Raw genomic sequence first — 113,275 nt, forward strand, 5'->3', positions numbered from 1 at the left:
CGGTGAAGAAGGCACGCTTGCTGATCGCCACGCCCGAGGCGAAGGCACCCGCTGTCTCGCCCTACCCGACCCGTTATCGCCTCGACGAGCCGGCCATCGAACTGCTCAACCATGCCAACGTGTTCTGCCGTGAAGGGCTGGACATCGGCACCCGTGCCTTCCTTCCGCACCTGCCGAAAAACCTCGGCGCGGCACGGGTCGCCGACCTAGGCTGCGGTAACGGCGTACTGGCCATCGCCAGCGCCCTGCAAAACCCAGATGCGCATTACACGCTGGTGGACGAATCGTTCATGGCCGTGCAGTCGGCGGCCGAAAACTGGCGCGCGGCGCTGGGTGAACGTGAAGCGATCGTGCGCGCAGGCGACGGCCTTGCCGGACAGGAAGCGCAATCGCTGGATGTGGTGCTGTGCAACCCGCCGTTTCACCAGCAACAGGTGGTCGGCGACTTCCTTGCCTGGCGCATGTTCCAGCAGGCCCGCGAAGCGCTGGTCGTCGGTGGTGCGCTGTACATCGTCGGCAACCGTCACCTGGGATATCACAGCAAACTGGCGCGACTGTTCCGGGGTGTCGAGCAGGTCGCGGCCACGCCAAAATTCGTGATCCTCAAGGCACGCAAATAATCCGGGCAAAAAAAACCCTCCGGTCGGAGGGTTAAAAATCCGTGCCGCAAGGCAGCGGGATGGGAAGTCTTAGTGCGTGGTCAGGCCTGCTGCATTCATGAACATGCGCATCAGGCTGGCGACGATGAACAATGCACCGACGCTGCCGACCCAGATCATGGCCAACCAGCCGAGCCGCTGCCACAGCGGCTTTTTTTCGGCTTCTTCAATGTCGTGCAGGGAATGTTTGCCGGTCATGCTTGCATCCTCCGGTTGAGGGAGATGGCGCCGCTGTCGGCGCCATCGTGATCACCCTTAGTGATAACCGTCTTCATGGGTGACCTTGCCGCGGAACACGTAATAGCTCCAGAAGGTGTAACCCAGGATGAACGGGATGATGAACAGCGTGCCCACCAGCATGAAGCCCTGGCTTTGCGGTGGTGCGGCGGCGTCCCAGATCGAGATCGACGGCGGCACGATGTTCGGCCACAGGCTGATGCCCAGACCGCTGTAGCCGAGGAAGATCAGCACCAGGGTCAGCAGGAACGGCATGTAGTTGGCATTGCGTGCCACCGCGCGAATCAGACCGTACATCGTCACCAGCACCAGAATCGGCACCGGCATGAACCAGAACAGATTCGGCATGCTGAACCAGCGCGTCGCAATTTCCGGATGGGCCAGCGGCGTCCACAGACTGACGACACCGATCACCGCCAACAGCACGAAGGCCAAAGGTCGCGCCAGGTCATGCATCTGTTCCTGCAACTTGCCTTCGGTCTTCATGATCAGCCAGGTGCAGCCGAGCAAGGCATACGCCACCACCAGTGCGGCGCCGCAGAACAGCGTGAACGGCGTCAGCCAGTCCAGTGAACCGCCGGCATATTGCCGGTTGACCACTGGCAGACCATCGATGAACGCGCCCAGCGCCACACCCTGGAAAAACGTTGCGGCAATCGAACCACCGATGAATGCCTTGTCCCACAGGTGACGCTTGTCGTCCTTGGCCTTGAAGCGGAACTCGAACGCCACGCCACGGAAGATCAGCCCGATCAGCATGAAAATCAGCGGCAGGTACAGCGCCGACAACACCACTGAATAAGCCAACGGGAAGGCGCCGAACAACGCAGCGCCGCCCAGTACCAGCCAGGTTTCGTTGCCGTCCCACACCGGGGCGACGGTGTTCATCATCACGTCGCGGTCGGTCTTGCCGGGGATGAACGGAAAGAGAATCCCGATCCCCAGATCGAAACCGTCCATGACCACGTACATCATGATGCCGAAGATGATGATCACGGCCCAGATCAGCGGAAGATCAATACCCATGACTCAAATCTCCTTGGTCAGGCTGCGGTCGTGTTCGGCACCATCGTCGTCGGCAGCGGACAACGGACGGGCCGGCGTACGTTTCTGGCCAGGACCACCTTCGTTGGTTTCCTTGCCTTCGTCGGTCTTCGGTCCTTTGCGCACCAGACGCATCATGTAGCCCAGACCCGCACCGAACAGCGCGAAGTACACCACCACGAACATGATCAGCGTGATGCTCATCTGCATGAAACTGTGGTTGGAAGACGCGTCCGCCGTGCGCATCAGCCCGTAGACCACCCACGGCTGACGACCGATTTCAGTGGTGAACCAGCCCGCCAGGATCGCGATCAGACCGGACGGCCCCATCCACAACGCCAGGTACAGGAACGGCCGCGAGGTGTAGAGCGAGTCACGCTTGCGCAGCCACAAACTCCACAGACCGGTGAAGATCATCAGGAAGCCGAGGCCGACCATGATCCGGAACGACCAGAACACGATGGTGGAATTCGGCCGGTCTTCTGGCGGGAACTCCTTGAGCGCCGGGACTTGCTTGTCCAGCGAGTGGGTCAGGATCAGGCTGCCGAGGTATGGAATCTCGACAGCGAACTTGGTTTTTTCTTCCTTCATGTCCGGCCAGCCGAACAGAATCAGCGGTGTCGCTTCGTCGCCGACGTTTTCCCAGTGGCCTTCGATCGCAGCGATTTTTGCTGGCTGATGCTCGAGGGTGTTGAGGCCGTGGAAGTCGCCGATGACAGCCTGGATCGGCGCAACGATCAACGCCATCCACATCGCCATCGACAGCATGGTGCGGATCGCCGGGTTGTCCTTGCCGCGCAGCAGGTGCCAGGCCGCTGACGAACCGACGAAGAACGCCGTTGCGACGAACGCTGCGGTCGCCATGTGCATCAGGCGATAGGGGAACGATGGGTTGAAGACAATTGCCAGCCAGTCGGTTGGAATGACCTGACCGTTGACGATCTCGAAGCCCTGCGGGGTCTGCATCCAGCTGTTGGAAGCGAGAATCCAGAAGGTCGAAATCAGTGTGCCGATGGCGACCATCACCGTGGAGAAAAAGTGCAGGCCGCGCCCGACCTTGTTCCAGCCGAACAGCATCACCCCGAGGAAACCGGCTTCGAGGAAGAACGCCGTGAGCACTTCATACGTCAGCAACGGCCCGGTAACGGAGCCGGCGAAGTCCGAGAAGCGACTCCAGTTGGTGCCGAACTGGTAAGCCATGACCAGGCCCGAGACCACGCCCATGCCGAAGTTGACGGCAAAGATCTTCGACCAGAAGTGATAAAGATCACGGTAGGTGTCGTTGCCGGTTTTCAGCCACAGGCCTTCCAGCACCGCGAGATAGCTCGCAAGACCGATGGTGATCGCCGGGAACAGGATGTGGAACGAGATGGTGAATGCGAACTGAATTCGGGCGAGATCCAGGGCCTCTAAACCGAACATAAGCTTTCCTCTATCAGATAACGGTCCAGGACTGGCGGCCTTGAACCACTGCCCCCACGGGTATGGAGTGCGGCGAACTCGGATTCGTTCTTCTTTTTACAGGCATCGCGACGCAGGGAGTCTGCCGACGGGTCCGCGATCGTTTCCACGAAAGGTCTTGATCTGGATCAATCAACGTAGAAAGAGTAGTCCCATTTCCGACGGGAAACCGCGTGGTCTTTTGCCGCGTGACAAGTTGCCTCACAGTCACGGCAACGCCCTGAAATACATCGGTGGCCGGGTTTCGCGCCACGGCGCAGAAAAATCGATGTCTGGCTAACTAAATTTTCTGTCATAGCAACTTCCTGTTACAGACTGGTGATAATCTCGCGGTTCCCCTCGATCACGACCGGCCCGCAAATGCCCAGCCAAGAGCCCTTGCTGTTACGTCACCACCGTCCCTTTCTTGCGTTCTGGTTTGCCCGGATCTTCACCGCCAGTGGTTTTCAGATGCTCACCGTGGCGATCGGCTGGAACCTCTATCAATTGACCGGCAATGTGCTCGACCTGGGTCTGGTCGGGTTGGTGGAATTCGCACCACGGGTCTTGTTCATGCTGCACACCGGCCACGTTGCCGATCGCTACGACCGACGCAGAGTCGCGGCGATCTGCCAGTCGTTGCAGGCCCTGATCGCGCTGGCATTGGCCATCGGCAGTGCAACCGATCATGTCACCCGGGAAATGATCTTTATCCTGGCGTTCCTGCTCGGCGCCGCACGCTCGTTCGAGATGCCGACCACTCAAGCGCTGCTGCCGAGCATCGTACCCAGTGCGCTGTTCCCGCGTGCCGTCGCCGCCGCGCAATCTGCACAGCAATCGGCCACCATCGTCGCCCCGGCCCTCGGCGGTCTGCTTTACGCCTTCGGCAGCGTGTGGGTCTACGGGCCGACGGTGATTCTGTATGTCATCGCCTGCACCTTGATGCTCAACCTGCCCGCACGGCAAACCCCGCTGAACAAGGGCAAGGCGACACTGGATTCGTTGCTGGCAGGGATTCGTTTCATTCGCAGCCGCCCGGACATTCTCGGGGCGATCTCGCTGGATCTGTTCGCCGTGCTGCTCGGCGGCGCCACGGCGCTGTTGCCGGTGTTCGCCAAGGACATCCTGCTGACCGGGCCGTGGGGGCTGGGGTTGCTGCGCTCGGCGCCGGCGGTTGGCGCACTGATGATGTCGCTGTTCCTGGCGCGGTTTGCCGTCGAGCGAAACGTCGGTCGAGTAATGTTCACCGCCGTCGGTGTATTCGGCGTGGCAACCATCGCCTTCGGTCTGTCGACCTCGTTCTGGTTTTCCCTGGCGGTACTTGCGGTGCTGGGCGCGGCGGACATGATCAGCATGGTGATCCGCGCCTCGTTCGTGCAACTGGAAACCCCGGACGAAATGCGCGGCCGGGTCAGCGCGGTGAACGGCCTGTTCATCGGTGCCTCAAACCAGTTGGGCGAATTCGAGTCCGGTCTCACCGCGCATTGGTTCGGCACCGTGCCGGCGGTGGTGATGGGCGGCATCGGCACGCTGGTGGTGACCGGAACCTGGATCAAACTGTTCCCGACCCTGGCCAACCGCGACCGGATGCATGTGCCGGTGGAAGAGGTGAAGGCCTGACGCTCTCAGGCCAGCAACTCCCCCGCCACCTTCGCTCTGACGGCCTTGCCCGCCAGTTGCTCGACCAGTGTCAGCGCAAACGCAAGCGCGGCGCCGGAGCCCTGGGCGGTGATGCAATTACCGTCGACCACCACAGGTTGATCAACAAACGTGCAACCGGAAAGGTTATGACTGCTGACGGGCAGGCAGGTCATCCGGCGTTGACGTAATACACCGAAGCTTTGCAGGGCGAAGGCCGGGGCTTCGGCGATGGCGGCGAACAGGCGTCCGGCGCTGGCCTGGTCCTTGAGCAATTGTTGCAGAGGCTGGTGCGCGGCCAAGTGTTGCGCACCGACGGCACCACCGGGCAGGACAATCAGGTCGAAGGTCTGGGCCAGCACATCAATGAGCATGCCGTCGGCGGTCAATCGCGTGCCTCGGGCGCAGGTCAGCATGCGCCGGCCCTCGATGCTGGCCGCCACTACTTCGATGCCGGCGCGGCGCAGCACGTCGATCAGGGTCACGCATTGCAGATCATCGATGCCCTCGGCGAGGGTAATCAGGGCTCTATAGGTCATGGGCGCTTTCCGCTGGGTGGTCTTTAAAGCGTAGTCAGCTTTGCCCTGCCCTGTTCGGCGACAGCCGTTACTTGATGTAAAGCTGGGTCGACATCGTGTTGCGCGGGGCGTTGATCGACGTGTTGCTGAAGGTAAAGGTGCCTTCCTGACGGGCCGCCAGATCGAAGGTATACAGCGAGCCGACGGTTTTGCTGCCGGGCGTGCACTCGGTCAGGTTGCCGTTATCGAAGGCACAGACCGGACTCCGGGTGCCATTCACTTCGAAACCGTCCAGTGCTGCCTGAGGCTGACTCTGGCCGTAGCCGATTTCCAACACATAGACCTTGATGCCCGGCGCGTTGTGATCGCAACGGGTCTGCACCTGACCATCGGTAATGTCTTCAAGCCCGCAGGACGATGACTGAACCTTGATGACTTTCACCTCGCTCAATGGCGGTGCCGACGCCGCGAGTGCAGCCGGTACACCGGCCAGCAGCAAGGCCATCAGTCCAGCGGTCTTCATCCAACCCTTGTTCATGCGATCCATCCCCGAAAAAACAGCGCGCAGTATGGCGTAGTTAGTCGTGGTGCAAAACTTCGCCGACGATCGACACCAACATCCGCCATCTTCCTCACGCTGCTGGTATGATGCGCGGCTTTTTCCGGCCCACCACAATTTTCCAGGCGCTTGCGACGGTCTGTGCTTTGCTGTTGAGGTCGATACATTCACGGCGCCACGCGCGCCACGGGGAGCAGACATGCTGGAAAGGCTGTTTCAACTCAAGGCACACAACACCAACGTGCGGACCGAGATTCTGGCGGGCGTCACGACCTTCCTGGCCATGGCCTACATTCTGTTCGTCAACCCGAGCATCCTCGGCGAGACCGGCATGGACAAGGGCGCGGTGTTCGTCGCCACGTGTCTGGCAGCCGCCATCGGTTCCACGGTCATGGGCCTGATCGCCAACTACCCGATCGCCCTCGCGCCGGGCATGGGTCTGAACGCCTTCTTCACCTACACCGTCGTGCTGCACATGGGCCACACCTGGCAAGTGGCGCTGGGCGCGGTGTTCATTTCGGCGGTGTGCTTCTTCCTGCTGTCGATCTTCCGCATCCGTGAGTGGATCATCAACAGCATCCCGCTGCCGCTGCGCTCGGCGATTGCCGCCGGTATCGGCCTGTTTCTGGCACTGATCGCCCTGCACAACGCCGGCATCGTGGTCAGCAACCCGGCGACCATGGTCGGCCTCGGTGACCTGAAACAGCCGGCCCCGATCCTCGCCACCCTCGGTTTCGCCCTGATCGTTGCCCTTGAAGCCCTGAAAGTACGCGGCGCGGTGCTGATCGGCATTCTCGCGGTGACCATCGCCTCGATCGTGATGGGCTTCACCCCGTTCGGCGGTGTGACCTCGATGCCTCCTTCGCTGGCCCCGACCTTCCTGCAACTGGACATCAAGGGCGCTCTGGACATCGGTCTGGTCAGCGTGATTTTCGCCTTCCTGTTCGTCGACCTGTTCGACAACTCCGGCACCCTGATCGGCGTCGCCAAGCGCGCCGGCCTGATGGGCAAGGACGGCCACATGCCGAAAATGGGCCGTGCGCTGATCGCGGATAGTACCGCTGCGATGGCCGGTTCGCTGCTGGGCACCTCGACCACCACCAGCTACATCGAATCCGCTGCGGGCGTGAGTGCCGGCGGCCGCACCGGCCTGACCGCCATCGTCGTCGCAATCCTGTTCCTGCTGGCGCTGTTCTTCTCGCCACTGGCCGCCAGCGTACCGGCGTTCGCTACCGCGCCGGCGCTGCTGTTCGTCGCCGTGTTGATGACTTCGGGCCTGGCGGAAATAGACTGGGAAGACATCACCGTCGCCGCGCCGGTCGTGGTCACCGCCCTGGCGATGCCTTTCACCTATTCCATCGCCAACGGCATCGCCTTCGGCTTCATCGCCTGGACTGCGATCAAACTGCTGTCCGGCCGCGCCCGTGAGCTGAACCCGGCGCTGGTGATCCTGTCGATTCTGTTCGTGATCAAGCTGGGTTGGTTCAACGCATGACTTTTGATTCCCAGGCCTACGCCGCACAACTCGAAGACAAGGTCACGCGCCTGCGTGACCTGCTGGCCCCGTTCGATGCACCGGAGCCGACGGTGTTCGACTCGCCGCTGCAGAACTTCCGCCTGCGCGCCGAATTCCGCCTGTGGCGCGAGGGGGGTGAGCGGCATTACGCGATGTTCTCGCAGGACGACAAACGCACGCCGATCCTGATCGAAGAGTTCCCGATCGCCAGCCTGCGCATCAACCAGTTGATGCCGCAATTGAAGGCGGCGTGGCAGGCCAGCGCAGCGCTGAGCCACAAGTTGTTCCAGGTGGAGTTTCTGACCACCCTGGCCGGCGACGCAATGATCACCCTGTGCTATCACCGTCCGCTGGACGAGCACTGGCATGCGGCGGCGACCAAACTGGCGACGGATCTGGGCGTCAGCATCATCGGTCGTTCCAAGGGCAAGCGCGAAGTGCTCGGCCTCGACTACGTGGTCGAGAAACTCGACGTCGGCGGTCGCACATTCAGCTATCGCCAACCGGAAGGCGCGTTCACCCAACCGAACGGCACCGTGAACCAGAAGATGCTCAACTGGGCCTACGAAGCACTGGGCGATCGCAGCGACGATCTGCTGGAGCTGTACTGCGGCAACGGCAACTTCACCCTGCCGCTGGCAACCCGCGTGCGCAAAGTGCTGGCCACCGAAATCAGCAAGACTTCGGTCAACGCCGCACTGAGCAACCTGGCCGAAAACGCTGTGGATAACGTCACCCTGGTGCGCCTGTCCGCCGAAGAGCTGACCGAAGCCCTGAACGAAGTTCGCCCGTTCCGTCGCCTGCACGACATCGATCTGAAAAGCTACGAATTCGGCAGCGTGTTCGTCGACCCGCCACGGGCCGGCATGGACCCGGACACCTGCGAGCTGACCCGGCGCTTCGACAACATCCTGTACATCTCCTGCAACCCGGAAACGCTGGCGGCCAACATTGCCCAACTGCACGACACGCACCGCATCACCCGCTGCGCACTGTTCGACCAGTTCCCGTGGACTCACCACATGGAATCCGGCGTGCTGCTGACCCGACGTTGATCGCAGGTGCCAAAAACAAGAAAGCCGTCCTCATCGACGGCTTTTTTGTGCCTGTTCATGGCACGGGATCGATCTTGCGCGGGCGCCCGCCCTTCCTGCCGTTGGCCCGTGCAGCTTCAGCTTTCGCAGTGCTGCTCTGGCGACCATTGCGGGAGGCGATCACCGAGGCTGCCATGGCCATCAGTGGCTGACTGGCCGAGATCATGCCGGCGATGGAAACCTGCAAATCCTTGCCGTCTTGGCAGAGCGCTGTGCCGGCAAAGCCAACGTTCAATCCAGTGAAGTCTTCCGGTTCGAAATCATCGAATTCCCGGTAGAGATTCACTGGGAGCAGCACGCCACTGTTGTCTTCGAAGTGGATAACCAGACACGGTTTCTGAAAGGCCACCGACACGGCTTGCAGGCTGCTGCGTCGGCGCACGCCACCACGGTCGACCGCTTCGTCCAGACGCTTTTCCGTGACGGGTCGATCCGCGTGCAGCGTGGCTTTGACTGTTTTCATAATTCTATTTCCACTCCTTCGTTGGCGCCGACCAAGGCCAACAGGGTTTTGTTGACCTCCGGCTCGTAATACGCCGAGCCAATCCTGAAACTCGTGCTGGTGACTTCCCGCAGCACCGCCACCTGATTCGACTGCCCGTCCCACCATTGATTGTCGAGACAGGCCGTTCGCAACCGAGTCCACCAGATCCAGCGCGCCCGCCGCAGATGATCGGTTTCACGCAGCGACTGGCGCAGCCCTTCAAGCAGGCTGACCGGCGGTCGATGCGACAACGGCAGCACATCCCACAGTTCAACGCCGTTGTGCCAGAAACTGAATTTGAAGCGGGCGCTCCAGGCGCCTGCATCCACATGTGCGTGGGGCGGACAATGTTCGTCATGCAACATGATCACCACTGACAGTCCTTTGTAACTGCATACCTTCATGCTACCCATCCGTTAGGTTTAAAGTTTCAACACTTGCCATTCCCTGGCAAATCCGACCATCGGCGCCAACGCCTGTTGTGGCCGTTACCTTTCGAGCCTAGTGCGGGAGCCGCAAAAGCCGCGCGCAAAATGGTAAGCAGTTCTTTCGCAGCGGCCACGCATTTGCTACATACGAAGACTCATTCCCCGGCGTAATCAATCATGCAGAGACACTTCGACGATCTTCAGCTGGGCAGCATCGAGCTGTTTTGCCTGGCCGCCGAGTGCGGCAGTTTCACCGGCGCGGCGCAGGCGGCTTCGGTGACGCCGGCAGCGGTGAGCCGCTCGGTATCCCGCATGGAGGAACGCCTGGGCGTGCGGCTGTTCGCGCGTACCACCCGCAGCGTGAAACTGACCGACAGCGGCCGGCGCTATTACGAAGAATGCAGTCAGGCGCTGGCACAACTGGTCGAGGCGCAGCGGGAAGTCATGGGCCAGCAGCAGGAACCGTCCGGCACCCTGCGTATCAGTATTCCTACGACCTACGCCCATCACCGAATCCTGCCGCTGCTGCCGGCCTTTCGCGCGCGCTTCCCGCAGGTGAAGGTGGACATGCACATCAGCAACCGCAACATCGACTTCGTCGGCGAGGGCTACGACATGGCGATCCGCGTGCGGGCGATTCCCGATTCCGGCCTGATCGCCCGCCACTTGGAAGATGCGGCGCTGGTGATGGTTGCCAGCCCCGATTACCTCAAACGCGCCGGCACGCCGCAGACCCTCGAAGACCTCGAACAGCACGAGTGCATCCAGTACGAATTACCCAGCAACGGGCGGCGGATCACCTGGCTGTTTTACGACGAAGAGACGCCACGGGAAATCCTCGCCGAGGGCAATTTCTGCTGCTCGGACGATGTGCTCGGTGGCGTGACCCTGGCCAGGCACGGTGCCGGATTGTTCCAGACCTATCGCTTCATTGTCGAAAAAGAACTGGCCGACGGCTCGCTGATAGAAGTGCTCAAACCCTACAGCGGACGCTCGCGGCCGTTCACCTTGTTGTACCCGCAGAATCGCCACATGCCGCTGCGTGTCAGGGCTTTCATCGATTTTCTGGTGGAGCAGTTGCCGCACTGAATTGCATCAGTGTGCGATCACCGCCCACAAAACCGGGTCGTCGATGCAGGGCAATTGATTAAAGTAACCATCTAGTACAATTTAACTCCACAGGTCGAAACCTTCGGCCCAAGCCAAAAACAATAAGTGGAGTTTGCCCCCCATGCCCCCTATCGTTCTGGTGCTTAACGGCCCGAACCTGAACCTGCTCGGCACCCGTGAACCGGCGACCTACGGTCACGAAACCCTGGCCGATATCTCTGCCCTGTGCGGGCGCGCCGCCGAAGAATTCGGCCTGGCCGTGGAGTTTCGTCAGACCAACCACGAAGGCGAACTGCTCGACTGGATTCACGGCGCCCGCCAGCGCTGCGCCGGCATCGTCATCAACCCGGCCGCCTGGACTCACACCTCGGTCGCGATCCGCGACGCTCTGGTCGCCAGCGAATTGCCGGTGATCGAAGTGCACCTGTCCAACGTCCACGCCCGCGAGCCGTTCCGTCATCACTCGTTCGTCTCCGCCATCGCCACCGCCGTGATGTGCGGCTTCGGCAGCCACGGCTATCGCCTGGCCCTGGAACATTTCAGCCAGCGGCTGAAGGGGTGATCCGCATGAATCGCAACAACGTGATACTCGCCGGGCTGATCGGTGCCGGCATCCAGGCCTCCCGCACCCCGGCCCTGCATGAACACGAAGGTGACGAACAGGGCCTGCGTTACTTGTACCGGCTGATCGATCTCGATCAACTGCAACTGGACAGCAACGCCCTGCCCGACCTGCTGCTGGCCGCCGAACGCATGAATTACACCGGGCTGAACATCACCTTCCCGTGCAAGCAGGCAATCATCCCGCTGCTCGATGAATTGTCTCCGGAAGCCCGAGGCATCGGCGCCGTGAACACAGTGGTGCTGAAGGACGGCAAACGCGTCGGCCACAACACCGATTGCCTGGGTTTTGCCGAAGGTTTTCGTCGCGGGCTGCCAGACGTCGCCCGCGAACGTGTGGTCCAGATGGGCGCCGGTGGCGCAGGCGCAGCCGTGGCCCACGCCTTGTTGAGCGAAGGCGTACAGCAACTGAGCATTTTTGATGTGGACGTGGAGCGCGCCGAAAGCCTGGCCAACAACCTCAACCAGCATTTCGGCGCTGGCCGGGCGGTTGCCGGGCATGATCTGGCGAGCACACTGAGTCAGGCGAATGGCCTGGTAAACACCACGCCGATGGGCATGGCCAAATTGCCAGGCATGCCCGTGCCGACGGAATTGCTGCGACCCGAGTTGTGGGTAGCGGAGATCGTGTATTTCCCGCTGGAAACCGAACTACTGCGCAACGCCCGCGCCCTGGGTTGCCGAACCCTGGACGGCGGCAACATGGCGGTATTTCAGGCGGTGAAAGCGTTTGAGCTGTTCAGCGGCAGAGTGCCGGATGCGCAGCGAATGCTCGCGCATTTTCAAAGCATGAATGGATAAAACCGTGAGGGGGCGACGCCCCCTCGACTTCAGTCACGCTTGCAGGTAGCGCAGCACCGACTCGCAAATCATCTCGCGATGACGCTGCTTGATGCTTTCGTCCGGCAGGTCGATCTGAAAGATCTCACCGAACGTATGGCGGTTCGATACGCGATAGAAGCAGAACGAACTGATCAGCAGATGCACGTCCAGCGCGTCGAGCCCGGCGCGGAACACCCCTTCTTCAGCACCGCGACGCAGAATCTCGCCCAGGGAATCGAGGATGGTGTTGTTCATCGCCTTGATCGCGTCGGAACGCTTCACGTACTCGGCGTTGTGGATGTTTTCGATGCTGACGATCCGCACGAAATCGACGTTGCGATCGTGGTGATCGAAAGTGAATTCCACCAGACGCCGGATCGCTTCCACTGGCGGCAATTCAGCCAGGTGCAGGCGGTTCTCGGTGTTGCGGATATCGCCGTAGAGCTTCTCCAGCACCTCGACGTACAACTGCTCCTTGCTGCCGAAGTAGTAATAGATCATGCGCTTGGAGGTGTGGATGCGCTCGGCGATCGCATCGACGCGAGCGCCGGACAGCCCCTGCTGGACGAACTCGACGATCGCCTCCTGCAGGATATTCTCGCGGGTCTTTTCCGGGTTGTTCTTGCGACTTTTGCGCGGCTCTGCCGCGGGTAGAGCGGAAGCTGCGGGAAGTTCTGAAGTCATTGTCATTGCGGGCTCACGGCCATCACTGCACAGGCTGGCGATTATGGGCCGCGCGCCCCAGTGAAGGAAGCCGCGCGGCCGGTGTTTAATCCCGCGTTTACGAATTTCCTACAACTTCGCCTGGCGAACGGCGCCACTGCGTGATTTGGCCATCGCCGCCAGCCGTACCGCGACGTTGGCCGCGCCATAACCGGCGTAACCGTTCTTGCGCTGGATGATCTCGAAGAAGAAACGCCCTTCGAACGGCTCGGTGTAGACGTGGAACAACTCGCCACCCTGCGCATCGCGGTCGTACAGCACGTTGTAGTAGGCCAGCTCGCTGAGAAACTCGTCATCGAAATCGAAACGTGCCGCCAGGTCGTCGTAATAATTCAGCGGAATGTCCAGCAACGGCACGCCCGCCTCTTTCGCCCGGCTGACTTCGGCGAAGATATCGTCGCAATCGAAGGCGATGTGATGCACCCCGGAGCCGCGATAACTCGACAGCGCATGTGAGATCGCGGTGTTGCGGTTCTCGGAAATGTTCAGCGGCAGACGGATCGAACTGTCGCGGCTACGCAGGGCACGGCTTTTCACCAGCCCGTAAGGATCCGGTAGCACCACTTCGTCATCGGCCTCGAAATCCAGCAGGCTCTTGTAGAACAGCACCCAACTGTCGAGGCTGTCCGCCGGCAGCGCCATGGCCATGTGATCGATGCGCTTGAGGCCGCCACGCGCTACCGCATCCGGCAGCAGATTGAAGTCAGTGCCGTAGACATCCGCCTCCTGATCCACCAGATAAATCAGGCTGCCGTCCGGCGCACGCACCGCCGCCAGCTCCAGCTCGTTGGGGCCGACCAGTCCGCGATACGGCTGACCTTTATAGGCGACGGCGCGGGCCAGCGCACTGGTGCTGTCCTTGACCCGCACGGCGGTGGCGCACAGCGACGGGCCGTGGGCCTCGAAAAAGCTGTGGCCGAACGAATAGGGTTCGGAGTTGAGGATCAGGTTGATATCGCCCTGACGCAACAGGCTGACGCTCTTGGAGCGATGCTGGCCAGCCTTGACGAAACCCAGCCGTTCCAGCCAGTTCGACAGCTTGGCCCCGAGGCTTTCATCCACGGCGAACTCAAGAAACTCGATGCCGTTGTACTCGCTGGCCTTCGGCGTTTCGAAGAGGATGTCGCGGTTATCCACAGGCCGGATTTCCTGCTCCAGACGCTGGCGGGTTTTCTCCTCCAGGTACAGCAGCGAACGCAGACCGTCGGCCGCATTGGCGCGAGGCGGTGCGGCGCGGAAGCCGTCGTTGAAGATTTCCAGCGACAGCGGCCCGGTGTAGCCGCTCTGAATAATTGGTGCGAGGAAGCCCGGCAGATCGAATTCGCCCTGCCCCGGGAAGCAGCGGAAATGCCGGCTCCACTCCAGCACGTCCATCGCCAGGATCGGCGCATCGGCCATCTGCACGAAGAAAATCTTGTCACCGGGAATCTCGGCGATCGCCCGTGGATCGCCCTTGAGCGATAAGGTGTGGAAGCTGTCGAGCAACACGCCGAGGGCCGGGTGATCGGCCTGACGCACGATGTCCCAAACCTGTTGATAAGTGTTCACATGACGGCCCCAGGCCAGCGCCTCATAGCCGATGCGCAGGCCACGGGCACCAGCGCGCTCGGCCAGCAGGCGCAGGTCGTCGATGAGGATCTGTTGATCGCCGAGGCTGTCGGGGGAGGCGTTGCTGCAGACCAGCACCAGGTCGGTGCCCAGTTCCTGCATCAGGTCGAACTTGCGCTCGGCCCGTTCCAGATTGCGGTCCAGGCGATCGCGGCGGCAGCCTTCGAAATCGCGGAACGGCTGGAACAGCGTGATGGCGATTCCGAGGTCGGCGCACATCTGCCGGATTTCCCGGGGGCTGCCGTCGTAATACAGAAGATCGTTCTCGAAAATCTCCACTCCGTCGAACCCGGCGGCGGCAATGGCTTCCAGTTTTTCCGGCAGGGTTCCGCTCAAGGAGACGGTGGCAATGGATCGCTGCATGTTTCAACTCCCGGTGGAGACGTCGGCTACGAAAATTGCGCCGCTTTTATAGGGTGAGCGAATTATTGGTCCCGGTTTTTCATTGAGCAATTTAAACTGTACTACCCGGTTAGTTTTGCGTGCGATTATCGAACACAATGCCGGTTTGGCGAATTGACGATTTTTCGTCCACTGCCCAACATCCCTTTCACCTTGAGTCCGGAACTGAACCACCGGTCGCAGCGTGCACAAAAAAAGCACACCAAATAACAAATCCAAAAACGGGTGGAACACATGATTCCTTCACAGACTTCCCGCATGGCTCCGGCCATGAGCACTGCCACGGGTGGCATCGGCGACAAGATCCGCGGCGCCATGGCCGTCGGCAAGACCCGTTGGGGCATGCTGGCGCTGGTATTTTTCGCCACCACCCTCAATTACATCGACCGCGCCGCCCTCGGCGTCATGCAGCCGATCCTTGCCAAGGAAATGAGCTGGACGGCGATGGACTACGCCAACATCAACTTCTGGTTTCAGGTCGGCTACGCGATCGGCTTCGTGCTGCAAGGACGACTGATCGACCGGGTCGGCGTCAAGCGCGTGTTCTTCTGCGCGGTGCTGCTCTGGAGCCTGGCCACCGGTGCCCACGGTCTGGCGACCTCGGCGGTGGGCTTCATGGTCTGCCGGTTCATCCTCGGCCTGACTGAAGCGGCGAACTACCCGGCCTGCGTAAAGACCACGCGCCTGTGGTTCCCGGCCGGCGAGCGCGCCGTGGCCACCGGCATCTTCAACGCCGGCACCAACGTCGGTGCGATGTTCACTCCGATGCTGCTGCCACTGATCCTTCACGTGTGGGGCTGGCAGGCCGCGTTCCTGTGCATGTCGGCGCTGGGCGGGATCTGGCTGCTGTTCTGGGGCCTGAAGTATTTCAACCCTGAAGATCACCCGAGCGTGAAACAGTCGGAGCTGGAATACATCCAGAAAGAAGTCGAACCGGAACAGGCCCGCGTGCCGTTCTCGAAAATCCTGCGCATGCGCGGCACCTGGGCCTTCGCCCTCGCCTACTCGCTGACCGCGCCGGTGTTCTGGTTCTACCTGTACTGGCTGCCGCCGTTTCTCAATCAGCAATACAACCTGGGCATCAACGTCACCCAGATGGGCATTCCGCTGATCATCATCTACGTCACCGCCGACTTCGGCAGCGTGGGCGGCGGGATTCTGTCTTCGTTCCTGATCGGTCGCGGCATGAACTCGATCAAGGCTCGACTGCTGTCGATGTTCCTGTTCGCCTGCTGCATCATTGGTGTGGTCATGGCCGCCGGCTCCGCCAACCTGTGGATCGCGGTTGCCGCCATCTCCCTGGCCATCGGCGCGCATCAGGCCTGGACCGCCAACATCTGGAGCCTGGTGATGGACTACACGCCCAAGCACATGATGAGCACGGTGTTCGGTTTCGGCGGCATGTGCGCGGCGATCGGCGGGATGTTCATGACCCAGATCGTCGGCCACATCCTGACCGTCACCAACAACAACTACACCGTGCTGTTCACTCTGATCCCGGCGATGTACTTCATTGCCCTGACCTGGATGTACTTCATGGCACCGCGCAAGATTCCTACCGTCACTGAGTAGCCTTCCAATACTGAATAACCTTCCTGCACCGACCGGCCTGTTTTCAGGCCGGTTTTGCTTTTAGCGCCGGCTCTGCTGCCACGCTGCCGCCAGCCCGCTGCAACAGATCACCGCGATCCCGATCACCGTCATCAGGGTTGGCGTGTGAGCAAACAGCAACCAGCCCAGCAACCCCGCAAACACGATCTGGCAATAACCGAACGGCGCCAGCAACGCCGGCGCGGCATGGCGGAATGCCTGGGTCAGAAACAGGTGCGCGGTCATTCCGCAACTGCCCAGCGCCAGCATCAACAACGCATGCCCCAGGCTCGGCACCTGCCAGAAGAACGGCACCAGTGCACTCATCACCAGCGTGTTGCACAGCCCGGCGAAAAAGTTGCTGGTGGTCGGGCTGTCGACTTCCGCGAGCTTGCGGGTGAGCAACTGATAGAAGCAGAAAAACAGCGCCGAGCAGAACGGCAACAAAATCGCCGGGGTGAACAGTTCACCGCCCGGATGGACGATGATCAGCACACCGATGAATCCGCACACCACCGCGATCCACTGACCGCGCGTCACCCGTTCCTTGAGCAGCGGCACCGACAGCGCCGTCACCAGCACCGGCGCAAGAAAGTTGACCGCCGTGGCTTCGGCCAGCGGGATGTACAGCAACGCCGTGGTGAAAAAAAGACTGGTGCCCAGCAGGCACAACGCCCGTGCCAACTGCCACAACGGGCGTTTGGTGCGCAGCACGCGCAGCCCGGACTGCGGCAGGAAAATCCCCGCCATCAGCAGCGTGTGCACCAGATACCGCGCCCACACCACCATCACGATCGGATAAAAACCCGAAAGGTATTTCGACAGCGCGTCGTGGCTGGAGAACAGGAAGGTTGCCACGACAATCAGCAAGATCCCCTTGAAGGGTTGGTTGACGCCGGAAAGCGGAGTGCTGACGGTCATTGGCTCTCTCTGAATGAAAAATAAACGGTGACGAGGACGCAGGCGCCCTCGCCCCTTGAAGCAGACTTAAAGCCGGGCCAACAATTCCCGTGTCCGGTCGATCGCCATTTGCGCCCGCTGCAATCCGCTCACGCCCTGCTCCAGCAATTTGACCGTGGGAATTTCCAGACTCAGGGGAAGGTTAGCCGGAAGACTGTGCAACAACCCGATCAGGTCACAATCGCCCTCGCCGGGAAACCGGCGCTCATTGCGAGCCTGACGCAAGATCTCGGCCATGTCCGTTGGCCTCGGCCCGGCAACATCGCACAACTGTGCGTAGCGCAGCCGCGAAGCCGGCACACCGGCCAGATCTTCCAGCCGCGAACCGGAGCGGTCAAAGTGAAACGCATCCACCAGCACCGCACCGTTTTCGCGCCCGGCGTTGTCGACGACGCGCAATGCCTGTTCGAGATTGCGCGCATCGGTCCACGGCATGAATTCCAGATGCGGATGCAAACCGTAGGGCGCTGCCAGATCGCACAGTGCTGCGAAATGATCGGTGAGCCGCTGTTCGTCAGGATCGTTACCGGCGACCAGCAATTCACTGGCGCCGAACTCCGCGCCAACGCTGAGCAGTGGCTCGAAATCCGCGACCACTGTCTGCGGTTTCAATCGAAGGATTTCCACGTCGAGCACGCCGATTCCGGTGTCACGCAAACGCGCCAGTGTCTGACGCCGCAAATCGCCATCGGCTACCAACGGGAAGTGATACTCCTCGGGCGTCGCCGGCTCCAGGCGCAGGCCGACATGGCTGTAACCGGCACGGGCCGCGACCTCGACCATGTCGGGTGGCGACAATTCGAGGACGGTCAGGCTGGCCAGGGACAGAATTCGCTCGCTCATGGCCGCGCCTCGGCCAATTCCGGTGAAGTGGCGTAGCCAATGCCGATTCGAAGGGGCGGGTTCAAGGTGCGATCCTCTTGTGATTGTTGTGGGAATAGCCACTCCATCGACAATTTAGAACCCGGTTCCAGATTATCCCACCCACCTGATTGAAAAGTGGGCGAACAGCGCACAGCTTTGTTTAAACGAACAACTCCGAGGCCAGGCTGGCTGCCGACAATTCCTCGGTAAACGTCAGTAGCAACGGCGCCAGGTCATGCAATCGCACCCCCGGCATCCGGGCGCTGGGGCCGGCGATGCTGAGCACGCCGATCACCCGGCCATCGGCGGGATGTTTCACTACGGCGGCAATCGCCGAAGTGCCTACCGCCGAACTTTCCTCGACACAGGCATAGCCCTGTTCCCGTGCCACGCGCAGGCGTTCTAGCAGTTCAATATTGGAGCGCGGCGCGTTCGGCCCGATATCCGCCGGCACCTCCGCGCCCTGGCGCTCGACCAGCGACAACGCCTCGGCATCGCTCATGCACGCCAGCCACGCATGGCCCGACGCGGTGTAGAACAGCGGCGCATCGCGGCCCATGTCCGGGTCGTAACGCAGACCGATGCGCGCGCCCTGGGCCTTGGCGATCCAGGTCTGGCGCTCGCCGTCGATCACGCCCAGACGCACCAGCTCACCGGTTTCCTGGGCCAGCCGATCGAGCACCGGCTGCACGATATCGGCACCGCTGCTCGACAGGTACTGAAAGCCCATGGCAACCAGTTTGGTCGACAGGTGATAACGCAACGTTTCCGGATTCTGCCGCACATACCCCAGGCGAATCAGCTCGGCGAGCAAGCGGTGCGTCGCGCTCTTCGGAATGTCCAGTTGCTCGGCCAGGGTCTGCATCGGCAGCCCGCGCGGATCACTGGTGAGGCTTTCCAGCACGCTGAAAACCCGTTCGATTTGACTGCCGGCCATGGTGCGCTCTCGATGAAATTTCGCCGATTCTAGAAGACATCCCGAGGAATGCGAAATCTGGAACCCGGCGTCCGATAACCGCCCACTTTGCGCGTCAGTCAGTTGATCTGCTTCCTCCTCACTGGTTATTTTCTGGAACATGATTCTAAAAATAATTGATTGCTGGAGCCCTTGCTGATGTCTGCCCTTCCCGATATCGACTGCGACGTTCTAGTGGTCGGCTCCGGCGCCGCCGGTTTGTCGGCCGCCGTCACCGCCGCCTGGCATGGCTTGAAGGTCATCGTGGTGGAAAAGGATCCCGTGTTCGGCGGCGCTACCGCGTGGTCCGGCGGCTGGGCATGGGTGCCGTGCAATCCGCTGGCCCGGCGCGCCGGGATCGTTGAAGACGTGGAACTGCCGCGCACCTATCTGCGCCACGAACTCGGCGAGCATTACGACCCAGCCATGATCGACGCCTTCCTTGAGGCCGGCCCGCGTATGGTGGCGTTCTTCGAACAACACACCGCCCTGCAATTCGCCGACGGCAACGCCATCGCCGACATCCACGGTGAAACACCGGGCGCCGGCAACGGCGGACGCTCGGTGATTGCCGCCCCCTATGACGGACGAAAGGTCGGGCGCCTGCTCAAGCGTCTTCGCACAACCATGCGCGAAACATCGTTCATGGGCATGCCGATCATGGCCGGTGCGGACCTGTCGGCGTTTCTCAATCTGACTCGCTCGTTGTCGGCAGCCTGGCACGTGACCCGACGTTTCACTCGCCACCTGCTGGACCTGGCACTGCACGGCCGGGCGATGCAACTGGTCAACGGCGTGGCGCTGGTGGCGCGGCTGGGGAAATCCGCCGAAGACCTCGGCGTTCTGCTGTGGGAGTCGGCACCGGTGACCGAACTGCTGCGCGATGAATCACGCATCACCGGCGCTCGCGTGAACACCACAAAAGGCCCGCTCAATGTCCATGCCCGCAAAGCCGTGGTGCTCGCCGCTGGTGGGTTCGCCAATGACATCGAGCGGCGCAGAGCGTTGTTGCCTCGTACGCCCACCGGTCATGAACATTGGGCGCTGCCACCCTTGGGAGTTAATGGCGACGGCCTGCGACTGGGTAAAACCGTCGGGGGCCGGGTCAACACCGATGTGGCCTCGCCAGTCGCCTGGGCCCCGGTCTCGCAGGTGCCACATTCCGACGGCAGCATCGGCCATTTCCCGCACATCATCGAACGTGGCAAACCGGGCGTCATCGGCGTGCTGCGCAACGGCCAGCGCTTCGTCAACGAAGCCAACGGCTATTACGACTATGTCAGCGCCATGGTCGCTGCAGCTCCCGAAGGCGAAGAGGTCGCGTCCTGGCTGATCTGCACCCGCGCGTTCCAGCGGCGTTACGGGCTCGGCATGTCTCGTCCGTTTCCGGTTCCGGTGTCAGGTTTTATCCGCAGCGGCTATCTGAAAACCGGCAATACCCTTGAGGGATTGGCCACCGCATGCGGCATCGATCCGATCGGTTTACGCGCCACTCTGCATGACTACAACCACCATGCCCGGCACGGCAAAGACCCGTTGTTCGGTCGCGGCTCGACCCCGTACAACCGCAAACAGGGCGATCCGGCACAACAGCCCAACCCGTGCGTGGCCCCTATAGAACAAGGCCCGTTCTACGCGGTGAAGGTGCAGCCTGGTTGCTTCGGCACCTTCGCCGGGCTCAAGGTCAACCCGCATGCACAAGTGCTCGACACCGAAGACCGGCCTATCCCCGGGCTGTACGCCGCCGGTGGCGACATGGCCAGCATCATGGGCGGGCATTACCCGGCGGGCGGGATCAACCTCGGACCGGCGCTGACGTTCGGTTACATCGCCGCCCGGCACATGGCGGGCGTCACGGCTTTCGAACAGGAGATCGACCATGCAGCACATCGTTAACAGACAAGGACTGAACCTGCCAAAACTCGGCCTCGGCACCTGGCCGATGCTTGGCGACGAATGCACCCGCGCCGTGGAGCAAGCGCTGGAACTCGGTTACCGCCACATCGACACGGCAGCCGCCTACAACAACGAAGACGCAGTCGGACAAGCCTTGGCGAATACCCCGACACCCCGCGAGCAGATCCACGTCACCACCAAGGTCTGGTGGGATCAGTTGCAACCGGACGCCATGCGTCACTCGCTGGATCGCAGCCTCAAGGCCTTGCGCAGCGAATATGTCGATCTGTTCATGATCCATTGGCCGACCACTGACTGGGACCTGCCGCACACCCTTGAAACCCTCGCGTCGTTCAAGGAGCAAGGTCTGGCTCGCAACATCGGTGTGGCGAACTTTCCGCTGCCGCTGCTGCGCAAAGTCGTCGAGGAATACGGCATCCCTCTGTCAGCCATCCAGATCGAGTACCACGTCCTGCTCGGACAAAACGCCCTGCTCGACTACGCCCGTCAACACGATCTGGCGCTGACGGCCTACACGCCACTGGCGCGCAACAAGGTCTCGGAGATTCCACAGATTCAGCAGATCGCCGAAAAACACGGCGTGCTGCCGACTCAGATCGCGCTGAAGTGGCTGCTGGATCAGGACAACGTCGCGGCGATTCCCAAGGCCAGCAGCAAGACCAATCAACTGGCCAACCTGGCCTCGCTGAATGTCGAACTGGATGATGACGACCGGGCGCTGATCGCCGCGCTGCCCAAGCGCGAACGTCAGGTCAGCCCGGACTTCGCGCCGGTGTGGGATGCCTTCGACCGCTGATACCTGACCCGGCGAAAGAAATCCGCCGGCGGATTGAATTCCCGGCGCTCCTGCCCGTCAATAACAGGCCCGACCTCGTCACCCCGAGGCCGGGCCTTTGTGCGTGTGTACGAATAGACGGACGACCGGAGTGGCGCCACACTCACACACCAGCAACACTCATCACCACGATCAGACAGAGGATTCCCACATGCTATGGAAAAAAGGCCGACGCAGTGACAACGTCGTCGATGCCCGTGGCGATGACATGGGTGGTGGCGGTGGCATGCGCTTCGGCGGTGGCAAGGGGCTGAGTCTCGGGGCGATCCTGCTGATCGTCGGCATCGGCTGGATCACCGGCCAGGACCCGCTGCAGATTCTCGGTCAGCTCACCGGGCAGATGACCGAACAATCGGCCCCTACTTCGCAAACCCGTCAGGCACCGCCGGCCAACGATGAACAGGCCGAATTCGTGCGCTCGATCCTCGGCGACACCGAAGACACCTGGGGCGCGATCTTCCAGCAGGCCGGCCGGCAATATAAGGATCCGACCCTGGTGCTGTTCAGCAACCGGGTCAATTCCGCCTGCGGTCTGGCGACCTCGGCCACCGGCCCGTTCTATTGCCCGGCGGACCAGAAAGTCTATCTCGACATGGCGTTCTTCCAGGAAATGGCCCAACGCTTCAAGGCCGCCGGCGACTTCGCCCAGGCCTACGTGATCGCTCATGAAGTCGGACACCATGTGCAGACGCTTCTCGGTGTCTCGGCGAAAATTCAGACAGCCCGCCAGCAAGGCCGGCAGATGGAAGGTGACGGCGGACTGCTTGTGCGTCAGGAACTGCAAGCCGATTGTCTGGCCGGGGTCTGGGCCTACACCGCGCAGAAACGCTTGAACTGGCTGGAACCGGGCGACATCGAAGAAGCCTTGAACGCAGCGAACGCCATCGGTGATGATCGCCTGCAACAACAGGGTCAGGGCCGCGTGGTGCCGGACTCGTTTACCCACGGTACGTCGGCGCAAAGGGTGCGCTGGTTCAAAACCGGATTCGCCCAGGGCCAGGTCGGCCAGTGCGATACCTTTGCGGCGAAAAACCTGTAAATGCATAAATGGCTGTTGGCTTTACTGTTCATCGGCGGCACCGCCCAAGCGGCCGGCGTCGACGCAATCAGTCCCGGGCGCCTGCAATTGCAGGCCGGCGAAATGGCGGTGGGCATCGGCCCGGCGCCGGCGAAAATCGAGCGCGTGCTGATCGTCATTCATGGCCGTCTGCGTAACGCCGAGACCTATCGCAAAAGCGGTGAAGTCGCGGCGGAACTGGCCGGGCAAACCGCCAACACCCTGGTGATCGCCCCGCAGTTTCTCAACGAAAGCGATGTGTCGCTCTACTCGTTACCCGCCAGCGTGCTGCGCTGGCAAGGCAACGACTGGATGGGCGGCGGGTTATCCACAGGGCCGAACCCGCTGAGTTCCTACGCCGCACTGGACGAAATCGTCGGGCGGCTGAGCGATCGCAAGCAGTTTCCAGACGTGAAGCAGATCGTGATCTTCGGTCACTCCGGCGGCGCGCAGGTGGTGCAGCGTTATGCGCTGCTGGCCCAGGAACAACCGGCGCTCAAGACCGAAGGCATTCGCTTGCGCTACGTGGTCGCCAACCCGTCGTCCTACGCCTACTTCAATGAGCAACGCCCCGTGGCCTTCGATCATGCGAAGTGTCCGGGTTTCAACCGCTGGAAGTACGGACTGATGGACCCGCCGATCTACTCGGGTGGGCAAACGCCCGCGCAGCTTGAAGGCCGTTACGTCAAACGCGAGGTAATTTATCTGCTGGGCCAGCAGGACACCGACCCGCAACATCCGGCGCTGGACAAGAGTTGCGCCGCCAAAGCCCAAGGGGCATATCGACTGGAGCGCGGGAAGCTGTTTTTCGGTTACTTGCTGCGTCGTCACCCTGAAGGGGTCAATCAGCGACTGATCGAAGTGCCCGGCGTCGGGCATAACGGCGACGGCATGCTGACCTCGCCGGAAGGCCAGAAAGCACTGTTCGAGCAATAAAAAACGGGGGCCGAAGCCCCCGTTTCTTTTCAGGCGAACAACATCCGCCGCAACTCCACACAATCCTTCGCATGCCAGTCGGTCAGCTCCGGCCACGGATTATCCGGCAGGTTTACCAGCACCGTGTGCGCCCCCGCGGCCCGGCCGCAATCAAGATCAAACCGGTAATCACCGACCATCACCATCTCGCTCGCCGGCACTTGCCAGGCCTCGGCCAGTTTCAGCAGGCCACCGGGATGCGGTTTTGGCTGTGCTTCATCACGACCCAGCACATCCTCCACCGCAAAACAGTCAGCCAGGCCGATGGCCTCCAGCGTCACATGGGCCAGCTCCCGCGCATTGCGGGTCAGGATACCGAGGCGATAGCCCCGGGCGTGCAGGTCGCGCACCAGCTCCACGGCACCGACCGCCGGGGTCGAGCCGAGCGCCAGATCGCGTTCATGTTCCAGCAGCCACGCATGTTTCGCCGCCGCTTCCTCGGCCGGCAACGCCGCGAGGTGGGTGAGGATGTCATCCTCCGGCGGGATCGCCAGCGCCACGCGAATCGCCGCGAAGTCGTGCACGGCGACGGTCAGGGTGCCGTCCATGTCGAACACCCAGTGCCGCACTTCCGCCAGACTCATGCCCAGTCCTTGCGATGGCGGATCAGGCCTTCCTGGGTCACCGACGCCACCAGTTGCCCGGCACGGTTGAACACGCTGCCACGGGAGAATCCACGCGAATTGCCGGCCCACGGGCTGTCCATGGCGTAGAGCAACCAGTCATCGGCGCGCAGGTCGTTGTGGAACCACAAAGCGTGGTCGAGGCTGGCGACCTGCATGTCTTTCTGCCAGACCGATTTGCCATGCGGCAGCATCGAGGTGGTCAGCAGACCGAAGTCCGAGGCGTAGGCCAGCAGGTATTTGTGCAGCGCCGGGATGTCGGCCAACGCGCCGTCGGCACGGAACCACACGTACTTGATCGGGTCCGCCGGTTGCGGGTTGTACGGGTCTTTTTCAGTGACCGGGCGCACTTCGATCGGCTTCGGGCACAGCAGCTTTTCGCGCATGTGTTCCGGGATCAGGTGCGCACGTTGCTGGGTCAGTTCCAGCTCCGACTGCAGGTTTTCCGGGCCGACCACTTGCGGCATCTGGCTCTGGTGTTCAAAGCCTTCTTCGTCGTACTGAAACGAAGCGCTGCAGGTGAAAATCGGGTGGCCCTTCTGGATCGCGGTCACGCGGCGGGTGCTGAAACTGCCGCCGTCACGCACGCGGTCCACCGAGTAGACCACCGGTAACTTGGCATCGCCCGGACGCAGAAAATAACCGTGCATCGAATGCACATGACGCGCTTCTTCAACGGTCTGACTGGCCGCCGACAGCGACTGGCCGAGCACCTGGCCGCCGAACAACTGGCGAAAGCCCAGATCCTGACTGCGACCACGGAACAGGTTTTCCTCGATCGGTTCGAGGGTCAGTAGATCCACCAGATCTTCCAACACTTGGCTCATTCAGACTCTCCTCACACAACGCTATGCCGCGCAGTCCTGACTGCGGCGGCCAATTCAGATTCTGGCGCGAGCCACTGATCGCGCCATTGTAAACGTCCGTGTCGGCTTAGCCATGCAGGGTCTGCAGCCATTGCTCCCGGGTGATGCGGTACAACACATGTCGACGCAACGGATGGTCGACCGCCAGTTTCGGGTGATCAAAATCGTCGGCTGGATCGTGATGCATGCCGATCGCCTGCATGACTTTTTCCGACGGCAGATTGCTCTGCGCAGTAAAGGACACGATTTCCTTCAGGGCTAACCGGTCAAAACCGCAGCGCAGCGCAGTCCACGCCGCCTCGCTGGCATAACCGAGGCCCCAGTGTTCCTTGGCCAGCCGCCAGCCGATTTCCACCGCGGGTGTGAACGGCGCATCAAAACCGACCACGCCGAGCCCGGTAAAACCGATGAACTCGCCGCTGTCCTTGCGCTCCAGCGCCCACAGGCCGTAACCGTGCTCGGCAAAATGCCCGCGTACCCGGCCGATCAGCGCGGCGCTTTCCAGCCGGCTCAAGGGCGCGGGAAAGTAGCGCATCACCTGCGGATCGGCGCACATCGCCGCAAATGCCGGCAAATCCGCGTCCTGCCACTGGCGCATCAGCAGTCTCGCGCTTTCCAGCTCAAGTATCGGCTCCATCGTGCCCCTCCGTTTCCATGCCGCAAGTCTACATCGCTGGTAGGCTTTGCACTCTTTCCTACAGCCTTTATGAATAGTCCGCCATGCCATTGCCGTTGATCTACCACGAAGACTACAGCCCCGAGTTTCCGGCGGATCACCGCTTTCCCATGGACAAGTTCCGCCTGCTGCGCGATCACCTGGTGGACAGCGGCCTGACCCGCGACGAAGACCTGCTGCGCCCTGAACTGTGCCCTGCCGACATTCTCGCCCTGGCCCATGACCGCAGTTATATCGAGCGCTACATGAGTGGCGAGTTGTCCCGCGAAGACCAGCGGCGCCTCGGTCTGCCGTGGAACGAAGCGCTGGCCCGACGCACGGTGCGGGCGGTCGGCGGTTCGATTCTCGCGGCAGAGAAAGCCCTGGAACATGGCCTGGCCTGTCACCTCGCCGGTGGCACCCATCACGCCCACTACGATTACCCCGCCGGGTTCTGCATCTTCAATGACCTGGCGATCATCAGCCACTACCTGCTGCAAAGCGGCCGGGTGAACCGGGTGCTGATCTTCGACTGCGACGTGCATCAGGGCGACGGCACTGCACGAATTCTGCACAACACCCCGGAAGCGATCACCGTTTCCCTGCACTGCGAGAAGAACTTTCCTGCACGCAAGGCCGAAAGCGACTGGGACATTCCGCTGCCCAACGGCATGGGCGACGCCGACTACTTGAAGGTTGTCGATGACGCGCTCAACTATCTGCTGCCGCTGTATCAGCCGGATCTGGTGCTGTACGACGCCGGCGTCGACGTGCACAAGGACGACGCCCTCGGTTATCTGCAACTGACCGACGAAGGCGTCGCCGCCCGCGATGAAAGCGTGATGCGCCACTGCCTGGGCCGCGACATCCCGGTGGTCGGGGTGATCGGCGGTGGTTACAGCAAGGATCGCCACGCCCTCGCCCGCCGTCACGGGATCCTGCATCACAGTGCGCAGCGCGTCTGGCAGTCATCGGGTTGTCATTGAGTTGTGCTGCGTTACCCACAATGGCTGTGGAACGGCCTGTGGATAACCTGAGCGAAAGGGACTACAGCCCATGCTGAACATGGCCTGCAGCGCACTGGTTGTTTTTTGATCAGACCTGACGAGGGTCGCTGCTGCTAGAATGCGCGGCTTATTCCGCCACGCTATTGCCGCTGCCATGACCCAGACTTCCGCCGCCCCTTCCGCTCACGTCGCCATCATCGGCGGTGGCCCCGCCGGCCTGATGGCCGCCGAAGTGCTGAGCCAGGGCGGAGTCCGCGTCGACCTGTACGACGGCATGCCCTCGGTGGGCCGCAAGTTCCTGCTGGCCGGGGTCGGCGGCATGAACATCACCCATTCCGAAGCCTGGCCGGCCTTCCTCTCGCGCTACGCCGAACGCGCCCCGAACATCGCCCCGCTGCTGCGAGCGTTCGACGCCGACGCACTGTGCCGCTGGATCCATGAACTGGGCATCGAAACCTTCGTCGGCAGCTCTGGCCGGGTGTTCCCCACCGACATGAAAGCCGCGCCATTGCTGCGCGCCTGGCTCAAGCGCCTGCGCGACAGCGGCGTGGTTATCCACACCCGCCACCGCTGGCTCGGCTGGGACGAAAACGGCGCGTTGCGCATCGACAGCCCGGAGGGCGAGAAAACCCTCAACCCCGACGCCACCTTGCTCGCCCTCGGCGGCGGCAGCTGGTCGCGGCTTGGCTCCGACGGCGCGTGGATGCTGCCGCTGGAGCAGCGCGGTGTAGGCCTGGCGCCGTTGCAGCCGAGCAATTGCGGCTTCGAGGTGCAGGCCTGGAGCGAAGTGATGGTCAGCAAATTCGCCGGCGCGCCGCTGAAAAATATCGCCATCGGTTTGAACGACGACGTCCCTCGTCTGGGTGAATGCGTGATTACCGCGACCGGCATCGAGGGCAGCCTGATCTACGCGCTGTCGGCGCCGATACGTGAGGCGATCAATGTCCACGGTGTCGCGACCATTCACATCGACCTGCTGCCCGGCCGCCCTGTGGATAAATTGCAGGCGGCATTGAGCAAACCTCGGGGTTCGCGCTCGATGGCCAAGCATCTGCACAGTCAGGTGGGGATTGATGGGGTGAAAGCGGCGTTGCTGCGAGAACTCACTGACGCTGCAACGTTTGCCGATCCGGCGTTGTTGGCCCGGGCGATCAAAGCCTTGCCGCTGACGCTGGTGAAAACCCGGCCGCTGGATGAGGCGATCAGCAGTGCCGGCGGGGTGACGTTCGAGGCGATGGATGAGCGGATGATGCTCAAGGCGTTGCCGGGGGTGTTCTGTGCGGGGGAGATGCTGGATTGGGAAGCACCGACGGGTGGGTATTTGCTGACGGCGTGTTTTGCCAGTGGCCGGGCGGCGGGGTTGGGAATGCTGGACTGGTTACGACGTAAAAGCTGAGTCGCCCTCACCCCTCACCCCAGCCCTCTCCCGGAGGGAGAGGGAGCCGACCGCGGTGTCTGGCGTCATACATCGACCTGAAAGACCGAGCCGATTATGGATTCATCGATTAAGTGCTCTTTAAGTCCAGAGGTCGACTCGGTATTTCAGGTCGGCGTAACTCGCAAAAACAACTCCGTCAGTCCCCTCTCCCCCCGGGAGAGGGTTAGGGTGAGGGGGCTTTTGATCTTTAAGGCAATCTTTAAGGCTTACGCTTGCGCGGCCCGGTATTGAACACCGGCACCTTGCGCACAGGCTTGATCGAAGGCTCCGGCGCCTGAGTCTCGCCGCTGTCCACCCACTTGCCCAGATTGCGCTTGCCACCACCGCCACCGGAAGCTTTCGGTTTCTTCGGTTTCTTCGGTTTCTTGATCACCTGACCACTGGCATCGGTGTCCGGCACGCGGTGCTCGGGCACAAAGTCCGGTTCGATCTCGCGCTTCAAGGTGCTGCGGGTGAGCATTTCAATCGCCGACAACATGTTCACTTCATCAGCGCACACCAGCGAAATCGCCTCACCGGTCGAACCCGCGCGGCCAGTCCGGCCGATACGGTGAATGTAATCCTCGGCCACGATCGGCAGATCAAAGTTGACCACCAGCGGCAAATCTTCGATATCCAGACCACGGGCAGCAACATCAGTGGCCACCAGAATCTGCACTTCGCTCAGTTTGAAACGGTCCAGTGCCCGCTGCCGGGTCGCTTGCGGCTTGTCGCCGTGGATGCCGTCGGCGTTCACGCCCAGGCCCTGAAGTTTCTCGACCAACGCGTCCACACCATTACGGGTCTTGGCAAACACCAGCACCTGCTTCCACTTGTTCTTGCGCATCAAGTGCACGAACAGTTCCGGCTTGCGCTTCTTGTCCACCGTCACCACCCACTGCTTGACGGTGTTGGCGGCCACGTTGCGCGGGCTGACTTCGATGCTCTGCGGATCGTTGAGCATCTGCCCGGCCAGCAGGCGGATGTCATCGGAGAACGTCGCGGAGAACAGCAGCGTCTGCCGCTTCTTCGGCAGCGCGCGGTAAATGTTCGCCAGCTCCTCGGAAAAGCCCAGGTCGAGCATGCGGTCGGCTTCGTCCAGCACCAGAGTTTGCAGCTGGTTGAACTTCAGCGCGTTCTGGCGGAACAGGTCGAGCAGACGGCCCGGGGTCGCGACCAACAGATCGACACCGCCGCGCAGCTTCATCATCTGCGGGTTGATGCTGACGCCGCCGTACACCGCGTAAGTGCGCAATGGCAGGTTCTCAGCGTACTGGCGCACGGCTTCGTGGACTTGCTCGGCCAGCTCGCGGGTCGGCACCAGAATCAGCGCGCGCACCGAGTTGGCGGTGACTTTCGGCCCTTCCATCGCCAGCAGTTGCAGCAGCGGCAAAGCAAAACCGGCGGTCTTGCCGGTGCCGGTCTGGGCCGCGGCCATCAGGTCGCGACCGGCCAGCACGACCGGAATAGCTTGCGCCTGCACCGGCGTCGGGGTCTGGTAGCCGAGCTTCTCGAGGGAGCGCAGCAAGGGTTCGATCAGGCCAAGGGTGGCGAAAGTCATGGGAGTACCGTAGGAAAAATCAGAGCAGATTGTGCAAAACGAGTATGCGATGGCGCGCAGTTTACCCTAATTCGCACGCTGCTCCGTCGCTATGACCTTCGCTGCGGCAGCCGGCTCGCTGACCACTGGTGGCCGCGCCGGACGCCGCCACTGTGGGAGACTGATCAGCACCACCGCGCCGATGATCACCAGCATCGCCAGCGCTTCTTCGATGCCGATGGTCTCGCCGACAAACACGATCCCCAGCAACACCGCCACCGCCGGGTTGACGTAGGCATAACTGGTGGCTGCCGCAGGACGAACGTTTTTCAACAGATACATGTAAGCGTTGAAGGCGATGATCGAGCCGAAGAAGATCAGGTACGCCAGCGCCAGCCAGCCTTCCAGCGGCGGCATAGCCTGCAGGTGTTCACCGCTGGCCGCGCTACCGATCAGCAACACCGCCCCACCGACCAGCATTTCCACGGCACTGGCCATTGCACCTTGAGGCAACGGCAGGTGTTTGCTCCACACCGAACCGAAAGCCCAGCTCGCCGCGGCGAAAATCAGCAACGCCGCGCCCAGCGGACTCGATTGCAGGTTGGAGCCCATGTTGAGCATCGCGATACCGATAATCCCCATCACCACCCCGGCCCACTCCAGGCGGGTGTTGCGCGTGCCCCAGAGATAACCGCAGAGCAAAGTGAACAGCGGCACCGTCGCCACCGCCAATGCGGCAACACCCGACGCCACGCCGCTGTGCTCGGCCAAGGTCACCGCGCCGTTGCCGAAACTGAGCAACAAAATCCCGATGATCCCCGCCGCTTTCCACTGCGCCCAGGTCGGCGCCGGTGCCCCGCGCCAGCGCAGGAACGCGTACATCAGCGTGCCGGCAATCACGAAGCGCACGCCGCCGAGCATCAGCGGCGGCCAGTACTCGACGCCGATGCGGATCACCAGATAGGTCGATCCCCAAATCACGTACAACGCAAAAAACGCAGCGATCAAGGGCAAGGAAAAACGGCGCAAGGCAGACATGGGCAGCTCGAAAGTCAGACTCAGGGGATGGGTTATTCTAGAAAGGCCAACCGCTAAAAATAAGTTACAAAACCTGTTTATAGCGCCGGTACACTTTTGAAAACACGGAGATCGACGGCTTAAACCGCGATTTCGAAAGTCTGGCATTTCAGGAGTCCGACCTTGGACAAATACGACCGCATGCTGCTCGGCGCCCTGCTCGAAAACGGTCGCGCGTCCTACGCCGACCTCGCCCGCAAAGTGAACCTCTCCGCCCCCGCCGTCGCCGAGCGCGTGGCCAAACTCGAGGCCAGCGGCGTCATCACCGGCTACTCGGCCAAAGTCGACATGGCCAAGCTCGGCCTGCCGATCCAGTGCGTCATCGAACTGCGCCTGAACCAGCACGGCAACCCGAAGGTGTACGACGAACTGATCAGAATTCCGCAACTCACCGAATGCCACCGCGTCACCGGCGACCCGTGCGTGATAATGCAGGCGGCTGTGGGCTCGATGACCGAGCTGGAAGAGCTGATCAACCGGGTGGCGAAATTCGGGTTCAGCAAGACGTCGATCGTGTTGTCGAGTGCGATAGAGAAGCGGGTGCCGTTGGGGCATATTGAAGGTAGCAATATGTAACGGCAGGCGCCCACTTTGCTTACCGCCCCGCGAATGGCCGTCCGCAGCTTGGGTAAATGTGACGGCATGGATAACATGCAGCCCTTTACCCTGCGGAGCGACTCGGTTCACGGCCCGCAACGTCCGCCAATTCACAAGGAAAGAGAATGCGCCTTTCGCAATACAGCAAGGGACTGCGTGCCAGCGAAATTACCCCCCTCCTGCAGTTCTTCCTCTCAGGTATCCTCGCCGGCGAGGCCTGGGCCATCGGTCGGATCATTGGGGTTCTGTTAAACAAACATCTCGTGTCGTTGCAGCTGAATTTCTGGATCCTCGTGCTTACGACATTGGCTGTCGTCGCCTCATGTCTGATCTATGCCACCAGCCGAGGCGCCCTCGATACATCGTGCAAACTGATCAAAAGCTGCCGGCTCGACTTGCTGCTCGTCACGCTGCTCGGTTTTTACCTTTCGTTCAGCAGCGACGGGTTCGGCAACGAATTCTATGCAAAGCACCTGGAAAAGCTGAATTTCTCTCAACTCGCCTGCATGTCTGCTTCCCCAGTGCTCATCGCGTGGATGGCAATGATCAGAGCCTTCCTGCAGACGTTCAAGAAAGGCAAATCCCACACCTATTTCATTAGCGATCGTGTGATTGAGGAGTCTGAAGAGGATTTGCTGAACGTCAAGGAACAGGCCGACATCTTTGCCGAGCGTGTGCTCAATGGAGGCTCATCCGAAAGTCTGGTGTTCGGCATCGATGCACCTTGGGGTGCGGGAAAGTCGAGTTTCGTGAAGCTCTGCTGTAACTACTGGGAAAAGAAGGAGGGACAAAGCATCATCGTTCATCACTTTGAGCCCTTGCGCTATGAGGATGGCACTGACCTAACAGAGAAATTCGTCGACGATCTCATCAGCACCATTCAACAACATGTTTTCGCGCCGTCGTTACGCCCGCTATTCAAGCGTTACGAAAATCTGGTCAAGGACAAGAAGAAAACTTCTTTGCTTGATATAAAAACGACGTTCTCTCTCAACAATGACTCGATCGACGCTACCCTCGAGGAAATGGAGTATGTCTTAAACAACATCAACACCAGAATAATTGTAATCGTTGATGATCTCGACCGAATGCACTGGTCATCGGCCAAAAGCATTTTGTTTTCAATAAAACGCAGCTTCAGGCTTCCCAACATTAGCTACGTCATCTGCTATGACACCTCAAAGATAAATGTCACACCGGAAAACCCAGACTCCGAAAAGACCCAGGAATTCCTCGAAAAATTTATTAACATCAAAACGAGTATCTTCCTCGGCGCCCAAGACCTCACGGCCTTTGTGAAACGCTACTTTGATAGCGTACTGAGCAAAACATTGAACATTTCCAGTGACGGCGCTAAAGAACTCAATCTGCTATCCCGTGAACTGATCAATCTTTTCAACGACAAGGATTTTCCTCATTACACACCTTTCATCGGTGATATTCGAAAAATCAAGCGACTCATCAACACACTGGTACTACTGGACATCGACAAAGTCGACTTCCACAATAATGATTTCAACAAACGTGACCTCCTTCATCTGATCCTGATCCTCATCTACTCGCCATCAACATTCCGGAAGATCTATGAGAGCGAGACCAGCGGAAAGTCCGGCACGTTCAGCTGGATTCAACAAGGCAACAGTCTAAAAAACTCTGAGTTTTACGATTCCTTCAAAGCGAAGCTTTCCGAGACCTCAAGCATAAAGTTCCTGCTATCCAAGCTGTTCGACGCGCCGCCTGAGAGTGCCGACCACTTTCCAGAATCCGAGAAACGCTCAAGGGCAGTATTTCAGGACAAGCATCGACCTCTGGAAAAGCACCTCCATCTCATCGCCAAGCTTTCCAGACCTATTTCATGGGAATCCCATCGATTTCTCCTGAACAAGAAAGACGAACTGTTCAAGACCAACGCGATCAAGCCCTATCTCGATCAAATATCCGAGTTTCCACCTTTGGATAATGAGTCAGGGCTACATGAATTCTGGCGAATCGTGACAAGCCATAGCGGCGCTCTTGAAACAGACAAAGCCGTCACGATCATTGAGTACCTGATCGATACGTTGCCCAACTACTCCCTGCTCAACGGTGATGAACTCAATGAGTTTCGCAGCACCGCCGTCCGGTATATCGCGAAGCTCCTAGACGAGAACATCACTAGTTTGGAAAAAAGCTCCGTTCCACATCTTTCTCCGGCGGAGTCCGCCATCATCAAACTCGTGTATGGGGATGACAATGGAAGCATCGGGATCATCTCGAAGCTGGCCCCTCCAGAGCGCGGCGCGTTGGGCCTGCATGACCTGATGACATTTCGGCACCACTGCACGATTAAGACCAAGCGCGAACGACTTTGGCAAGCCCTTATACTGCACGGTAATGAAAGGACTTTATACTCAGATCGTGTAGAAGAGACGAAGGACCAGGCGCGAGAGATCAGTCAGTTCATATTCGGCCTGTTCAGGCGACAATACATCGAAAGCGGTAAGAACATTCTCGCCGAGATCGATTCCATAAATTCAATCGCCCTCTTCGGGCGCTATAAAACCATCCTCACCGAATCAAAAGACACCAAAATCTGGGAAGAAAAAGTCAATCGCAAGAAGCACGAAATAAAGGACACCATCACATCCAAACTTGGGAACTTAATCATCGATGATTTTGGGGTCTTCGACGAAAGCGGCCTTGAAGACAACCATGGCATCTCCAAAGCTTTTTCGGAGTATCTGTTTTCGATTTGCTTCGACCCGAAAAGCCCCAACGGCCTACTTCATTTCGCCGAATATCTATTGAACTTCGCAAACAACACGCTCCAAGACATCAACAATCCAGAGGATAAATCCGGTCTCTCGGCTCTCTTAAACAACCTCGACAATGAACAGCTTGAAAATTATTGGAAAAACAACCATGAGGCCATAAAAACCAGAACGGACGAAGAGAAAGACAGGGTGATCTACAAGACCTACTCGCAACCGACCTTCCATAGTGACCTGCGACTTGCTTTCCGCGCGCTGGACAGCCTGTTCCTGCCCGAGAAAACCGCCGGAGGAGAAACTCTGTAACCTGATCGAAATTCCGCAGCGCTACCGCACCTTGTAGCGCTGAAGATGATCACCCACCTTCGCAGCCGGCACCCTCTGCAACTTACACAACAATTCATGGGACAACTCGCTCACACCGTGTTTGTCCCGTAGCTCACCTGCCAAGTGCACCATCAGATTCGCCGCCATCTCCGCATCCGCCATCGCCCTGTGCGCCTGACCGGTATGCGGCAGTTGGGCAAAGGTCGTGAGCGTACCGAGCTTGTGGTTCGGCGCCGCCGGCATCAGGCGGCGGGCCAGCAGCAGCGAGCAGGCGAAGTTCTGCAAACGGGTGCGTTTGATCCGGCCCAGTTCGAAGTCCCAGAACTTCTGGTCGAACGCGGCGTTGTGCGCCAGCAGGGGTGTGCAGCCGACGAATTCGTTGACTTCGTTCATCACCTTTTCCGCCGAAGGCGCGGTGCGCAGCATGGCGTTGCTGATGCCGGTGAGTTGTTCGATGAAGGCCGGGATGCGGACGCCGGCGTTCATCAGGCTCTGGTAGCGCTCGACGATGCGGCCGTTTTCCAGCATGACCACGGCGATTTCCGTGGCCCGGCAGCTGCTGCTCGGCGAGATGCCGGTGGTTTCAAAGTCGATGACTGCAATGCGTTCCAAACCGGGTGGTACTCCGTCCAAATCAATGCTTGAGCTTGCGCTCAATTTTTCAACAGCAGCGCGCCTTCGATCGGCACGTAACGGCTGGCGGCGCGGATCAGCGAGTTGGCCGTCAGGCCGGGAACGCCGTAGGCCACCGCTTGCACGCCGTGTTTGTTGATGATGCGTTCGAGCAGCATGTCGAAATCGCCATCACCGGAGGCCAGGACGATTTCGTCGACGTGATCGGCGGCGTCCATGATGTCGAGGGTGATGCCCACGTCCCAGTCGCCCTTGGCCGAGCCGTCACTGCGCTGGATGTAGGGTTTGAGTTTTACGGTGAAACCGAGGTTGCGCAGGATCTGCTGGAACTGCTGCTGTTTGCTGTCGCCCCGGTCGATGGCATAGGCGTAGGCCTCGACGATCTGCCCGTGCTGGCTGACATCCGCCCACAGCGCCGCGTAGTTGAAGTGGCAACCATAGGCCTGACGCACGGTGTAGTAGAGGTTCTGCACATCGGCGAACACTGCGATTTTTTTCACCGGAGTTCCTGTGAGCGCTGACGCGCATGAGCCGGATCAGGCACCAGGCCCGAAAAAGGCGCTCAGTATGCCAGCCCGAAGGAAGGTTCCGCGAATAATCGGCCCGGGGCGCTCAGGCGCCCCGGACGAATGGTGAGTCAGACGAAGGAATCGTCGTCATCGAAGAACGATGAGTTGTCATCGCTGTAGTCGGTGTCGGTAAAGCCGCCCTGGTCATTACCGTAGGAGTCGTTGTTGGCCATGCGCTGATCATCACCCCAGCCGTTGTTGCTCTGGTCGTTGACTTGAGCCGGCTCTTCCTTGATGACTTCGACGATTTCTTCCGGCTGCTGGTTGTGATGGAACAGGCTGCTGATGCCTTGCGCCAGCATCACGCCACCGGCCACACCGGCCGCTGTTTTAAGGGCGCCGCCGAGGAAGCTGCTGCCCGCCGCCGGGGCCGCTTGTTGCTGGCCATAACCCGGTGGTGGCGCGCCGAAGTTCTGTTGCGGCGCGGGCGCACCGAAGTTCTGCTGCGGTGCCGGTTCACGCCAGCCGCCAGTGGAGGCCGGGGCGCTCTGGGTCGGTGCCGGGCGCGGGCTGCTGCCACCGAAGATGCTCGACAGGAAGCCGCCACCGCTGGAGGCCGGCAGCGCGCTCTGCGCCTTGGCCGACTGCAGTTCTGCCTGCAATTGCTTGACCTGTTGAGTCAGTTGTTTGTTTTGTTCGTCGAGGCTCTTGAGGGCAGCCTCCTGCACCAGAATCGCCTGGGTCATGAAATAACCTGCGGCCGGCTGGCGCGTCAGGTGTTCCTTGATCCGCGCCTCGGCCTGGGCGTCGCGCGGGGCTGCCTCCGTTTCGGCCTGTTGCAGCCGGGAAAACAGTCCATCGATCAGGGTTTGTTCTTCGCTGTTCATGGCGACCTCGTAGATTGCCGGGGATAACGTTGCCCTCCTCCACGTCGGAGAAGGCGCACCTCTGTAATGGAGGCAGCAACAGAATGTTTCAATGACCTTTACCGAACGTTTACGTTTGCGCAGCGAAACGGATCATCGGTTAAAGTGGGCCACTGTTTTTGACCTGCGATACCGACTGATGAATGCCTTCGATGTGCTGCGCGACTCCCTGTATTTCTTCAAACGCAATCTGGGCCGGATCGTCCAGTTGTGCCTGCCGCTGGTGATTGTCGAAGCCGTGCTGCAACAGGTGGTAGACCATGCCAGCGATCCGGACGGCTACTCGGCCATCAGCGTGATCGTCGGCCTGCTGGTGTATCCGCTGTACACCGCCGCGCTGATTCTTTTCCTCGATGCCCGCACCCGCGGCGAATCCCCGCAAACCCGCGATCTGCTGGCGATGGCCGCTCGTCTATGGCCGCGCTTCGCTCTGCTGACTGCACTGAACACGCTGTTGATCCTGCTCGGTCTTTCCCTGTACTTCCTGCCGGGGCTGTGGCTGATGGTCACTCTGGCCTTCGGTGAATATCTGCTGGTGCTGCGCGGTTACGGTCCGTTGCAGGCCATGAAGGAAAGCCTGCGCCTGAGCCGTGGGCATTTTCTGCGGATTCTGGTGTGCATTCTGTGTGTGATGGGGCCGCTGTGGCTGCTCAAGGGCCTGACTTTGCAGGTCTATCCCGATCCGCAGAATCCGTTGATTGCGGTGCTGATCGACAGCGGCCACAGCTTCCTGCAACTGTTCACCAGCGTGGTGCTGTTCCGCCTGTTCATGCTGATCAGCGAATTGCCCGACAAACGTGACGGAATAGTCTGACTGCACCGAGCTTGGGCTGATGGATGGGTCTCGGGTATGCTCGGGACCACTTCCGTATCGCTATAAGCCGAGCCATGACCCGTCTACTGCGCTACATCCTGTTGCCCGTACTGTTCGTCCTCGCCCTGATCGGCACGCTGATCTACAGCCTGACCTGGCGCCCCGACGCCCGGGAAACCCTGCCGGTCAGTTGCACCGGGCAACCGCCGATGCTGGTCCCCGGCCAGGCCCTGAAAGTCATGACTTGGAACGTGCAATACCTGGCCGGCAAGCGCTACGTGTTCTGGAATGACCTGGCGCAAGGCGACGACGAAGCCCCGACTCCGGAAGACATGGCGTTCAGCCTCGATGAAGTGGCGCGGGTGATCCGCGACGAACAGCCCGACGTGGTGCTGTTGCAGGAACTGGATGACGGCGCCAAGGCCAGCGACTATCAGAACCAGCTCAAGCTGTTGCAGGAACGCCTCACCGACCTCTACCCGTGCAGCGCCCACGCCTTCGACTGGAAGGCCGATTTCGTCCCGGATCCGCACATCTTCGGCAGCGTCGGCCGGCAACTCGCCACCCTCAGCCGCTACCGCATCGAACACGCCGAACGCCTGCAATTGCCGGTGCAGCCGGCGAATTTCATCAGCCGTCAGTTCCAGCCGAAAGATGCCCTGCTCGCCACCACCCTGCCGCTCAGCGATGGCGGGCAACTGGTGGTGTTCAACACCCATCTGGATCGCGCCACCCAACCGGACGACACCTTGCAGGCGCAGGTGACCGCGGTGGCAAAGGTTCTCGACAAACACGAAAGCCACGGCACGCCGTGGCTGATCGGCGGTGACTTCAACCTGTTGCCACTTGGCCAGTACCGGCGCCTGCCCACCGAGCAGCGCACGCCGTACTCCGCCGACAGTGCGCTGCATGTGCTGTGGGACAAGTACCCGATGATCCCGACCAACAACGAAGCCAGCGGCATCGACCGCGCCAAGTGGCTGACCCATTACCCCAACGACCCCGGCCTCAACGGCCCGGACCGCACGGTCGACTATCTGTTCTACAGCCCGAAGATCAAACGGGTCGAAGCCACGGTGCGGCAGGACGATACCTTGCGCATTTCCGATCATCTGCCGGTGATTGCCAAGTTCCTCCTGCCGCCCAACTGACCTCAATGAGTCTCTTCGAGATCATCGTGCAACAGCCCGAAGATCTGCCGCTTCATGTCGATGAATGAGCGCTCCATCACCATGTCCAGGGTGCGTGGGCGTTCGATCGGCACATCGAGAATCTGCTTGATCCGCCCAGGCCGCGCGCCCATCACATACACCCGGTCGCCAAGCAGGATCGCCTCGTCGATGTCGTGGGTGACGAACAGCACGGTCTTCTTGCTGTTGCCCCACACCCGTAACAACAGCTGCTGCATTTGCAGGCGGGTCTGGCTGTCGAGGGCGCCGAAGGGTTCGTCCATCAGCAGGATCTGCGGATCGTTGGCCAGTGCCCGGGCAATCGCCACCCGCTGCATCATGCCGCCGGAGAGCTGCTTGGCGTAGTTGTCGGCAAATCCCGACAGGCCGACTTCGTGCACATAGTGATCGACAATCTCCTTGCGCTTGGCCGCCGGCATGCCCCGGCGCTTGAGGCCGAACTCGACGTTCTGCCGCACCGTCAGCCACGGAAACAGCGTGTAGCTCTGGAACACCATCCCGCGATCCGCGCCGGGGCCCTGCACTTGCTGGCCGCCGACGTAGATTTCGCCGGAGGTCGGCTCGGCCAGGCCGGCAGTGAGGTACAGCAGGCTCGACTTGCCGCAGCCCGACGGCCCGACCAGTACCGCGAACTGCTGATCCGGCACCTCGAACGACACTTCTTCCAACGCGGTGAATGTACCGCCGCCGGGTTTGCTGTAGCGCAGGCTGACCTTGTCCACCTGCAACCTTGGCGCGGCGTGGGCCGGTGCGGCGACCGGCTCGATGAAACGACGGTTGGCAGCGGTTACTGAGCCCATGCGGCAATCCTCAAACGCAAGAAGCGGAACAGTTGATCGGTGACCAGGCCGAGCAGGCCGATGATCGCGATGGCGAGAAAAATCACATCGACCTGAAAGCCGCGCATGGCCTTGAGGCTCAAGTAACCGAGGCCACTGGACGCGGCGACCAGTTCGGCGACCACCAGATAGGTCCAGGCCCAGCCCATAGTCACCCGCAAGGTGTCGAGCACGCCGGGCAACGACGCCGGGGCGATCACATGCAGCACCGCGTCACGCCGGTTCGAGCCGAGGGTGTAGGAGGCGTTGATCAAGTCCTTGGAAATGCCTTTGGACACGTCCGCGATCATCACCAGTTGCTGGAAGAACACGCCGAAAATGATCACCGACACCCGCTGCTCCAGACCGATACCAATCCAGAGGATGAACAGTGGCACGAACGAGGTCACCGGCAGGTAGCGGATGAAATTGACCAGCGGTTCGAGGAACGCCTGGACGATGCGAAAACTGCCCATCAACAAACCCAGCGGCACCGCCACCAGCGACGACACGATGAAACCGACCATCACCACTTCGACACTGGCCCAGACATGCTGGCCAAGAGTGCCGTCGCGGCTCAGACGCACCGCCGCTTCAACCACCGCGCCGGGCGTCGGCAGGAACATCCCCGGCACGATGCCGCCGTAGGACAACCCGGCCCACAGGCCGACCAGCAACACCCAGGCCAGCCCGCTGGCGCTCCACACCACCGGCACCGGCAACCCGGTCTTCGGCGTGATGCAGCGGCTCAGCCATGAATTGCGCTTGAACATGAGTAGTCTCCTAGAGCGGGCTGACGAAACGGTTATCCACCAGATCGTCGTTGCTGACGTTGTAGGGCTTGCCCTGCAATTCGCTGGCGGTTTCGTTGGCCAGTTTGATCAGCGGTGCGCTGTCACCCGGCTTGCCCGGCGAGCCAAGGAGTTTTTCGCTCATGGCCTGATCGTAGAAGCGCACGCCCTGCGCAGCGGCGGCCAGTTCCTTTGGATCGGACAGGTAACCGCCGACACCCTTGGCCATGATTTCGTAGGCTTTCTGTGGATGGTCCTTGGTGAACTGCACCGCTTTGTAGAGACCGGCGACCAGCGCCTTGACGTCTTCCGGCTGCTTCTCGATCACCGTGCAATTGAGCGCCACCACATCGACGATCACCCCCGGCGTACTGCTACTGTCGATCAGCACCTTGCCCTGCTGCTTGTCGCGCACCATCGACAGATGCGGCTCCCAAGTCACGGCGGCCGGCACACGACCGGCGATGAACGCGGTGGCAGCATCGTCAGCGGTCATGTTCTGCACGGTGATGTCGCTCATCCTCATGCCGTTCTTTTTCAGCAGGTACGAGAGCCAGAACTGCGAGGTCGAGCCTTCGTTGACGGCCACGGCCTGGCCCTTGAGTTCTTGCAGGCTCTTCACGTTCTTGCCGACCAGCACACCGTCGCCGCCATGGCTGTCATCCAGCGCGGCCACGGCCTTGAAGCAGAACTGCGGGCGGTACTTGAGCACTTCGTCGATGGTCGAGGCCGAGCCGGACAATTGCCCGGATGCCTGGGCGGCCATGTACATCGACGCTTCTTCGACCACCGGCAATTCGACGGTCAGACCGTTTTCCTTGAAATAGCCCAGATCCTGAGCCAGATACAGGGTGCCGTAACCGACCCACGTGGTGTGGCCAATCGACAAGGTGCCGGCCTGGGCGGCGGTGACGGAAAGGGCGGAAATCGCCAGAGGACATGCAAGACGGGTAAACAAGGACTTGTTCATGGAGCACTCCCAACGCTGTTGATTTAGTTGTCATGGGCAGTACGGCCAGCCTCGTCGGCGCGGATGCACGCTGCGGTCTCTGCTGGACTCTGGCGGGCAATGCCTTGGCTGGCGAAATCGATGTTGACCCAGGCTTGGCGTAAGGAAAACGAGGAAATAGTTAGACGCGAACGATGAAAAAACTGGGTAGTGCGCACCGCGAAAGGGCGTGTCGGACGGGGGTGCCCGAGGTGGGTGCAAAGCTCAAAAAAATCGCAGCCGAAGGCTGCGATTGTTAGCGTTTCACACAGGTTTCAAATCAGAGCCGACCGTATTCCTGCGCGGTACGATCCAGCGCTTTCAACGTCTTGCCCACCAGTTCGTCAATCTCTTCACGACTGGCAATCAGCGCCGGCGCCATGATCATCCGCCCCAGTGTCGAGCGAATGATCACCCCCTCTTCAAAACCGATCGTGCGGCAGCGCCAGGCGATGTCGTTCTCATTGGCAAAGCGCTTGCGCGTGGCCTTGTCTTCGGCCAGTTGCAGCGCCGCGACCATGCCCGTGCCCTGGATATCGCCCACCAACGGGTGATTGCCGAACACCTCGCGCAGACACTGTTGCAGGTACGGGCCGATGTCATCCTTGACCCGCGTCACCACGCCTTCATCGCGCAGCGCCTTGAGGTTGGCAATCGCCACCGCCGCCGCCACCGGGTGCCCGGAATAGGTCAGACCGTGGGCGAACACACCGCCCTGCTCCACCAGCACGTCGGCCATTTTCTTCGACAGGATCAGCCCGCCCATGGGGATGTAACCGGAGGTCAAGCCCTTGGCGATGGACAGGGTGTCCGGCTCGAAACCGAAGTATTCGTGGGCGAACCATTCGCCAGTGCGACCGAAGCCACCGATCACTTCATCGGCGCACAGCAGCACGTCGTATTGGCGGCAGATGCGCTGGATTTCCGGCCAGTAGCTTTCCGGCGGGAAGATCATCCCGCCCGCGCCCTGGAACGGTTCGGCGATGAACCCGGCGACCTTGTCGGCGCCCAGTTCGAGGATCTTCGCTTCCAGTTGCTGCGCCGCCCGCAGACCGAATTCCGCCGGGGTCAGATTGCCTTCGTGGGCGAAGAAGTACGGCTCGTCGATGTGCGCGATGTCGGGAATCATCCCGCCCATTTCGTGCATGAACTTCATGCCGCCGAGGGCCGTCGCGGCCAGGGTCGAACCGTGATAGCCGTTCCAGCGGCCGATCATGATTTTCTTCTCGGGCTTGCCCAGCACCTGCCAGTAACGGCGTACGGTACGGATCAGCACCTCGTTGGCCTCGGAGCCGGAGTTGGTGTAGATCGCGTGGCTGTAGTGCCCCGGCAGCAGGCTGAACAGCAGCTCGGAGAGCTCGATCACCTGCGGGTGGGTGGTGTGGAAAAACATGTTGTAGTACGGCAACTGCTCCAGTTGCCGGCTCGCGGCGGCGTTCAGATCCTTGCGCCCGTAGCCGAGGTTGGTGCACCACAGCCCGGACATGCCGTCGAGGTAGCGCCGACCGTCGTTGTCCCACAGATGCAGGCGATCACCACGCACCATCACCCGTGGGCCTTCGTCGTTGAGGGCTTTCTGGTCGACGAACGCATGAATGTGGTGCGCTGCATCGGCGGCCTGGTAGTCGCGGGTTTCACGTGAGGTGGTCATCGCCGGATCTCCTTTCTTGTTGTGAGCGGCTGTCATGAGCGCAGTTGAAACCAGGTGGTTTTCAACTGGGTGTATTTGTCGAACGAGTGCAGCGACAGATCGCGGCCGAAACCCGATTGCTTGCCACCGCCGAACGGCACGGTCACGTCCAGCGCATCGACGCTGTTGACCGACACCGTACCGGCTCGCAATTGCCGCGCCACCCGGTGCGCGCGGTGCAGATCATCGGTCCACAGCGACGCCGCCAGACCGTAGACGCTGTCGTTGGCCAGGTGCAAGGCGTGGGCCTCGTCATCGAACGGAATAACCGCCAGCACCGGGCCGAACACTTCTTCGCGAAACAGGGTCATGTGCGGCTGCACGTCGGTGAAAATCGTCGGCTGAACGAAGTTGTCCGAACCGTTGAAACTTAGCTGCCGCCCGCCGCAGACGCGGGTCGCGCCTTCACGCTCGGCCTGGTGGATGAAGCGCAGAATGCTTTCGGTCTGACGGGTGTCGACAATCGCCCCGGCCGCACTCGCCGGGTCCAGCGGATCGCCCGGCTGCCAGCGTTCGGCCTGAGCCTTCAGTCGCTCGACGAACTCGTCATGAATCGAGCGCTCCACCAGCAACCGCGAGTTGGCCGAGCAGACTTCGCCCTGATTGAAGAAGATCCCGAACGCGGCTTTCTGCGCCGCCAGATCCAGATCCTGGCAGTCGGCGAACACCAGGTTGGCGCTCTTGCCGCCGCACTCCAGCCACACCTGCTTGAGGTTCGACTGCGCGGAATACTGCATGAAATATTTGCCGACCTGGGTCGAGCCGGTGAACACCAGGCAATCGACATCCGGGTGCAAGCCCAAGGCTTTGCCGGTCTGTTCGCCGAGCCCCGGCAGCACGTTCAACACACCGGCCGGCAGCCCGGCTTCAAGCGCCAGCTCGGCCAGGCGCAATGCAGAGAATGGTGATTGCTCGGCGGGTTTGAGAATCACCGAGTTGCCCGCCGCCAGCGCCGGCGCGAGTTTCCACGCGGCCATGTCCAACGGGAAATTCCAAGGCACCACCGCAGCGACCACGCCCAGCGCTTCGCGGGTGATGGTCGCCAGCACATTCGAGGCGCTTGGCGCGACCTGATCGTAGAGTTTGTCGAGGCTTTCGGCGTACCAGCGGAACACCCCGGCGGCGCCCGGCACGTCGATGTTGTAAGCGTCCATCACCGGTTTGCCCATGTTCAGCGAATCGAGCAGCGCCAGCTCTTCGCGATGGGCCAGAATCAGATCCGCCAGCCGCAGCAGCACTTGCTTGCGCTCGGTCGGTGAACGCCCGGCCCAGGTGCCGGCCTCGAACACCTGCCGCGCATTCTGCACCGCCGCATCGACGTCTTCTTCACCGCACGCGGCGACGTTTGCCAGCAGCTGGCCGGTGGCCGGGTTGATCGCGGCAAAGGTCTGCCCCGACTGCGCCGCACGCAATTTGCCGTCGATCACGGCCTGGTACGGATAGCTCAATTCAGCGGCCTTGCGCTGCCAGTCTGCAAGCTCGAACACGGTGGTTGCTCCTTGGACTTTTATTCTTTTGAGAACAGTGCGGGGTCGATAGTCGCTCAGGCCCGTGCGCGCTAAAACCAGTAAAAATGTCTTCGCAGACAATAAAAAAGGTAACCAGCCGATGGCCCCTTCGCGCGCGTATGGGGCTATTGTTCAGGGACAAAAAAACCGCCGACAGAACGGAGGCCGGCGGCTTACAAATTGCTTGGATGTGAAATCCGTTCGCTTTGAGGTTCACCGTGGCCGCTTACAACCTGCGTCAGTTGAAATACTTCATCACCACCGTCGAATGCGGCAGCGTCGCCGAAGCGTCGCGCAAGCTGTACATCGCGCAACCGGCGATTTCCACGGCGATCAAGGGGCTGGAAGACAGCTTCGGCGTGCAACTGCTGATCCGTCATCACGCTCAGGGCGTGTCGCTGACACCGAGCGGCGCGCGGTTCTTCCGCAAGGCTCAGGAACTGCTGCGCATGGCCAAGGAGTTCGAACAGAACGCCCTCGCCGACAACGACGTGGTGGCCGGGCAGATCGATATCGGCTGTTTCGAAACCGTCGCGCCGCTGTACCTGCCGCAGTTGATTGCGGGCTTCTCGGCGCTGTATCCGGGGGTGAAGATCCGCATCCGCGACGGCGAACAACAGGAACTGGTGCAAGGCCTGACCTCGGGCACCTTCGACTTGGCAATCCTCTACAAACACGACCTCGATGCCACCATCGAAACCGAACCGCTGATGCCGGCCCAACGGCCTTATGCCCTGCTCCCGGCAGATCACCGCTTCGCCCAGCTCAAGCAGGTTTCGCTGCGGGACTTGTGCCTGGAACCGATGATCCTGCTCGACGTGCAACCGAGCCGCACCTACTTCGTCAGCCTGTTCGAAGAACTCGGCCTGTCGCCGCGCATCGAGTTCAGCTCGCCGTCGATCGAAATGGTGCGCGGCATGGTCGGCCAAGGTTTCGGCTTCTCGATCCTGGTCACCCGCCCGCATTCGGAATGCACCTACGACGGCAAGAAAGTCGTGTGCGTCGACATCGTCGAAGATGTCACCGGGTCAGGTCTGGTGGCGGCGTGGCTCAAACGTGGACAACTGACCAAACCGGCGCAGTTGTTTGCCGATTATTGTCGGGAGCAGCTGACCGCGAAGGCCAGCCGCTGACTCTCACGTACCGCGCGGTTTGGCTCGTGCGGTGGCTTCAGCCACCAGCGGATCATCCGGCCAGTAATGCTTCGGATAGCGCCCCTTCAGATCCTTCTTCACCTCGGCATAGGTGCTGCGCCAGAAGTTGGCCAGATCCTGCGTCACCTGCACCGGGCGCCGTGCGGGCGACAGCAGGTGCAGCTTGACCACCTGCCGACCGCCGGCGATGCGCGGTGTGTCGGCGAGGCCGAACAGCTCCTGCAAACGCACGGCGAGAATCGGTGGTTGCTCGCTGTAGTCGAGGCGAATCGACGAGCCTGACGGCACGCTCAGGTGATGGGGCGCCTGTTCATCAAGCTGTTGCGGCAGTGGCCAAGGCAGCAGATTACGCACGATACTCGACAGGTCGAGGTTGGCGAAATGGCTGAGGCGCGAGACTTTGCCCAGGTAAGGCATCAGCCAGTCTTCGAGTGTTTTCAGCAACGTTGCGTCGCTGACATCCGGCCATTGGCTGTCGCCCTTGGCGTCCAGGTCGAGCTGACGCAGCAACGCGACTCGCGCCTGCCACTGGCGCAGTTCCGGGGTCCACGGCAGCAGCTCCAGCCCCTTGCGCCGCACCAGATTGACCAGTGCCTGACTGCGGGCGTTTTCGTCGAGACCGGTCAGCGGCTCGCGGCTGAGGATCAGTTCGCCGACCTTGCGCTGACGCTCGGCGCGCAGCACGCCTTCGCGTTCGTCCCAGTCCAGTTGATCGACGTTGTGCACCTGTTCCGCCAGCACCGAATCGAACAGCGCCGGATCGAAATCCGCCGCCAGATAAATCCGCTCTTCACGCTGACCTTGGCGACTGCCGAGGTCGGCGATGACGATCCACGGTTCCTTCATCAGGCTGTCGGGTTCGGCGAACAGCGCGGCGCGGCCGTTGGCCAGTCGATATTCGGCGCCACCGGCCCGCCGCTGCTGGGCGACGCGGTCCGGGTAGGCCAGCGCCAGCAGCGCGCCGAGCCAGCGTGGATGATCCGGGTCGGCGACCGGTTCGCTGGCCTTACCGCGCAGGTAGCCGTGATACTGCCGCGCCAGTTGCCGGGCACGCTGCACGCCGCCCTGAGCACCGCGGGCCGCGCGTTCTTCGCCGGACAGCAGCACCAGACGACTGTGCAGATCCGCCCCCGCACCGCGCAAAATGTCGCGCTCGCCGAGCAACGCGGCAACATCACAAGCCATGTTCGACAGCCCCAGAGCCTGACCGCGCAACAGCAAATGAGCGATGCGCGGGTGCGCCGGCAATTCAGCCATGGCCTGACCGTGGCGATTCAGGCTTTCACCGTCCAGCGCACCGAGGCGCTGCAACAGATCCTGAGCCTGTGCATAAGCGGCCGCTGGCGGCACATCCAGCCAGATCAAATCACTCGGCGCCACGCCCCAGCGCCCGAGTTGCAACGCCAGCCCTGCGAGATCCGCCGAAAGGATTTCCGCACTGCCATAAGCCGCGAGTTGTTCATGCTGATCCTGCGACCACAGGCGATAACACACGCCCGGTTCCAGACGCCCGGCCCGGCCGGCACGCTGGGTAGCGCTGGCTTTGGAGATGCGTTGGGTGTCGAGGCGGGTCATGCCGCTGCCGGGGTCGAAACGCGGCACCCGCGCCAGCCCGGCGTCGATCACCACGCGCACGCCGTTGATGGTCAGGCTGGTCTCGGCGATGTTGGTGGCCAGCACCACTTTGCGCTGGCCGGCCGGCGCCGGGTCGATGGCGGCACGCTGGGCATTCAGGTCGAGTTCGCCATGCAACGGGCAGAGCATCACGTCGCTGCGCTCACCAATGGCGTCCGCCAGTTGCTGATGAACCCGCCGGATTTCCGCCTGCCCCGGCAGGAACACCAGCAGGCTGCCGGTTTCATCGTGCAGCGCTTCGAGCACCGTTTGCGTGACACGTTGATCGATGTATTCGCCGGGCTGAAACGGCCGGCCCCAGCGCATCGTCACCGGGAACATCCGGCCCTCGCTGCGCAGGATTGGCGCGTTGTCGAGCAAACCGGCCAGACGTTCGCCTTCAAGGGTGGCGGACATCAGCAGAATCTTCAGCGGTTGTTCAGCTCGAAACAGCTCGCGACCGTTCAGACTGAGGGCCAGCGCCAGATCGGCGTCGAGGCTGCGTTCGTGAAATTCGTCGAAGATCAGCAGACCCACGCCTTCCAGTGCCGGGTCGTCCTGCAAACGCCGGGTGAGGATGCCTTCGGTGACCACTTCGATGCGGGTGTTGGGGCCAACCTTGCTGTCGAGGCGGATGCGATAACCGACGGTTTCACCGACCTTCTCGCCCAGCTCGCTGGCCAGCCGTTCCGCCGCTGCGCGCGCGGCCAGTCGACGCGGTTCGAGCATGAGAATGGTCTGCCCGTTCAGCCATGCTTCATTGAGCAGGGCCAAGGGCACGCGGGTGGTTTTACCGGCGCCGGGCGGTGCTTCGAGCACGGCTTCGTGGCGTGTCGCCAACGCTTCACGCAGGGCGGGTAAAACTTCGTCGATCGGCAAAGAAATCATGCTGGCTCCCAAACAGAGCGGCGAGTATAACGGCGAACTGCTGAGCGTTCGTCAGGGTCTTAACTTCACACGATGACGCTTCGTTAACAGATGACTCAGGAGATTCCCATGCGCTTACCTTTTCGCCTGATCGGCGGTGTACTGGTTGCCACCCTGCTCACTCAGATCACCGCGTGCGGTTCGATTTTCTATCCCGACCGGCGCGGCCAGATCGACGGCAAGATCGACCCGGCGATCGCCGTGCTCGATGCCGTGGGCCTGCTGTTCTATATCCTTCCGGGCGTGATCGCGTTTGCCGTGGACTTTGCCACCGGCGCGATCTATTTCGAACCGGGCCACACGGCGCAAGTTGATCCGGCCAGGCTCAAGCAAGCCATCGGCCCGGACGGCCAAGTCGATAACCTCAAGTTGCAGGCTATTCTCGAAACGGAGCTGGGCCGCAATCTGCCGCTGGACGACCCGCGCCTGATCCAGCACAAGGGCAGCACCCAGCAACTGGCGATGTTCGGCCTGCAACCTGCCGCATAAGGAATTGACGCACCCATGACCACAAGCCCCGAACACGCCCGCCTGCTGCGGCTGGCGACCCGCGCCTCGGTGGCGGTGGCCTGTACGCTGATCATCGCCAAAGCCATCGCCTGGTGGCTGAGCGGTTCGGTGAGCATGCTCGCCGGCCTCACCGACTCGGCCCTCGATGGCATCGCTTCGTTGCTCAATCTGCTGGCGGTGCATTACGCGCTGCGCCCGGCGGATGACGATCACCGTTATGGCCACGGCAAGGCTGAATCCCTGGCGGGCATGGCCCAGGCGCTGTTCATTGGCGGCAGTGCGCTGCTGATCGCGTTTCAGGCTTATGAGCGTCTGAAGAATCCCGAGCCCCTCGGCGCGCCGTGGCTGAGCATCGGGGTGATCGTGTTTTCCCTGGTGCTGACGGCGGCGCTGCTGATGTTGCAGCATCGGGTCATCAAGCAGACCGGCTCCAACGCCGTGCGGGCGGATTCGCTGCATTACCGTTCGGACCTGTTGCTCAACGGCAGCATTCTGATTGCGCTGGTGTTGGCCGGTTTGGGTTTCGAGCAGCTGGATGCGTGGTTTGGTCTGGGGATCGCGGCATACATTCTGTGGAGCGCAATCCAGATCGCCCGGGAAAGTTTTTCGGTGCTGATGGATGAAGAGCTGCCGACGGATGTCAGTCAGCACATGCTCGAACTGGCGTGCGGCGTACCGGGCGTGTTGGGCGCGCATGATTTGCGTACGCGGATTTCCGGCAATCACTGGTTCGTGCAGTTGCACCTGGAGCTGCCGGGGGAGCTGACGCTGTCAGTGGCTCACGGCATCAGCGATCAGGCGGCGGATGCCATTCACAAAGCCTACCCACGGGCCGAAGTGCTGGTGCACGCCGACCCGCAGGAAGTGGTCAAAGCCGCTCGGGCTCAGTAGTTGACCTGATAACCGCGACTGCTCAGGCAATTGCCCTGGGCCTGGCGGTAGGCCTGCACCACTTCGGGCGCCGGCTGGTAGGTCGCGGTGCGCGGATTGAAGCCGCTTTGCTGCACCGCGTACTGATAGCACTCGTAACCATCGCGCTGAACCTGCTCCGGTGACTGACCGTTGGCCGGATAGGCTTCCACGTCATAACCATTGCCGGTCGGCTGCGATGGCTGCTGCACCGGCGGCTCGACCACCACGTAATCCTGGGTCGCTTCCTGATAGGCGTAGTACGAGCCGGCGGCGAGGAACAGCAGCGAACCGCCGATCCACACTTCACGGGCGTAATCCGGCAGGTACTGGATGCGAATCCCGCGCGGCGGCTGAACCACTATGTAGCGCGGGCCTTGTGGGCGATACCAGTAGCCGCCGGAGTAGAAGTAGTCCTGGCCGCGATAGGGCACGCGGTAGTCACGATCCGGGAAACGGTCGATCACATGGCCCGGCCGGTACTGCGGGCCGGGGCCCCAACCGTTGCCATGCCCATCGGGACGACCCGGCCAGCGGTTGTCGTTGGGGCGGTTGCCGGTCTGCCAGTTCTGGTGATAACCGTTCTGCGGGCGCTCGTCGCGGTAGTAACCCTGACGAGGTTCCTGGGTCTGGCGCACGGTGTCGGGGCGCGGCTGGATCGGCAGGTCATTGGCCGGCAGTTGCGGCGGCGGTGGCGGCTGGCGCACCGGGTTGGGGTTGTACGCCGGACGTGGCTGGTTCTGCCACTGGCCGTTGTTCGGTTGCCCGTGGTTCTGCTGACCGTTGTGCTCGAACTGGCGGCTGTTGTCGCCACGAATGATGTCGTTGTTCTGCCGCTGCGGATTGTTCTGACCGTGCGGCTGATTGCCGCCACCATGGCCCTGATTGCTGCCCTGATGCTCCGGCCCGCGTCCGCCGCCGTCGGGGCCGCGATTCTGCGGCTCATCCGCCAGCGCTTGCGCACCGACACTCACACACAGCAAACCAACACTGGCCAGACGCCAGATGCGCGACTTCATGGAATTCCTCACTGCGGACCAAGGCCTGAAATTAAGAGGGCGTGTAGCTAAGACCGGGGATGGACACACCGGGTTCTGCTACAGGTTATCAGTCACGTCATTTATTTATTGAGCGAGATGGGCCAAATCGCGGGCAAGAAAAAAGGGAGACCCGTCGGCCTCCCTTCTAGAGAACTTCGTCCTGGCTCGACGCTTTTGACGTCGGCTCACCTCACGCCGTCTTCTGGACAGTGTGCAGCTCGGGGGCCGGCACAACCCCGGTGGGGGTGGCGGCCGCGGCGGGCCGGATTGGGCGGGCCGCAGTGGACTGTGTTACCGAGCAGTGATTCTGGTGATAAGAATAGGCCCGGAGCCGCGACAGATGATTGCGAAGATTGCTCAAATAAACATCACTTGCGCAATTTTTAACCCTGGATAGATAATCCGCCGCAATAGTTAAGACAAAGGACCGTTTGATGAGCAAACTCGACCGTTACGACCTGAGTATTTTGGCGGAATTGCAGCGCGACGCCCGCATCTCCAACCAGGAACTGGCCGAGCGCATCGGTCTGTCGCCCTCCCCGTGCTCGCGCCGGGTCAAGCAACTGGAGGACGACGGTTACATCTCCCGTCAGGTCGCCCTGCTCGATCGCAAGATGCTCGGCCTTAGCCTGACCGCCTACGTGCTGATCGGCATGGACCGGCACACGCCGGAGCGTTTCGAGAATTTCGAAGCGGCGATCCGCACCTTGCCGCAAGTGCTGGAATGCAGCCTGGTGACTGGCGTGGATGCCGACTATCAGCTGAAAGTGGTGGTGCCGGACATGGATCACTATCAGAAGCTGCTGCTGGGGCATCTGACCCGGATCGAAGGCGTAACCAGCGTGCGCTCGAGTTTTGTGCTGAATCAGGTGCTCAACAGCACCGAACTGCCGCTGACTCATCTGCGCAGCTGAAATCGACGAATGACTGCGGCACACCGACGCAGGTCAATGCTGCGTCGTTCACCGCTGGCGTATACTCCCGGCCGCCCTTTCAGCCGCGCAGCGCCGGAGATGCCCGATGGATCCAGCAGTATTTGAAGAGTGGATGATGACCGGTCTGGTTAGCATCCTGATCATTTTCATGGGTTTCATCGTCTGGGATCTGGCGAAGAAGTCCAAGGCCGGACGCTTCGGCTCGTTCATTCTGTTCTTCGTGCTGGGCCTGGGCGTGGCCGCGTTCATCATCAAAAGCGTGGTGATCGGCCTGATCGAATCCGGCGCCTTATAAGCGCGCCGGCACTTCTTTCCACTGGCCCTGATCGAGCCCTTCGATCGTCCAGTCACCAATCCTGACCCGCACCAGCCGCAACGTCGGCAGCCCGACCGCCGCCGTCATCCGCCGCACCTGGCGGTTGCGCCCTTCGCGAATCACCAGTTCCAGCCAGGTTGTCGGAATCGTTGCGCGAAAGCGCACCGGTGGATTGCGCGGCCACAGTTCGGGCTCGTCCAGTTGCCTCGCTTGCGCGGGCAAGGTCATGCCGTCATTCAATTCAACGCCGTCACGCAGACGCTGCAACTGCTCGGCCGTAGGCAGGCCTTCGACCTGCACCCAATAGGTTTTCGCCAGTTTGTGCCTGGGGTCGGCGATCCGCGCCTGCAACTGACCGTCGTTGGTCAGCAGCAGCAAACCCTCGCTGTCGCGGTCCAGCCGTCCGGCCGGGTAAATACCCGGAATGTCGATGTAATCCTTGAGCGTCGCCCGCCCTTCACCGTCGCTGAATTGCGTCAGCACATCGAACGGTTTGTTGAACAGGATCAGCTTCGGCTCAGCGGGCGGTGCCTTGGCGACACGGCGCGGGGCTGAAGAAGCTGGCTTCGCGCCGGGGCGGCGGGAAGGCGGACGTTGGGGACGGGACATAAGAGAGAAGACATTTAGCGATCAGGGCTGACAATGCTAGTGCCCCGACCGCCAAATGACCACGACAAACCGTTAGCGGAACGGCGGCTCGTCGAAGCTGCGCAGTTTGCGCGAGTGCAGCGAATTGAGTTCGGTGCGCAGCAGATCCACTGCTTCGATACCGATCTTCAAATGCTGACTGACCGCACGTTCGTAGAACGCGTTGGCCGAACCCGGCAGCTTGATTTCGCTGTGCAGCGGCTTGTCCGACACACACAACAACGTGCCGTACGGCACCCGCAGGCGATAACCCTGGGCGGCGATGGTGCCGCTTTCCATGTCCACGGCCACGGCGCGGGACAGGTTGATCAGCGGTCGCTCCTGGGCCCAGCGCAATTCCCAGTTGCGGTCGTCGTAGGTCAGCACGGTGCCGGTGCGCAGGCGCTTCTTCAGCTCTTCGCCTTTTTCGCCGGTGATGTTGGCCGCCGCTTGCTGCAACGCCAGTTGCACTTCGGCCAGGGCCGGAATCGGAATGTTCGGCGGCACTACCCGGTCGAGAATCCCGTCGCGACGCATGTAAGCGTGAGCCAGCACGTAGTCGCCGATGGTCTGTGACTGACGCAGGCCGCCGCAGTGACCGATCATCAGCCAGCAATGCGGACGCAGCACAGCCAGGTGGTCGGTGATGTTCTTGGCGTTGGACGGGCCGACGCCGATATTGACCAAGGTCACGCCGTGGCCATCGCTGGCGATCAGGTGATAGGCCGGCATCTGATAGCGGTGCCAGACCACGCCGGCCGCAATCGCCGAGGCTTCGCCATGATCCATGCCTTTTTCGATGATCACGTTGCCCGGCAACACCATGCGCACGAAACGCGGGTCGCGGCGCAGTTGTTCCAGGCCATGGACGATGAACTGGTCGACATAACGGTGATAGTTGGTCAACAGAATCCACGGCTGCACATGGCGCCAGTCGCTGCCGGTGTAGTGCACCAGACGACGCAGCGAGAAGTCGACGCGCGCGGCGTCAAACAGCGCCAGCGGCAGCGGATCGGTGTTTTCCCAGTCGTAGAGCCCGTCGGCAATGCCATCGGTGGCGGCGGACAGGTCGGTACTCGGGAACACTCGCGCCAGCACGGCGGCAGTGACACCGGAGCCGGCCAGTTCATCGCCCTGCTCGACCACGTACGGGTACGGAATGTTCTGCCCGCTGACTCCGACTTCGACAGTCACGGTGAAGTCGTGCATCAGCGGCGTGAGCTGCTCGAGCAGGTATTTGCGAAACGCCTTCGGATGGGTAACGGTCACGCTGTAAGTACCCGGCAACTGCACCTTGGCGTAGGCGCGGGTGGTCTGCGGGACTTCGCCCTGGCAGTGGTAGGTCAGACGCAGTTCGGGATAACGGAACAGGGCACGTTGCTCGGCGTCGGGCTCGACGCGATCCTTGAGATAACGCTTGAGCGCCGAGTTCAGCGCCGTGGTGGCCCGCTCATGCAGCTCGGCGAGACGATCCACGGCCTGTTCGGCGGTTTGAACGACAATAAACGCTTCGGTCACGATCAGCTTCCTGTGTTCTGACTTGCAGAGCTTCATCTTGCCTGCATCGTGGCGTCACGGAAACAGTGGCGTAATGGCTTTGTCGCGATCCCCCTTCAGAAACCTTGTGGTGTGGAGCGAGCGACGATGGCTTCGACATCCAACCCGCGCGGCAACGCGCCGTAGACCCGGCCGCCACCGCTCAGGCGACTGGCGATAAAAGCATCGCTGACCGCAGAATTCCCGGCCTCCAGCAGCAGCTTCGCTTGCAGTCCCAAAGCGATGTCTTCGGTCAGTTGCCGAGCGCGGTACTGAATGTCACTGGTGTCCTTGAACTGCGCCTGCAATTGCTGAATGTGCGCGGCCAGTCGCTTGTCGCCATGGCCGTCGCCCAACTCGCTGAACAACACATCGAGCACGCCCGGCTCTTTCGACAAGGCGCGCAACACGTCGAGGCATTGCACATTGCCGGAGCCTTCCCACGTCGAGTTCACCGGCGCCTCGCGGTACAAACGCGGCAGGATGCTGTCTTCGACATACCCGGCGCCGCCCATGCATTCGGCGGCTTCGTTGATCATTGCCGGCGCGCGTTTGCAGATCCAGTACTTGCCCACCGCTGTCACCAACCGGGCGAACTGCGCTTCATGGCGGTCATCGAGATGATCCAGCGCCTTGCCCATGCGCAGGCTCAGCGCCAGCGCGGCTTCGCTTTCCAGCGCCAGATCGGCCAGCACATTCTGCATCAGCGGTTGTTCACTGAGCAGTTTGCCACCGACCTTGCGATGGGCGCAGTGATGGCTGGCCTGGGTCAGCGCCTGACGCATCAGCGAGCTGGAGCCGACCATGCAATCGAAACGGGTCATCGCCACCATCTCGATGATGGTCGGCACGCCGCGCCCTTCCTCACCGACCATCCACGCCAGCGCACCACGGAACTCCACTTCGCTGGAGGCGTTGGACTGGTTACCGAGTTTGTTTTTCAGGCGCTGGATGTAGAACTGATTGCGCGTGTCGTCCGGGCGATGGCGCGGCAGCAGGAAGCAGCTCAAGCCCTTGTCGGTTTGCGCCAGCGTCAGGAACGCATCGCACATCGGCGCCGAACAGAACCACTTGTGCCCCACCAGTTCATAGGCCTGGCCCGGGCCACTGGCGCCGACCGGATAAGCCTTGGTGGTGTTGGCACGCACGTCGGTGCCGCCCTGTTTCTCGGTCATCGCCATGCCGATGGTGACGCCGGCCTTGTGGGCCATGCCGACATTGCGCGGGTCGTATTCGGTGGCGAGGATTTTCGGCAGCCAATGCTCGGCCAGATTCGGCTGCAAACGCATCGCCGGAACGCTGGCGAAGGTCATGGTCAGCGGGCAACCACTGCCGGCCTCGGCCTGACTGTGCAGATAGCTCATGGAAGCGCGGGCGACATGGGCGCCGTCCTGTGGATGAGCCCAGGGCAACGACGTCAGGCCATGTTCAATGGCAGTGCGCATCAGCTCGTGATACGCCGGATGAAACTCCACCAGATCGATGCGATGACCGTAGCGGTCATGGCTGGCAAATACCGGTTTGTTCTGGTTGGCAAGGAACCCGGCCTCCATCAGCGGCCCGCCGGCCAGCGCGCCGTAGGCATCGATCCGCGACTCGGCCCAGCCAGCGCCGAACCGCCGCGACCACTCCTGCAATGGCAGATCAATGCGGTACAGGTTGGTGCCGTCCAGCGACGGTGGCTGGTTGGTGACTTCGTGGGTTTCGGCGAACTGATGCAGGTTCATGACGGGGCTCCTTGATCGGCCAGAGCTTCAGTTAAGCACCGCACCGGAACCGATCAAAGTGTCATATCGGCCGAAATGCCGGCGCTTTCACCCTGTCAGCAACTCAACACCCGCCGCTGCATCGCCACCTGCAGATCCTCGAATTTCACCGGTTTGCTCAGGTAGTCGATCGAGCCACCCGACGCACAATGCTCGCGATCCGCCCCCAGCGCGATCATGAACACCGGCAGATGGGCGCATCCCGGCAGGTCACGGATCTGGCAACACAGCGATGCCCCGTCGAGCGGTGGCAGCTGGCAGTCGATCAGCACGGCATCGAAGCGCTCGCGCTGCAAACAGTCGAGCGCCGCCGCGCCGTGGTCGGCGGTGCGCACCCGGAAACCGAGCTTGAGCAACATGCCGCGCATCACCAATTGATTGACGCTGTTGTCGTCCACCAGCAACACGGTGCAATCCTGCGGCGCACGCACGGTGTCGCGGCTGAACGCGGGCACGGCTTCCACTTCCGGCAACTCAAACTCGACATCCAGTTGAAAGCGGCTGCCACTCCCCGGTTCGGAACGGTGCGTGAGCTTGCCGCCGAGCAGTTCCACCAATTGACGGCAGATCGCCAGACCGACACCCAGCCCGCCGTATTCGCGGGTCATCGAACCGTCGAGCTGGAAGAACCGCTGATACAGCGTGGCCTCGCCCAGATCGGTAAAACCGATGCCGGTGTCGATCACCGCGAAGGACAGCGCCAGCCGATTGTCCGTGGACGGTTTGCCGGTGACCCGCAATGCCAGACCGCCGACGCGGGTGAACTTGATCGCGTTGTCCAGCAGGCACTCCAGGCATTGCGCGAGTTTGGCGCTGTCGCCATGCAGGCGATCCGGCAGGGTCGGCAGCACGTCGACCTTGAAGTCCAGCGACTTGCTCGAAGCGTTGCCATCGAACTGCATCCGCAACGCCTCGACCACCCCGCGCAGGCTGAAACTGCCCGGTGTGGCCTTGAGCTTGCCGGCCTGCAATTCGGTCAGGGTCAGGATGCCGTTGACCATGCGCATCATGTCCCGCGCCGAACCGGCGGCGGTCTGCTGGTATTGCTCCAGCTCCGGATCGAGTTCGACGGTCTGCATCAGCTCCAGCGAACCGATCACACCGTTCATCGGCGTGCGCAGTTCGTGAGTCAGGGTCGCGAGGAATTCGTCCTTGAGCTTGTTGCTATGGGCCAGTTGCTGGTTGAGCACTTCGAGCTTCTGGCCCGCATCGAACAGGGTCTGCGCCTGTTGTTCGCGCATCGCGTTGATGCGGTCGGCCAGCGCCAGCGACAGCAGCGCCACTTCAATGGCCGAACCGATCTGGCTGGCGTACATGGTCAGGAACACATTCGGCAGCAGGCCCAGCACCATCATGGTGTTGACGATGCCGCCGATCAGGAACGCCGACCAGGCAATGATGAAATAACGCGCCACCCGCAGGCCGCGCCACCAGGCGAGGATCCCGGCGGCAAAGATCACCACGGTGAAGGTCAGCGCCAGGGTCGTCGCCAGACGCAGGGCCAGGCCATAACTGGTCATCAACGAGAGGCCGATCACCATGGCGCCGAACGCGATCAGGGCGATCAGCAGGCGATCGAGCCAGCGGCTGTGGTTCCTGGTCTGCAGGAAACTGCGGGCGAACTGGCTGCCGAACAGCCCCGCGCAACCGATGAAGAACGGCGTGGCGGCGTTGGCCCACCATGGGTTGTCCGGCCAGAAATACTCGACCGCCGCGCCATTGACCGACAGCTGATAGAGGCCGAACGAAGCGATATAGAAGATGTAATAGAGGTAACTGGTATCGCGCACGCTGAGGTAGATGAACAGGTTATAGACCAGCATCCCCAGCAGCACGCCATAAATGATCCCCAGCACATACAGGCGCACCGGTTGGTCTTCAAGGTACGCGGTGCTCGACCACAACGTCACCGGCGCCTGGATCGAGCCTTCGCTGGACAACCGCAGATAAACGGTTCGTTGCTGATCCGGCTTGAACGCCAGGTCGAACAGGTAATTGTTCTGGCGGATCTCGCGACTGGCGAACGGCAAGGCGTCCCCGGTCTGCCGCACCAGACGGTAGTCGCCGGCCGCATCGGGCAGATACAGGTCGAGATGATCGAGCGGCGGATACGCCAGCTCCAGCAACCAGCTGCGCTGCGCCGACGGATTGGTCGGGCGGTAATGCAGGTCGATCTTCAGCCAGAACGCCGAGCGCGAATAACCGGCATTGAGCGTGGCTTTGTCATGGGGTTTGAAGTTTCCGGCGGCGGCTTGCGCGCGGACGTCGGCAATGCTCGCCTGACCGCTCGGGTCTTCGAACACTTGCAGGGATCGACCCAGGGGGAGGCTCTGGGTGAACTCGTCGAACTCGACGGCGCTTGCCAGGAGGGGCAAGCAGAACAGCAACATCAACAAATAGCGCATTGAAGCCCCAGCGTGGCTTGGCCGGTTGTGTCAGGAAGCCCCCCATTCCCTTTGAGATGACGTAAAACCGGTATTACCTGTTATTGGTTTGGATCCACTCTAGCATAGCCGTTGATGGCCATTGAGCACCATGGAAATTTTTCCCACAAAGGCTCTAGAACGGGCGTTCCAGGGCAAAATACCGGGCTAGAGCTGTTGGCTCGGTCAGATTGTGACAAGCGCTGTGGATCTCGCTACCCGTGTTATCGGCCGCGCACTGCGCCACAACACCCGGAAAACAGGTTTGGTGGTAAGCTCGCGCACCATGAATATCTACAGCTCACGCCCCGTTGTCCTCTGTCTCTCCGGCCACGACCCCAGTGGTGGCGCCGGCTTGCAGGCAGATATCGAAGCCCTGCTCGCTCAGGGTTGCCATGCGGCTCCGGCCGTCACCGCCCTGACCGTGCAAGACACCGTCAACGTCACTGACTTTCGCGTCCTCGACCGTGAGTGGGTACTGGCCCAGGCCAATGCCGTGCTCAACGACTCCGAAGTCGCGGCAGTGAAACTGGGCATGCTCGGTTCCCTGGAAATGGTCGACACCGTCGTCGAACTGCTTCAGGCGCACCCGCACTTGCCAGTGGTCTGCGACCCGGTGCTGCGTGCCGGCGGCGGCGGACGCCTGGGCAAGGACGAAGTCGGCTACGCCATGCGCGAACGCCTGCTGCCGCTGTCGATCATCGCCACCCCCAACCTTCCCGAAGCCCGGATCCTTGCCGAACTGCCGGAAGGCACCGCGGACGAGTGCGCTGAAAAACTCCTGCCGTTCATCAAGAACCTGCTGATCACTGGCGGTCACGGCGACGAAAGCGAAATCCATAACCGCCTGTACAGCCGCGACGGCCTGCGCGAAACCTTCAAGTGCCAGCGCTTGCCGGGCAGCTATCACGGCTCCGGTTGCACCCTGGCCAGCACGCTTGCCGGCCGCCTGGCACTGGGCGAAAACCTTGCCAGCGCCGTACGCACGGCACTGGATTACACCTGGCGCACCCTGCGCGATGCCGAACAGCTGGGCAAAGGCCAGTTCGTGCCGCGTCGCCTGCCGCTGGATTTCTGTTCCTGATGTTTCGAGCCTGAGGTCTGCGCGATGAAACTACGTGGCCTGTATGCCATCACCGACAGCCAGTTGCTGGCCGGCAAGTTTCTGTCCTACGTGGAGGCGGCGCTGGAAGGCGGCGTCACCCTGCTGCAATACCGTGACAAGAGCAGCGACGAAGCCCGCCGTCTGCGTGAGGCCGAAGCCCTGCGCGATCTGTGCGAACGCTACAAGACGCAACTGATCATCAACGATGACGCCGAACTGGCCGCACGCCTGAACGTCGGCGTGCACCTGGGCCAGACCGACGGCCCGCTGTCGCCGACCCGCGCCCTGCTCGGCTACAAGGCGATCATCGGTTCGACCTGCCACGCGCAGCTTGAACTGGCCGAACAGGCCGCCAGGGAAGGCGCGAGTTACGTCGCCTTCGGTCGTTTCTTCAACTCCAACACCAAACCCGGTGCACCGAGTTGCAGCCTCGATCTGCTCGACGAGGCCAAACGCACCCTGCACCTGCCGATCTGCGCGATCGGCGGCATCACCCTCGACAACGCCGCGCCGCTGGTGGCCCACGGTGTCGATCTGCTGGCCGTGGTCCATGGCCTGTTCGGCGCCAACAGCACCGCCGAAGTGACCCGCCGCGCCCGCGCCTTCAATGAATTACTAAAAGTCTGAGAGCCCGATCATGTCTCGTTCCGAAACCCTGTTTGCCAACGCCCAGAAACACATTCCCGGTGGCGTGAACTCGCCGGTACGCGCGTTCAAGAGCGTTGGCGGCACGCCGCTGTTCTTCAAGCACGCCGAAGGCGCCTACGTCACTGACGAAGACGACAAGCGTTATGTGGATTACGTCGGCTCGTGGGGCCCGATGATCCTCGGCCACAGCCACCCGGACGTGCTGGACGCGGTGCGCAACCAGTTGCAGCACGGCCTGTCCTACGGCGCGCCGACCGCGATGGAAACCGAGATGGCCGACCTGGTCTGCTCGCTGGTGCCGTCGATGGAGATGGTGCGCATGGTCAGCTCCGGCACCGAAGCGACCATGAGTGCAATCCGTCTGGCCCGTGGCTTCACCGGCCGCGACAGCATCATCAAGTTCGAAGGCTGCTACCACGGTCACTCCGACAGCCTGCTGGTCAAGGCCGGTTCCGGTGCACTGACCCAAGGCGTACCAAGCTCTGCCGGCGTACCCGCAGCGTTCGCCAAACACACCCTGACCCTGCCGTTCAACGACATCGACGCCGTTGAAAAAATGCTCGCCGAAGTCGGCCAGGACGTGGCGTGCATCATCGTCGAGCCCGTGGCCGGCAACATGAACTGCGTACCGCCGGCACCGGGTTTCCTCGAAGGCCTGCGCAGCCTGTGCGACAAGCACGGCGTGGTGCTGATTTTCGACGAAGTGATGACTGGTTTCCGCGTCGCCCTCGGCGGCGCCCAGGCTTACTACGGCGTAACCCCGGACCTGACCACCTTCGGCAAGATCATCGGCGGCGGCATGCCGGTCGGTTGCTTCGGCGGCAAGCGCTTGATCATGGAGCGCATCGCGCCGTTGGGCCCGGTCTATCAGGCGGGCACCTTGTCGGGTAACCCGCTGGCGATGGCTGCCGGCCTGACCACCCTGCGTCTGATCAGCCGTCCGGGCTTCCACGCCGAGCTGACCGACTACACCACGCGCCTGCTCGACGGCCTGCAACAGCGCGCCGATGCCGCCGGCATTCCGTTCGTGACCACCCAGGCGGGCGGCATGTTCGGTCTGTACTTCAGTGGTGCCGACGACATTGTTACTTTTGAAGACGTGATGGCCAGCGATGCGGCGCTGTTCGGTCGCTTCTTCCACCTGATGCTGGAAGGTGGCGTATATCTCGCACCGAGCGCTTTCGAAGCCGGTTTCACCTCGATCGCCCATGGCGAAGCCGAGCTGAAACTGACCCTCGACGCCGCCGAACGCGCCTTCGCCAAGTTGAAGTAAAACGCCCCGCCGCTGACGTTGGCCATTGCCAGCGTCAGCGTTCTCCTACATTCGCGCGCCTTTTCCGACACGCCTGCCAAAAATCTCCCATAAAGTGGGCGATATATTTCCCGCGCAGCAGAAAATCGAGTAAAGACTTTGTAAGGATGGCCCTGCTTATTTCATAATGCGCGCTTATTGGATCCCTCGACGGGTCCGCGCGCCCTTCAGAGGTAAGTCGATTCCCATGAACCGCACCGGCCGCACCCTTGCCTTGGGCTGCCTGTTGCTCCTTCAGCCGCTGCTCGCGAATGCACAAGCAGGCGGCAACTCGTTGTTGATCCCGGCGATGGGTCGCTGCACCCTCAATACTCAGCCGCAAGATGTCACGCAGGCCCTCGCCGCCTGCCAAAAGGCAGCGGATGAAGGGGATGCGCAAGCGCAATACGAGTTGGGTGAGTTCTACTACGACGGCAAGAACGCGCCGCGCGACCTCAATCAAGCCCTGAGCTATTTCGAAAAGGCCTCGCTGCAAGGCCATGCCCAGGCGCAATTCAAGCTCGGCACCATGTTCTTCCACGGCGAAGGCGTGCAAGCCAACAACATTCAGGCGTACATCGTGCTGAAGATGGCGGCGGTCAACGGCGCCGAAGACGCGCTCGACACCGCCGACGAAGTGTCCGAAAAGATGTCCCGCGAAGACCTGGAAACCGCGACCCAGGTGCTCGGGCAAATTTTCCGTAAATACCTGATGGAACTGCAGAGCGCCGACGGGCGTACGCCGTTCTCGCCCCTGCCCTGACTAACGATAGTTCCCGCGCTTTTCGTCACCGACGCGGAGCGTCGAAGGCGGCATTCCCACGCAGAGCATGGGAACGATCACTTCCATAAAACCCGGTTTTACTTCTCGGGCATCGGCACCGGAAACGGCATCACGTTGCCAACGCCGCCACGGGCTTCGCTGATCTTCGGTGTCCCCAGTCGCTCCACTTCATCGATGCGCACGATCGAGTGCATCGGCACAAAGCTGCGCACCACGCCTTCGAACTGCGCCTTGAGCTTTTCTTCGCTCGGGTCGACGACCACTTGCGTGCGCTCGCCAAAGACGAACTCTTCCACTTCCAGAAAGCCCCAAAGATCACTTTGATAGATCTGCTTGGCGTACATTTCGAACACCTGGCCCTGGTTGAGGAAAATCACCTTGTAGATTGGAGCTTCGCGTTTGGTCATGGCGGGCGGACGACATCGGGGTAAAAATGAGGGCGCGAACTATAGCATAGCCACCGGACGCGCAGCGGTAGGAACCTGGGGACATGTTCCCTATAATGCGCGGTTCTTTGAACCACGTGACGACCCTATTCCATGGCCAAGAAGCTTTACATCGAAACCCACGGTTGCCAGATGAACGAGTACGACAGCTCGCGCATGGTCGATCTGCTGGGCGAACACCAGGCCCTGGAAGTCACGGCGCGCGCCGAAGATGCCGACGTGATCCTGCTCAACACCTGCTCGATCCGCGAACGCGCCCAGGACCGGGTGTATTCCCAGCTCGGCCGCTGGCGCGAACTGAAACTGGCCAACCCGGACATGGTGATCGCCGTCGGCGGTTGCGTGGCCAGCCAGGAAGGCGCGGCGATCCGCGATCGCGCGCCGTACGTCGACGTGGTGTTCGGCCCGCAGACCCTGCACCGTCTGCCGGAAATGATCGACGCCGCGCGCATCAGCAAGCTGCCGCAAGTCGACGTGTCGTTCCCGGAAATCGAAAAATTCGACCACCTGCCCGAGCCGCGTATCGACGGCCCGAGCGCCTATGTGTCGGTGATGGAGGGCTGCAGCAAGTACTGCACGTTCTGCGTGGTGCCTTACACCCGCGGCGAAGAAGTCAGCCGACCGTTCGACGACGTGATCGCCGAGATCATCCACCTGGCCGAAAACGGTGTGCGTGAAGTGACCCTGCTGGGGCAGAACGTCAACGGCTATCGCGGGCTGACCCACGACGGTCGCCTGGCGGACCTGGCCGAACTGATCCGCGTGGTCGCGGCGGTCGACGGCATCGACCGCATCCGCTACACCACTTCGCACCCGCTGGAGTTCTCCGACAGCCTGATCCAGGCCCACGCCGAAGTGCCGGAACTGGTCAAGCATCTGCACTTGCCGGTGCAGTCGGGTTCGGACCGGATCCTGGCCGCGATGAAGCGCAACCACACGGCGCTGGAATACAAATCCAAGCTGCGCAAACTGCGTGCCGCCGTACCGGGCATCTGCATCAGTTCGGACTTCATCGTCGGCTTCCCGGGGGAAACCGAGAAAGATTTCGAACAGACCATGAAGCTGATTGCCGACGTCGGTTTCGACTTTTCCTACTCGTTCGTTTACAGCCAACGCCCGGGCACCCCGGCTGCCGACCTGGCCGACGACACCCCGGAAGAGCTGAAGAAAGAGCGCCTGAACGCCTTGCAGCACCGTTTGAACCAGCAAGGGTTCGAGATCAGCCGACAAATGGTCGGTTCGGTCCAGCGGATTCTGGTGACCGATTATTCGAAGAAAGACCCCGGCGAGCTGCAAGGGCGGACCGAGAATAACCGTATCGTCAACTTCCGCTGCGATAATCCGACCCTGATCGGCCAGTTCGCCGACGTCCACATCGACGCGGCGCAACCGCACTCGCTGCGCGGCTCGCTGATCCAGTAACACCGCAAGGAGACCGCGCCAGACGGCTGAATCGATGCAAGGCTTTTTAAGAGCTTTCGCACCCACGCCGCTGGCGTTATCCTTGATTTCATCCTAATTGCCCCAGGGCGGCTAAATACGACCTTGAACGCACCCATCGAACCACATCGTTTCATCCTCGAGCCCTTTGAGGCTCGCCGCTTCGCCAATCTGTGCGGGCAGTTCGACGAGCACTTGCGGCTGATCGAACAGCGCCTGGCCATCGAGATCCGCAACCGCGGCAATCAGTTCGAGCTGATCGGCGAACCCAAGCACACCACTTCCGCGGAAAACCTGATTCGCCGCCTGTACCGGGAAACCAAGGGTTCAGAGCTGTCGCCGGATACGGTTCACCTGTTCCTCCAGGAATCGGCTGTCGAGCAACTGGACAACCACGCCCCCGCCGAAGCCTCCGTCGCCCTGCGCACCAAGAAAGGCATGATTCGCCCACGCGGCCTGAATCAGCTGCGCTATGTGAAAGAAATCCTTGGCAACGACATCAACTTCGGCATCGGCCCGGCCGGTACCGGCAAGACCTATCTGGCCGTGGCCTGCGCCGTCGATGCCCTGGAGCGCGAGCAGATCCGCCGCATCCTGCTGGTGCGTCCGGCGGTCGAAGCGGGTGAAAAACTCGGCTTCCTGCCCGGCGACCTGTCGCAGAAGATCGACCCTTACCTGCGCCCGCTCTACGACGCGCTCTATGAAATGCTCGGCTTCGAATACGTGGCCAAGCTGATCGAGCGTCAGGTGATCGAAGTCGCGCCGCTGGCCTACATGCGCGGTCGCACGCTGAACAACAGCTTCATCATTCTCGATGAGAGCCAGAACACCACCGTCGAACAGATGAAGATGTTCCTGACCCGGATCGGTTTCGGCTCCACGGCCGTGATCACCGGCGACATCACCCAGGTCGACCTGCCGCGCGGCACCAAATCCGGACTTCATCACGTCATCGAAGTCCTGAAAGATGTGCCGGGCATCAGCTTCACCCACTTCCAGCCCAAAGACGTGGTGCGCCATCCGTTGGTGCAACGCATCGTCGAAGCCTACGAGCGCTTCGAGACGCGTTTGGCCGATGAAGCGCCAAAGGACACCCGCCACGATGCTTGAGCTTGACCTGCAAATCGCGACCGAAGCGCCTGCGCCGACCGAAGCCGAGTTCCGCCAATGGTGCGAACTGGCCCTGCGCCAGCGCACAGCCGACTCGGAAATGACCATTCGTCTGGTCGATGAGGACGAAGGCCGCGAGCTGAATCACACCTGGCGGCACAAGGATTACGCGACCAACGTCCTGTCCTTTCCCGCCGAAGTGCCCGACGAGTTCCTAGACATCCCGCTGCTGGGAGATCTGGTGATCTGCGTGGCCGTGGTTGAGCGTGAGGCCACCGAACAGGGCAAGGAACTAAAGGCCCACTGGGCACATCTGGTCATTCACGGCTGCTTGCATCTGCTTGGTTACGACCATATAGATGACGAGGAAGCCGAGGAAATGGAAGCACTGGAACGCGAGTTGCTTGCCGAATTGGGTTATCCCGATCCGTACGCGGACGACGAAACCGAAACATCCCCTACTGTTACAACAAAGGATTCAGAGTAATCGCTATGAGCGAAGATCGATCGAGCAACGGGCAAAAGTCATGGCTGGGTAAACTGACCCAGGCTTTTGCCCACGAGCCGAAGAACCGCCAGGAGCTGCTTGAGCTGCTGCGCGATGCACATCAGAACAAACTGCTGGACAGCGAAGCGCTGGCCATCGTCGAAGGCGCCATCCAGGTGGCTGACCTGCAGGTTCGCGACATCATGGTGCCGCGCTCGCAGATGATCAGCATCAAGGCGACCCAGACACCCCGCGAATTCCTCCCCGCCGTGGTCGACTCGGCCCACTCGCGCTACCCGGTCATCGGCGAAAGCCATGACGACGTGATGGGCGTGCTGCTGGCCAAGGATCTGCTGCCGCTGATCCTCAAGGAGAACGGCGACAGCTTCAACATCAAGGACCTGCTGCGCCCGGCCACGTTCGTGCCGGAGTCCAAGCGTCTGAACGTGTTGCTGCGTGAATTCCGCGCCAACCACAACCACATGGCCATCGTGATCGACGAATACGGTGGTGTGGCCGGTCTGGTGACCATCGAAGACGTGCTCGAGCAGATCGTCGGCGACATCGAAGACGAGCACGACGTCGAAGAAGACAGCTACATCAAGCCGCTGCCCAGCGGTGATTTCCTGATCAAGGCCCTGACGCCGATCGAGAACTTCAACGAGTTCTTCGACAGCGAATTCTCCGACGACGAGTTCGACACCGTCGGCGGGCTGGTGATGAGCGCGTTCGGGCACTTGCCAAAACGCAACGAAATCACTGAAATCGGCGCCTATCGTTTCCGCATCCTGAACGCCGACAGCCGTCGGATTCATTTGCTGCGACTGACCCCAATCGCCCGGTAAAAAATCTAAGGATTGAAATGCGCTGGACAACCCGTCCCGGCTGGCCCGGTAACCTGCTGGCCGTGGCGGCCGGTGCAATCACCACCTTCGCGCTGGCACCGTTCGATCTCTGGCCGCTGGCCTTGCTGGCAGTCGGCCTGTTCTATGCAGGCCTGCGCGAGCTGAGCCCGCGTCAGGCCTTGGGTCGTGGCTGGTGCTTCGGCTTCGGCCTGTTCGGCGCCGGCACCAGCTGGATCTATTACAGCATCCACCATTTCGGCGGCGCTTCGGTGCTGCTGGCCGGTTTCCTGATGCTGATCTTCACGGCGGCGATTGCCTGGTTCTTCGCCCTGCCCGCCTGGCTGTGGGCACGCTGGTTGCGGCGTAACGACGCGCCGGTGGCTGACGCACTGGCGTTTGCGGCGCTGTGGGTCGGCCAGGAAGCTTTCCGTGGCTGGTTCCTCACCGGTTTCCCGTGGCTGTATTCCGGGTACAGCCAGCTTGACGGCCCACTGGCCGGACTCGCGCCAGTGGGCGGGATGTGGCTGGTGTCGTTCGTTCTCGCGCTGACCGCTGCACTGATCTACAACGCACCGCGCCTGCTGCAAACCCGCCGCAAAGCCTTCATCGCTGCCGGCCTGGTATTGCTGATCGGTCCATGGGCGGCAGGCATTGCGCTCAAGGGCCATGCCTGGACCAGCCCGGCCGGCGCGCCTCTCACCGTTGCCGCCATCCAGGGCAACGTCGCGCAAAGCATGAAATGGGACCCGGCCGAGCTCAACGCGCAACTGGCGCTGTACCGCGACCTGAGTTTCCGCTCCAAACCGGTGGACCTGCTGATCTGGCCGGAAACCGCAGTCCCGGTGCTCAAGGAGTCCGCCGAGGGCTACCTGACCATGATGGGCAACTTCGCCGCCGAGCGTAAATCGGCGCTGATTACCGGCGTGCCGATCCGCGAAATGGTCCGTCACGAAAAACGCTTCTTCAACGGCATCACCGTGGTCGGCGAAGGCGATGGCACTTATCTGAAACAGAAGCTGGTGCCATTCGGCGAGTACGTACCCTTGCAGGACATCCTGCGCGGGCTGATCGCGTTCTTCGACCTGCCAATGTCCGACTTCGCCCGCGGCCCTGCCGATCAGGCCCTGTTGCAGGCCAAGGGATATCAGATCGCGCCGTTCATCTGCTACGAAGTGGTTTACCCGGAATTCGCCGCGGGCCTGGCGGCACGCAGCGATCTGCTGCTGACGATCAGCAACGACACCTGGTTCGGTACGTCCATCGGCCCGTTGCAACACCTGCAAATGGCGCAGATGCGCGCGCTTGAAGCCGGACGCTGGATGATTCGCGCGACCAACAACGGCGTGACCGGGCTGATCAACCCGTTTGGCCAGATCACCGAGCGAATTCCGCAGTTCGAGCAGGGCGTGCTCTACGGCGAAGTGGTGCCGATGCACAACCTGACGCCGTATCTGCAATGGCGCTCGTGGCCGCTGATCATCCTGTGTGTGGTGCTGTTCGGCTGGGCGCTGATGACCAACCGGATGTCCAAGACGCTCTGAAAACCCGCTCACTCCCGCGTTCTGCGCGGGAGTGATCAATCGGCGCTGTCACCCCCTCGGTAGAACAGTGAATAGCCGATCTGCCCCACCGCCTCGTTCATCAACTGCCCGCTTTGCCAGATCGACTTGAACTCCGGCAGCCAGCCGCCAAACGGTCGCGCATTGTCCGTGCCGAGGAACCCGACCGGTGCCGGCACCACTTCGAATCCGGCCTGTTGATAGCTCCACACCGCTCGCGGCATGTGCCAGGCCTGGGTCACCAGCACGATCCGCTTCACACCTTCCGGCAATAGCACTTTGGCGCTGAATTCGGCGTTCTCCCACGTGGTGCGGCTCTCCCCTTCCTGCCAGCGCACCGTCACACCGAAGTCATCGCGCAACGAATCGGCCATCAGTTTGGCTTCGGTCGGCGGCGTACCGTAATGCAGGCCACCACTGGTCAGAATCGGCAACCCCGATGCCTTGGCCAGTCGCGCCGCATAACGCTGGCGCTCCAGCCCGACACCGGTCGGTTGATCCTCGCCCCAGGCCAGATCGCCGCGCTCGCGACCGGAGCCCAGCACCACAATCGCATCGGCGCGCTGCGCCAGACTTGCCCATGAATCCCGCGCCAGCGGCGGCTCGCGCTCCAGGGCCTTGGCACCCCATTGCACGACCACCGGCAGACTCATCAGCCAGAAGCCGCCAAAACCCAGGGCAAAGCACAGCCCGGCCAGTCGCGGCCGCGAACGTCGCAGCCACCAGGCAACGAGCAGCAGCAACAAGAGAACGCCTGGCGGCAATAGAAGTTGTTTAATGAAATAACGAAAAGGCATCGAGCATCTCCAGAGATGCCCGAAGCCTAAGTGGGTTGATACAGCGCGACAACCAGTAGGGTCGGATCCCGTTGAAAAAGATCCGCTTTTTGACCTGCCATGCGTTTACTTGGCCTGCAGAGTCCGCACTTTGACGGCATCTCTGCCGGGTGCCTTGTCCTTGAGCCAGATGACTTTGGCCGTATGGGCTGCATCGAGTTGTTTCACTGCTTGTGACAGGTATCCGTGGGTTTCACGCTCACTGCGATCCAGATAGGCCTTGACCAGTTTGAACTCGGCGGGACTCAAGCCACGCAATTCCAGCTCCAGGGGGCGCTCGTCGCGCAGCCGGCCAGCGGTTTTTGCCGCGTCCAGGGCCATCCCCAGACGATCGATCAACCGCTCGTACAACTCGGGTTTGGTAACGTTTTTTTGCTGTGACTCCACCATCCCTCACCTCATTGAAGATAAGACTCACTCCCCAGTTAGAGCTTAGCTTCGCTGCACAAACCGGCTGCACGCCGCGACCAACGGCCCTCGCCGCAATTTTGACCGGTCAAACGGCTGCAATCAGGGTTTCCCTAGGCCGAGCGCGGTCATGTATGCTACGGCGCTTCCTGTAACTCCACTTCCAGCTCGTCCGGCACGCCCCGAACGTCGCATTGAAGAGGATTAGGCCACCCCTATCCAGTACAAAAGTAGCCATGCACGAACAATATCAGCCCCGTGAAATCGAAGCCGCCGCCCAGTCGTTCTGGGACGAGCAAAAGTCCTTTGAAGTCAGTGAACAGCCAGGCAAGGAGACTTACTACTGCCTGTCGATGTTCCCTTACCCCAGCGGCAAGCTACACATGGGGCACGTGCGCAACTACACCATCGGCGACGTGATCTCCCGCTACCAGCGCATGCTCGGCAAGAACGTTCTGCAACCGATGGGTTGGGATGCCTTCGGCATGCCGGCGGAAAACGCCGCGATGAAGAACAACGTGGCCCCGGCCAAGTGGACCTACGAAAACATCGCCTACATGAAATCCCAGCTGCGCAGCCTGGGCCTGGCGGTGGACTGGTCGCGCGAAGTCACCACCTGCAAACCGGATTACTACCGCTGGGAACAATGGCTGTTCACTCGCCTGTTCGAAAAAGGCGTGATCTACCGCAAGAACGGCACCGTGAACTGGGACCCGATCGACCAGACCGTCCTGGCCAACGAACAGGTGATCGACGGTCGCGGCTGGCGTTCCGGCGCGCTGATCGAAAAGCGCGAAATCCCGATGTACTACTTCAAGATCACCGCGTACGCGGATGAGCTGCTGGAGAGCCTCGACGAACTGACTGGCTGGCCTGAACAGGTCAAGACCATGCAGCGCAACTGGATCGGCAAGTCGCGCGGGATGGAAGTGCAGTTCCCGTACAACGTCGACTCGATCGGCGAAAGCGGCACCCTGAAAGTCTTCACCACCCGTCCGGACACCCTGATGGGCGCAACTTACGTTGCTGTGGCTGCCGAGCACCACCTGGCCGCTCTCGCCGCGAAGAACAACCCTGAGCTGCAAGCGTTCATCGCCGAATGCAAGGGCGGCAGCGTCGCCGAAGCCGACGTCGCCACTCAAGAGAAGAAAGGCCTGCCGACCGGCCTGTTCGTCGAGCACCCGCTGACCGGCGAAAAACTGCCGGTGTGGGTCGCCAACTACGTGCTGATGCACTACGGCGACGGCGCAGTCATGGCTGTGCCGGCGCACGACGAGCGCGATTTCGAATTCGCCCACAAGTACAACCTGCCGGTCAAATCCGTGGTGCGCACCAGCTCCGGTGACACCAACCCGGCGCCATGGCAAGACGCCTACGGCGAGCACGGCACGCTGATCAACTCCGGCGAGTTCGACGGCCTGGACTTCGCCGGCGCGTTCGACGCCATGGAAGTCGCCCTGATCAAGAAAAACCTCGGTGCCTCGCGCACCCAGTTCCGCCTGCGCGACTGGGGCATCAGCCGTCAGCGCTACTGGGGCTGCCCGATCCCGATCATTCACTGCGACGCCTGCGGTGACGTGCCGGTGCCGGAAGACCAACTGCCGGTCGTCCTGCCGGAAGACGTAGTGCCGGACGGCGCCGGTTCGCCGCTGGCGCGCATGCCTGAGTTCTACGAGTGCACCTGCCCGAAATGCGGTCAGCCTGCCAAGCGTGAAACCGACACCATGGACACCTTCGTCGAGTCGTCCTGGTACTACGCCCGTTACGCCTCGCCGCACTTCGAAGGCGGTCTGGTGGAAAAATCCGCGGCCGACCACTGGTTGCCGGTGGATCAGTACATCGGCGGTATCGAACACGCCATTCTTCACCTGCTGTACGCGCGTTTCTTCCACAAGCTGATGCGCGACGAAGGCCTGGTGAGCTCCAACGAGCCGTTCAAGAACCTGCTGACCCAGGGCATGGTGGTCGCCGAGACTTACTATCGTCGCGAAGCCAATGGTGCCTACACCTGGTTCAACCCGGCGGACGTGGAACTTGAGCGCGACAGCAAGGCCAAGGTCATCAGCGCCAAGCTGATCGCCGATGGCCTGCCGGTGGAAATCGGCGGCACCGAGAAGATGGCCAAGTCGAAGAACAACGGCGTCGACCCTCAGTCGATGATTGACCAGTTCGGCGCCGACACCTGCCGTCTGTTCATGATGTTCGCCTCGCCACCTGACATGAGCGCGGAATGGTCCGACTCCGGCGTGGAAGGCTCGCACCGCTTCCTCAAGCGCGTCTGGCGTCTGGCTCAGGCCCACATCACTCAGGGCCTGCCAGGCAAACTGGACATCGCCAGTCTGAATGACGAGCAGAAAGTCATTCGTCGCGCGATTCACCAGGCGATCAAGCAGGCCAGCCATGACGTCGGCCAGAACCACAAATTCAACACCGCCATCGCCCAGGTGATGACGTTGATGAACGTGCTGGAAAAAGCCGCGCAAGCGACCGAACAGGATCGCGCACTGGTTCAGGAAGGTCTGGAAACCGTGACGCTGCTGCTGGCTCCGATCACACCGCACATCAGCCACGAGCTGTGGAACCGCCTGGGCCACGCCGATCCGGTGATCGACGCCAGCTGGCCGGTGCTGGACGAAAGTGCGCTGGTGCAGGACAGCCTGACCCTGGTGATCCAGGTCAACGGCAAGCTGCGTGGCCAGATCGAAATGCCGGCCGCCGCCACCCGTGAAGAAGTCGAAGCGGCAGCCCGTGCCAACGAAAACGTGCTGCGTTTTGTTGACGGTCTGACGATTCGCAAAGTGATCGTAGTGCCCGGGAAACTGGTCAATATCGTCGCCAGCTAATTGGATCGGGCGTCAGGTGAGCCTGACGCCCAGTAAAACCTTTCGGGCCACAGAGTCGGCCCACATGGTTTCAAGGGGAGCAACACAATGATCAAACGCAATCTGCTGGTGATGGGCCTCGCCGTCCTGTTGAGCGCCTGCGGTTTCCAGCTGCGCGGCACCGGCACCACCGAACTTACGATCAAGGAACTTGATCTGAGCGCCCGCAACGCCTATGGCGAAATCGTGACGCAACTGCGTCAGGTGCTTGAATCCAGTGGCGTCAAGGTTGTCTCCGGCGCGCCATACAAGCTTTACCTTTCCGATGAACAGGAATCCCAGCGCATCCTCAGCTACGCCGGTGCGGGTCGCACTGGCGAGTACCAGGTGAGCACCGTGCTCAGCTATGACATCCGTGGCGAGAAAGGTCTGCTGCTGAAAAGCGACAAGCTTGAAGTGCAGAAAGTGTTCATTCACGACGGCAACAACCTGGTGGGTTCCGACCAGGAAGCCAACGATGCCCGCCGTGAAACCCAGCGCGAACTGGTACAACGCATGATGCTGCGCCTGCAGCAACTGACGCCGGCTCAACTGGATGCCCTGCAGCAGACAGCCAATGCCCGGGCCAAGGCTGAAGCCGATGCACTCGAAGCGGCGCAGAAGGCTGAAGCGGAAACCCCGCGTCAGTCGCCGCTCGAACTGCCGCAGCAGTAAGACGTACGGGGCGCTCAGGCGCCCCGTTCGCCCTCTCTTATGAAGCTCGCTCCCGCCCAACTCGGCAAACACCTGCAAGGCGCCCTCGCGCCGGTCTACATCATCAGCGGCGATGACCCGCTGCTGTGTCAGGAAGCTGCCGACGCCATTCGCTCCGCTGCCCGTCAGCAAGGGTTCGACGAACGCCAGGTCTTTGCCGCCGACGCCAATTTCGATTGGGGTACGCTGCTGCAGGCCGGCGCCAGCATGTCGCTGTTCGCCGAAAAGCGCTTGCTGGAACTGCGCCTGCCTTCGGGCAAGCCCGGTGACAAGGGCGCCGCCGCGCTGATCGAGTACTGCTCGCGCCCGGCTGAAGACACGGTACTGTTGATCAGCCTGCCGAAGCTGGACGGTAGCGCGCAGAAGACCAAGTGGGGCAAGGCGCTGGTCGAGGGTCAGCAGACCCAGTTCGTGCAGATCTGGCCGGTAGATGCCAACCAGCTGCCGAGCTGGATTCGTCAGCGACTGTCCCAGGCCGGCTTGTCGGCCAGCCAGGACGCGGTCGAATTGATCGCCGCGCGGGTCGAAGGCAATCTGCTGGCTGCCGCGCAAGAGATCGAAAAACTCAAGCTGATGGCCGAGGGCGGGCAGATCACCGTCGAAACCGTGCAGGCAGCCGTGGCCGACAGTGCGCGCTTCGACGTATTCGGCCTGACCGACGCAGTGCTCAACGGCGAACCGGCTCACGCCCTGCGCATGCTCGAAGGGCTGCGCGGTGAAGGGGTCGAACCACCGGTGATCCTCTGGGCTCTGGCCCGGGAGTTGCGCTTGCTGGCCAACATCTCGTTGCAGTACAGCCAGGGCACACCGCTGGACAAGTGCTTCAGTCAGGCCAAGCCGCCGGTCTGGGACAAGCGCAAACCGCTGATGAGCAAGGCCCTGCAACGTTACTCGGCGCAACGCTGGGCGCAGTTGCTGCTCGAAGCCCAGCGTATCGATGCGCAGATCAAGGGCCAGGCAGCCGGTTCGCCGTGGATGAGCCTCAGCCGGTTGGCGCTGCTGATGGCCGGTCAGCGTCTGACATTACCTGCCGAATGAAATCCGGGATCGCGCGCGGCGGTCCCGTTGTTTACCGAGTCCATTTCCTACAGAACATCCCGCCCTCGGTCCTATAGACAGACGCCCGAGATCGGCAGATTATCTGCCGCGCAAGACCTCACTCAATCGAGAGAACCCTCATGAGCAAAAAGCCATCGAAACATGGCCACAACAAGGCCAAATCCATCGTCGCCCAACCCCTGTTCCGCAGCCGCCAGGAACGCCCCACCAAGGGTAAAGGCAGCTACCGCCGCGAAGCCTTCCAGTCTGACAGCTGGGAGGCTTCTTACTTTCTGGCCGCTTGAAGCACAGCACCCCTTCCTCATGTTAAGGTCTGCACCTGATTCGTATTCCCTGGACCTGTGCATGCCCCTCAGTCTTTCCCGTCGTTGGCCCTTCCGCCAACTGATCGCTGCCTCCAGCTTCGTACTGCTCGTCGCCTGCGCGGAAAAACCCACCGCCGCCGACGCTCAACCGCTTCAGACCGCCCCCGTTGCCACAGCCCCAGCGATCCTCCCGCCGGTAGTGCCGTCCGGTGACAACCTCGACCTGCAACCGACCCAGACCTTTGCCGAATGGCAGGCCGGTTTCCGCAAGGAAGCTCTGGCCGCCGGCATCCGTGCCGACCTGTTTGACCGCGCATTTGCCAATGTCAGCTTCGATGCCAGCGTGATTCGCGCCGACCGCAGCCAGCCGGAATTCGCCCGGCCCGTCTGGGAATACCTGGACGGTGCCCTTTCGCCCTTGCGCGTGCGCAAAGGCCAGGCCCTGATCAGCCAGTACGCCGATATCCTGCAAAGCATCGAGCAGCGCTATGGTGTCGATCGCCAGGCGCTGGTGTCGGTGTGGGGGATGGAAAGCAACTTCGGCCAGTTCCAGGGCAGCAAGTCGGTGATCAATTCGCTGGCCACTCTGGCCTATGAAGGCCGCCGCCCGGGCTTTGCCCATGCGCAGTTGATTGCGGCGTTGCAGATCCTGCAACAGGGCGACATCACGCCGGAAAAAATGCTCGGTTCCTGGGCTGGCGCCATGGGCCAGACCCAGTTCATCCCGACCACCTACAACACCCACGCCGTGGACTTCGACGGTGACGGTCGCCGCGACATCTGGGGCAGCCCGGCTGACGCTCTGGCATCCACCGCGCATTACCTGCAAAGCTCCGGCTGGCAGCGTGGCCAGCCGTGGGGCTTCGAAGTCCAGCTACCAAGCGGTTTCAACTACACCCTGGCCGACGGCGCGATTCGTAAAAGCGTTGCTGAATGGCGGCAACTGGGCGTGATCCTGCCGAACGGCGGCCAGGTTCCAGCCGGTTCCGAGCAACTGTCCGCTGCCCTGCTGCTGCCGGCCGGCTATCGCGGACCGGCGTTCCTGATCCTCGACAACTTCCGGGCGATCCTCAAGTACAACAACTCGTCGTCCTACGCACTGGCCGTCAGCCTGTTGTCCGAGCGCTTCAACGGTGCCGGCCTGATCAATGGCACCTGGCCAAAGGATGACCTGCCGCTGAGCCGCACTGAGCGGATCGAACTGCAAAACCTGCTCACTGCGCGCAACTACGACGCCGGTGCGGCAGACGGGATCATCGGCGCCAATACGCGCAAGGCGATCCGCAGTGCGCAGCAGTCATTCGGCTGGCCGGCGGACGGTTATCCGACGCACAAACTGCTGGAAAGCCTGCGTAACCAGTAAAGACAAAAGACCGCCGCCTCTTCAGGCGGCGGTCTTTTTTTGTGGCTCGATCAGCGAATCACTACATCCTGTTCCAGCATCAATTCTTTCTTCCCTGCATCCAGTCGAACCAGCGCCCCCAGCGGCAGCGTCAGGTTCGGATCGCAGTGCCCGATGCGCCAGCCGGACAGCACCGGAATCCGCAGCGGTTCAAAAGTCTGCTTGAGCAAGCGGTTCAAGGCCTCGACATCCACGCCCGCCACATCCCCAACCAGCACGCCGCGCAATCTGGCCAGCTTGCCCGCCAGACGCATCTGGGTCAGCAAGCGGTCGATCCGGTACAGCGGCTCGTTGATGTCCTCGATGAGCAGAATCACCCCTTCGACGTCGATTTCGTAGGGCGTGCCCAGGGTCGCGGCGATCATCGCCAGATTGCCTCCCTGCAAACGCCCGTGGGCAATGCCGGGTTCCACGGTGGTCAATGGATAAGCCGCCGGATGACTCAGCACACTGCCGGCCTTCAACTGACCCCGCAGCATGGCGAAGAATGACGTCACCGTCGGCGGTTCCTTGTCCCCCAGCAGATCGGCATTCAGCAGCGGCCCGTGAAAGGTCACGAAACCGGCATAACGGCTGATGGCCAGATGCAGTGCGGTGATGTCGCTGTAACCGACGAAAGGCTTGGCATGACGGCTCAGCAGGTCGTAGTCGATCCGGTCCAGCAACCTTGGCGTGCCGTAACCACCGCGCAGGCAAATGATCGCATCCACCTCCTCGTCAGCGAACGCCGCGTGCAGATCGTTGAGCCGCACCTCGTCGCTGCCGGCCAGATAGCCATCCTTCTCGTAGACGCCAGGGAACACCCGCAAACCGTAGCCCCGGGCGCGCATCCACTGAACGGCCTTTTCAGTGTCCAGCGTGCCGGGGCCGGCAGGCGCAATGACGCCTATCAGCCCTTCCGACGGCAGCGCGGGCACAGGCTTGTGCGGGAAAAGGGTGTGGGTCGGTCGAACGGTCATCCATGGATCTCCCTGTGTGAAGTCATGCTCACACAGTAGTCAGGAACGGCGACAAACAGAAGAGGCTCGGCCGCGCCGCAGATTGCAGGAAAAGTCAGTAACGCGTGTAGGCCGGGCAAAAAAATGCCCGCCGGGCGATAAACCACGGCGGGCATTTTACATTCAGCGCCGAATCAGGAACCGAGCAGCTCGGCCTTGACCAGTTTCGCTTGCTCGTCAGCGTGGTACGAAGAACGCACCAATGGGCCGGACGCGACGTTCTTGAAGCCCATCTTGTAACCTTCCTCGGCGAACCAGGCGAAGGTGTCCGGGTGCACGAAACGCTGCACCGGCAAGTGGCTGCGGGACGGTTGCAGGTACTGGCCCAGGGTCAGCATGTCGATATCGTGTTCGCGCATGCGCTTCATGACTTCGATGACTTCGTCGTCGGTCTCGCCCAGACCCAGCATCAGGCCGGATTTGGTCGGGATGTGCGGCATCATCTGCTTGAAGCGTTGCAACAGAGTCAGCGACCACTGGTAGTCCGAACCCGGACGCGCAGCCTTGTACAGGCGCGGTACGGTTTCCAGGTTGTGGTTGAACACGTCCGGCGGCTCGGCCGCGGTGATTTCCAGGGCGATGTCCATGCGGCCACGATAGTCCGGGACCAGGGTCTCGAGCTGCACGTTCGGCGACAGTTTGCGGATTTCGCGGATGCAGTCGGCAAAGTGCTGGGCACCGCCGTCACGCAGGTCGTCGCGGTCAACCGAGGTGATCACCACGTACTTGAGTTTCAGGTCGGCGATGGCGATGGCCAGGCTTTCCGGCTCATTGACGTCCAGTGGTTTCGGACGACCGTGGCCAACGTCGCAGAACGGGCAACGACGGGTGCAGATGTCACCCATGATCATGAAGGTCGCGGTGCCGCCGGAGAAGCACTCGCCCAGGTTCGGGCAGGACGCCTCTTCGCAGACGCTGTGCAGCTTGTGCTTGCGCAGCAGGCTCTTGATGCGGTCGACTTCCGGCGAAACCGGGATGCGCACGCGGATCCAGTCGGGTTTCTTCGGCAGTTCGGTGGTCGGAATGATCTTCACCGGGATGCGTGCAACCTTCTCGGCGCCGCGCAGCTTGACGCCGGCTTCAACCTTGGGACGCGGGGCCGGGCGCTCGGTCACGTCGAGCGTCGGGATCATGGTTTGCACTGCATCAGTAGTCATATCAGTCGATTCCGCCCGTCAGGGTCGTCTGCTCAGCATAGTCGAGGTGTTTGACGAGCTGCGCGCGCAGCCGGGCACTTACCTCGGCAAATTCAATCGATCCTGCGTGCTCGCTCAGCTGGGTCATCGCCAGCCCGGCATAGCCGCAGGGATTAATCCGTCGAAACGGTTCCAGGTTCATGTCCACGTTCAGGGCCAGGCCATGAAAGGAACAACCGTGGCGAATCCGCAAACCCAGAGAAGCGATCTTCGCTCCGTCGATGTAGACGCCGGGAGCATCCGGCTTGGCCACGGCGGTCACGCCGTAGCTGGCCAGCAGTTCGATCAGGCAGCGCTCCATGCGGCTGACCAGATCGCGCACGCCGAAACCGAGTCGGCGCACATCCAGCAGCAGATAGGCTACCAACTGGCCTGGGCCATGGTAGGTCACCTGACCGCCGCGGTCGACCTGCACCACCGGAATGTCTCCCGGCAGCAACAGGTGCTCGGCCTTGCCGGCCTGGCCCTGGGTGAACACCGGCGGATGTTCAACCAGCCAGATTTCATCCGGGGCCGTGGTGCCACGCTCGTTGGTAAAACGCTGCATGGCCTGCCAGACCGGCTCGTAAGCCATCTGGCCAAGCTCGCGAAAGCCCAGCGTGCCCGGCATCACAGCACCATGTGCACGAAACCGGTAGCCCGCAGTTCGCTGTTGATGTTGTACAGCTGATCCTGATCGGTCGCGACGATGTGCAACTGGATGGTGGTGTACTTGCCGTTGCTGCTTTGACGCTCGTCGACACGCTCATCGTTGATCCTGGCGTGTTTCTTGACGATGTCGATGATCTTGTCTTTGTTGCCGACGCCCGTATCGCTGATCACCTTAACCGGATAATCAACCTGGGGAAATTCGATCTTTGGCGCCTTTACTTCGGTATCGGTCATGGCGTAACGGCCTCGTAAGCGTAAGCCCGGTAACGAACAAGGCCCCGCTCCGGATCGGAACGGGGCCATGCAGGTCAACTCGAATCAGTTGAACAAGCCGTAGAAGAATAGACGGATGCTATCCCACATGCGGCGGAAGATACCACCCTCCTCGACAGCGTCCAGGGCGATCAGGTCGGCGCTGTGCACCACCTTGTCGTCCAGTTTCACTTCGACTTTACCGATCACGTCGCCCTTGGCGATTGGCGCGGTCAGTTGCGGGTTCATGGTCATGCTGGCAGCGAGCTTCTTCAGCTGGCCTTTCGGCAGGGTCATGGTCAGGTCTTGTGCCAGGCCGGCCTTGACTTGACTGGTAGTGCCTTTCCACACCGGAGCCTGAGCCAGTTCGGTGCCCTTCTGGTAGAAGGTCTGGGTTTCGAAGAAGCGGAAACCGTAGGTCAGCAACTTCTGGGTCTCGGCGGCGCGGGCCACTTCGCTGTTGGTACCGAACACCACGGCAATCAGGCGCATGCCGTCACGTACGGCCGAGGACACCATGCAGTAGCCGGCTTCGTCGGTGTGGCCGGTTTTCAGACCGTCGACGGTCTTGTCGCGCCACAGCAGCAGGTTGCGGTTAGGCTGTTTGATGCCGTTCCAGAAGAACTCTTTCTGCGAGTAGATCGCGTAGTGAGCCGGATCTTCGTGGATGATCGCGCGCGCCAGGATCGCCATGTCGTGAGCCGACGAGTAGTGCTCAGGATTCGGCAGACCGGTCGGGTTCATGAAGTGGGTATTGGTCATGCCCAGATCGGCGACGGTCTTGTTCATCAGGTCGGCGAAGGCGTCTTCGCTGCCCGCGATGTGTTCAGCCACCGCGACGCTGGCGTCGTTGCCGGACTGGATGATGATGCCGTGCAGCAGGTCGCTGACAGTGACCTGCGAGCCGACCTTGATGAACATCCGCGAACCGCCGGTGCGCCAGGCGTTTTCGCTGACGGTCACCGGGTCGTTTTCACCGATCTGGCCGCGACGGATTTCCAGCGTGGCGATGTACGCGGTCATCAGTTTGGTCAGGCTGGCCGGCGGCAGGCGCTGGTCACCGTTGTTCTCCACCAGCACGTTGCCGCTGTTGGCATCCATGAGCACGTAGGATTTGGCGGCCAGTTGTGGTGGCGACGGCATCATCTCGGCCGCGAAGGCGGCTGGCGAGAGGAGCAGCGGGACTAGCAGACACAGGCGTTTGGCAAAGGTGGTGATGTTCATCCGTCTCTCGAAATCGCTAATGGAAACTGCCCTTGCGGACAAAATTAATCAGATGGCTTTCTAACGGGCCATCGCGTGTTCAGTTGCTCACTCCAGTCACCCTTGCCGGGCTTTTGTTCTTCGACGAGCCAACAACCTGGTTCACCCCCCAATCGCTGGTGAACCGTCAATCAAGTCCTACGTTTACTCGGTGACCACACTTGGCGAACCCAGGTTGGCCAGGCGCACGCTGTTCTGTACCTGGGCAATTTCACCCGGCGAACCGATCGGTCCCAGGCGAACCCGGTGCAGGGTCTGCTGATTGCGCACGATCGAGCTGATGAACACCGGAGCGCTCACCATCCCGCTGAGCTTCGACCTCAGGAGTTCTGCAGCGTCCGGGTTGGCGAACGCGCCCACCTGCAGATACTGGCCAGACGCTGGTGCAGAAGCGTTTTTTTTTGCATCGAGCTGAACCGGCACGACGGCCGCGGCGTGCTGCTGCGGCGGCGGGGTCCATTGCTCGACGGTGCCGGCCGAGGCCGTGATCACCGGGGTGCTATTCTGCGCGACTTGCGGCTCGTTGAGCATCAATGGTGCCGGACGGCCCTTGGCGGCCCACCATTGCTGCGGGTCGATGCCTTCGACCTTGACCCGCGCGGTGCCGATTTCGGCATAACCGAGTTTCTTGGCGGCGGCGTAGGACAGGTCAATGATCCGGTCCGAGTAGAACGGTCCGCGGTCATTGACCCTCAGGATCACGCTCTTGTTGTTGTCCAGGTTGGTCACCCGAACGTAACTCGGCAGCGGTAATGTCTTGTGGGCGGCACTCATGCCGTACAGGTCGTAGACCTCGCCGTTGGCGGTGTTCTGACCGTGGAACTTGGTGCCGTACCAGGACGCGGTGCCAGAGGCCACGTACGTCTTGGATTCCTGCAACGGGAAATAGGTCTTGCCCAGCACGGTGTACGGGTTGGCCTTGTACGGGCCGGTGTGCAGGGTCGGCGTGGCGTCCGGGATGCGCGATACATCGACGTCCCACCACGGCGCGCCGTCCTTGTGGGCCCGGTTGATGTCCAGGCCCGGCTGCGAACGCACGGCGGTGGTCGGCTTCTGGCTCGGCGAACGGCTGGTCGAACAACTGGCGACCAGCACCGCCAACGCAGCGAAAGCCACCAGCTTCAGGGGTTTATTGATAGGCAATGCCCGCATTACTTGACGCCCCGTGCTTGTACCAGCTGTTCAGACAGTTGATGTACGGCCATGGCGTACATCACGCTGCGGTTATAACGCGTGATCGCGTAGAAATTCTTCAGGCCCATCCAGTATTCCGGGCCGTTGTCGCCTTCGAGGCGGAATGCGGTGACCGGCATGTCATCGCGCAGCGCATCATGACTCGACCAGCCCAGCGCTCGCAACTCCCCGACGGTTTTCGTCGGCTCGATGCCGGTGGTCAGGCCTTCATCCACCTGCTCACCGCGTACATCTGCGCGACTGACCACCGGCTCGCCGGCGACCCAGCCGTGACGTTTGAAATAGCTGGCAACGCTGCCGATCGCATCATCCGGGTTGTTCCAGATGTTGATGTGGCCATCACCGTCGAAATCCACCGCGTAGGCGCGGAAACTGCTCGGCATGAACTGTGGCAAACCCATTGCCCCGGCGTAGGAACCCTTGAGGGTCAGCGGGTCGACCTGCTCCTCGCGCGCCAGCAGCAGGAACTCACGCAGCTCCTTGCGGAAAAATTCGGCACGAGGAGGATAGTCGAAACCCAGCGTGGACAAGGCATCGATCACCCGGTAATTACCGGTATTACGTCCGAAAAAGGTCTCAACGCCGATGATCGACACGATCACCTGGGCCGGAACGCCGTATTCCTGCTCGGCGCGGGCCAGTGTGGCCTCGTGCTGACGCCAGAAATCCACACCGCGGGCGATGCGCGCGTCGGTGATGAACATCGGCCGGTATTCTTTCCACAGCTTGACCCGTTCGGCGGGTTTGGAAATGGCGTCGAGAATCGCCTGTTTGCGCTGGGCCTCGCGGAACACGGCCATCAGCTGTTCGCCGGCGAAACCGTAGTCGCGGGTCATTTCACCGACGAATTCGGCCACCTGGGGCGAGCCTTCGTAATCGCCGGCCAACGCTTCCTGCGCGCTGCCAAGGATGCCTACCAGGCCGAGCCACGGTGCGTATCGTGTCGCCCAGTCACGCATTACTTGCATTGAACTCTTCACCTTATTCAAACCTGTGCGATCCACTTGCGATGGGTATGGATCGACATCAAAACCCCAAACGCTGACAGCAGCGTCACCAGCGAAGTTCCGCCGTAGCTAATGAACGGCAACGGCACCCCCACCACCGGCAACAGGCCACTGACCATACCGATGTTGACGAAAACATAAACAAAAAACGTCATGGTCAGTGCGCCAGCCAACAGTTTGCCGAACAGCGTTTGCGCCTGGGCGGTAATCACCAGGCCACGACCGATCAGCAACAGATAGATCAACAGCAATGCGCAAATGCCCACCAGGCCGAACTCTTCGCCGAGTACGGCAATGATGAAGTCGGTGTGGCTTTCCGGCAGGAAGTCCAGGTGCGACTGAGTGCCCAGCAGCCAGCCCTTGCCGAACACGCCGCCGGAACCGATGGCGGCTTTCGACTGGATGATGTTCCAGCCGGTGCCCAACGGATCGCTTTCCGGGTCGAGGAACGTCAGGATCCGCTGTTTCTGGTAGTCGTGCATGATGAAGAACCACATCGCAACCGACACCGGAATCGCCGCCGCCAGCACGCTGAGAATCCAGCGCCAGCGCAGTCCACCCATGAACAGCACGAAGGCGCCGCCGGCCAGAATCAGCAGCGAAGTGCCGAGATCCGGCTGACGCACGATCAGGGCGAACGGCACACCGATCAGCAGCAGACTGATACCGACGTGCTTGAGTTGCGGCGGCAGCGTACGTTTGGACAGGTACCAGGCGATGGTCGCCGGCATCAGGATCTTCATGAATTCCGAGGGCTGGAAGCGAATCACCCCGGGGATGTTGATCCAGCGGGTCGCACCCATTGCGTTGTGGCCCATGATGTCCACCACCATCAGCAACACCACGCCGATCACGTAGCCAAGCGGCACCCAGCGCGCCATGAACCTTGGTTCGAACTGGGCGATGACGATCATCGACACCAGACCGATGCCAAACGATGTGGCCTGTTTGGCCAGCAAGTCCCAGCTCTTGCCGCTGGCCGAATACAGCACGAACAGGCTGCCGGCCGCGAGAATCAACAACAGCACCAGCAACGGGCCGTCGATATGCAGACGTTGCAACAGCGTCGCCCGGCGACGCATCACATCCTCGCTGGAGAGCATGCGATCGAAATTATTCATCACGGGCCGTAGCCTCCGCACTGATAGGGCTGGCGTATTCGGCCTTCAACCGTCCGTCCTGATCCAGCAGCCAGGCATCCATGACCTGCCGCACCACCGGTGCCGCGACGCCGGAACCGGACTCACCGTTCTCGACCATCACCGACACCACGATCTTCGGGTCATCCGCCGGCGCGAAACCGACAAACAGGGCGTGGTCGCGGTGGCGCTCCTGAACCTTGGAACGATCGTACTTCTCGCCCTGTTTGATCGCCACAACCTGCGCCGTACCTGACTTGCCGGCGATCCGGTATTGCGCGCCGATCGAAGCCTTGCGCGCGGTGCCGCGGGCACCGTGCATCACCTGCTGCATGCCGTGGTTGACCTTGTTCCAGTCGGACGGGTCGCGCAGGATGATGTCCGGCATCGGGTTTTCATCCTTCGGTTTCTCGCCTTCGATGGTCTTGGCCAGGTGCGGGCGGTTCCACACGCCCTTGTTGGCCACCAGCGCCGTGGCCTGGGCCAGTTGCAGCGGGGTCGATTGCATGTAGCCCTGGCCGATCCCGAGAATCAGGGTTTCGCCGGGGAACCACGCCTGACGCCGGGTCGCGCGTTTCCACTCGCGGGACGGCATCAGGCCGGGGGATTCTTCGAACATGTCCAGCGAGACCTTCTGGCCGATGCCGAACTTGTTCATGTAGGCCGACAACCGGTCGATGCCCAGTTTGTGCGCCAGGTCATAGAAGTAGGTGTCGTTGGACCGCATGATCGCCGTGTCGAGGTCGACGAAGCCGTCCCCGGTGCGGTTCCAGTTGCGGTACTTGTGATCGTAGTTGGGCAGCATGTAGTAACCGGGGTCGAACACCCGGCTCGACGCCGTCACCACGCCCGCATCGAGACCGGCAATCGCCACCGCCGGCTTGATCGTCGAACCCGGCGGGTACAGACCGCGCAGCACGCGGTTGAACAGCGGCCGGTCGATCGAATCGCGCAGCTCGGCGTAGGCCTTGAAGCTGATGCCGGTGACGAACAGGTTCGGGTCGAAGCTCGGCTGGCTGACCATCGCCAGCACTTCGCCGGTTTTCGGATCGAGCGCCACCACCGCGCCACGCCGACCGCCCAGCGCAGCCTCGGCAGCTTCCTGCAACTTGATGTCGAGGCTCAGGACAATGTCCTTGCCTGGCACCGGATCGGTACGCTTGAGCACGCGCAGGACGCGGCCACGGGCGTTGGTCTCGACCTCTTCGTAACCCACCTGACCGTGCAGCTCGGCTTCATAGAAGCGCTCGATGCCGGTCTTGCCGATGTGGTGGGTACCGCTGTAATTGACCGGATCGAGGGTCTTCAGCTCTTTCTCGTTGATCCGCCCCATGTAACCCACCGAGTGCGCGAAATGCGCGCCCTGCGGGTAATGACGCACCAGTTGCGCGACCACCTCGACGCCCGGCAGACGGAACTGGTTCACCGCGATCCGGGCGATCTGCTCTTCGGTCAGCTCGAACAGGATCGGCACCGGCTCGAACGGCCGGCGGCCCTGGCGCATGCGTTTCTCGAAGATCACCCGGTCTTCCGGCGTCAGCTCCAGCACCTCGACGATCACGTCGAGCACCTGCTGCCAGTCGCCGGAGCGCTCGCGGGTCATGCTCAGGCTGAAGCTCGGACGGTTGTCCGCCACCACCACGCCGTTGCGATCGAAAATCAGGCCACGGGTCGGCGGGATCGGCTGGACATGCACCCGATTGTTTTCCGACAGAGTCGAGTGATATTCGTACTGAATCACCTGCAGGTAATACAGCCGCGCAATCAGCACGCAGATCAGTGCCACCACCGCAATTGCGCCGAACACGACGCGACCACGCACCAGACGGGCGTCTTTTTCGTGGTCCTTGATGCGGATCGGCTGAGACATGAGGGCGGGTTACTTGTGGTAAGGGTGGCCGGACAGCACGGTCCAGGCACGATACAACTGCTCGCCGATGAGGATGCGCACCAGCGGGTGCGGCAGCGTCAGCGGCGACAACGACCAGCGCTGATCCGCGCGGGCACAGACTTCCGGCGCCAACCCTTCCGGGCCACCGACCATGAAGTTGACCGTGCGCGAGTCCAGGCGCCAGCGATCGAGTTCGACTGCCAGTTGCTCGGTGCTCCACGGCTTGCCATGAACTTCGAGGGTGACGATCCGCTCGTTCTGCCCGACCTTGGCCAGCATGGCTTCGCCTTCCTGACGGATGAAGCGGGCCACGTCGGCGTTCTTGCCACGGGTATTGAGCGGAATTTCCACCAGTTCCAGCGCCAGCTCGGACGGAAGACGCTTGGCATATTCATGCCAGCCTTCTTCCACCCACTTTGGCATGCGTGAACCGACGGCGATCAGTCGCAGTCGCACAGCAATCCCTTACAGCTGGTCTTTGTTGAGCTTGGTGAAATGCTCGTGGGTGTTTTCCGGGCTGTGGTGCTTGGCATCCGCCGCACGGCTCTGCTCGGCACCGGCCCACAGGCGTTCCAGGTCGTAGAACTGACGTGCAGAGGCAGTCATCATGTGCACGATCACCAGGTCCAGATCCAGCAGCACCCAGTCGCTGTCGCCCTTGCCTTCTTCGCCCAACGGCTTGGCGCCGTTCTTTTTGACCTCTTCGCGAACCTTGTCCAGCATCGCGTTGATCTGGCGGTTGGAAGTACCGGTGGCGATGATCATGTAGTCGGTGATGCTCTGCTTGTCGCGCACATCAATGATCTGGATGTCCTGGGCCTTGACGTCTTCCAGGGCTGCAACGGCAACCTTGACCAGTTCGTCGCCCTTCAGCGGTTCGTTGGCGTTGACCGGCTCTGGCAGCGGGGCGCTCTTGAATGTGCCTTTGCGCTTTACTTTGGTTTGGTCTTTGTCAGTCATATAAAACTCGTTTTGCTCATATATTCGGCGGCTTGGCGACACGTGGATTCGTATCAGTGAAGCACGCCTTGTTCAGTTCGACGCACGGTACAGACCGTGCGCATCGATGTAGGCCAGGACCGCGTCGGGCACCAGGAAACGTACCGACTTACCGCTGGCCAGCAGTTGACGGATCTGGGTGGCGGAAACCGCGAGCGGTGTCTGCCGGACGAATGCAATCTGTCCGCTCGGCCCCTTCAGGGCCAGCGGGTCGCTCACCGAACGCGCTGCCAGCAGGTTGCGCAAGGCATCCGGCGGTTCGCTGTCGGCGTCCGGGCGCTGTAGCACCAGGATGTGGCAATGCTGGAGCAACTCTTCCCAGCGGTGCCAAGTGGGCAGGCCGCAAAACGCGTCCCAGCCCAGAAGCAGAAAAACCTGGGTCTCGGCGGCCATTTCGGCACGCAGCGACTCCAGGGTATCGATGGTCCAGGACGGTTTGTCCCGCTGCAATTCGCGGGCGTCCACCACCAGCGGCGGCACACCGGCCACCGCACATTCAACCATTGCCAGCCGATCCTGCGCCGACACTTGCGGCGTATCGCGGTGCGGCGGCCGGGCGCTGGGCATCATGCGCAGCTCATCGAGCCCAAGCGCTTCGGCAACTTCAAGCGCACCACGTAGATGGCCGACATGCACCGGATCGAACGTCCCGCCCAGTACGCCAATGCGCCGGGGACGAGGTTTCTTGCCGGTTTTCGGCGTTTTCAGGTCGAGGTCGGACAAGTCAGACCGTCGCCTGGCCGCGCAACTGACCATCACCGACCACGATGTACTTCTCGCAGGTCAGTCCTTCGAGGCCCACCGGGCCACGGGCGTGCAGCTTATCAGTAGAAATGCCGATCTCGGCACCCAATCCGTATTCGAATCCGTCGGCGAAGCAGGTCGGGGTGTTGATCATCACCGACGCCGAGTCGACCTGAGCCACGAACTGGCGGGTGTCGGCGAGGTTTTCGCTGACGATCGAGTCGGTGTGATGGGAGCCGAAATGGTTGATGTGCTCGATGGCCTGATCCAGGCCATCCACCACGCGGATCGACAGAATCGGCGCCAGGTACTCGGTGCTCCAGTCTTCTTCGGTCGCGGCTACGGCCTCGATGATCGCCCGGGTGCGTTCACACCCCCGCAGCTCGACGCCCTTTTCGCGGAACTGTTTGGCCATCGACGGCAGGAAATCCTTCGCCACACGTTGATCGACCAGCAAGGTCTCCATCGCACCGCAGATGCCATAGCGATAGGTCTTGGCATTGAAGGCAATGCGCTGGGCTTTCGGCAGGTCGGCGTGTTCGCTGACATAGACGTGGCAGATGCCGTCCAGGTGCTTGATCACCGGCACCCGGGCGTCACGACTGATGCGCTCGATCAGGCCACGCCCACCGCGCGGGACGATCACATCGACGTACTCGGGCATGGTGATCAGCGCGCCAACGGCGGCGCGGTCGGTGGTTTCCACCACTTGCACAACGGCAGCCGGCAGTTCGGCTGCGGCCAGACCGCGCTGGATGCAGGCAGCGATCGCACGGTTGGAATGAATCGCCTCGGAACCGCCGCGCAGGATGGTCGCGTTACCGGACTTCAGGCACAGGCTGGCGGCATCGATGGTCACGTTGGGACGGGATTCGTAGATGATCCCGATCACGCCCAGCGGCACGCGCATCTTGCCGACCTGAATGCCCGACGGACGGAAGCTCATATCACGGATAGCGCCGACCGGATCCGGCAGCGCTGCGACCTGACGCAGGCCGACGATCATGCCGTCGATGCGCGCCGGGGTCAGTTCCAGACGTTCCAGCAGGGCCGGCTCCAGGCCGTTGGCGCGACCGGTGGCCAGATCCTGTTCATTGGCTGCCGCAAGCTCGGCGCGGGCGGCGTCCAGGGCATTGGCGGCAGCCAGCAGGGCGCGGTTTTTCTGCGCGGTGCTGGCACGGCCGATGACGCGGGAGGCTTCGCGGGCGGCGCGACCCAATCGGGTCATGTAGTCAAGAACGGACTCAGTCATGGTCTGCTGGGGTCTTGGCAAAGAGGAAAGCGGCAGATTATAGCTGTCGCGTCCCGGGACTAACAGCGGTGACGGGCGGATGGTCGAAATGGACCACGATTTGCCGACGTTCAGCCGGGATTAAGCCTTGAATTGTTATCATCACGACCTCTTCCGCCTGGATAAACCCTGTTTGCCATGTCCAACCTGACCGTTCGCGCCACCTCCACGCGCCAGCCTGTCGGCCTTGCGGACGCTTTTTTTGACCGTGACGCCCAGACACTGGCCCGCGATCTGCTCGGCAAAGTCATTCGCCACCGCGTCGGCGATTTGTGGCTCAGCGCCCGAATCATCGAAACCGAGGCCTATTACTGCGAGGAAAAAGGCAGCCACGCGTCCCTCGGCTACACAGAAAAGCGTAAGGCTTTGTTTCTGGACGGCGGCCACATCTATATGTACTACGCCCGTGGCGGCGATTCGTTGAACTTCAGCGCCCAAGGCCCGGGCAATGCGGTGCTGATCAAATCGGCCTATCCGTGGGTCGACGAGATCAGCGGCCCGGCCAGCTTGGCGCAGATGCTGCTGAACAACCCCGATGCTCAGGGACGCCCGCGTCCGTCGCAGAAACTCTGTGCCGGGCAGACGCTGTTGTGCAAGGCGCTGGGACTGAAAGTGCCGGTGTGGGATGCCAAGCGCTTCGACCACGACATTCTGCTGGTGGAAGACACCGGCCCTGCGCCAACTCATGTGATTCAGACCACGCGCCTAGGCATTCCCCATGGCCGTGACGAACACCTGATGTATCGCTTCGTCGATGCCGCCTATGCCCAGTGGTGTACGCGGAACCCGCTGCGCCGGGGCCAGGTCGAAGGTCGCGATTATTTTCTGCTGTGAATGCACACCCATCGGCCCGCCGATCAGGGACATCAATGAAATGGAGTGGTTTGTATGGGCCCATGGCTCGATAGCGTGACCGGGTGGCTGGCCGCCAATCCGCAGTGGCTGGCCGCTGCTGTGTTTGTCGTGGCCTGCGTGGAATGCCTGGCGATTGCCGGGTTGATCGTGCCCGGCACAGTATTGCTGTTTGCCGTAGCAGTGCTGGCCGGCAGCGGTGCACTGTCGTTGAGCGAAACCCTGTTGTTGGGTTTCCTCGGCGGGATTCTCGGCGATGTGGTTTCGTATTTCCTCGGTCGCCACTTCCACCAGAATATCCGGCGCTTGCCGGGGTTGCGCCATCATCCGGAATGGATGGCCGGCGCGGAAACCTATTTCCAGCGCTATGGCATTGCCAGCCTGCTGGTCGGACGCTTCATCGGGCCGTTGCGGCCGATGTTGCCGATGGTCGCCGGGATGTGCGACATGCCCTTCCCGCGCTTTGCGGCCGTAAGTCTGTTGGCCGCCGCCGGCTGGAGCCTCGCGTACCTGCTGCCGGGCTGGGCCACCGGAGCGGCGATTCGGCTGCCACTGCCGGAAGGCTTCTGGTTGCAGGCCGGGATCGTTGCCGGCAGCATCGCGGTGATGGTCGGCCTGAGTGCCAACAGCAGCTTGCGTCGTCATCGCCGGGCGACGCTCTGGATCAGCAGCATGAGCCTGTTGATCCTGATCGGCCTGTTCATCGACTACCCGTATCTGACCGCCCTCGATCAGGGCGTCATGACCCTGGTGCAGGAACACCGCCGCCCGGCGCTGGATGAAGTCGCGGTGGTTTTCACCCTGATCGGTGAATTCCGCAACATGCTGCTGTTCAGCGCCCTGCTGACTGCGTTGCTGTTGCTGTGCCGACAGTGGCGCCACGCGATCTTCGTGGGCGGCACCCTGCTCGTCACGGCCCTGGCCAACACCGGCACCAAAATGTTCTTCGCCCGGGTGCGCCCGGAAGTACTGACTGATCCGCTTACCAGCTACAGCATGCCCAGTGGTCACGCTTCGGGGTCGTTCGCGCTGTTCCTGGCGCTCGCCGTGCTGGCCGGACGCGGGCAGCCGCCGCGCCTGCGCCTGACCTGGTTGTTGCTTGGCTGTATACCGGCGCTGGCAATTGCCCTGTCACGGGTATACCTGGGAGCGCACTGGCCAACGGACGTCCTGGCCGGGGCCATGCTCGCTGCCTGTGTCTGCGCAGCGGGCCTGTGGCTCAGCCAACGCGATGCACCTCTTGGTGCCATGCCACAGAAAGTCTGGTGGCTGGTATTGCCGGCTCTGCTCGCTCTGTTTGGCTTCTTCGTATTGCGACACTTGCCACACACCTTGTTGCGATATGCCTACTAGGCCCGCGCTCAACGCCTACCGGCGCATGCCCGGGCGGTGAGCGCCGGCAAACATTTGGCAAAGCAAAAGCTCATGAACAAGTCCGTGCCTCATGCCACATTCCGGCAGCTGCACCACAAACGGACTTGTGAAAAGAGCAATGACTTTGATGAATCAACCGATCCACCCTCCCCGGGCTGACCGACCGTCAGCGCCAATCAAAATATCCGACCTGACCACCCGACTGGATCAAGCCATCCAGTACAGCCCCCCGCCCTCGGGCCAAAAGCCGGGGCTCGCAGACCTGGACGAGCTGTTCGGCCCGTTGCGTATCGGTGAATTCAGTGTCAGTCGCCAGACACTCCAGGCCTTGGGCGTCCGAATCGATGGGCAAACCCTATCGGCGGCCAATACCTACTTTGCCGACCCTGACCAGGCATTCATCGATTCGCTGGAATTCGACACCGTTCAAATGGAACAACGGATGAGAGCCGTACCCTCGCCCGAAAACCTGCAGATCCCGCCCCTGCTGTACGAAATCGTCACCCAACGCTCCCCCGATGCGGCACCGCTCATGCGCGAGATGCCCACCGGCGAGTTTGCTGACGCCATGAACAAGATCAACCATTTACTGAACGCCACCCAACGCCTCGACATTCGTCGAGACCCGCTGCCCGAGCACCTGCCGGACTGGGTCGACAAAGCCAAAAGCCGCGGAATGACCAGCATGGGTGTCGGCATGCAGGCGTATGGACTCTACAGCGCTTACATCGGTGCTATCGATGCCCTCAAGAAGGGCGACACAGGTGAAGCGCTGATCAATGTTGGTGGAGGCGTCGCGGAAATCACCTCTCTGGGCGTGGAGTACGCCCTGAGCAAGAGCGGGGAGCAAATGATCCGCCAGGGATCCATGGCCTTCGAACAATTCGGCAGGACTTCCATGGGCAAGTGGCTATGCCGCGGGGCCGGGCTGATCGCCAGCGTGCTGACGCTACCTTTCGATATCTATATCGCGATCAAGTCCTTCAACGATGCCGCCAAGGCTCAGGGCAAGGAAGCTCAGGATCTGTACGTGACGGGTGGACTGAGCGTGTTCAGCGGCGCATTGTCCCTGGCACTTGGCTGCGCGGCATTGACAGGGTTCCAGGCAGCGGGTCCGCTGGGCATTGCCGCCGCCGCGATAATGATTGTCGGGGCAAGAATCTATGGTGCCGTGCGAGCCGTCGACGACATCGACGATTACATCGAGCTGACGGTGAACGAGCGCTGGCGGGCCGGCTGGTTTGCGTTCACCGGACAGGATCAGGACAAGGCGCTCATGGATCGCTACCTGATCGCCAAGACCACCGCCGACTACGCCAAAGCCCTGAAAACCCGCAGCCTTCACTGGCTGGCCAATGAATTCAGGGAAACCGTCGACGTCATTGTCAACGGTCGATTCGAGGTGACACTGCAACCCACCCGTATCTATCGTTACCAATGGGACGAAGACAAGGGCGAAACACCCTACACCATCGAAAACCTGCCCCTCATCAAAGACACGGACGACTCGTATGACACGCGAGACGGTTTACCGGATTCGGATTCCGTCGTCTCCATAACGAAAAGTGACCCTGCCAAAGGGGTTTTCTGGAATCTGGGCGGTGGCCATGACACGGTGCAGGGTGCCAAGGACAAGCCAAACTTCTTCAGCTACACCACAGGCCGCAAATCCCTGAGCGGTGGCGACAGAAACGACTCCTTTGTGTTTCAGACAGCGTCAGAAGCACTCTCCTACGATCCGATCAGGGCCAGCGAGCTGTCGGGGGGCGACGGAATCGATCTGTTGTGGCTTCAAGGCACGCACAAACACCTCGACCATATTCCCGACCCACCCCGCCACCTCGGTTATGACATCGATCTGAAACGTGGAAGGCTGGCGTTGCGCCCCGCGAGCCCGGGACTTGAACCGGTACTGCATTCGACGCTCAAGTCCATCGAAAAGGTCGAAACACTTGCCGGCGCAACCAATCGGGTCACCGGCTCCGATCAGGCGGACATCATTGCGGCCAATGGCAACGATCACGTCGATGCCGGTGCCGGGGACGATCAGATATCCGTACGTGGTCTGAATGCCACAGTCGATGGCGGTCGCGGCAGTGATACCTATTATCTCGACCCGATGTGCCACAAGATCTCCATCACCGAGGACGGTCTGGAGCCGAGCAAGATCTATCTGGGCGTATCGCTTGAAGCCGTCCAGCGCTGGTTCGTCCGGCAGAACGCGCTGGTGATCGAGTCACTTCGAGACGATGATCTCCGGTCGCCCAGGCGCGAACTGATACTGGAGAACGCTTACCAGACCATCGATGGCAAACGCATCCTGCATCACGACAAATGGGCGTTCATTACCCAGGACGGTTTTCACTTGCAGCCGGATTGGCCCACCGAGATTCCGGAGTCCGGCGATCTGCCCGTCAGCGTCACAATCCTCACATCAGGCGTACCCAAGGCGTCTCCGGTGCAGATCAACGATCATCCGCACGTAGTTTCGGCTCAAGCACACTCCCAGTATTTCGTTTCCCGCCAGATCCGTCGCGCAGCCCTGATCACCCCGAAAGACGGCCTTCCTTCGCACAGCACCGTGTATATCGATTTCGACAGCGAGGAAATTGTCAGCGTCAGTGCCACTTATGTCGTGAGCATCACGGAGACGGAGGCGTTCACATTCCTCGATTACGACAATGTCCATTTCACCCTGACCTTCGCTCGGGGAGCCCGGCTCTCGCTGCATGGAAACGTGATCGGAAGCCGGGACCGGAAAAGCGACATGGGCGCCGGCAACATCGCCGCCGGGTGGGCAATGAATCATCCCTTGACCCTGGTGATGCGAAATGGCGTTTCCTATCGTCTGGACTATCCTCGGAACACCTATCTGGAGGATGCAAGGAACCCGGGCTACCGGGTCATTGAAAGTCGTGCCTCATTACGCGAGCGGGCAGGTCGATACCTGTTCGTCAGACCGTCTGTCAGCAAGCGCTCCTTGAAGAACACGCCGCAACGGGTTGATTTTCTGGCCACCGAACACAACGCGACCTACTGGCTGGAAGGAAGATCGGCAAGTTATGAACTTTTTCCTGCCAGCAATCTCTCCATACGCTTGTCCACCGCCGACGCCGAGGCCAGACTTTCCGGCTCCTCCACGTGGCTCATTCATACCCATCTTCTGCCTGAAAAAATCACTCTGCGCGACCTCAGCATCAAGAATGACCTGATCAGGATCGGCAGCGTTCACGTCCACCTGCCAGACAGCAATGATCCACTACTGCCACTGGAAACCGTCGAGGTGGCGATCTCATCGGGGAACCGTTACCGGATCAATGCCCTGTTCGAGGTGATCGGCCTCTGCACTGCCGATGCCCGGGCCTACTCGACAATTGATGCGCTGGTTCAGGACGCACAGGATCACCAGCGTCGCGACGAGCTTGAAAGCAGTGACTTGCAGATCCTGAACCTGCGCTTGCACGATGCTGCTCCCGGCAGGATTTTTTACAACGTAGCCACCGACATCTGGAGACTCGAAAGCGAGCCGTCCCGTGTGATATCGATCGAACACCTGTCCATCGTCAAGGAATGACACCATGCGGCCCAAAGCCCCCTCACTATCAACCCCTTCCAGGATCAACACATCCGTCGATACTTCGGCTTTACCTCCCCGACTGCGGCCACCGGATCAGCCCCCACAGTCACAACATTCACTGTCCGAGTCGGTGATATCAGGCAACCGGAACCCGGGTCATCAACAGCCATCCGCAGCGATACCCGGCCTTTCAAGAATCCAGGTCTCGGACTTGCCGGGCCTGCCCCGAGAATCGGCAGTCGTGTTGAGCGACTATCTGTTGAACCCCGGCCTGCTGCGTAACATGCAACCAGCCAATGAAGAAGGCTTGCGCCATATCGTCGGACGCAAGTTTGTCGATGTGAAAGACAACGGTACCGTATACGTGGAGTTCGACCCGCACCTGGGCACTTATCGGGCAATGGATCTGTACAAAAAGCTTGCGCCCGGACCTGCGCTCTACAGAAATGTCGGTGAAACGACATGGAGTCCGGCTCAAGCGGCAGATTCGGCGAGCCCGCTGAAACGCCCCATTCCCGAAGATGGACACAGGGCGGAAGCCACACTGGCCAAACAGCCGCGAATCACGTCGATGCCCGCACAATTGAACGCAGCCACGTCCGAATTGCTGGATACACATTTCGCACGGCTGCATCCGCAGATGACTCAAGGCGAACGGGTCATGGAATTGCGCTCGTACAACCTGTCTCCTCTCCAGCACGTCCGACTGCGCGACGACCTGATTGCCCATCCGTCAGCGCTTCCGGAATGGGTCGCACAGCACAAGAGCCGGTCACTGAACGCGGACGACCCTGCACGCTACGACGCATTGCATCAGGAAATAGAGCCCCTGCTCCTGCCACTGAGAAACGGCAGGCTGTTGCTCAGTCATCTGGGGGACTATGGCGATTTCAGCGAAAGCGTCAGTCGCGAATTCCTCGACGGATTCCTTGCAAGGCTGGGCTACCTGCGCAACGGCAGCGACGTCCTGTACCGCACAGACATCCCGGCCCTGTTCCGGGCCGATGAACGGACGCCCTTCGAGTTCTACAACGATGACCGGATGTTGCCGCGGCTCAAGCATCCTCGTGGAGCAACCACCGAGAAACCGATCAGCGCAACCGTCAGTCTGAAGCGGGTTGAGCGATATGCAGGCAGAGGCACGGGCTACCCCGATCCGGAGTATCTGCTCTACAACAACCAGAAAAACAAATACCCCGGACGCAAGCCCGGTGACCCCGACAATGAATCAGGGGAATCCGACAATGACTGGTCCGAGGCTTCGGATGTGGAACTCGACTCCGAACGCAATTACGAAACCGTCCGGCACGATCAGACGATCATATTTGCGTACGTCATCGACACGCGAAAAATGGAAGTCGTCCTGAGAGAAGAGAATCATCTGCTCAACAACGCCGCCAGGAACAAGGGTGCGTGGTTCCCGGAGGATGAACTTGAAGCGCTGATTTCAACGTCGAAACGGGGCATCGAATCGGAACGCCTCTGGCTGCTCGACTCCACCCTCACTCGCGCTGCGAAAGTCGATGACATCGCTTATGAGGCAGGTTATCGACAGCGCAATGAAATAGAAGCGCGGACCCATCAAGGCGTCGACAACCGATACGAATACGATGCCCTGATCGACAAGGTCGCCCAGGCCGGCAAGCCGGTACTGACACTGGGCAAGGACAAGGAGTGGTTCGCCAACGACATCATCTGGCCCGAATAGCGTTTTTGGCTCTAGGCAAACAGCTCGCCCTGCAACTCATCGAGCAGCGCCTGGATCGCATCCAGCCGCTGCTGCGGATCATCGAGTTGCAGCAGGTCGATCTTGTCTTCCTCGGCAAACGGCAGCAGATAAGCCAGCTGATTGGCCAATGACTGCTGCCCGGCAGCCTCGATACCCATGTTCAGCGCCTCGACCATCGGGTGCTCGGCCAGGGCCTTGAGCAACGCCACCAGATCGGCGTCTTCATCCTGCAACGGTTGTTCGGGCTCTTCGTCCAGCCACTCGACCTCGGCCACGATCAATTGGTCGCGTTGCACTTCAGTGCGCTGCACGATGAAGCGCCGCCCGCCCTGCACCCGGATGCCCAGCAGTCCGTTGTCCTGCTGCTGGAAATCGGTGATGCGCGCTTCGCAGCCGACCATGGCGAAACCTTCCGGCGCGACGCCGACTTCGCTGCCCTCAAGGATGCACACCACGCCGAACCCGCCGCCCTGTTTCATGCAGCGGCCGATCATGTCCAGGTAGCGCGCCTCGAAGATCTGCAAATCCAGATTGCAGCCGGGAAACAGCACCGTGTTCAGCGGAAAAAGCGGCAGACTCATAGACATTTCCTTACACCACCATCGACACCGCCAACGGCAGGAACACCGCCGTGGCCACGCCCATCAGACTCATCGCCAGTGCCGCGAAGGCGCCGCACTCATCGCTTTCCTGCAAGGCCACCGACGTGCCGACCGCATGCGCGGTCATGCCCAGCGCCATGCCGCGCGCCTCCGGGCTGTGCACGCCGAGACGGGTCAGCAGCGCCGGGCCGAAGATCGCACCGATCACCCCGGTAATCAGCACGAACACCGCCGCCAGTGCCGCGACACCGCCGATCTGCTCGGCCACGAGCATGGCGATCGGCGAGGTGACCGACTTGGGCGCCATGGTCATCAGGATCATGTGATCGGCACCGAACCACCAGCCCAGCGCCACGCCCATGCCCGTGGCGACCACGCCACCTATCACCAGCGTAGTAAAAATCGGCCAGAACAATTGGCGGATGCGTCGCAGATTCAGATAGAGCGGCACCGCCAGCGCAACGGTCGCCGGACCCAGCAGAATACTGAGGATCTCGGTGCTCTTGCGGTACTCGGCATAAGTCAGGCCGCAGCCGACCAGCACGCCGATCACCAACAGCATCGAGACCAGCACCGGTTGCAGGAAGATCCAGCGGGTTTTCTCGAACGCCGCCAGCACCAGTTGATAGGCACCCAACGTGATGCCGATACCGAACAGGGGGTGGTGAATCACCGAAGCCCAGGCACCTTGCCAGTCGAACAGCATCAGGATTCCTCCGAAGGCGGCGCGTGACGCTTGACCAGCCGTTGCATCAGCACGCCGGCGAAGGCCATCGACAGAATCAGCGACACCACCAGCGCACCGACGATGGCCCAGAAATCCGCGGCAATCGCCGTGGCATACACCATCACACCCACCGCTGGCGGCACCAGCAGCAACGGCAGGTAACGCAACAGACTGCCGGCCGCAAGGTTCAACGGCTCGCCGACTTCACCGCGCACGATCAGGAATACCAGCAACAGCAAAAGGCCGATGATCGGCCCCGGCAGCACCGGCAACAGCAAATGATTGAGGGCCGTGCCGAGCAATTGAAACAGCACCAGCCACGTCAGGCCACGTAGCAACATCCGACATCTCCGTCTTACTTTCCAACCCGCAAGTCGTCGGCATTATAAGCACGCCTGCGCTATGGATCGGCATTCGCCAAAAGCATGGTCGGTTGACCTGAGCAAATCGCCATGATGATCTACAGTGGTTCGCAGGGCGGTCAAATCCCCCACCTGAAAAACTATAAAACCGATGAACCCAAGGAGAGTCTCAATGCCCTATGTTCCCGTTGCAGAGCTCAAAGATTATGTCGGCAAGGAACTCGGACGTTCCGAATGGCTCACCATCGACCAGGAGCGCATCAACCTGTTCGCCGAAGCCACCGGGGATTACCAGTTCATCCATGTCGACCCGGTCAAAGCCGCGCAAACGCCATTTGGCAGCACCATTGCACACGGTTTCCTGTCGTTGTCGCTGATCCCGAAACTGATGGAAGACATCCTGATCCTGCCGCAAGGCGTGAAGATGGTGGTCAACTACGGTCTGGACAGCGTGCGCTTCATCCAGCCGGTCAAGGTCAATTCCAAGGTCCGCCTCAAGGTCGACCTCGGTGAAGTGACCGAGAAGAAACCTGGCCAGTGGCTGCTCAAGGCCACCGCCACCCTGGAGATCGAGGGCTCGGACAAACCGGCCTACATCGCCGAACCGCTGTCGCTCTGCTTCGTTTAAGCGCCTGGATGCGAAACGGCTCACGCTGTTTCGCATCCGCTCCTCCCTGCCGGCTGTATAAGGTCACATAGCTGCGGCATACTCGGTCGCCTAATTGCCCGGATCCCGCTATGCGCTCATTCGCCCCTCTTGCTCCCCTTGCCTTGACCCTGTTGCTGGCCGCGTGTGGCGACGGCGAATCGCTGTTGCCGCCGGATGCGCGCCTGCCCGACGGCGGCCGCTATCGCGGTGAACTGGTCGATGGCTTGCTGCAAGGTCAGGGCCGGGTCGACTACCCCAACGGCAGCTGGTACGCCGGGGCGTTCGACAAGGGGCAATGGCATGGCCAGGGCGAATGGCATGGCAGCAATGGCGAGGTCTATCGCGGCAACTTCCAGCAAGGGCTGTTCGACGGCCAAGGCACATTGACCACCACGGCAGGCAGCTACACCGGCGGTTTCAAGCAGGGTCGGCGCGAAGGCGAAGGCACCCTCAAAGAAAACGCGATGACCTATCGCGGCGAGTTCAAAGCCGACCAGTATTCCGGACTTGGCCGGCTGGAGCTGGATGACGGCAGTTCCTATCAAGGCCAGTTTGCCCACGGCAAACCCAACGGCGAAGGCCAGCGCGGCGATGCCAGCGGCAATCAGTTCACCGGCCACTTCGTCAATGGCCAGCTCGAAGGCAACGGCACCTTCAACAGTGCCGACGGCGACATCTACGTCGGCGGCTTCAAGAACAATCAACTGCACGGCAAGGGCCGCTACGAAAACGCCGACGGCGATGTGTGGCTCGGGCAGTTCAAGGAGGGCGCGCTGACCGGCAAGGGCGAACTGATCGGCGCCGACGGCAGCCACTACATCGGCTACTTCAACGACTGGCGCTTCAGCGGTCAGGGTCGCCTGAACCTATCCGATGGCAGTTTCTACATCGGCGGATTCGACAGCGACAGCTATTCCGGACGCGGCACCTTGGTGCTCACCGATGGCAGCGTGCTCAGCGGCACCTGGATCAACGGCCAGCGGGTACGCGATGCCGACGGCAAATTACTGCCGGACACCCTCGAACTCGGCCTGCTGGCCCAGGGTCGCCTGCTTGATGAAGCGCTGGCCAATGTACCGGCCTCGACCCCGGCAGTGGAGCTGTACACCCTGACCCTCGGCGGCGACGGCAAGCAGAGCGTGTTCCTGCGCGAATCCGATTACGTGGCCAACATGCTCACCAGCCGTTTCGGCGCGTTTGGCCAGATTCGCCTGGTCAACCATCGCGACCACCTCGGCGACCGGCCGATGGCCACTCGCGAGAACCTGCGCCGCGCAGCCCTGACCCTGGCCGAACGCAGCGGTCCGGAAGATCTGGTTTTCATTTACCTGACCAGCCACGGCACTGCCGAACACGAGCTGGTGCTCGACCAACCGCGGATGGAGCTGGCCGACCTGCCCGCCGACGAACTCGCCGCCGTGCTCGCACCGCTGAAGAACCGCGACAAGATCATTGTCATTTCCTCGTGCTATTCCGGGGGCTTCATTCCGGCGTTGAAGGATGAACGCACGCTGATCATGACCGCCTCGCGCGCCGATCGCGTGTCGTTCGGCTGCTCCGAGGAGGCCAACTTCACCTACTTCGGCGATGCCCTGTTTGCACAGGCGCTGAACCAGACCGACGACCTGGAACAAGCCTTCAAACTGGCCAAGGCCACCGTCGCCGAGCGCGAACTGGCGGACAATTTCGAAGCCTCTGAACCGCAGATCTGGGCGCCGAAAACCGTGCTGGCGCACTGGCAACTGCTGCGTAAACAGCAAGCGAGAAAAGCCTTGCAAAGTGCTGCGTTGAACGACGGAGCGACAAAGAGCAACTAAGCTGAACAGTATCAAGGGAGAGACACTATGTACTTGACGCCTCAGCATGTCTTGCTTGCCGGAGCCACCGGATTAACCGGTGAACATCTGCTCGACCGTCTGCTCAACGAGCCGACGATCAGCCGCGTCCTTGCCCCCTCACGCCGGCCGCTGGCGGAACATCCGCATCTGGAAAACCCGGTCGGCGATCCACAGACGTTCCTTCCACAACTGGCCGGCCGGGTCGACATCGCGTATTGCTGCCTCGGCACCACCATCAAACAGGCTGGCTCTGAAGAGGCGTTTCGCGCCGTGGATCTGGACATGGTGGTGGCGTTCGCCAAGCGCGCCCGGGAAATGGGCGCAAGGCACCTGATCGTGATCAGCGCCCTGGGGGCCGATCGTCGGTCCTCGATTTTCTACAACCGGGTCAAAGGCGAGATGGAATACGCGTTGCGCGCGCAGGACTGGCCGCAACTGACCATCTGCCGGCCATCGCTGTTGCTTGGCGAACGCAGCGAGCCCCGTCTGGGCGAACAGCTTGCCGCGCCATTCTCCAAATTGATTCCCGGCAAATACCGCGGTATCGAAGCCTGCCAACTGGCCCGCGCCATGTGGCGGTTGGCGCTTGAGGAACAGGACGGAGTGCGGATCGTCGAGTCAGATGAATTGAGAAAGCTCGGCAAGTAAAAACAAAAAATCGCAGCCATCGGCTGCGATCTTTTTAGAGCCCGCCTGTCGCCTGAAAGCCTACGCCGATCACTGTCAGCAACGACAACGGCAACAGCAGCGTATCGAGCAACGCGCTGGCCGGCAGATCCACACCGGGATAGCTAGGTGCCTCGGCGCCAAACCGGTCCATCGCACAACACCCGCCATTCATCGCATACAGATCCAGCCGTGTGCCGGAATACACCACCGGCGCGCCGGGCTTGGCGGCATCCAGCGTGCGCGCGGTGGCGCAGCCGGTCAGTTGCAGGGCCAGCGCCATCAGCAACACAGCAGCCAGCAGCTTATTCATCGCTGCTCAGATGGTGTTCGCCCCAGCGCGGCAGCATGTCCTGGGGAATGCCCAGCAGATTGAGAATCCGCGCCACCACGAAATCGATCAGGTCATCAATCGTCTGTGGTTGGTGATAGAAACCCGGTGAGGCCGGCAGGATGGTCACGCCCATGTTCGACAACTTGAGCATGTGTTCCAGATGAATGCTCGAATACGGCGCTTCGCGCGGCACCAGAATCAACTGGCGACGTTCCTTCAACGTCACGTCCGCCGCCCGTTCGATCAGGTTGTTGCAGGCGCCGGTGGCAATGGCCGACAAGGTGCCGGTCGAGCATGGCACCACCACCATGGCGGCCGGGGCGCCGGAACCCGAGGCCACCGGTGACATCCAGTCTTCCTTGCCGTACACGCGGATCTGCCCGGCAGCCGCGCCGGTGTATTCGGTGAGGAACGCCTGCATCATTTGCGGCTTGGCCGGCAACGCCACGTCGGTCTCGGTGGCCATCACCAATTGCGCAGCCTTGGAGATCAGGAAGTGCACCTCGCGATCCTCGCGCACCAGGCAATCCAGCAGGCGCAAGCCGTACTGGGCGCCGGACGCGCCGGTCATCGCCAGTGTGATGCGTTCTGGGCCGTTGCTGTTCATTTCAACGCCTCGGCGAGTTTGCCGTGCAGGCCGCCGAAGCCGCCGTTGCTCATGATCACCACGTGAGTGCCGGGCTGAGCCTGGCTCTTCACGCGCTCAATGATGCCTTCCAGCGAATCACTGACGATCGACGGCACGGTGCACAACGCGGCGGTGCCTGCCAGATCCCAACCGAGGTTGGCCGGGGCGTACCAGATCACTTGATCGGCATCGACCACGCTGTCCGGCAGACCGTCACGGTGGGCGCCGAGCTTCATCGAGTTGGAGCGCGGCTCGATGATCGCGATCAGCGGCGCATCGCCGATACGTTTGCGCAGGCCATCAAGGGTGGTGGCAATCGCGGTCGGGTGGTGGGCGAAGTCATCGTAGATGGTGATTTCCCGAACTTCCGCGACTTTCTCCATCCGGCGTTTCACGCTCTTGAACGCGCTCAACCCGGCGATGCCCATCGACGGTACAACGCCGACATGACGCGCCGCGGCCAGAGTGGCCAGGGCGTTGGCAACGTTGTGCTGACCGGTCAACTCCCACTCGACCACGCCTTGGGACACGCCTTCGAACATCACTTCAAACGCCGAGCCGTCGTCCTTCAGCAACTTGACCTGCCACTGACCGCCGGCACCGGTGGTTTGCACCGGGGTCCAGCAGCCCATCTCGATCACACGTTGCAGGGCCGGTTCGGTGGTCGGATGGATCACCAGACCTTCGCTCGGAATGGTCCGCACCAAGTGGTGGAACTGCCGCTCGATGGCCGGCAGATCAGGGAAGATGTCGGCATGATCGAACTCAAGGTTGTTAAGGATCGCCGTGCGCGGACGGTAGTGGACAAACTTCGATCGCTTGTCGAAGAACGCGCTGTCGTATTCGTCAGCCTCGATCACGAAGAACGGCGTACCACCCAGACGTGCCGACACCGAGAAGTTCTGCGGCACGCCGCCGATCAGGAAGCCCGGGCTCATGCCGGCGTGTTCCAGTACCCAGGCGAGCATGCTGCTGGTGGTGGTCTTGCCGTGCGTACCGGCAACCGCCAGCACCCAGCGACCTTGCAGCACATGGTCGGCCAGCCATTGCGGGCCGGAAACGTACGGCAGGCCTTTGTTCAGCACATATTCCACTGCCGGATTGCCGCGGGACATGGCGTTGCCGATCACCACCAGATCCGGTGCCGGATCAAGCTGCGCCGGGTCGTAGCCCTGGGTCAACTGAATGCCCTGAGCTTCGAGCTGGGTGCTCATCGGCGGATAGACGTTGGCATCGGAGCCCGTCACGTGATGGCCCAGCTCTTTGGCCAGAACCGCCATCGAGCCCATGAAAGTCCCGCAGATACCCAGAATATGAATGTGCATAGTCGACCTCGTAAAACATGGCCGCAGGGTAGCCCAGGCAGGGGAAAACCGCATCCTCGTTTTCGGTGGCTCAAGCGGTTCGGGCAATCCCGTGCTTGCGCAGCTTTCTATAGAGCGTATTGCGGCTGACGCCCAGTTGCTGCGCCGTGAGGGTCATGTGCCAGCGCGAGTGTTCCAGCGCATTGAGCAACGCCAGTCGCTCGGCATCTTCCAGCGGTTGTGCGGATGACGCTTCATCGGCTTTTACCAACAGTGGCTGAACCTGCCGAAACATCGCGGGCAGATCATCCAGCCCGATCCGCCCTTCATCGCACAACGCCGCCAGCGTGCGCAGCACATTGCGCAACTGCCGCACATTGCCCGGCCAGTTGAACCGCAGCAACGCCTGGCGCGCCGGTTCTTCGATCAGAATCGTTTCCCCGCCCGCCTCTTCGGCCAGCAGAAAATCGAGCAGCTGCGATTTGTCACTGCGCTCGCGCAATGGTGGCAGCGCCACTTCCAGCCCGTTGAGCCGGTAGTAAAGGTCTTCACGGAAACTGCCATCGCCGACCCGTTCCAGCAGATTGCGGTGGGTGGCGCTGATGATCCGCACGTTGACCGCTTCCGGCTCGCCGCCAATCGGCACCACTTGCCGGTCTTCCAGCACCCGCAGCAGACGGGTTTGCAGAGCCAGCGGCATGTCGCCGATTTCATCGAGGAACAGCGTGCCGCCATCGGCCTGCTGCAACTTGCCGCGCATACCGTCCTTGCGCGCGCCGGTGAAGCTGCCGCCGCGATAGCCGAACAGTTCGCTCTCGATCAGGCTTTCGGGAATCGCCGCGCAGTTGAGGGCAACGAAGGCTTTGCCGGCACGTTGACTGGCGTTATGCACAGCCTTGGCGAACGCTTCCTTGCCGGAGCCGGTTTCACCATTGATCAGCAGCGGAACGTCACGCTCGAACACCCGCAGCGACTTGCGGAAATCCGCCTGCAACGCCGCATCCCCCAGGCAAATCCCGGCAAGACGCGGCGCTTCCACAGGCGCGGGAGCTGGCGCGACCGGCAGCGGCCGGCGGGTCTCACCGCGCAGCACCGCAAACAGATGCCGCCCGTCACGGGTGCGCAGCGGCCAACTGGCGCTGGCATTGGCACTGGCACGCCCGAGCAACTCATCCAGCGAACAATCGAAAAACGCCTCCACCGGTTTGCCCAGCAAACCACCGCGAATATGGCCGAGCAGGTTCAAGGCACTCTGATTGACCGCACTGATCCGCCCTTCCCCGTCAAACGCCAGCAACCCTTCGCTGAACAGCCCGACGGACTCGGCCTGAAGATGGAATCGCAACAGCCATTGGTTATCGAAACAGCGCAGGAAATAACAGCTCTCGATCATCTTCGCCGACAAATTGACCAGCGCCATGGTGTGGAACTGGCTCTGCCGCGAGACGTCAGGCCGGGCCGAGGAAACATCAAGCACCGCCAGCAGTTCGCCGTGCGGGTCGAACACCGGGCTCGCCGAGCAGGTCAGGCCGGTATGGCGGCCGCGAAAGTGTTCATCCTGATGAATCGTCAGGGCCTGACGTTCAACGAGGCAAGTGCCGATCCCGTTGGTGCCCTCGCAGGCCTCGCTCCAGTCGGAGCCCAGCCACAGGCCGGCGCGTTCGAAAATCTTGCGTTCGGCGGGGGCGGTGACGCAGTTGAGGATCACCCCGCGTGCGTCGGTCAGCAGTACCGCATGGCCGGCGCCGGAGAGTTGTTGATGCAGGCTGCTCATTTCATTGCCGGCGATCTGCAACACCTGTTGCAGCCGTTCGCGGCTTTCGAGGACACGACCGTGTTCTAGCACGGTCGGCGCCATGGTCAGGGCCGGGTCGAGGTGATAGTCCTCAAGACAACGCAGCCACGAGCGGGCAATCGACGGGTCGGCACCGGGGCCATGCAGGTGCGGCTTGCCCTGGGTGACGGTGAGAACCTGTTGGGCATGGCGACTCAAATGGTTGTCGTGCATTTCTTATTATTCTCCCCGAGGCTCATCGGCCCATGCGTGAAGTGGTGCCCAGCATCCTCCAGCCAACCGGTCTTTGCAATGCTGGCAAGACCGCCCGGTCACGGGTTGTGCCAGAAGCGGTACAAACTGTCACCCAGGCTGTACCAATACCGCCACAGACGCTTGCCACTTGTCCGACACAAATCTCGCAAAGCCTTGATTTGCCTGACCTGCACGGCAGTGGCCCGACCTTTGCTCTACGCTTATAGCAAGCGCTCATGCGCGTCTCTCTGATAAGTACAACAGCCAAGGAGAACATCATGCGTTACGCTCACCCCGGTACTGAAGGCGCCAAAGTCTCGTTCAAGAGCAAGTACGGTAACTACATCGGCGGCGAGTTCGTCGCGCCTGTCAAAGGTCAGTACTTCACCAACACCTCGCCAGTAAATGGCCAGCCAATTGCCGAATTCCCGCGTTCCACGGCCGAAGACATCGAAAAAGCTCTGGACGCCGCCCATGCCGCTGCCGATGCCTGGGGCTCGACTTCCGCCCAGGCCCGTTCGCTGATCCTGCTGAAAATCGCCGACCGCATCGAACAGAACCTCGAAACCCTGGCGATCACCGAAACCTGGGACAACGGCAAAGCCATCCGCGAAACCCTCAACGCCGACATCCCGCTGGCCGCCGACCACTTCCGTTACTTCGCCGGGTGTCTGCGCGCCCAGGAAGGCAGTGCTGCCGAGATCGACGGCAATACCGTCGCCTATCACATTCATGAACCGCTAGGTGTGGTCGGCCAGATCATCCCGTGGAACTTCCCGATCCTGATGGCCGCGTGGAAACTCGCCCCGGCCCTGGCCGCCGGCAACTGCGTGGTGCTCAAACCTGCCGAGCAAACCCCGCTGGGCATCAGCGTGCTGCTGGAACTGATCGGCGACCTGCTGCCGCCGGGCGTGCTCAACGTGGTGCAAGGGTTCGGCAAAGAAGCCGGCGAAGCCCTGGCCACCAGCAAACGCATCGCCAAGATCGCCTTCACCGGCTCGACTCCGGTCGGCTCGCACATCATGAAGTGCGCCGCCGAAAACATCATTCCGTCCACCGTTGAGCTGGGCGGCAAGTCGCCGAACATCTTCTTCGAAGACATCATGCAGGCCGAGCCAAGCTTCATTGAAAAAGCCGCCGAAGGCCTCGTGCTGGCGTTCTTCAACCAGGGCGAAGTCTGCACCTGCCCTTCCCGCGCACTGGTTCAGGAGTCGATCTATCCGCAGTTCATGGAAGCGGTGATGATGAAGGTCAGCCAGATCAAACGTGGCGACCCGCTCGACACCGACACCATGGTCGGCGCCCAGGCGTCCGAGCAGCAATTCGACAAGATCCTTTCGTACCTGGAAATCGCCAAGGGCGAAGGTGCCGAGCTGCTGACCGGCGGCAAGGTGGAAAAACTCGAAGGCAACCTGGCTTCCGGTTACTACATCCAGCCGACCCTGCTCAAGGGCACCAACAAAATGCGTGTGTTCCAGGAAGAAATCTTCGGCCCGGTGGTGAGCATCACCACGTTCAAGGACGAAGCCGAAGCCCTGGCGATCGCCAACGATACCGAGTTCGGCCTGGGCGCCGGCCTCTGGACCCGCGACATCAACCGCGCCTATCGCATGGGCCGCGCCATCAAGGCGGGTCGCGTGTGGACCAACTGCTACCACCTGTACCCGGCGCACGCCGCGTTCGGCGGGTACAAGAAGTCCGGCGTCGGCCGTGAAACCCACAAGATGATGCTCGACCACTACCAGCAGACCAAAAACCTGCTGGTGAGCTACGACATCAACCCGCTGGGCTTCTTCTAAAAAACCGGGCGACACCGAACTATCGATGTCGCCCTTTTAATCCCGATGACAATCCTTGGCCTGGCCGCTCTGGCACGGGCCTTGCGTACCCGTCATTCAGGATTTGCCTGAACACTGCCGCTGCGTGAACAGCATCCACCCACTCAACCGCTGCACCCGAAAGTCCAACAGATCGAACAATAAAAAAGACAGAGAGGACTTATGACTTCCACCACACAGCTCAAACCCACACTCGGCACCCTGCACCTCTGGGGCATTGCCGTCGGCCTGGTGATCTCCGGCGAATACTTCGGCTGGAGTTACGGCTGGGGCACAGCGGGAACCCTGGGTTTCCTGGTCACGGCCCTGATGGTCGCGACCATGTACACCTGCTTTATCTTCAGTTTCACCGAGCTGACCACCGCGATTCCCCACGCGGGCGGGCCGTTTGCCTACAGCCGTCGGGCGTTCGGCGAGAAAGGCGGATTGATCGCCGGCATCGCCACCCTGATCGAATTCGTGTTTGCCCCGCCCGCCATTGCCATGGCCATCGGCGCCTATCTGAATGTGCAATATCCGGGGCTCGATCCCAAACTCGCGGCGGTCGGCGCGTATTTCGTGTTCATGACCCTGAACATCCTTGGCGTCAGCATCGCCGCGACCTTTGAGCTGGTGGTGACCGTGCTCGCCGTCGCCGAACTGCTGGTGTTCATGGGCGTGGTCGCGCCGGGCTTCAGCTTCAGCAACTTCGTTTTGAACGGCTGGTCAGGCGCCAATGAATTCACGATGGGTTCGATTCCGGGCATTTTCGCGGCGATTCCCTTCGCGATCTGGTTCTTCCTCGCCATCGAAGGCGCAGCCATGGCGGCCGAGGAAGCCAAGGACCCGAAACGCACGATTCCACGGGCCTACGTCAGTGGCATCCTGACCCTGGTGTTCCTGGCCATCGGCGTGATGGTGATGGCCGGCGGCGTCGGCGACTGGCGCCAACTGTCGAACATCAACGACCCGCTGCCGCAGGCGATGAAAGCGGTGGTCGGCAACAACTCGACCTGGATGCACATGCTGGTCTGGATCGGCCTGTTCGGGCTGGTGGCGAGTTTCCACGGGATCATCCTCGGCTACTCGCGGCAGTTCTTCGCCCTGGCCCGGGCCGGTTATCTGCCCAAAGGCCTGGCCAAGCTCTCGCGTTTCCAAACCCCGCACCGGGCGATCCTGGCCGGCGGCGTGGTCGGCATCGCGGCGATCTACAGCGACGGCCTGGTCAATCTGCAAGGCATGACCCTGACGGCGGCGATGATCACCATGTCGGTGTTCGGCGCCATCGTGATGTACATCATCAGCATGCTCAGCCTGTTCAAACTGCGTAAAACCGAGCCGAACCTGGAACGCACCTTCCGCGCACCGGGCTATCCGGTGGTGCCGGCCATCGCGCTGTTCCTGGCCGTAGTGTGTCTGGTGGCGATGGCCTGGTTCAACACGCTGATCGGCTGTGTGTTCCTGGGTTTCATGGCCGCCGGCTACCTGTACTTCCAGTTGACCGCCAAGCAACGCTCCGAAGCACCGGCAGACGCTATGCTCGAAGGTATCTAAACGCTAACTGAGCTGCACCGGCATCGGGCCTCGGGCTCGGTGCCCGCACTAAAAGCATTCATTCAGGAGGAACGCGCCCCATGGCCGCATTTGCCCATACCGTCGGCGCCCAGACCTACCGCTTCGACAGCCTCAAGGACGTGATGGCCAAAGCCAGCCCGGCGCGCTCCGGAGACTTCCTGGCGGGGGTCGCCGCGCTTAACGATGGGGAGCGAGTCGCCGCGCAAATGGCGCTGGCCGACATCCCGCTGACACATTTCCTGCAGGAAGCACTGATTCCCTACGAATCCGATGAGGTCACCCGACTGATCATCGACAGCCATGACAAACAGGCCTTCGCAGTCGTCAGCCATCTCACGGTTGGCGGCTTTCGCGACTGGCTTCTGAGCGAAGCGGCCGATGAGCAGAGCCTGCGCGCCCTCGCCCCCGGCCTGACACCGGAAATGGTCGCTGCCGTGTCGAAGATCATGCGCGTGCAGGATCTGGTGCTGGTGGCGCAGAAGATCCGCGTCGTCACCCAATTTCGCGGCACCCTCGGCCTGCGTGGGCGGTTATCCACAAGGCTGCAACCCAATCACCCGACCGACGAACCGTCCGGCATCGCCGCGAGCATTCTCGACGGTCTGCTGTACGGTAACGGCGACGCGATGATCGGCATCAACCCGGCCACCGACAGCATCGCCTCGATCTGCGCAATGCTGGAAATGCTCGACGCGATCATCCAGCGCTACGACATTCCGACCCAGGCCTGCGTGCTGACCCACGTCACCACCTCTATAGAAGCGGTCAACCGTGGTGTGCCGCTGGATCTGGTGTTCCAGTCGATTGCCGGCACCGAAGCGGCCAACGCCAGTTTCGGCATCAACCTGAACATCTTGCAGGAGGGTTATGAAGCGGGCCTGAGCCTCAATCGCGGCACACTCGGGCAGAACCTGATGTATTTCGAAACCGGCCAGGGCAGCGCCCTGTCGGCCAACGCCCACCACGGCGTCGATCAACAGACCTGCGAGACAAGGGCCTACGCCGTGGCGCGGCATTTCAAGCCGTTTCTGGTGAACACCGTCGTGGGATTCATCGGCCCGGAATACCTCTACAACGGCAAACAGATCATCCGCGCCGGCCTCGAAGATCATTTCTGCGGCAAGCTGCTCGGCGTGCCGATGGGCTGCGACATCTGCTACACCAACCACGCCGAAGCCGATCAGGACGACATGGATACCCTGCTGACCCTGCTGGGTGTGGCGGGGATCAACTTCATCATGGGCATCCCCGGCTCCGACGACATCATGCTCAACTACCAGACCACCTCGTTCCACGACGCGCTCTACGCGCGCCAGACCCTGGGCCTGAAACCGGCGCCGGAATTCGAACAGTGGCTGGCGAAGATGGGCATCTTCACCCAGGCGGACGGCAAGGTCCGCTTTGGCAACAACCTGCCGCCGGCCTTCCGCCAGGCCTTGGCGCAACTGGGATGAGTCAGATGGAAAAACCGCCCGTCGATCCGCAAAACCCATGGCTGGAGCTGCGTCGTCTGACCCCGGCGCGCATTGCCCTCGGTCGTACCGGCACCAGTCTGCCGACCCGTGCACAGCTGGATTTCCAGTACGCCCACGCCCAGGCGCGGGACGCCGTGCATTTGCCGTTCGATCACGCCGCGCTGAGTGCTCAACTGAATGAACGCCAGCGTGAAAGTCTGCTGCTGCACAGCGCGGCGGTGGATCGCAACAGCTACCTGCAACGCCCGGATCTGGGGCGCAAGTTGAGCGATCAATCGGCGCAAACTCTGCGCGAATACGCCCAGGCGCATCCGGGCGGTGTGGATCTGGTAATTGTGGTGGCGGACGGTCTCTCGGCGCTGGCGGTGCATCGGCACACCCTGCCGTTTCTCACCCGCCTGGAGGAACAGATGAGCGCCGATGAATGGTCGACTGCACCGGTAGTGCTGGTGGAACAGGGTCGAGTGGCGATTGGCGATGAAATCGGCCAGTTGCTGGGCGCGAAAATGGTCGTGATGCTGATTGGAGAGCGTCCGGGCCTCAGTTCACCGGACAGCCTGGGTTTATATTTCACCTACAATCCAAAGGTCGGCCTCACGGATGCTTACCGCAACTGCATCTCCAATGTGCGGCTGGAAGGGCTCAGCTATGGCATGGCGGCGCATCGCTTGCTGTATCTGATGCGCGAAGCCTGTCGGCGCCAGCTGTCGGGCGTCAATCTGAAGGACGAAGCGCAGGTTCAGACGCTGGAATCGGAAGCCGGTACAGACATGAAGAGTAATTTCCTACTCGATCCGCCCCCAGCCTGAACCGTTTCCGCATTGCCTTTCTGCGCCGGTTTCAGGCAGGATCGATGCACGGCCGCCCGGGTTTCCCATCGCCGTCAGAGCACGTGAAGACAGACACTTGAAGGACGAGACCTACCATGCGGATTATCCAAGCGACCCTCGAACACCTGGATTTGCTGACCCCGTTGTTCGTTAAGTACCGCGAGTTCTACGGCTCCCTGCCCTATCCGGACTCGTCCCGGGCCTTTCTCGAAAAGCGCCTGCGACGCAAGGAATCGGTGATCTACCTGGCCCTGGCCGATGACGACGACAAGAAACTCATGGGCTTCTGCCAGCTCTACCCGAGCTTTTCCTCCCTGTCGCTCAAGCGCGTGTGGATCCTCAACGACATCTACGTCGCCGAAGACGCCCGCCGCCAGCTGGTAGCCGACAACCTGATCCGCACCGCCAAGAAAATGGCCAAGGAAACCCAGGCCGTGCGCATGCGCGTCTCCACCAGTGCCGACAACGAAGTGGCGCAGAAAACCTACGAATCCATCGGATTCAAGGAAGACACCGAGTTCAAGAACTACGTGCTGCCGATCAGCGACGAGCTCTGATCCCGGGGTGTCCTGCGGGGAGGGAGCAGACGCCCTCCCCAAAATGAATCCCAACCCGACATTTATTCACACCGACATCCCCCGCTACAAAACCAACGCGCTTTTCACCTCTCAAACCGTATAATCCCGAGCTTTCCGGCTTGTAAGAAAAACTACACCCGCTTGTAGGCTTACACGAAGTCATCCGCACAGGTCTGCCGAGTCAGGCCGTCACCACAGGTGCCTCCATGGATTTCAACCCGCTCGACCTTATCCTGCATCTCGACGTTTATCTCGACCTGCTGGTGAACAATTACGGGCCATGGATCTACGCCATCCTGTTTCTGGTGATCTTCTGCGAGACCGGTCTGGTGGTAATGCCATTCCTGCCGGGTGATTCCCTGCTGTTCATTGCCGGTGCAGTGGCTGCAGGCGGTGGCATGGACCCGGTATTGCTGGCGGGCCTGCTGATGCTCGCGGCAATCCTGGGCGACAGCACCAACTACGTGATCGGGCGAACGGCCGGTGAAAAACTGTTCAGCAATCCAAATTCGAAGATCTTCCGCCGCGACTATCTGCAACAGACCCACGACTTTTACGACAAACACGGTGGCAAGACTGTAACCCTGGCGCGCTTCCTGCCGATCATCCGCACCTTTGCCCCGTTCGTCGCCGGTGTCGCGAAGATGCCTTACCCGCGCTTCTTCGGGTTCAGCGTGTTCGGTACGGTTCTGTGGGTCGGCGGTCTGGTGACGCTGGGCTACTTCTTCGGCAACGTGCCGTTCATCAAGAAGAACCTGTCGCTGCTGGTGGTCGGCATCATTCTGCTGTCGCTGATTCCGATGATCATCGGCGTGGTTCGCAGCCGTTTCGGCGGCACCAAAGCCCAATCGCACTAAGCCGATGTGGTCGCTGAGCGCCTGGCGCCGCCGGCGCATTCTGGCCAGACACCCGATTGCCGACGAACTGTGGCAGCGGGTGCGCCATCACCTGAGTTTTCTCGATGGCATCACTGCCGCAGAAGACCAGTGGCTGCGCGAAGCCAGCGTGCTGCTCCTCGAAGACAAACACCTGACCGCACTGCCCGGCGTCGAACTGCACCAGGAACAACGCCTGCTGCTCGCCGCCCAAGCCCAATTGCCGCTTTTGCATCTCGGCGATCTGAACTGGTATCAGGGTTTCCACGAAATCGTCCTCTACCCCGACGATTTCCTCAGCCCCCAGCGCCATCGCGATGCCAGTGGTGTCGAACATGAGTGGGACGGCGAACACAGCGGCGAAGCCTGGCAGCAAGGGCCGATCATTCTCGCCTGGCCGGGCGTGATGGCCAGTGGTGGCTGGGAAGGCTACAACCTGGTGATCCACGAACTGGCGCACAAACTCGACATGCTCAACGGCGACGCCAACGGCCTGCCACCGCTGCACGCCGACATGCGGGTCAGCGACTGGGCGGAGGTGATGCAGGCGGCCTACGACGACCTCAACCGCCAGCTCGACCGCCATCCCGACGCCGAAACTGCCATCGACCCGTATGCCGCCGAGAACCCGGCCGAATTCTTCGCCGTTACCAGCGAGTACTTCTTCAGCGCTCCGGATCTGCTGCACGAGGCTTATCCACAGGTGTATGCGCAGTTGCAGCTTTTCTACCGCCAGGATCCGTTGGCGCGTCTGAAGCAACTTCAGGCCACCGACCCGGTCTATCAGGCTCACGAGTAAAGGTCTGCACGACTTCCGGTACGTGGCGTCCACGGCAGAATATGCCTATAATCGCCGCCACTTTTTGGTCAATCCGGCCAAGTGTTTTTGGTCAACTAACGGGGGCAACGCCCAATGAGCTACAGCAAGATTCCGGCTGGCAAAGACCTGCCGAACGACATCTACGTCGCGATCGAGATCCCGGCCAACCA

The 113,275-nt window shown here is 61.4% G+C and carries 106 protein-coding genes (2 of these 106 only partly in view); 52 read left to right on the plus strand and 54 right to left on the minus strand.

Going from position 1 to position 113,275, the window contains the following annotated elements; translation table 11 throughout:
- On the plus strand, nucleotides 1-620 hold the 3' portion of the coding sequence (locus JKA62_RS16685; protein ID WP_201818709.1) for a methyltransferase. Its footprint begins 505 nt before the window's first position; the window shows 620 of its 1,125 coding nt (coding positions 506-1,125); its start codon lies beyond the left edge, outside the window; the stop codon is at nucleotides 618-620.
- 69 nt (nucleotides 621-689) lie between these two features.
- On the opposite strand, the gene JKA62_RS16690 is transcribed toward JKA62_RS16685, so the two are convergent.
- Genes JKA62_RS16690 through JKA62_RS16700 form a run of 3 tightly spaced genes read right to left on the minus strand, consistent with a single transcriptional unit; the run spans nucleotide 690 to nucleotide 3,362 of the window.
- Entirely contained in the window at nucleotides 690-857 is a 168-nt protein-coding gene (locus tag JKA62_RS16690; RefSeq protein WP_007950992.1) for a DUF2474 domain-containing protein, read from the minus strand.
- 57 nt (nucleotides 858-914) lie between these two features.
- Nucleotides 915-1,922: a cytochrome d ubiquinol oxidase subunit II gene (gene cydB / locus JKA62_RS16695; protein WP_011336033.1), complete on the minus strand. Its 1,008-nt coding sequence runs from the start codon at nucleotides 1,920-1,922 to the stop codon at nucleotides 915-917.
- 3 nt (nucleotides 1,923-1,925) lie between these two features.
- Nucleotides 1,926-3,362, minus strand: coding sequence for a cytochrome ubiquinol oxidase subunit I (locus JKA62_RS16700; protein WP_011336034.1), 1,437 nt, complete (start codon nucleotides 3,360-3,362; stop codon nucleotides 1,926-1,928).
- A 399-nt stretch (nucleotides 3,363-3,761) separates the two neighbouring features.
- On the opposite strand from JKA62_RS16700, the gene JKA62_RS16705 reads away from it, so the two are divergent.
- Nucleotides 3,762-5,000: an MFS transporter gene (locus JKA62_RS16705; RefSeq protein ID WP_201818711.1), complete on the plus strand. Its 1,239-nt coding sequence runs from the start codon at nucleotides 3,762-3,764 to the stop codon at nucleotides 4,998-5,000.
- 5 nt (nucleotides 5,001-5,005) lie between these two features.
- On the opposite strand, the gene JKA62_RS16710 is transcribed toward JKA62_RS16705, so the two are convergent.
- The gene (locus JKA62_RS16710; RefSeq protein WP_201818713.1) at nucleotides 5,006-5,557 is read right to left on the minus strand and encodes a DJ-1 family glyoxalase III; all 552 of its coding nucleotides are present in this window, start codon (nucleotides 5,555-5,557) and stop codon (nucleotides 5,006-5,008) included.
- Between the two features lie 67 nt (nucleotides 5,558-5,624).
- Complete coding sequence (locus JKA62_RS16715; RefSeq protein WP_201818715.1) at nucleotides 5,625-6,074, minus strand: DUF4879 domain-containing protein; 450 nt, start codon at nucleotides 6,072-6,074, stop codon at nucleotides 5,625-5,627.
- A 220-nt stretch (nucleotides 6,075-6,294) separates the two neighbouring features.
- Here JKA62_RS16715 and JKA62_RS16720 point away from each other — a divergent pair, with 220 nt between their 5' ends.
- Complete coding sequence (locus JKA62_RS16720) at nucleotides 6,295-7,590, plus strand: NCS2 family permease (protein WP_201818716.1); 1,296 nt, start codon at nucleotides 6,295-6,297, stop codon at nucleotides 7,588-7,590.
- Entirely contained in the window at nucleotides 7,587-8,666 is a 1,080-nt protein-coding gene (gene trmA / locus JKA62_RS16725; RefSeq protein WP_201818717.1) for a tRNA (uridine(54)-C5)-methyltransferase TrmA, read from the plus strand. The genes JKA62_RS16720 and trmA overlap by 4 nt, the downstream gene beginning before the upstream one ends.
- Before the next feature lie 55 nt (nucleotides 8,667-8,721).
- Here trmA and JKA62_RS16730 read toward each other — a convergent pair whose 3' ends face one another.
- A complete protein-coding gene (locus JKA62_RS16730; RefSeq protein ID WP_201818718.1) occupies nucleotides 8,722-9,168 on the minus strand; it encodes a hypothetical protein in 447 nt (148 codons plus the stop codon).
- Nucleotides 9,165-9,593, minus strand: a complete 429-nt coding sequence (locus JKA62_RS16735; protein ID WP_011336041.1) for a hypothetical protein — start codon at nucleotides 9,591-9,593, stop codon at nucleotides 9,165-9,167. Before JKA62_RS16735 ends, JKA62_RS16730 begins: the two co-directional genes overlap by 4 nt.
- 201 nt (nucleotides 9,594-9,794) lie before the next feature.
- Between JKA62_RS16735 and JKA62_RS16740 the strand changes: the two genes are divergently transcribed.
- The 3 genes from JKA62_RS16740 to JKA62_RS16750 all read left to right on the plus strand — a co-directional run bounded on the left by JKA62_RS16740 (nucleotide 9,795) and on the right by JKA62_RS16750 (nucleotide 12,149).
- Nucleotides 9,795-10,706 (plus strand): LysR family transcriptional regulator, encoded by a 912-nt coding sequence (locus tag JKA62_RS16740; protein ID WP_011336042.1) that lies wholly within the window; start codon nucleotides 9,795-9,797, stop codon nucleotides 10,704-10,706.
- Between the two features lie 142 nt (nucleotides 10,707-10,848).
- Nucleotides 10,849-11,289 carry a type II 3-dehydroquinate dehydratase gene (aroQ, locus tag JKA62_RS16745; RefSeq protein ID WP_011336043.1) on the plus strand — a complete coding sequence of 147 codons (441 nt, stop codon included), beginning with the start codon at nucleotides 10,849-10,851 and terminating at the stop codon, nucleotides 11,287-11,289.
- Between the two features lie 5 nt (nucleotides 11,290-11,294).
- Complete coding sequence (locus JKA62_RS16750) at nucleotides 11,295-12,149, plus strand: shikimate dehydrogenase (protein WP_011336044.1); 855 nt, start codon at nucleotides 11,295-11,297, stop codon at nucleotides 12,147-12,149.
- A 33-nt stretch (nucleotides 12,150-12,182) separates the two neighbouring features.
- Here JKA62_RS16750 and JKA62_RS16755 read toward each other — a convergent pair whose 3' ends face one another.
- Together JKA62_RS16755 and quiC are read right to left on the minus strand one after the other, a co-directional pair.
- Nucleotides 12,183-12,860, minus strand: coding sequence for a TetR/AcrR family transcriptional regulator (locus JKA62_RS16755; protein ID WP_201818719.1), 678 nt, complete (start codon nucleotides 12,858-12,860; stop codon nucleotides 12,183-12,185).
- Nucleotides 12,861-12,962: 102 nt separating this feature from the next.
- Nucleotides 12,963-14,864 carry a 3-dehydroshikimate dehydratase QuiC gene (quiC, locus tag JKA62_RS16760; protein WP_201818720.1) on the minus strand — a complete coding sequence of 634 codons (1,902 nt, stop codon included), beginning with the start codon at nucleotides 14,862-14,864 and terminating at the stop codon, nucleotides 12,963-12,965.
- 273 nt (nucleotides 14,865-15,137) lie between these two features.
- Between quiC and JKA62_RS16765 the strand changes: the two genes are divergently transcribed.
- Complete coding sequence (locus JKA62_RS16765; protein WP_007958787.1) at nucleotides 15,138-16,475, plus strand: MFS transporter; 1,338 nt, start codon at nucleotides 15,138-15,140, stop codon at nucleotides 16,473-16,475.
- Between the two features lie 60 nt (nucleotides 16,476-16,535).
- Here JKA62_RS16765 and JKA62_RS16770 read toward each other — a convergent pair whose 3' ends face one another.
- The 3 genes from JKA62_RS16770 to JKA62_RS16780 all read right to left on the minus strand — a co-directional run bounded on the left by JKA62_RS16770 (nucleotide 16,536) and on the right by JKA62_RS16780 (nucleotide 19,254).
- On the minus strand, nucleotides 16,536-17,414 hold the full coding sequence (locus tag JKA62_RS16770; RefSeq protein ID WP_011336048.1) for a DMT family transporter: 879 nt from the start codon (nucleotides 17,412-17,414) through the stop codon (nucleotides 16,536-16,538).
- A 66-nt stretch (nucleotides 17,415-17,480) separates the two neighbouring features.
- On the minus strand, nucleotides 17,481-18,296 hold the full coding sequence (locus JKA62_RS16775) for a sugar phosphate isomerase/epimerase family protein (RefSeq protein WP_201818722.1): 816 nt from the start codon (nucleotides 18,294-18,296) through the stop codon (nucleotides 17,481-17,483).
- A gap of 181 nt (nucleotides 18,297-18,477) precedes the next feature.
- Nucleotides 18,478-19,254, minus strand: a complete 777-nt coding sequence (locus tag JKA62_RS16780) for an IclR family transcriptional regulator (protein WP_201818724.1) — start codon at nucleotides 19,252-19,254, stop codon at nucleotides 18,478-18,480.
- Nucleotides 19,255-19,431: 177 nt separating this feature from the next.
- On the opposite strand from JKA62_RS16780, the gene JKA62_RS16785 reads away from it, so the two are divergent.
- From JKA62_RS16785 to JKA62_RS16800, 4 genes are all read left to right on the plus strand, one after another.
- Nucleotides 19,432-21,168 (plus strand): FAD-dependent oxidoreductase, encoded by a 1,737-nt coding sequence (locus tag JKA62_RS16785; RefSeq protein ID WP_201818726.1) that lies wholly within the window; start codon nucleotides 19,432-19,434, stop codon nucleotides 21,166-21,168.
- The gene (locus JKA62_RS16790; protein ID WP_201818728.1) at nucleotides 21,152-21,985 is read left to right on the plus strand and encodes an aldo/keto reductase; all 834 of its coding nucleotides are present in this window, start codon (nucleotides 21,152-21,154) and stop codon (nucleotides 21,983-21,985) included. The genes JKA62_RS16785 and JKA62_RS16790 overlap by 17 nt, the downstream gene beginning before the upstream one ends.
- Nucleotides 21,986-22,175: 190 nt before the next feature.
- Nucleotides 22,176-23,063: a KPN_02809 family neutral zinc metallopeptidase gene (ypfJ, locus tag JKA62_RS16795; protein ID WP_201818730.1), complete on the plus strand. Its 888-nt coding sequence runs from the start codon at nucleotides 22,176-22,178 to the stop codon at nucleotides 23,061-23,063.
- The gene (locus tag JKA62_RS16800; RefSeq protein ID WP_201818732.1) at nucleotides 23,064-24,017 is read left to right on the plus strand and encodes an alpha/beta fold hydrolase; all 954 of its coding nucleotides are present in this window, start codon (nucleotides 23,064-23,066) and stop codon (nucleotides 24,015-24,017) included.
- Between the two features lie 29 nt (nucleotides 24,018-24,046).
- On the opposite strand, the gene JKA62_RS16805 is transcribed toward JKA62_RS16800, so the two are convergent.
- The 3 genes from JKA62_RS16805 to JKA62_RS16815 form a co-directional block, all read right to left on the minus strand.
- A complete protein-coding gene (locus tag JKA62_RS16805; protein WP_201818734.1) occupies nucleotides 24,047-24,640 on the minus strand; it encodes an HAD family hydrolase in 594 nt (197 codons plus the stop codon).
- Entirely contained in the window at nucleotides 24,637-25,506 is an 870-nt protein-coding gene (tesB, locus tag JKA62_RS16810) for an acyl-CoA thioesterase II (RefSeq protein ID WP_201818735.1), read from the minus strand. Before tesB ends, JKA62_RS16805 begins: the two co-directional genes overlap by 4 nt.
- 106 nt (nucleotides 25,507-25,612) lie before the next feature.
- A complete protein-coding gene (locus tag JKA62_RS16815; protein WP_197870498.1) occupies nucleotides 25,613-26,182 on the minus strand; it encodes a GNAT family N-acetyltransferase in 570 nt (189 codons plus the stop codon).
- Nucleotides 26,183-26,265: 83 nt separating this feature from the next.
- On the opposite strand from JKA62_RS16815, the gene JKA62_RS16820 reads away from it, so the two are divergent.
- Complete coding sequence (locus tag JKA62_RS16820) at nucleotides 26,266-27,186, plus strand: histone deacetylase family protein (protein WP_011336057.1); 921 nt, start codon at nucleotides 26,266-26,268, stop codon at nucleotides 27,184-27,186.
- Between the two features lie 175 nt (nucleotides 27,187-27,361).
- A complete protein-coding gene (locus JKA62_RS16825; RefSeq protein ID WP_041475434.1) occupies nucleotides 27,362-28,603 on the plus strand; it encodes a TIGR03862 family flavoprotein in 1,242 nt (413 codons plus the stop codon).
- 241 nt (nucleotides 28,604-28,844) lie between these two features.
- On the opposite strand, the gene JKA62_RS16830 is transcribed toward JKA62_RS16825, so the two are convergent.
- Together JKA62_RS16830 and yedA are read right to left on the minus strand one after the other, a co-directional pair.
- Entirely contained in the window at nucleotides 28,845-30,185 is a 1,341-nt protein-coding gene (locus JKA62_RS16830) for a DEAD/DEAH box helicase (RefSeq protein WP_011336059.1), read from the minus strand.
- Nucleotides 30,186-30,251: 66 nt separating this feature from the next.
- Nucleotides 30,252-31,202: a drug/metabolite exporter YedA gene (gene yedA, locus JKA62_RS16835; RefSeq protein WP_011336060.1), complete on the minus strand. Its 951-nt coding sequence runs from the start codon at nucleotides 31,200-31,202 to the stop codon at nucleotides 30,252-30,254.
- Nucleotides 31,203-31,364: 162 nt separating this feature from the next.
- Here yedA and JKA62_RS16840 point away from each other — a divergent pair, with 162 nt between their 5' ends.
- A complete protein-coding gene (locus JKA62_RS16840) occupies nucleotides 31,365-31,817 on the plus strand; it encodes an Lrp/AsnC family transcriptional regulator (RefSeq protein ID WP_011336061.1) in 453 nt (150 codons plus the stop codon).
- Nucleotides 31,818-31,963: 146 nt separating this feature from the next.
- On the plus strand, nucleotides 31,964-34,894 hold the full coding sequence (locus tag JKA62_RS16845; RefSeq protein ID WP_011336062.1) for a P-loop NTPase fold protein: 2,931 nt from the start codon (nucleotides 31,964-31,966) through the stop codon (nucleotides 34,892-34,894).
- A 21-nt stretch (nucleotides 34,895-34,915) separates the two neighbouring features.
- Here the strand turns inward: JKA62_RS16845 and JKA62_RS16850 are convergent, their stop codons facing one another.
- The 3 genes from JKA62_RS16850 to JKA62_RS16860 form a co-directional block, all read right to left on the minus strand.
- A complete protein-coding gene (locus JKA62_RS16850) occupies nucleotides 34,916-35,527 on the minus strand; it encodes a 3'-5' exonuclease (protein WP_011336063.1) in 612 nt (203 codons plus the stop codon).
- A 41-nt stretch (nucleotides 35,528-35,568) separates the two neighbouring features.
- Nucleotides 35,569-36,048 (minus strand): NYN domain-containing protein, encoded by a 480-nt coding sequence (locus JKA62_RS16855; protein ID WP_007958730.1) that lies wholly within the window; start codon nucleotides 36,046-36,048, stop codon nucleotides 35,569-35,571.
- Nucleotides 36,049-36,185: 137 nt separating this feature from the next.
- Nucleotides 36,186-36,944, minus strand: a complete 759-nt coding sequence (locus JKA62_RS16860; protein ID WP_011336064.1) for a DUF2076 domain-containing protein — start codon at nucleotides 36,942-36,944, stop codon at nucleotides 36,186-36,188.
- A gap of 178 nt (nucleotides 36,945-37,122) precedes the next feature.
- Between JKA62_RS16860 and JKA62_RS16865 the strand changes: the two genes are divergently transcribed.
- On the plus strand, nucleotides 37,123-37,797 hold the full coding sequence (locus tag JKA62_RS16865) for a YciC family protein (RefSeq protein WP_218189661.1): 675 nt from the start codon (nucleotides 37,123-37,125) through the stop codon (nucleotides 37,795-37,797).
- A 74-nt stretch (nucleotides 37,798-37,871) separates the two neighbouring features.
- Nucleotides 37,872-38,948 carry an endonuclease/exonuclease/phosphatase family protein gene (locus tag JKA62_RS16870; protein WP_041475435.1) on the plus strand — a complete coding sequence of 359 codons (1,077 nt, stop codon included), beginning with the start codon at nucleotides 37,872-37,874 and terminating at the stop codon, nucleotides 38,946-38,948.
- Nucleotides 38,949-38,950: 2 nt separating this feature from the next.
- On the opposite strand, the gene JKA62_RS16875 is transcribed toward JKA62_RS16870, so the two are convergent.
- The 5 genes from JKA62_RS16875 to JKA62_RS16895 all read right to left on the minus strand — a co-directional run bounded on the left by JKA62_RS16875 (nucleotide 38,951) and on the right by JKA62_RS16895 (nucleotide 44,761).
- Entirely contained in the window at nucleotides 38,951-39,787 is an 837-nt protein-coding gene (locus JKA62_RS16875) for an ABC transporter ATP-binding protein (RefSeq protein ID WP_011336067.1), read from the minus strand.
- A complete protein-coding gene (locus tag JKA62_RS16880; RefSeq protein WP_007958721.1) occupies nucleotides 39,775-40,578 on the minus strand; it encodes an ABC transporter permease in 804 nt (267 codons plus the stop codon). The genes JKA62_RS16875 and JKA62_RS16880 overlap by 13 nt, the downstream gene beginning before the upstream one ends.
- A 10-nt stretch (nucleotides 40,579-40,588) precedes the next feature.
- A complete protein-coding gene (locus JKA62_RS16885) occupies nucleotides 40,589-41,566 on the minus strand; it encodes an ABC transporter substrate-binding protein (protein ID WP_201818737.1) in 978 nt (325 codons plus the stop codon).
- A gap of 298 nt (nucleotides 41,567-41,864) precedes the next feature.
- Nucleotides 41,865-43,235, minus strand: a complete 1,371-nt coding sequence (locus tag JKA62_RS16890) for an aspartate aminotransferase family protein (RefSeq protein WP_011336069.1) — start codon at nucleotides 43,233-43,235, stop codon at nucleotides 41,865-41,867.
- A 32-nt stretch (nucleotides 43,236-43,267) separates the two neighbouring features.
- Nucleotides 43,268-44,761: an aldehyde dehydrogenase gene (locus JKA62_RS16895; protein ID WP_011336070.1), complete on the minus strand. Its 1,494-nt coding sequence runs from the start codon at nucleotides 44,759-44,761 to the stop codon at nucleotides 43,268-43,270.
- Nucleotides 44,762-45,000: 239 nt separating this feature from the next.
- Between JKA62_RS16895 and JKA62_RS16900 the strand changes: the two genes are divergently transcribed.
- Nucleotides 45,001-45,915 carry a LysR family transcriptional regulator gene (locus JKA62_RS16900; protein WP_007958716.1) on the plus strand — a complete coding sequence of 305 codons (915 nt, stop codon included), beginning with the start codon at nucleotides 45,001-45,003 and terminating at the stop codon, nucleotides 45,913-45,915.
- A gap of 3 nt (nucleotides 45,916-45,918) precedes the next feature.
- Here the strand turns inward: JKA62_RS16900 and hrpB are convergent, their stop codons facing one another.
- Nucleotides 45,919-48,438, minus strand: coding sequence for an ATP-dependent helicase HrpB (gene hrpB, locus JKA62_RS16905; RefSeq protein ID WP_011336071.1), 2,520 nt, complete (start codon nucleotides 48,436-48,438; stop codon nucleotides 45,919-45,921).
- Nucleotides 48,439-48,546: 108 nt separating this feature from the next.
- Here hrpB and JKA62_RS16910 point away from each other — a divergent pair, with 108 nt between their 5' ends.
- Entirely contained in the window at nucleotides 48,547-48,966 is a 420-nt protein-coding gene (locus tag JKA62_RS16910) for a hypothetical protein (protein ID WP_011336072.1), read from the plus strand.
- 15 nt (nucleotides 48,967-48,981) lie between these two features.
- Nucleotides 48,982-49,878 (plus strand): cation diffusion facilitator family transporter, encoded by an 897-nt coding sequence (locus JKA62_RS16915; protein WP_011336073.1) that lies wholly within the window; start codon nucleotides 48,982-48,984, stop codon nucleotides 49,876-49,878.
- Here the strand turns inward: JKA62_RS16915 and JKA62_RS16920 are convergent.
- Entirely contained in the window at nucleotides 49,872-50,915 is a 1,044-nt protein-coding gene (locus JKA62_RS16920) for a DUF6515 family protein (protein WP_011336074.1), read from the minus strand. The two genes, JKA62_RS16915 and JKA62_RS16920, sit on opposite strands and share 7 nt — an antisense overlap.
- Nucleotides 50,916-51,370: 455 nt before the next feature.
- On the opposite strand from JKA62_RS16920, the gene JKA62_RS16925 reads away from it, so the two are divergent.
- Entirely contained in the window at nucleotides 51,371-51,850 is a 480-nt protein-coding gene (locus JKA62_RS16925) for an Lrp/AsnC family transcriptional regulator (RefSeq protein ID WP_007909658.1), read from the plus strand.
- A 106-nt stretch (nucleotides 51,851-51,956) separates the two neighbouring features.
- Nucleotides 51,957-52,166, plus strand: a complete 210-nt coding sequence (locus JKA62_RS16930; RefSeq protein ID WP_003228500.1) for a DUF2788 domain-containing protein — start codon at nucleotides 51,957-51,959, stop codon at nucleotides 52,164-52,166.
- Here the strand turns inward: JKA62_RS16930 and JKA62_RS16935 are convergent.
- The 4 genes from JKA62_RS16935 to JKA62_RS16950 form a co-directional block, all read right to left on the minus strand.
- Nucleotides 52,161-52,796, minus strand: a complete 636-nt coding sequence (locus tag JKA62_RS16935) for a pseudouridine synthase (protein ID WP_236676572.1) — start codon at nucleotides 52,794-52,796, stop codon at nucleotides 52,161-52,163. The genes JKA62_RS16930 and JKA62_RS16935 overlap by 6 nt on opposite strands.
- 72 nt (nucleotides 52,797-52,868) lie before the next feature.
- A complete protein-coding gene (amn, locus tag JKA62_RS16940) occupies nucleotides 52,869-54,368 on the minus strand; it encodes an AMP nucleosidase (protein WP_011336076.1) in 1,500 nt (499 codons plus the stop codon).
- Between the two features lie 59 nt (nucleotides 54,369-54,427).
- Nucleotides 54,428-56,077, minus strand: a complete 1,650-nt coding sequence (locus tag JKA62_RS16945) for an acyl-CoA dehydrogenase family protein (RefSeq protein ID WP_011336077.1) — start codon at nucleotides 56,075-56,077, stop codon at nucleotides 54,428-54,430.
- Nucleotides 56,078-56,172: 95 nt separating this feature from the next.
- Nucleotides 56,173-58,521, minus strand: coding sequence for a hybrid sensor histidine kinase/response regulator (locus JKA62_RS16950; protein ID WP_201818738.1), 2,349 nt, complete (start codon nucleotides 58,519-58,521; stop codon nucleotides 56,173-56,175).
- Nucleotides 58,522-58,825: 304 nt separating this feature from the next.
- Here JKA62_RS16950 and JKA62_RS16955 point away from each other — a divergent pair, with 304 nt between their 5' ends.
- The 4 genes from JKA62_RS16955 (at nucleotide 58,826) to JKA62_RS16970 (ending at nucleotide 62,346) form a co-directional block, all read left to right on the plus strand.
- The gene (locus JKA62_RS16955; RefSeq protein ID WP_011336079.1) at nucleotides 58,826-59,623 is read left to right on the plus strand and encodes a hydroxymethylpyrimidine/phosphomethylpyrimidine kinase; all 798 of its coding nucleotides are present in this window, start codon (nucleotides 58,826-58,828) and stop codon (nucleotides 59,621-59,623) included.
- Between the two features lie 24 nt (nucleotides 59,624-59,647).
- Nucleotides 59,648-60,271, plus strand: a complete 624-nt coding sequence (gene thiE / locus JKA62_RS16960) for a thiamine phosphate synthase (protein WP_011336080.1) — start codon at nucleotides 59,648-59,650, stop codon at nucleotides 60,269-60,271.
- A gap of 10 nt (nucleotides 60,272-60,281) precedes the next feature.
- Nucleotides 60,282-61,565: a glutamate-1-semialdehyde 2,1-aminomutase gene (gene hemL, locus JKA62_RS16965; RefSeq protein ID WP_201818739.1), complete on the plus strand. Its 1,284-nt coding sequence runs from the start codon at nucleotides 60,282-60,284 to the stop codon at nucleotides 61,563-61,565.
- Nucleotides 61,566-61,791: 226 nt separating this feature from the next.
- Nucleotides 61,792-62,346 carry a tetratricopeptide repeat protein gene (locus tag JKA62_RS16970; RefSeq protein WP_011336082.1) on the plus strand — a complete coding sequence of 185 codons (555 nt, stop codon included), beginning with the start codon at nucleotides 61,792-61,794 and terminating at the stop codon, nucleotides 62,344-62,346.
- Nucleotides 62,347-62,444: 98 nt separating this feature from the next.
- Here JKA62_RS16970 and JKA62_RS16975 read toward each other — a convergent pair whose 3' ends face one another.
- A complete protein-coding gene (locus JKA62_RS16975) occupies nucleotides 62,445-62,774 on the minus strand; it encodes a DUF1820 family protein (protein WP_007958692.1) in 330 nt (109 codons plus the stop codon).
- A gap of 132 nt (nucleotides 62,775-62,906) precedes the next feature.
- Here JKA62_RS16975 and miaB point away from each other — a divergent pair, with 132 nt between their 5' ends.
- From miaB to lnt, 5 genes are all read left to right on the plus strand, one after another.
- Nucleotides 62,907-64,235: a tRNA (N6-isopentenyl adenosine(37)-C2)-methylthiotransferase MiaB gene (gene miaB / locus JKA62_RS16980; protein ID WP_011336083.1), complete on the plus strand. Its 1,329-nt coding sequence runs from the start codon at nucleotides 62,907-62,909 to the stop codon at nucleotides 64,233-64,235.
- A gap of 123 nt (nucleotides 64,236-64,358) precedes the next feature.
- Entirely contained in the window at nucleotides 64,359-65,363 is a 1,005-nt protein-coding gene (locus JKA62_RS16985) for a PhoH family protein (protein ID WP_011336084.1), read from the plus strand.
- On the plus strand, nucleotides 65,356-65,850 hold the full coding sequence (gene ybeY / locus JKA62_RS16990; RefSeq protein ID WP_011336085.1) for an rRNA maturation RNase YbeY: 495 nt from the start codon (nucleotides 65,356-65,358) through the stop codon (nucleotides 65,848-65,850). Before JKA62_RS16985 ends, ybeY begins: the two co-directional genes overlap by 8 nt.
- Before the next feature lie 5 nt (nucleotides 65,851-65,855).
- Nucleotides 65,856-66,695, plus strand: a complete 840-nt coding sequence (locus JKA62_RS16995; RefSeq protein ID WP_007909641.1) for an HlyC/CorC family transporter — start codon at nucleotides 65,856-65,858, stop codon at nucleotides 66,693-66,695.
- A gap of 17 nt (nucleotides 66,696-66,712) precedes the next feature.
- On the plus strand, nucleotides 66,713-68,236 hold the full coding sequence (gene lnt, locus JKA62_RS17000) for an apolipoprotein N-acyltransferase (RefSeq protein WP_011336086.1): 1,524 nt from the start codon (nucleotides 66,713-66,715) through the stop codon (nucleotides 68,234-68,236).
- 35 nt (nucleotides 68,237-68,271) lie between these two features.
- Here the strand turns inward: lnt and JKA62_RS17005 are convergent, their stop codons facing one another.
- Both JKA62_RS17005 and JKA62_RS17010 read right to left on the minus strand, forming a co-directional pair.
- Complete coding sequence (locus JKA62_RS17005) at nucleotides 68,272-69,051, minus strand: YdcF family protein (protein ID WP_011336087.1); 780 nt, start codon at nucleotides 69,049-69,051, stop codon at nucleotides 68,272-68,274.
- Between the two features lie 105 nt (nucleotides 69,052-69,156).
- Nucleotides 69,157-69,480: a hypothetical protein gene (locus tag JKA62_RS17010; RefSeq protein ID WP_011336088.1), complete on the minus strand. Its 324-nt coding sequence runs from the start codon at nucleotides 69,478-69,480 to the stop codon at nucleotides 69,157-69,159.
- 254 nt (nucleotides 69,481-69,734) lie between these two features.
- Between JKA62_RS17010 and leuS the strand changes: the two genes are divergently transcribed.
- The 5 genes from leuS (at nucleotide 69,735) to JKA62_RS17035 (ending at nucleotide 75,800) form a co-directional block, all read left to right on the plus strand.
- Nucleotides 69,735-72,341, plus strand: coding sequence for a leucine--tRNA ligase (gene leuS, locus JKA62_RS17015; protein WP_011336089.1), 2,607 nt, complete (start codon nucleotides 69,735-69,737; stop codon nucleotides 72,339-72,341).
- Between the two features lie 87 nt (nucleotides 72,342-72,428).
- Nucleotides 72,429-73,034 (plus strand): LPS-assembly lipoprotein LptE, encoded by a 606-nt coding sequence (locus JKA62_RS17020; RefSeq protein ID WP_011336090.1) that lies wholly within the window; start codon nucleotides 72,429-72,431, stop codon nucleotides 73,032-73,034.
- Nucleotides 73,035-73,073: 39 nt separating this feature from the next.
- Entirely contained in the window at nucleotides 73,074-74,111 is a 1,038-nt protein-coding gene (gene holA / locus JKA62_RS17025) for a DNA polymerase III subunit delta (RefSeq protein WP_007958673.1), read from the plus strand.
- Nucleotides 74,112-74,251: 140 nt separating this feature from the next.
- Nucleotides 74,252-74,416: an alternative ribosome rescue factor ArfA gene (gene arfA / locus JKA62_RS17030; protein WP_007958672.1), complete on the plus strand. Its 165-nt coding sequence runs from the start codon at nucleotides 74,252-74,254 to the stop codon at nucleotides 74,414-74,416.
- A 61-nt stretch (nucleotides 74,417-74,477) separates the two neighbouring features.
- The gene (locus JKA62_RS17035) at nucleotides 74,478-75,800 is read left to right on the plus strand and encodes a lytic murein transglycosylase (protein ID WP_011336091.1); all 1,323 of its coding nucleotides are present in this window, start codon (nucleotides 74,478-74,480) and stop codon (nucleotides 75,798-75,800) included.
- 50 nt (nucleotides 75,801-75,850) lie between these two features.
- On the opposite strand, the gene JKA62_RS17040 is transcribed toward JKA62_RS17035, so the two are convergent.
- From JKA62_RS17040 to JKA62_RS17100, 13 genes are all read right to left on the minus strand, one after another.
- Nucleotides 75,851-76,798, minus strand: coding sequence for a S66 peptidase family protein (locus JKA62_RS17040; protein ID WP_201818740.1), 948 nt, complete (start codon nucleotides 76,796-76,798; stop codon nucleotides 75,851-75,853).
- Nucleotides 76,799-76,971: 173 nt separating this feature from the next.
- Nucleotides 76,972-77,970, minus strand: a complete 999-nt coding sequence (lipA, locus tag JKA62_RS17045; protein ID WP_162130488.1) for a lipoyl synthase — start codon at nucleotides 77,968-77,970, stop codon at nucleotides 76,972-76,974.
- A 25-nt stretch (nucleotides 77,971-77,995) separates the two neighbouring features.
- Nucleotides 77,996-78,643 carry a lipoyl(octanoyl) transferase LipB gene (gene lipB / locus JKA62_RS17050; RefSeq protein WP_011336093.1) on the minus strand — a complete coding sequence of 216 codons (648 nt, stop codon included), beginning with the start codon at nucleotides 78,641-78,643 and terminating at the stop codon, nucleotides 77,996-77,998.
- Nucleotides 78,643-78,918: a DUF493 domain-containing protein gene (locus tag JKA62_RS17055; protein ID WP_011336094.1), complete on the minus strand. Its 276-nt coding sequence runs from the start codon at nucleotides 78,916-78,918 to the stop codon at nucleotides 78,643-78,645. The genes lipB and JKA62_RS17055 overlap by 1 nt, the downstream gene beginning before the upstream one ends.
- A gap of 84 nt (nucleotides 78,919-79,002) precedes the next feature.
- Nucleotides 79,003-80,160, minus strand: coding sequence for a D-alanyl-D-alanine carboxypeptidase family protein (locus JKA62_RS17060; RefSeq protein WP_011336095.1), 1,158 nt, complete (start codon nucleotides 80,158-80,160; stop codon nucleotides 79,003-79,005).
- Between the two features lie 183 nt (nucleotides 80,161-80,343).
- Nucleotides 80,344-81,351 carry a septal ring lytic transglycosylase RlpA family protein gene (locus JKA62_RS17065; RefSeq protein WP_201818741.1) on the minus strand — a complete coding sequence of 336 codons (1,008 nt, stop codon included), beginning with the start codon at nucleotides 81,349-81,351 and terminating at the stop codon, nucleotides 80,344-80,346.
- On the minus strand, nucleotides 81,351-82,361 hold the full coding sequence (mltB, locus tag JKA62_RS17070) for a lytic murein transglycosylase B (RefSeq protein WP_201818742.1): 1,011 nt from the start codon (nucleotides 82,359-82,361) through the stop codon (nucleotides 81,351-81,353). Before mltB ends, JKA62_RS17065 begins: the two co-directional genes overlap by 1 nt.
- Before the next feature lie 17 nt (nucleotides 82,362-82,378).
- The gene (gene rodA, locus JKA62_RS17075; RefSeq protein ID WP_050761190.1) at nucleotides 82,379-83,482 is read right to left on the minus strand and encodes a rod shape-determining protein RodA; all 1,104 of its coding nucleotides are present in this window, start codon (nucleotides 83,480-83,482) and stop codon (nucleotides 82,379-82,381) included.
- Nucleotides 83,483-83,513: 31 nt separating this feature from the next.
- Complete coding sequence (mrdA, locus tag JKA62_RS17080; RefSeq protein WP_011336099.1) at nucleotides 83,514-85,409, minus strand: penicillin-binding protein 2; 1,896 nt, start codon at nucleotides 85,407-85,409, stop codon at nucleotides 83,514-83,516.
- Nucleotides 85,410-85,418: 9 nt separating this feature from the next.
- Entirely contained in the window at nucleotides 85,419-85,886 is a 468-nt protein-coding gene (gene rlmH / locus JKA62_RS17085) for a 23S rRNA (pseudouridine(1915)-N(3))-methyltransferase RlmH (protein WP_009051038.1), read from the minus strand.
- Between the two features lie 9 nt (nucleotides 85,887-85,895).
- Nucleotides 85,896-86,390: a ribosome silencing factor gene (gene rsfS, locus JKA62_RS17090; RefSeq protein WP_011336101.1), complete on the minus strand. Its 495-nt coding sequence runs from the start codon at nucleotides 86,388-86,390 to the stop codon at nucleotides 85,896-85,898.
- 72 nt (nucleotides 86,391-86,462) lie between these two features.
- Nucleotides 86,463-87,185 (minus strand): nicotinate-nucleotide adenylyltransferase, encoded by a 723-nt coding sequence (nadD, locus tag JKA62_RS17095; RefSeq protein ID WP_236676573.1) that lies wholly within the window; start codon nucleotides 87,183-87,185, stop codon nucleotides 86,463-86,465.
- Nucleotides 87,154-88,425, minus strand: coding sequence for a glutamate-5-semialdehyde dehydrogenase (locus JKA62_RS17100; RefSeq protein ID WP_011336103.1), 1,272 nt, complete (start codon nucleotides 88,423-88,425; stop codon nucleotides 87,154-87,156). The genes nadD and JKA62_RS17100 overlap by 32 nt, the downstream gene beginning before the upstream one ends.
- 177 nt (nucleotides 88,426-88,602) lie before the next feature.
- On the opposite strand from JKA62_RS17100, the gene JKA62_RS17105 reads away from it, so the two are divergent.
- The 4 genes from JKA62_RS17105 to JKA62_RS17120 all read left to right on the plus strand — a co-directional run bounded on the left by JKA62_RS17105 (nucleotide 88,603) and on the right by JKA62_RS17120 (nucleotide 95,975).
- Complete coding sequence (locus JKA62_RS17105) at nucleotides 88,603-89,298, plus strand: DNA-3-methyladenine glycosylase (RefSeq protein WP_201818744.1); 696 nt, start codon at nucleotides 88,603-88,605, stop codon at nucleotides 89,296-89,298.
- Nucleotides 89,299-89,352: 54 nt separating this feature from the next.
- Nucleotides 89,353-90,669, plus strand: coding sequence for a bifunctional DedA family/phosphatase PAP2 family protein (locus JKA62_RS17110; RefSeq protein WP_201818746.1), 1,317 nt, complete (start codon nucleotides 89,353-89,355; stop codon nucleotides 90,667-90,669).
- Between the two features lie 148 nt (nucleotides 90,670-90,817).
- A complete protein-coding gene (locus JKA62_RS17115) occupies nucleotides 90,818-94,264 on the plus strand; it encodes a calcium-binding protein (protein ID WP_236676574.1) in 3,447 nt (1,148 codons plus the stop codon).
- A gap of 244 nt (nucleotides 94,265-94,508) precedes the next feature.
- The gene (locus JKA62_RS17120; protein WP_238383043.1) at nucleotides 94,509-95,975 is read left to right on the plus strand and encodes a hypothetical protein; all 1,467 of its coding nucleotides are present in this window, start codon (nucleotides 94,509-94,511) and stop codon (nucleotides 95,973-95,975) included.
- Between the two features lie 11 nt (nucleotides 95,976-95,986).
- Here JKA62_RS17120 and JKA62_RS17125 read toward each other — a convergent pair whose 3' ends face one another.
- From JKA62_RS17125 to JKA62_RS17135, 3 genes are read right to left on the minus strand one after another with little or no spacing between them, the layout of a single operon-like run.
- On the minus strand, nucleotides 95,987-96,577 hold the full coding sequence (locus tag JKA62_RS17125; protein WP_007958639.1) for an LON peptidase substrate-binding domain-containing protein: 591 nt from the start codon (nucleotides 96,575-96,577) through the stop codon (nucleotides 95,987-95,989).
- 10 nt (nucleotides 96,578-96,587) lie between these two features.
- Nucleotides 96,588-97,304: an LrgB family protein gene (locus JKA62_RS17130; protein ID WP_007958637.1), complete on the minus strand. Its 717-nt coding sequence runs from the start codon at nucleotides 97,302-97,304 to the stop codon at nucleotides 96,588-96,590.
- Nucleotides 97,304-97,666, minus strand: a complete 363-nt coding sequence (locus JKA62_RS17135; protein ID WP_085654991.1) for a CidA/LrgA family protein — start codon at nucleotides 97,664-97,666, stop codon at nucleotides 97,304-97,306. The genes JKA62_RS17130 and JKA62_RS17135 overlap by 1 nt, the downstream gene beginning before the upstream one ends.
- Before the next feature lie 193 nt (nucleotides 97,667-97,859).
- Here JKA62_RS17135 and JKA62_RS17140 point away from each other — a divergent pair, with 193 nt between their 5' ends.
- The 3 genes from JKA62_RS17140 (at nucleotide 97,860) to JKA62_RS17150 (ending at nucleotide 100,822) form a co-directional block, all read left to right on the plus strand.
- Nucleotides 97,860-98,315 carry a MaoC family dehydratase gene (locus tag JKA62_RS17140; protein WP_007909575.1) on the plus strand — a complete coding sequence of 152 codons (456 nt, stop codon included), beginning with the start codon at nucleotides 97,860-97,862 and terminating at the stop codon, nucleotides 98,313-98,315.
- 110 nt (nucleotides 98,316-98,425) lie between these two features.
- Nucleotides 98,426-100,153, plus strand: a complete 1,728-nt coding sequence (locus tag JKA62_RS17145) for a C13 family peptidase (RefSeq protein WP_201818751.1) — start codon at nucleotides 98,426-98,428, stop codon at nucleotides 100,151-100,153.
- 27 nt (nucleotides 100,154-100,180) lie between these two features.
- A complete protein-coding gene (locus tag JKA62_RS17150; protein ID WP_011336110.1) occupies nucleotides 100,181-100,822 on the plus strand; it encodes an oxidoreductase in 642 nt (213 codons plus the stop codon).
- Between the two features lie 34 nt (nucleotides 100,823-100,856).
- Here JKA62_RS17150 and JKA62_RS17155 read toward each other — a convergent pair whose 3' ends face one another.
- The 4 genes from JKA62_RS17155 to JKA62_RS17170 form a co-directional block, all read right to left on the minus strand.
- On the minus strand, nucleotides 100,857-101,153 hold the full coding sequence (locus JKA62_RS17155) for a YceK/YidQ family lipoprotein (RefSeq protein ID WP_011336111.1): 297 nt from the start codon (nucleotides 101,151-101,153) through the stop codon (nucleotides 100,857-100,859).
- Nucleotides 101,146-101,781, minus strand: coding sequence for a flavin prenyltransferase UbiX (gene ubiX / locus JKA62_RS17160; protein ID WP_201818753.1), 636 nt, complete (start codon nucleotides 101,779-101,781; stop codon nucleotides 101,146-101,148). Before ubiX ends, JKA62_RS17155 begins: the two co-directional genes overlap by 8 nt.
- Nucleotides 101,778-103,127: a UDP-N-acetylmuramate:L-alanyl-gamma-D-glutamyl-meso-diaminopimelate ligase gene (gene mpl / locus JKA62_RS17165; protein WP_201818755.1), complete on the minus strand. Its 1,350-nt coding sequence runs from the start codon at nucleotides 103,125-103,127 to the stop codon at nucleotides 101,778-101,780. Before mpl ends, ubiX begins: the two co-directional genes overlap by 4 nt.
- 70 nt (nucleotides 103,128-103,197) lie before the next feature.
- Entirely contained in the window at nucleotides 103,198-105,114 is a 1,917-nt protein-coding gene (locus JKA62_RS17170) for a sigma-54-dependent Fis family transcriptional regulator (protein WP_201818757.1), read from the minus strand.
- Nucleotides 105,115-105,413: 299 nt separating this feature from the next.
- On the opposite strand from JKA62_RS17170, the gene exaC reads away from it, so the two are divergent.
- The 8 genes from exaC to ppa all read left to right on the plus strand — a co-directional run.
- Nucleotides 105,414-106,934, plus strand: a complete 1,521-nt coding sequence (gene exaC / locus JKA62_RS17175; protein ID WP_201818758.1) for an acetaldehyde dehydrogenase ExaC — start codon at nucleotides 105,414-105,416, stop codon at nucleotides 106,932-106,934.
- Nucleotides 106,935-107,135: 201 nt separating this feature from the next.
- Nucleotides 107,136-108,506: an ethanolamine permease gene (eat, locus tag JKA62_RS17180; protein ID WP_011336115.1), complete on the plus strand. Its 1,371-nt coding sequence runs from the start codon at nucleotides 107,136-107,138 to the stop codon at nucleotides 108,504-108,506.
- Nucleotides 108,507-108,586: 80 nt separating this feature from the next.
- Nucleotides 108,587-109,981 carry an ethanolamine ammonia-lyase subunit EutB gene (locus JKA62_RS17185; protein WP_201818760.1) on the plus strand — a complete coding sequence of 465 codons (1,395 nt, stop codon included), beginning with the start codon at nucleotides 108,587-108,589 and terminating at the stop codon, nucleotides 109,979-109,981.
- A complete protein-coding gene (gene eutC, locus JKA62_RS17190) occupies nucleotides 109,978-110,811 on the plus strand; it encodes an ethanolamine ammonia-lyase subunit EutC (RefSeq protein ID WP_373423147.1) in 834 nt (277 codons plus the stop codon). Before JKA62_RS17185 ends, eutC begins: the two co-directional genes overlap by 4 nt.
- Before the next feature lie 116 nt (nucleotides 110,812-110,927).
- On the plus strand, nucleotides 110,928-111,389 hold the full coding sequence (locus tag JKA62_RS17195; protein WP_007958617.1) for a GNAT family N-acetyltransferase: 462 nt from the start codon (nucleotides 110,928-110,930) through the stop codon (nucleotides 111,387-111,389).
- A gap of 227 nt (nucleotides 111,390-111,616) precedes the next feature.
- Nucleotides 111,617-112,267, plus strand: coding sequence for a DedA family protein (locus JKA62_RS17200; RefSeq protein ID WP_011336118.1), 651 nt, complete (start codon nucleotides 111,617-111,619; stop codon nucleotides 112,265-112,267).
- A gap of 4 nt (nucleotides 112,268-112,271) precedes the next feature.
- A complete protein-coding gene (locus tag JKA62_RS17205) occupies nucleotides 112,272-113,084 on the plus strand; it encodes a zinc-dependent peptidase (protein WP_201818762.1) in 813 nt (270 codons plus the stop codon).
- A gap of 114 nt (nucleotides 113,085-113,198) precedes the next feature.
- Nucleotides 113,199-113,275: the beginning of an inorganic diphosphatase gene (gene ppa / locus JKA62_RS17210; RefSeq protein WP_007933577.1), read on the plus strand. The gene runs 451 nt beyond the window's last position; 77 of the gene's 528 nt are visible here — the first part of the coding sequence; the start codon lies at nucleotides 113,199-113,201; the stop codon falls past the right edge of the window.

Source organism: Pseudomonas sp. B7, from assembly GCF_016735645.1.
GTDB classification, from domain to species: Bacteria; Pseudomonadota; Gammaproteobacteria; order Pseudomonadales; family Pseudomonadaceae; genus Aquipseudomonas; species Aquipseudomonas glycinae.

Bases quoted from the DNA above. Each gene is read 5' to 3' on its own strand.
- eat (WP_011336115.1), top strand. From the start codon at position 107,136: ATGACTTCCACCACACAGCTCAAACCCACACTCGGCACCCTGCACCTC.
- JKA62_RS17155 (WP_011336111.1), bottom strand. From the start codon at position 101,153: ATGAATAAGCTGCTGGCTGCTGTGTTGCTGATGGCGCTGGCCCTGCAA.
- JKA62_RS17145 (WP_201818751.1), top strand. From the start codon at position 98,426: ATGCGCTCATTCGCCCCTCTTGCTCCCCTTGCCTTGACCCTGTTGCTG.
- JKA62_RS17135 (WP_085654991.1), bottom strand. From the start codon at position 97,666: ATGTTGCTACGTGGCCTGACGTGGCTGGTGCTGTTTCAATTGCTCGGC.
- holA (WP_007958673.1), top strand. From the start codon at position 73,074: ATGAAGCTCGCTCCCGCCCAACTCGGCAAACACCTGCAAGGCGCCCTC.
- JKA62_RS16715 (WP_201818715.1), bottom strand. From the start codon at position 6,074: ATGAACAAGGGTTGGATGAAGACCGCTGGACTGATGGCCTTGCTGCTG.
- JKA62_RS17020 (WP_011336090.1), top strand. From the start codon at position 72,429: ATGATCAAACGCAATCTGCTGGTGATGGGCCTCGCCGTCCTGTTGAGC.
- JKA62_RS17140 (WP_007909575.1), top strand. From the start codon at position 97,860: ATGCCCTATGTTCCCGTTGCAGAGCTCAAAGATTATGTCGGCAAGGAA.
- ybeY (WP_011336085.1), top strand. From the start codon at position 65,356: ATGCTTGAGCTTGACCTGCAAATCGCGACCGAAGCGCCTGCGCCGACC.
- lipA (WP_162130488.1), bottom strand. From the start codon at position 77,970: ATGATCCCGACGCTCGACGTGACCGAGCGCCCGGCCCCGCGTCCCAAG.
- JKA62_RS16870 (WP_041475435.1), top strand. From the start codon at position 37,872: ATGACCCGTCTACTGCGCTACATCCTGTTGCCCGTACTGTTCGTCCTC.
- JKA62_RS17185 (WP_201818760.1), top strand. From the start codon at position 108,587: ATGGCCGCATTTGCCCATACCGTCGGCGCCCAGACCTACCGCTTCGAC.
- lnt (WP_011336086.1), top strand. From the start codon at position 66,713: ATGCGCTGGACAACCCGTCCCGGCTGGCCCGGTAACCTGCTGGCCGTG.
- JKA62_RS16880 (WP_007958721.1), bottom strand. From the start codon at position 40,578: ATGTTCAAGCGCAATTCATGGCTGAGCCGCTGCATCACGCCGAAGACC.
- JKA62_RS17040 (WP_201818740.1), bottom strand. From the start codon at position 76,798: ATGACCGTTCGACCGACCCACACCCTTTTCCCGCACAAGCCTGTGCCC.
- JKA62_RS16825 (WP_041475434.1), top strand. From the start codon at position 27,362: ATGACCCAGACTTCCGCCGCCCCTTCCGCTCACGTCGCCATCATCGGC.
- JKA62_RS16705 (WP_201818711.1), top strand. From the start codon at position 3,762: ATGCCCAGCCAAGAGCCCTTGCTGTTACGTCACCACCGTCCCTTTCTT.
- arfA (WP_007958672.1), top strand. From the start codon at position 74,252: ATGAGCAAAAAGCCATCGAAACATGGCCACAACAAGGCCAAATCCATC.
- JKA62_RS17205 (WP_201818762.1), top strand. From the start codon at position 112,272: ATGTGGTCGCTGAGCGCCTGGCGCCGCCGGCGCATTCTGGCCAGACAC.
- nadD (WP_236676573.1), bottom strand. From the start codon at position 87,185: ATGGTCAGTTGCGCGGCCAGGCGACGGTCTGACTTGTCCGACCTCGAC.
- JKA62_RS17200 (WP_011336118.1), top strand. From the start codon at position 111,617: ATGGATTTCAACCCGCTCGACCTTATCCTGCATCTCGACGTTTATCTC.
- JKA62_RS17060 (WP_011336095.1), bottom strand. From the start codon at position 80,160: ATGAACATCACCACCTTTGCCAAACGCCTGTGTCTGCTAGTCCCGCTG.
- JKA62_RS16800 (WP_201818732.1), top strand. From the start codon at position 23,064: ATGCATAAATGGCTGTTGGCTTTACTGTTCATCGGCGGCACCGCCCAA.
- JKA62_RS17005 (WP_011336087.1), bottom strand. From the start codon at position 69,051: ATGCCTTTTCGTTATTTCATTAAACAACTTCTATTGCCGCCAGGCGTT.
- JKA62_RS16770 (WP_011336048.1), bottom strand. From the start codon at position 17,414: ATGACCGTCAGCACTCCGCTTTCCGGCGTCAACCAACCCTTCAAGGGG.
- JKA62_RS16865 (WP_218189661.1), top strand. From the start codon at position 37,123: ATGAATGCCTTCGATGTGCTGCGCGACTCCCTGTATTTCTTCAAACGC.
- JKA62_RS16805 (WP_201818734.1), bottom strand. From the start codon at position 24,640: ATGAGTCTGGCGGAAGTGCGGCACTGGGTGTTCGACATGGACGGCACC.
- JKA62_RS16765 (WP_007958787.1), top strand. From the start codon at position 15,138: ATGATTCCTTCACAGACTTCCCGCATGGCTCCGGCCATGAGCACTGCC.
- JKA62_RS17105 (WP_201818744.1), top strand. From the start codon at position 88,603: ATGTCCAACCTGACCGTTCGCGCCACCTCCACGCGCCAGCCTGTCGGC.
- JKA62_RS16755 (WP_201818719.1), bottom strand. From the start codon at position 12,860: ATGACAATGACTTCAGAACTTCCCGCAGCTTCCGCTCTACCCGCGGCA.
- JKA62_RS16700 (WP_011336034.1), bottom strand. From the start codon at position 3,362: ATGTTCGGTTTAGAGGCCCTGGATCTCGCCCGAATTCAGTTCGCATTC.
- JKA62_RS17115 (WP_236676574.1), top strand. From the start codon at position 90,818: ATGAATCAACCGATCCACCCTCCCCGGGCTGACCGACCGTCAGCGCCA.
- JKA62_RS16915 (WP_011336073.1), top strand. From the start codon at position 48,982: ATGACCACAAGCCCCGAACACGCCCGCCTGCTGCGGCTGGCGACCCGC.
- JKA62_RS16790 (WP_201818728.1), top strand. From the start codon at position 21,152: ATGCAGCACATCGTTAACAGACAAGGACTGAACCTGCCAAAACTCGGC.
- JKA62_RS17125 (WP_007958639.1), bottom strand. From the start codon at position 96,577: ATGAGTCTGCCGCTTTTTCCGCTGAACACGGTGCTGTTTCCCGGCTGC.
- JKA62_RS16830 (WP_011336059.1), bottom strand. From the start codon at position 30,185: ATGACTTTCGCCACCCTTGGCCTGATCGAACCCTTGCTGCGCTCCCTC.
- exaC (WP_201818758.1), top strand. From the start codon at position 105,414: ATGCGTTACGCTCACCCCGGTACTGAAGGCGCCAAAGTCTCGTTCAAG.
- JKA62_RS17065 (WP_201818741.1), bottom strand. From the start codon at position 81,351: ATGCGGGCATTGCCTATCAATAAACCCCTGAAGCTGGTGGCTTTCGCT.
- rsfS (WP_011336101.1), bottom strand. From the start codon at position 86,390: ATGACTGACAAAGACCAAACCAAAGTAAAGCGCAAAGGCACATTCAAG.
- JKA62_RS16720 (WP_201818716.1), top strand. From the start codon at position 6,295: ATGCTGGAAAGGCTGTTTCAACTCAAGGCACACAACACCAACGTGCGG.
- amn (WP_011336076.1), bottom strand. From the start codon at position 54,368: ATGAAGCTCTGCAAGTCAGAACACAGGAAGCTGATCGTGACCGAAGCG.
- JKA62_RS17035 (WP_011336091.1), top strand. From the start codon at position 74,478: ATGCCCCTCAGTCTTTCCCGTCGTTGGCCCTTCCGCCAACTGATCGCT.
- aroQ (WP_011336043.1), top strand. From the start codon at position 10,849: ATGCCCCCTATCGTTCTGGTGCTTAACGGCCCGAACCTGAACCTGCTC.
- JKA62_RS16845 (WP_011336062.1), top strand. From the start codon at position 31,964: ATGCGCCTTTCGCAATACAGCAAGGGACTGCGTGCCAGCGAAATTACC.
- ypfJ (WP_201818730.1), top strand. From the start codon at position 22,176: ATGCTATGGAAAAAAGGCCGACGCAGTGACAACGTCGTCGATGCCCGT.
- JKA62_RS16750 (WP_011336044.1), top strand. From the start codon at position 11,295: ATGAATCGCAACAACGTGATACTCGCCGGGCTGATCGGTGCCGGCATC.
- JKA62_RS16875 (WP_011336067.1), bottom strand. From the start codon at position 39,787: ATGGGCTCAGTAACCGCTGCCAACCGTCGTTTCATCGAGCCGGTCGCC.
- JKA62_RS16935 (WP_236676572.1), bottom strand. From the start codon at position 52,796: ATGTCCCGTCCCCAACGTCCGCCTTCCCGCCGCCCCGGCGCGAAGCCA.
- JKA62_RS17110 (WP_201818746.1), top strand. From the start codon at position 89,353: ATGGGCCCATGGCTCGATAGCGTGACCGGGTGGCTGGCCGCCAATCCG.
- JKA62_RS16740 (WP_011336042.1), top strand. From the start codon at position 9,795: ATGCAGAGACACTTCGACGATCTTCAGCTGGGCAGCATCGAGCTGTTT.
- quiC (WP_201818720.1), bottom strand. From the start codon at position 14,864: ATGCAGCGATCCATTGCCACCGTCTCCTTGAGCGGAACCCTGCCGGAA.
- JKA62_RS17170 (WP_201818757.1), bottom strand. From the start codon at position 105,114: ATGCACGACAACCATTTGAGTCGCCATGCCCAACAGGTTCTCACCGTC.
- thiE (WP_011336080.1), top strand. From the start codon at position 59,648: ATGAAACTACGTGGCCTGTATGCCATCACCGACAGCCAGTTGCTGGCC.
- JKA62_RS16690 (WP_007950992.1), bottom strand. From the start codon at position 857: ATGACCGGCAAACATTCCCTGCACGACATTGAAGAAGCCGAAAAAAAG.
- JKA62_RS16780 (WP_201818724.1), bottom strand. From the start codon at position 19,254: ATGGCCGGCAGTCAAATCGAACGGGTTTTCAGCGTGCTGGAAAGCCTC.
- JKA62_RS16735 (WP_011336041.1), bottom strand. From the start codon at position 9,593: ATGAAGGTATGCAGTTACAAAGGACTGTCAGTGGTGATCATGTTGCAT.
- JKA62_RS17100 (WP_011336103.1), bottom strand. From the start codon at position 88,425: ATGACTGAGTCCGTTCTTGACTACATGACCCGATTGGGTCGCGCCGCC.
- yedA (WP_011336060.1), bottom strand. From the start codon at position 31,202: ATGTCTGCCTTGCGCCGTTTTTCCTTGCCCTTGATCGCTGCGTTTTTT.
- mrdA (WP_011336099.1), bottom strand. From the start codon at position 85,409: ATGTCTCAGCCGATCCGCATCAAGGACCACGAAAAAGACGCCCGTCTG.
- JKA62_RS16925 (WP_007909658.1), top strand. From the start codon at position 51,371: ATGAGCAAACTCGACCGTTACGACCTGAGTATTTTGGCGGAATTGCAG.
- JKA62_RS16955 (WP_011336079.1), top strand. From the start codon at position 58,826: ATGAATATCTACAGCTCACGCCCCGTTGTCCTCTGTCTCTCCGGCCAC.
- ubiX (WP_201818753.1), bottom strand. From the start codon at position 101,781: ATGAACAGCAACGGCCCAGAACGCATCACACTGGCGATGACCGGCGCG.
- eutC (WP_373423147.1), top strand. From the start codon at position 109,978: ATGAGTCAGATGGAAAAACCGCCCGTCGATCCGCAAAACCCATGGCTG.
- cydB (WP_011336033.1), bottom strand. From the start codon at position 1,922: ATGGGTATTGATCTTCCGCTGATCTGGGCCGTGATCATCATCTTCGGC.
- hemL (WP_201818739.1), top strand. From the start codon at position 60,282: ATGTCTCGTTCCGAAACCCTGTTTGCCAACGCCCAGAAACACATTCCC.
- JKA62_RS16730 (WP_201818718.1), bottom strand. From the start codon at position 9,168: ATGAAAACAGTCAAAGCCACGCTGCACGCGGATCGACCCGTCACGGAA.
- JKA62_RS16920 (WP_011336074.1), bottom strand. From the start codon at position 50,915: ATGAAGTCGCGCATCTGGCGTCTGGCCAGTGTTGGTTTGCTGTGTGTG.
- JKA62_RS17055 (WP_011336094.1), bottom strand. From the start codon at position 78,918: ATGACCGATACCGAAGTAAAGGCGCCAAAGATCGAATTTCCCCAGGTT.
- trmA (WP_201818717.1), top strand. From the start codon at position 7,587: ATGACTTTTGATTCCCAGGCCTACGCCGCACAACTCGAAGACAAGGTC.
- JKA62_RS17130 (WP_007958637.1), bottom strand. From the start codon at position 97,304: ATGCTGTTCGACTGGCAAGGTGCCTGGGCTTCGGTGATTCACCACCCC.
- JKA62_RS16945 (WP_011336077.1), bottom strand. From the start codon at position 56,077: ATGAACCTGCATCAGTTCGCCGAAACCCACGAAGTCACCAACCAGCCA.
- JKA62_RS16785 (WP_201818726.1), top strand. From the start codon at position 19,432: ATGTCTGCCCTTCCCGATATCGACTGCGACGTTCTAGTGGTCGGCTCC.
- JKA62_RS16975 (WP_007958692.1), bottom strand. From the start codon at position 62,774: ATGACCAAACGCGAAGCTCCAATCTACAAGGTGATTTTCCTCAACCAG.
- JKA62_RS16970 (WP_011336082.1), top strand. From the start codon at position 61,792: ATGAACCGCACCGGCCGCACCCTTGCCTTGGGCTGCCTGTTGCTCCTT.
- JKA62_RS17195 (WP_007958617.1), top strand. From the start codon at position 110,928: ATGCGGATTATCCAAGCGACCCTCGAACACCTGGATTTGCTGACCCCG.
- JKA62_RS16775 (WP_201818722.1), bottom strand. From the start codon at position 18,296: ATGAGCGAGCGAATTCTGTCCCTGGCCAGCCTGACCGTCCTCGAATTG.
- hrpB (WP_011336071.1), bottom strand. From the start codon at position 48,438: ATGATTTCTTTGCCGATCGACGAAGTTTTACCCGCCCTGCGTGAAGCG.
- JKA62_RS16710 (WP_201818713.1), bottom strand. From the start codon at position 5,557: ATGACCTATAGAGCCCTGATTACCCTCGCCGAGGGCATCGATGATCTG.
- JKA62_RS16815 (WP_197870498.1), bottom strand. From the start codon at position 26,182: ATGGAGCCGATACTTGAGCTGGAAAGCGCGAGACTGCTGATGCGCCAG.
- JKA62_RS16930 (WP_003228500.1), top strand. From the start codon at position 51,957: ATGGATCCAGCAGTATTTGAAGAGTGGATGATGACCGGTCTGGTTAGC.
- JKA62_RS16910 (WP_011336072.1), top strand. From the start codon at position 48,547: ATGCGCTTACCTTTTCGCCTGATCGGCGGTGTACTGGTTGCCACCCTG.
- JKA62_RS17010 (WP_011336088.1), bottom strand. From the start codon at position 69,480: ATGGTGGAGTCACAGCAAAAAAACGTTACCAAACCCGAGTTGTACGAG.
- JKA62_RS16885 (WP_201818737.1), bottom strand. From the start codon at position 41,566: ATGAACAAGTCCTTGTTTACCCGTCTTGCATGTCCTCTGGCGATTTCC.
- miaB (WP_011336083.1), top strand. From the start codon at position 62,907: ATGGCCAAGAAGCTTTACATCGAAACCCACGGTTGCCAGATGAACGAG.
- tesB (WP_201818735.1), bottom strand. From the start codon at position 25,506: ATGAGCCAAGTGTTGGAAGATCTGGTGGATCTACTGACCCTCGAACCG.
- lipB (WP_011336093.1), bottom strand. From the start codon at position 78,643: ATGCCGGGCACGCTGGGCTTTCGCGAGCTTGGCCAGATGGCTTACGAG.
- JKA62_RS17150 (WP_011336110.1), top strand. From the start codon at position 100,181: ATGTACTTGACGCCTCAGCATGTCTTGCTTGCCGGAGCCACCGGATTA.
- rodA (WP_050761190.1), bottom strand. From the start codon at position 83,482: ATGCGTCGCCGGGCGACGCTGTTGCAACGTCTGCATATCGACGGCCCG.
- mltB (WP_201818742.1), bottom strand. From the start codon at position 82,361: ATGCAAGTAATGCGTGACTGGGCGACACGATACGCACCGTGGCTCGGC.
- JKA62_RS16995 (WP_007909641.1), top strand. From the start codon at position 65,856: ATGAGCGAAGATCGATCGAGCAACGGGCAAAAGTCATGGCTGGGTAAA.
- JKA62_RS16820 (WP_011336057.1), top strand. From the start codon at position 26,266: ATGCCATTGCCGTTGATCTACCACGAAGACTACAGCCCCGAGTTTCCG.
- JKA62_RS16890 (WP_011336069.1), bottom strand. From the start codon at position 43,235: ATGACCACCTCACGTGAAACCCGCGACTACCAGGCCGCCGATGCAGCG.
- JKA62_RS16860 (WP_011336064.1), bottom strand. From the start codon at position 36,944: ATGAACAGCGAAGAACAAACCCTGATCGATGGACTGTTTTCCCGGCTG.
- mpl (WP_201818755.1), bottom strand. From the start codon at position 103,127: ATGCACATTCATATTCTGGGTATCTGCGGGACTTTCATGGGCTCGATG.
- leuS (WP_011336089.1), top strand. From the start codon at position 69,735: ATGCACGAACAATATCAGCCCCGTGAAATCGAAGCCGCCGCCCAGTCG.
- JKA62_RS16950 (WP_201818738.1), bottom strand. From the start codon at position 58,521: ATGCGCTATTTGTTGATGTTGCTGTTCTGCTTGCCCCTCCTGGCAAGC.